At 36.9% G+C, this 115,343-nt stretch carries 97 protein-coding genes, 17 tRNA genes, 3 rRNA genes, 1 other RNA gene, 3 riboswitches and 1 other annotated feature (2 of these 122 only partly in view); of the genes, 81 read left to right on the top strand and 37 right to left on the bottom strand.

The window, feature by feature from the left end; translation table 11 throughout:
* The 22 genes from AAJG31_RS12255 to AAJG31_RS12150 all read left to right on the top strand — a co-directional run.
* A 16S ribosomal RNA gene (locus AAJG31_RS12255) occupies positions 1 to 273 on the top strand (it extends 1,279 nt beyond the left edge of the window).
* Between the two features lie 181 nt (positions 274 to 454).
* Positions 455 to 3,382, top strand: a 23S ribosomal RNA gene (locus AAJG31_RS12250).
* 67 nt (positions 3,383 to 3,449) lie between these two features.
* Positions 3,450 to 3,565, top strand: a 5S ribosomal RNA gene (gene rrf / locus AAJG31_RS12245).
* Together the 16S, 23S and 5S rRNA genes with 17 tRNA genes alongside form the textbook arrangement of a ribosomal RNA operon.
* Before the next feature lie 11 nt (positions 3,566 to 3,576).
* A tRNA-Val gene (locus AAJG31_RS12240) sits at positions 3,577 to 3,652 on the top strand.
* A gap of 4 nt (positions 3,653 to 3,656) precedes the next feature.
* A tRNA-Asp gene (locus AAJG31_RS12235) sits at positions 3,657 to 3,732 on the top strand.
* A gap of 8 nt (positions 3,733 to 3,740) precedes the next feature.
* Positions 3,741 to 3,816 (top strand) — tRNA-Thr (locus tag AAJG31_RS12230).
* 7 nt (positions 3,817 to 3,823) lie between these two features.
* Positions 3,824 to 3,907: transfer RNA gene (locus AAJG31_RS12225), tRNA-Tyr, on the top strand.
* A gap of 4 nt (positions 3,908 to 3,911) precedes the next feature.
* Positions 3,912 to 3,985 (top strand) — tRNA-Trp (locus AAJG31_RS12220).
* Positions 3,986 to 4,033: 48 nt separating this feature from the next.
* Positions 4,034 to 4,109 (top strand) — tRNA-His (locus AAJG31_RS12215).
* 9 nt (positions 4,110 to 4,118) lie between these two features.
* Positions 4,119 to 4,193: transfer RNA gene (locus tag AAJG31_RS12210), tRNA-Gln, on the top strand.
* 13 nt (positions 4,194 to 4,206) lie between these two features.
* Positions 4,207 to 4,279 (top strand) — tRNA-Lys (locus AAJG31_RS12205).
* An 18-nt stretch (positions 4,280 to 4,297) separates the two neighbouring features.
* A tRNA-Arg gene (locus tag AAJG31_RS12200) sits at positions 4,298 to 4,374 on the top strand.
* Positions 4,375 to 4,389: 15 nt separating this feature from the next.
* Positions 4,390 to 4,466, top strand: a tRNA-Pro gene (locus tag AAJG31_RS12195).
* Between the two features lie 15 nt (positions 4,467 to 4,481).
* A tRNA-Ala gene (locus AAJG31_RS12190) sits at positions 4,482 to 4,557 on the top strand.
* Between the two features lie 13 nt (positions 4,558 to 4,570).
* Positions 4,571 to 4,663, top strand: a tRNA-Ser gene (locus AAJG31_RS12185).
* Positions 4,664 to 4,669: 6 nt separating this feature from the next.
* Positions 4,670 to 4,745, top strand: a tRNA-Phe gene (locus AAJG31_RS12180).
* Between the two features lie 5 nt (positions 4,746 to 4,750).
* A tRNA-Gly gene (locus AAJG31_RS12175) sits at positions 4,751 to 4,824 on the top strand.
* A gap of 4 nt (positions 4,825 to 4,828) precedes the next feature.
* Positions 4,829 to 4,902, top strand: a tRNA-Ile gene (locus AAJG31_RS12170).
* Positions 4,903 to 4,908: 6 nt separating this feature from the next.
* A tRNA-Asn gene (locus AAJG31_RS12165) sits at positions 4,909 to 4,985 on the top strand.
* Position 4,986: 1 nt separating this feature from the next.
* Positions 4,987 to 5,058: transfer RNA gene (locus tag AAJG31_RS12160), tRNA-Glu, on the top strand.
* Between the two features lie 574 nt (positions 5,059 to 5,632).
* Positions 5,633 to 6,679 carry a nitric oxide synthase oxygenase gene (locus AAJG31_RS12155; RefSeq protein WP_279493683.1) on the top strand — a complete coding sequence of 349 codons (1,047 nt, stop codon included), beginning with the start codon at positions 5,633 to 5,635 and terminating at the stop codon, positions 6,677 to 6,679.
* A 49-nt stretch (positions 6,680 to 6,728) separates the two neighbouring features.
* Positions 6,729 to 7,262 carry a hypothetical protein gene (locus AAJG31_RS12150; protein WP_279493685.1) on the top strand — a complete coding sequence of 178 codons (534 nt, stop codon included), beginning with the start codon at positions 6,729 to 6,731 and terminating at the stop codon, positions 7,260 to 7,262.
* A gap of 61 nt (positions 7,263 to 7,323) precedes the next feature.
* Here the strand turns inward: AAJG31_RS12150 and AAJG31_RS12145 are convergent, their stop codons facing one another.
* Positions 7,324 to 8,532 carry an MFS transporter gene (locus AAJG31_RS12145; protein WP_048391934.1) on the bottom strand — a complete coding sequence of 403 codons (1,209 nt, stop codon included), beginning with the start codon at positions 8,530 to 8,532 and terminating at the stop codon, positions 7,324 to 7,326.
* A gap of 178 nt (positions 8,533 to 8,710) precedes the next feature.
* Positions 8,711 to 8,887: riboswitch (Lysine riboswitch) on the top strand.
* Between the two features lie 82 nt (positions 8,888 to 8,969).
* On the opposite strand from AAJG31_RS12145, the gene AAJG31_RS12140 reads away from it, so the two are divergent.
* The 5 genes from AAJG31_RS12140 (at position 8,970) to AAJG31_RS12120 (ending at position 13,953) form a co-directional block, all read left to right on the top strand.
* Positions 8,970 to 10,433: an amino acid permease gene (locus AAJG31_RS12140; protein ID WP_279493687.1), complete on the top strand. Its 1,464-nt coding sequence runs from the start codon at positions 8,970 to 8,972 to the stop codon at positions 10,431 to 10,433.
* Between the two features lie 149 nt (positions 10,434 to 10,582).
* A complete protein-coding gene (locus AAJG31_RS12135) occupies positions 10,583 to 11,275 on the top strand; it encodes a response regulator transcription factor (protein ID WP_279493689.1) in 693 nt (230 codons plus the stop codon).
* 6 nt (positions 11,276 to 11,281) lie between these two features.
* On the top strand, positions 11,282 to 12,217 hold the full coding sequence (locus AAJG31_RS12130) for a sensor histidine kinase (protein WP_257962267.1): 936 nt from the start codon (positions 11,282 to 11,284) through the stop codon (positions 12,215 to 12,217).
* 130 nt (positions 12,218 to 12,347) lie between these two features.
* Positions 12,348 to 13,271: an ABC transporter ATP-binding protein gene (locus AAJG31_RS12125; RefSeq protein WP_103117310.1), complete on the top strand. Its 924-nt coding sequence runs from the start codon at positions 12,348 to 12,350 to the stop codon at positions 13,269 to 13,271.
* Positions 13,264 to 13,953 (top strand): ABC transporter permease, encoded by a 690-nt coding sequence (locus AAJG31_RS12120; protein WP_048391929.1) that lies wholly within the window; start codon positions 13,264 to 13,266, stop codon positions 13,951 to 13,953. Before AAJG31_RS12125 ends, AAJG31_RS12120 begins: the two co-directional genes overlap by 8 nt.
* A 47-nt stretch (positions 13,954 to 14,000) precedes the next feature.
* Here the strand turns inward: AAJG31_RS12120 and AAJG31_RS12115 are convergent, their stop codons facing one another.
* A complete protein-coding gene (locus AAJG31_RS12115) occupies positions 14,001 to 15,266 on the bottom strand; it encodes an Nramp family divalent metal transporter (protein WP_279493692.1) in 1,266 nt (421 codons plus the stop codon).
* A 222-nt stretch (positions 15,267 to 15,488) separates the two neighbouring features.
* On the opposite strand from AAJG31_RS12115, the gene AAJG31_RS12110 reads away from it, so the two are divergent.
* The 13 genes from AAJG31_RS12110 to AAJG31_RS12050 all read left to right on the top strand — a co-directional run bounded on the left by AAJG31_RS12110 (position 15,489) and on the right by AAJG31_RS12050 (position 35,506).
* The gene (locus AAJG31_RS12110; RefSeq protein ID WP_279493694.1) at positions 15,489 to 18,032 is read left to right on the top strand and encodes a LuxR C-terminal-related transcriptional regulator; all 2,544 of its coding nucleotides are present in this window, start codon (positions 15,489 to 15,491) and stop codon (positions 18,030 to 18,032) included.
* A gap of 28 nt (positions 18,033 to 18,060) precedes the next feature.
* Positions 18,061 to 20,574, top strand: a complete 2,514-nt coding sequence (locus tag AAJG31_RS12105; protein WP_279493695.1) for a LuxR C-terminal-related transcriptional regulator — start codon at positions 18,061 to 18,063, stop codon at positions 20,572 to 20,574.
* A gap of 138 nt (positions 20,575 to 20,712) precedes the next feature.
* A complete protein-coding gene (locus AAJG31_RS12100) occupies positions 20,713 to 23,151 on the top strand; it encodes an InlB B-repeat-containing protein (RefSeq protein ID WP_279493696.1) in 2,439 nt (812 codons plus the stop codon).
* Positions 23,152 to 23,301: 150 nt separating this feature from the next.
* Positions 23,302 to 26,322 carry a leucine-rich repeat protein gene (locus AAJG31_RS12095; RefSeq protein WP_279493697.1) on the top strand — a complete coding sequence of 1,007 codons (3,021 nt, stop codon included), beginning with the start codon at positions 23,302 to 23,304 and terminating at the stop codon, positions 26,320 to 26,322.
* Positions 26,323 to 26,420: 98 nt separating this feature from the next.
* Complete coding sequence (locus AAJG31_RS12090) at positions 26,421 to 26,705, top strand: hypothetical protein (protein WP_048391923.1); 285 nt, start codon at positions 26,421 to 26,423, stop codon at positions 26,703 to 26,705.
* 118 nt (positions 26,706 to 26,823) lie between these two features.
* Positions 26,824 to 27,519 carry a response regulator transcription factor gene (locus tag AAJG31_RS12085; RefSeq protein ID WP_048391922.1) on the top strand — a complete coding sequence of 232 codons (696 nt, stop codon included), beginning with the start codon at positions 26,824 to 26,826 and terminating at the stop codon, positions 27,517 to 27,519.
* Positions 27,509 to 28,804, top strand: coding sequence for a HAMP domain-containing sensor histidine kinase (locus AAJG31_RS12080; RefSeq protein WP_103117317.1), 1,296 nt, complete (start codon positions 27,509 to 27,511; stop codon positions 28,802 to 28,804). The genes AAJG31_RS12085 and AAJG31_RS12080 overlap by 11 nt, the downstream gene beginning before the upstream one ends.
* Positions 28,801 to 29,472 carry a PepSY domain-containing protein gene (locus AAJG31_RS12075; protein WP_279493698.1) on the top strand — a complete coding sequence of 224 codons (672 nt, stop codon included), beginning with the start codon at positions 28,801 to 28,803 and terminating at the stop codon, positions 29,470 to 29,472. The genes AAJG31_RS12080 and AAJG31_RS12075 overlap by 4 nt, the downstream gene beginning before the upstream one ends.
* A gap of 90 nt (positions 29,473 to 29,562) precedes the next feature.
* A complete protein-coding gene (locus AAJG31_RS12070) occupies positions 29,563 to 30,087 on the top strand; it encodes a PepSY domain-containing protein (RefSeq protein ID WP_103117319.1) in 525 nt (174 codons plus the stop codon).
* 215 nt (positions 30,088 to 30,302) lie between these two features.
* Positions 30,303 to 30,452: riboswitch (cyclic di-AMP (ydaO/yuaA leader) on the top strand.
* Between the two features lie 118 nt (positions 30,453 to 30,570).
* The gene (locus AAJG31_RS12065; protein WP_279493701.1) at positions 30,571 to 32,394 is read left to right on the top strand and encodes an APC family permease; all 1,824 of its coding nucleotides are present in this window, start codon (positions 30,571 to 30,573) and stop codon (positions 32,392 to 32,394) included.
* A gap of 164 nt (positions 32,395 to 32,558) precedes the next feature.
* Positions 32,559 to 32,660: riboswitch (purine riboswitch) on the top strand.
* Between the two features lie 135 nt (positions 32,661 to 32,795).
* A complete protein-coding gene (locus AAJG31_RS12060; RefSeq protein ID WP_279493703.1) occupies positions 32,796 to 33,380 on the top strand; it encodes a xanthine phosphoribosyltransferase in 585 nt (194 codons plus the stop codon).
* The gene (locus tag AAJG31_RS12055) at positions 33,380 to 34,678 is read left to right on the top strand and encodes a nucleobase:cation symporter-2 family protein (RefSeq protein WP_036075370.1); all 1,299 of its coding nucleotides are present in this window, start codon (positions 33,380 to 33,382) and stop codon (positions 34,676 to 34,678) included. Before AAJG31_RS12060 ends, AAJG31_RS12055 begins: the two co-directional genes overlap by 1 nt.
* A gap of 306 nt (positions 34,679 to 34,984) precedes the next feature.
* Positions 34,985 to 35,506, top strand: a complete 522-nt coding sequence (locus AAJG31_RS12050; protein WP_048391915.1) for a DUF2179 domain-containing protein — start codon at positions 34,985 to 34,987, stop codon at positions 35,504 to 35,506.
* Positions 35,507 to 35,549: 43 nt separating this feature from the next.
* Here the strand turns inward: AAJG31_RS12050 and AAJG31_RS12045 are convergent, their stop codons facing one another.
* Positions 35,550 to 36,836, bottom strand: a complete 1,287-nt coding sequence (locus AAJG31_RS12045) for a DUF2252 family protein (protein WP_279493704.1) — start codon at positions 36,834 to 36,836, stop codon at positions 35,550 to 35,552.
* Between the two features lie 181 nt (positions 36,837 to 37,017).
* On the opposite strand from AAJG31_RS12045, the gene AAJG31_RS12040 reads away from it, so the two are divergent.
* Positions 37,018 to 37,587 carry a YitT family protein gene (locus AAJG31_RS12040; RefSeq protein ID WP_048391911.1) on the top strand — a complete coding sequence of 190 codons (570 nt, stop codon included), beginning with the start codon at positions 37,018 to 37,020 and terminating at the stop codon, positions 37,585 to 37,587.
* 33 nt (positions 37,588 to 37,620) lie between these two features.
* Here the strand turns inward: AAJG31_RS12040 and AAJG31_RS12035 are convergent, their stop codons facing one another.
* The 4 genes from AAJG31_RS12035 to AAJG31_RS12020 form a co-directional block, all read right to left on the bottom strand.
* The gene (locus tag AAJG31_RS12035; RefSeq protein ID WP_066038376.1) at positions 37,621 to 38,517 is read right to left on the bottom strand and encodes a DMT family transporter; all 897 of its coding nucleotides are present in this window, start codon (positions 38,515 to 38,517) and stop codon (positions 37,621 to 37,623) included.
* 103 nt (positions 38,518 to 38,620) lie between these two features.
* Complete coding sequence (locus AAJG31_RS12030) at positions 38,621 to 39,781, bottom strand: PucR family transcriptional regulator (RefSeq protein WP_279493708.1); 1,161 nt, start codon at positions 39,779 to 39,781, stop codon at positions 38,621 to 38,623.
* Positions 39,782 to 39,942: 161 nt separating this feature from the next.
* On the bottom strand, positions 39,943 to 41,361 hold the full coding sequence (locus tag AAJG31_RS12025; RefSeq protein WP_279493709.1) for an amidase: 1,419 nt from the start codon (positions 41,359 to 41,361) through the stop codon (positions 39,943 to 39,945).
* Entirely contained in the window at positions 41,351 to 41,536 is a 186-nt protein-coding gene (locus AAJG31_RS12020; protein WP_009373346.1) for a hypothetical protein, read from the bottom strand. The genes AAJG31_RS12025 and AAJG31_RS12020 overlap by 11 nt, the downstream gene beginning before the upstream one ends.
* A gap of 295 nt (positions 41,537 to 41,831) precedes the next feature.
* Between AAJG31_RS12020 and AAJG31_RS12015 the strand changes: the two genes are divergently transcribed.
* The 4 genes from AAJG31_RS12015 (at position 41,832) to AAJG31_RS12000 (ending at position 45,861) form a co-directional block, all read left to right on the top strand.
* On the top strand, positions 41,832 to 42,713 hold the full coding sequence (locus AAJG31_RS12015) for an EAL domain-containing protein (RefSeq protein ID WP_279493710.1): 882 nt from the start codon (positions 41,832 to 41,834) through the stop codon (positions 42,711 to 42,713).
* On the top strand, positions 42,691 to 43,641 hold the full coding sequence (locus AAJG31_RS12010; RefSeq protein ID WP_279493711.1) for a GGDEF domain-containing protein: 951 nt from the start codon (positions 42,691 to 42,693) through the stop codon (positions 43,639 to 43,641). Before AAJG31_RS12015 ends, AAJG31_RS12010 begins: the two co-directional genes overlap by 23 nt.
* Before the next feature lie 86 nt (positions 43,642 to 43,727).
* Positions 43,728 to 44,171: a hypothetical protein gene (locus AAJG31_RS12005; RefSeq protein WP_279493713.1), complete on the top strand. Its 444-nt coding sequence runs from the start codon at positions 43,728 to 43,730 to the stop codon at positions 44,169 to 44,171.
* 295 nt (positions 44,172 to 44,466) lie between these two features.
* On the top strand, positions 44,467 to 45,861 hold the full coding sequence (locus tag AAJG31_RS12000) for an L-cystine transporter (protein ID WP_004227708.1): 1,395 nt from the start codon (positions 44,467 to 44,469) through the stop codon (positions 45,859 to 45,861).
* A 47-nt stretch (positions 45,862 to 45,908) separates the two neighbouring features.
* Here AAJG31_RS12000 and AAJG31_RS11995 read toward each other — a convergent pair whose 3' ends face one another.
* From AAJG31_RS11995 to AAJG31_RS11985, 3 genes are all read right to left on the bottom strand, one after another.
* Positions 45,909 to 46,223, bottom strand: a complete 315-nt coding sequence (locus AAJG31_RS11995) for a hypothetical protein (protein WP_103117323.1) — start codon at positions 46,221 to 46,223, stop codon at positions 45,909 to 45,911.
* Between the two features lie 100 nt (positions 46,224 to 46,323).
* Positions 46,324 to 46,878, bottom strand: coding sequence for a DUF1273 domain-containing protein (locus tag AAJG31_RS11990; RefSeq protein WP_066038383.1), 555 nt, complete (start codon positions 46,876 to 46,878; stop codon positions 46,324 to 46,326).
* Positions 46,879 to 47,085: 207 nt separating this feature from the next.
* Positions 47,086 to 48,231: a DUF418 domain-containing protein gene (locus AAJG31_RS11985; protein WP_279493716.1), complete on the bottom strand. Its 1,146-nt coding sequence runs from the start codon at positions 48,229 to 48,231 to the stop codon at positions 47,086 to 47,088.
* A gap of 103 nt (positions 48,232 to 48,334) precedes the next feature.
* Between AAJG31_RS11985 and AAJG31_RS11980 the strand changes: the two genes are divergently transcribed.
* Both AAJG31_RS11980 and AAJG31_RS11975 read left to right on the top strand, forming a co-directional pair.
* Complete coding sequence (locus AAJG31_RS11980) at positions 48,335 to 49,036, top strand: response regulator transcription factor (protein ID WP_048391893.1); 702 nt, start codon at positions 48,335 to 48,337, stop codon at positions 49,034 to 49,036.
* Positions 49,033 to 50,676, top strand: coding sequence for a HAMP domain-containing sensor histidine kinase (locus AAJG31_RS11975; RefSeq protein ID WP_279493717.1), 1,644 nt, complete (start codon positions 49,033 to 49,035; stop codon positions 50,674 to 50,676). Before AAJG31_RS11980 ends, AAJG31_RS11975 begins: the two co-directional genes overlap by 4 nt.
* Before the next feature lie 106 nt (positions 50,677 to 50,782).
* Here AAJG31_RS11975 and AAJG31_RS11970 read toward each other — a convergent pair whose 3' ends face one another.
* Positions 50,783 to 51,694 carry a TetR/AcrR family transcriptional regulator gene (locus tag AAJG31_RS11970; protein WP_066038385.1) on the bottom strand — a complete coding sequence of 304 codons (912 nt, stop codon included), beginning with the start codon at positions 51,692 to 51,694 and terminating at the stop codon, positions 50,783 to 50,785.
* 157 nt (positions 51,695 to 51,851) lie between these two features.
* Here AAJG31_RS11970 and AAJG31_RS11965 point away from each other — a divergent pair, with 157 nt between their 5' ends.
* The 12 genes from AAJG31_RS11965 (at position 51,852) to AAJG31_RS11910 (ending at position 67,435) form a co-directional block, all read left to right on the top strand.
* Complete coding sequence (locus AAJG31_RS11965) at positions 51,852 to 53,366, top strand: DHA2 family efflux MFS transporter permease subunit (RefSeq protein ID WP_066038386.1); 1,515 nt, start codon at positions 51,852 to 51,854, stop codon at positions 53,364 to 53,366.
* Between the two features lie 159 nt (positions 53,367 to 53,525).
* Positions 53,526 to 54,545, top strand: a complete 1,020-nt coding sequence (locus AAJG31_RS11960) for a serine hydrolase domain-containing protein (RefSeq protein ID WP_048391885.1) — start codon at positions 53,526 to 53,528, stop codon at positions 54,543 to 54,545.
* Positions 54,546 to 54,562: 17 nt separating this feature from the next.
* A complete protein-coding gene (locus AAJG31_RS11955; RefSeq protein WP_257962285.1) occupies positions 54,563 to 55,855 on the top strand; it encodes an extracellular solute-binding protein in 1,293 nt (430 codons plus the stop codon).
* Between the two features lie 76 nt (positions 55,856 to 55,931).
* Positions 55,932 to 56,879 (top strand): sugar ABC transporter permease, encoded by a 948-nt coding sequence (locus tag AAJG31_RS11950; protein WP_259951202.1) that lies wholly within the window; start codon positions 55,932 to 55,934, stop codon positions 56,877 to 56,879.
* A gap of 12 nt (positions 56,880 to 56,891) precedes the next feature.
* Positions 56,892 to 57,719 carry a carbohydrate ABC transporter permease gene (locus AAJG31_RS11945; RefSeq protein ID WP_066038438.1) on the top strand — a complete coding sequence of 276 codons (828 nt, stop codon included), beginning with the start codon at positions 56,892 to 56,894 and terminating at the stop codon, positions 57,717 to 57,719.
* Positions 57,706 to 58,704 carry a BadF/BadG/BcrA/BcrD ATPase family protein gene (locus AAJG31_RS11940; RefSeq protein ID WP_259951203.1) on the top strand — a complete coding sequence of 333 codons (999 nt, stop codon included), beginning with the start codon at positions 57,706 to 57,708 and terminating at the stop codon, positions 58,702 to 58,704. Before AAJG31_RS11945 ends, AAJG31_RS11940 begins: the two co-directional genes overlap by 14 nt.
* Positions 58,705 to 58,724: 20 nt before the next feature.
* Positions 58,725 to 59,630, top strand: a complete 906-nt coding sequence (murQ, locus tag AAJG31_RS11935; protein WP_048391877.1) for an N-acetylmuramic acid 6-phosphate etherase — start codon at positions 58,725 to 58,727, stop codon at positions 59,628 to 59,630.
* Positions 59,631 to 59,681: 51 nt separating this feature from the next.
* Positions 59,682 to 60,569, top strand: coding sequence for a MurR/RpiR family transcriptional regulator (locus tag AAJG31_RS11930; RefSeq protein ID WP_175400798.1), 888 nt, complete (start codon positions 59,682 to 59,684; stop codon positions 60,567 to 60,569).
* A 310-nt stretch (positions 60,570 to 60,879) separates the two neighbouring features.
* Complete coding sequence (locus tag AAJG31_RS11925) at positions 60,880 to 61,386, top strand: tail fiber protein (RefSeq protein WP_048391873.1); 507 nt, start codon at positions 60,880 to 60,882, stop codon at positions 61,384 to 61,386.
* Between the two features lie 12 nt (positions 61,387 to 61,398).
* Complete coding sequence (locus AAJG31_RS11920) at positions 61,399 to 61,899, top strand: tail fiber protein (protein ID WP_066038389.1); 501 nt, start codon at positions 61,399 to 61,401, stop codon at positions 61,897 to 61,899.
* 19 nt (positions 61,900 to 61,918) lie between these two features.
* The gene (locus AAJG31_RS11915; RefSeq protein ID WP_066038390.1) at positions 61,919 to 62,443 is read left to right on the top strand and encodes a tail fiber protein; all 525 of its coding nucleotides are present in this window, start codon (positions 61,919 to 61,921) and stop codon (positions 62,441 to 62,443) included.
* Positions 62,444 to 62,488: 45 nt separating this feature from the next.
* Positions 62,489 to 67,435 carry an S-layer homology domain-containing protein gene (locus tag AAJG31_RS11910; RefSeq protein WP_279493724.1) on the top strand — a complete coding sequence of 1,649 codons (4,947 nt, stop codon included), beginning with the start codon at positions 62,489 to 62,491 and terminating at the stop codon, positions 67,433 to 67,435.
* A 183-nt stretch (positions 67,436 to 67,618) separates the two neighbouring features.
* On the opposite strand, the gene ugpC is transcribed toward AAJG31_RS11910, so the two are convergent.
* The 3 genes from ugpC to AAJG31_RS11895 form a co-directional block, all read right to left on the bottom strand.
* Positions 67,619 to 68,701 (bottom strand): sn-glycerol-3-phosphate ABC transporter ATP-binding protein UgpC, encoded by a 1,083-nt coding sequence (ugpC, locus tag AAJG31_RS11905; protein ID WP_066038392.1) that lies wholly within the window; start codon positions 68,699 to 68,701, stop codon positions 67,619 to 67,621.
* A 106-nt stretch (positions 68,702 to 68,807) separates the two neighbouring features.
* Positions 68,808 to 69,671 carry a helix-turn-helix domain-containing protein gene (locus AAJG31_RS11900; protein WP_279493727.1) on the bottom strand — a complete coding sequence of 288 codons (864 nt, stop codon included), beginning with the start codon at positions 69,669 to 69,671 and terminating at the stop codon, positions 68,808 to 68,810.
* A 141-nt stretch (positions 69,672 to 69,812) separates the two neighbouring features.
* Positions 69,813 to 71,999 carry an MMPL family transporter gene (locus AAJG31_RS11895; RefSeq protein ID WP_066038394.1) on the bottom strand — a complete coding sequence of 729 codons (2,187 nt, stop codon included), beginning with the start codon at positions 71,997 to 71,999 and terminating at the stop codon, positions 69,813 to 69,815.
* A 123-nt stretch (positions 72,000 to 72,122) separates the two neighbouring features.
* On the opposite strand from AAJG31_RS11895, the gene AAJG31_RS11890 reads away from it, so the two are divergent.
* The 6 genes from AAJG31_RS11890 (at position 72,123) to AAJG31_RS11865 (ending at position 76,511) form a co-directional block, all read left to right on the top strand.
* Positions 72,123 to 72,743: a TetR/AcrR family transcriptional regulator gene (locus AAJG31_RS11890; RefSeq protein ID WP_016993441.1), complete on the top strand. Its 621-nt coding sequence runs from the start codon at positions 72,123 to 72,125 to the stop codon at positions 72,741 to 72,743.
* 183 nt (positions 72,744 to 72,926) lie between these two features.
* Entirely contained in the window at positions 72,927 to 73,223 is a 297-nt protein-coding gene (locus tag AAJG31_RS11885) for a cupin domain-containing protein (protein ID WP_066038395.1), read from the top strand.
* Positions 73,224 to 73,545: 322 nt separating this feature from the next.
* Positions 73,546 to 73,677: a hypothetical protein gene (locus tag AAJG31_RS11880; RefSeq protein ID WP_255349861.1), complete on the top strand. Its 132-nt coding sequence runs from the start codon at positions 73,546 to 73,548 to the stop codon at positions 73,675 to 73,677.
* A gap of 83 nt (positions 73,678 to 73,760) precedes the next feature.
* Positions 73,761 to 74,189 carry a DUF1641 domain-containing protein gene (locus AAJG31_RS11875; protein WP_004227758.1) on the top strand — a complete coding sequence of 143 codons (429 nt, stop codon included), beginning with the start codon at positions 73,761 to 73,763 and terminating at the stop codon, positions 74,187 to 74,189.
* A 45-nt stretch (positions 74,190 to 74,234) separates the two neighbouring features.
* Positions 74,235 to 75,419: an NAD(P)/FAD-dependent oxidoreductase gene (locus AAJG31_RS11870; protein WP_004227760.1), complete on the top strand. Its 1,185-nt coding sequence runs from the start codon at positions 74,235 to 74,237 to the stop codon at positions 75,417 to 75,419.
* A gap of 132 nt (positions 75,420 to 75,551) precedes the next feature.
* Positions 75,552 to 76,511, top strand: a complete 960-nt coding sequence (locus AAJG31_RS11865) for a methyl-accepting chemotaxis protein (RefSeq protein ID WP_233732353.1) — start codon at positions 75,552 to 75,554, stop codon at positions 76,509 to 76,511.
* A 95-nt stretch (positions 76,512 to 76,606) separates the two neighbouring features.
* Here the strand turns inward: AAJG31_RS11865 and AAJG31_RS11860 are convergent, their stop codons facing one another.
* Positions 76,607 to 78,103 carry an alanine/glycine:cation symporter family protein gene (locus AAJG31_RS11860; RefSeq protein ID WP_066038397.1) on the bottom strand — a complete coding sequence of 499 codons (1,497 nt, stop codon included), beginning with the start codon at positions 78,101 to 78,103 and terminating at the stop codon, positions 76,607 to 76,609.
* A 100-nt stretch (positions 78,104 to 78,203) separates the two neighbouring features.
* On the bottom strand, positions 78,204 to 79,808 hold the full coding sequence (locus tag AAJG31_RS11855; RefSeq protein WP_279493733.1) for a M20/M25/M40 family metallo-hydrolase: 1,605 nt from the start codon (positions 79,806 to 79,808) through the stop codon (positions 78,204 to 78,206).
* A gap of 436 nt (positions 79,809 to 80,244) precedes the next feature.
* Here AAJG31_RS11855 and AAJG31_RS11850 point away from each other — a divergent pair, with 436 nt between their 5' ends.
* Positions 80,245 to 80,973: an IclR family transcriptional regulator gene (locus AAJG31_RS11850; protein ID WP_066038399.1), complete on the top strand. Its 729-nt coding sequence runs from the start codon at positions 80,245 to 80,247 to the stop codon at positions 80,971 to 80,973.
* 81 nt (positions 80,974 to 81,054) lie between these two features.
* On the opposite strand, the gene AAJG31_RS11845 is transcribed toward AAJG31_RS11850, so the two are convergent.
* Both AAJG31_RS11845 and AAJG31_RS11840 read right to left on the bottom strand, forming a co-directional pair.
* Positions 81,055 to 82,299, bottom strand: a complete 1,245-nt coding sequence (locus tag AAJG31_RS11845) for an MFS transporter (protein ID WP_048393177.1) — start codon at positions 82,297 to 82,299, stop codon at positions 81,055 to 81,057.
* Between the two features lie 66 nt (positions 82,300 to 82,365).
* Positions 82,366 to 82,630: a binding site (T-box leader), on the bottom strand.
* Positions 82,631 to 82,682: 52 nt separating this feature from the next.
* Positions 82,683 to 83,306: an alpha/beta hydrolase gene (locus tag AAJG31_RS11840; RefSeq protein ID WP_048393179.1), complete on the bottom strand. Its 624-nt coding sequence runs from the start codon at positions 83,304 to 83,306 to the stop codon at positions 82,683 to 82,685.
* A gap of 64 nt (positions 83,307 to 83,370) precedes the next feature.
* Between AAJG31_RS11840 and AAJG31_RS11835 the strand changes: the two genes are divergently transcribed.
* Positions 83,371 to 84,339 carry a zinc-binding dehydrogenase gene (locus AAJG31_RS11835; RefSeq protein ID WP_103117341.1) on the top strand — a complete coding sequence of 323 codons (969 nt, stop codon included), beginning with the start codon at positions 83,371 to 83,373 and terminating at the stop codon, positions 84,337 to 84,339.
* Between the two features lie 47 nt (positions 84,340 to 84,386).
* Here the strand turns inward: AAJG31_RS11835 and AAJG31_RS11830 are convergent, their stop codons facing one another.
* Complete coding sequence (locus AAJG31_RS11830) at positions 84,387 to 85,193, bottom strand: EcsC family protein (RefSeq protein WP_279493734.1); 807 nt, start codon at positions 85,191 to 85,193, stop codon at positions 84,387 to 84,389.
* Between the two features lie 105 nt (positions 85,194 to 85,298).
* The gene (locus AAJG31_RS11825) at positions 85,299 to 86,660 is read right to left on the bottom strand and encodes a PLP-dependent aminotransferase family protein (protein WP_279496413.1); all 1,362 of its coding nucleotides are present in this window, start codon (positions 86,658 to 86,660) and stop codon (positions 85,299 to 85,301) included.
* A gap of 98 nt (positions 86,661 to 86,758) precedes the next feature.
* On the opposite strand from AAJG31_RS11825, the gene AAJG31_RS11820 reads away from it, so the two are divergent.
* Both AAJG31_RS11820 and AAJG31_RS11815 read left to right on the top strand, forming a co-directional pair.
* Positions 86,759 to 87,346: a GNAT family protein gene (locus AAJG31_RS11820; protein WP_009373719.1), complete on the top strand. Its 588-nt coding sequence runs from the start codon at positions 86,759 to 86,761 to the stop codon at positions 87,344 to 87,346.
* Between the two features lie 115 nt (positions 87,347 to 87,461).
* A complete protein-coding gene (locus AAJG31_RS11815) occupies positions 87,462 to 88,634 on the top strand; it encodes an ATP-grasp domain-containing protein (RefSeq protein ID WP_016991600.1) in 1,173 nt (390 codons plus the stop codon).
* On the opposite strand, the gene AAJG31_RS11810 is transcribed toward AAJG31_RS11815, so the two are convergent.
* The 4 genes from AAJG31_RS11810 to AAJG31_RS11795 form a co-directional block, all read right to left on the bottom strand.
* On the bottom strand, positions 88,631 to 89,338 hold the full coding sequence (locus AAJG31_RS11810) for an ABC transporter permease (RefSeq protein WP_036078002.1): 708 nt from the start codon (positions 89,336 to 89,338) through the stop codon (positions 88,631 to 88,633). The genes AAJG31_RS11815 and AAJG31_RS11810 overlap by 4 nt on opposite strands.
* Positions 89,335 to 90,183: an ABC transporter ATP-binding protein gene (locus AAJG31_RS11805; protein WP_259949204.1), complete on the bottom strand. Its 849-nt coding sequence runs from the start codon at positions 90,181 to 90,183 to the stop codon at positions 89,335 to 89,337. The genes AAJG31_RS11810 and AAJG31_RS11805 overlap by 4 nt, the downstream gene beginning before the upstream one ends.
* A 145-nt stretch (positions 90,184 to 90,328) precedes the next feature.
* Positions 90,329 to 91,285, bottom strand: coding sequence for a LytTR family transcriptional regulator DNA-binding domain-containing protein (locus tag AAJG31_RS11800; RefSeq protein WP_259949206.1), 957 nt, complete (start codon positions 91,283 to 91,285; stop codon positions 90,329 to 90,331).
* An 11-nt stretch (positions 91,286 to 91,296) separates the two neighbouring features.
* Positions 91,297 to 91,875, bottom strand: coding sequence for a dienelactone hydrolase family protein (locus tag AAJG31_RS11795; protein ID WP_115673880.1), 579 nt, complete (start codon positions 91,873 to 91,875; stop codon positions 91,297 to 91,299).
* 355 nt (positions 91,876 to 92,230) lie between these two features.
* Here AAJG31_RS11795 and AAJG31_RS11790 point away from each other — a divergent pair, with 355 nt between their 5' ends.
* From AAJG31_RS11790 to AAJG31_RS11780, 3 genes are all read left to right on the top strand, one after another.
* Entirely contained in the window at positions 92,231 to 93,280 is a 1,050-nt protein-coding gene (locus AAJG31_RS11790; protein ID WP_066038409.1) for an NAD(P)/FAD-dependent oxidoreductase, read from the top strand.
* A gap of 421 nt (positions 93,281 to 93,701) precedes the next feature.
* Positions 93,702 to 95,216, top strand: coding sequence for an SNF2-related protein (locus AAJG31_RS11785; protein WP_048393198.1), 1,515 nt, complete (start codon positions 93,702 to 93,704; stop codon positions 95,214 to 95,216).
* 17 nt (positions 95,217 to 95,233) lie between these two features.
* Positions 95,234 to 96,013, top strand: coding sequence for a YqhG family protein (locus tag AAJG31_RS11780; RefSeq protein ID WP_048393200.1), 780 nt, complete (start codon positions 95,234 to 95,236; stop codon positions 96,011 to 96,013).
* A 40-nt stretch (positions 96,014 to 96,053) separates the two neighbouring features.
* On the opposite strand, the gene AAJG31_RS11775 is transcribed toward AAJG31_RS11780, so the two are convergent.
* Both AAJG31_RS11775 and AAJG31_RS11770 read right to left on the bottom strand, forming a co-directional pair.
* Entirely contained in the window at positions 96,054 to 96,374 is a 321-nt protein-coding gene (locus AAJG31_RS11775; protein WP_048393202.1) for a metalloregulator ArsR/SmtB family transcription factor, read from the bottom strand.
* Entirely contained in the window at positions 96,374 to 96,796 is a 423-nt protein-coding gene (locus tag AAJG31_RS11770) for an SRPBCC domain-containing protein (protein WP_048393204.1), read from the bottom strand. The genes AAJG31_RS11775 and AAJG31_RS11770 overlap by 1 nt, the downstream gene beginning before the upstream one ends.
* Positions 96,797 to 96,988: 192 nt before the next feature.
* Between AAJG31_RS11770 and AAJG31_RS11765 the strand changes: the two genes are divergently transcribed.
* Positions 96,989 to 97,627, top strand: a complete 639-nt coding sequence (locus AAJG31_RS11765; RefSeq protein WP_066038411.1) for a LysE family translocator — start codon at positions 96,989 to 96,991, stop codon at positions 97,625 to 97,627.
* A 276-nt stretch (positions 97,628 to 97,903) separates the two neighbouring features.
* On the opposite strand, the gene AAJG31_RS11760 is transcribed toward AAJG31_RS11765, so the two are convergent.
* The gene (locus tag AAJG31_RS11760) at positions 97,904 to 98,587 is read right to left on the bottom strand and encodes a hypothetical protein (protein WP_054549044.1); all 684 of its coding nucleotides are present in this window, start codon (positions 98,585 to 98,587) and stop codon (positions 97,904 to 97,906) included.
* 241 nt (positions 98,588 to 98,828) lie between these two features.
* Between AAJG31_RS11760 and AAJG31_RS11755 the strand changes: the two genes are divergently transcribed.
* From AAJG31_RS11755 to ytxJ, 5 genes are all read left to right on the top strand, one after another.
* Positions 98,829 to 99,737, top strand: coding sequence for a LysR family transcriptional regulator (locus AAJG31_RS11755; protein ID WP_279493739.1), 909 nt, complete (start codon positions 98,829 to 98,831; stop codon positions 99,735 to 99,737).
* An 83-nt stretch (positions 99,738 to 99,820) separates the two neighbouring features.
* Positions 99,821 to 100,528 (top strand): CoA transferase subunit A, encoded by a 708-nt coding sequence (locus tag AAJG31_RS11750; protein ID WP_054549046.1) that lies wholly within the window; start codon positions 99,821 to 99,823, stop codon positions 100,526 to 100,528.
* Positions 100,525 to 101,166 carry a 3-oxoacid CoA-transferase subunit B gene (locus AAJG31_RS11745; RefSeq protein WP_279493741.1) on the top strand — a complete coding sequence of 214 codons (642 nt, stop codon included), beginning with the start codon at positions 100,525 to 100,527 and terminating at the stop codon, positions 101,164 to 101,166. The genes AAJG31_RS11750 and AAJG31_RS11745 overlap by 4 nt, the downstream gene beginning before the upstream one ends.
* 71 nt (positions 101,167 to 101,237) lie before the next feature.
* Positions 101,238 to 101,651, top strand: a complete 414-nt coding sequence (locus tag AAJG31_RS11740) for a VOC family protein (protein ID WP_054549048.1) — start codon at positions 101,238 to 101,240, stop codon at positions 101,649 to 101,651.
* A gap of 96 nt (positions 101,652 to 101,747) precedes the next feature.
* Positions 101,748 to 102,092, top strand: coding sequence for a bacillithiol system redox-active protein YtxJ (ytxJ, locus tag AAJG31_RS11735; RefSeq protein WP_279493742.1), 345 nt, complete (start codon positions 101,748 to 101,750; stop codon positions 102,090 to 102,092).
* 22 nt (positions 102,093 to 102,114) lie between these two features.
* Here ytxJ and AAJG31_RS11730 read toward each other — a convergent pair whose 3' ends face one another.
* Complete coding sequence (locus AAJG31_RS11730) at positions 102,115 to 102,579, bottom strand: hypothetical protein (protein ID WP_259949224.1); 465 nt, start codon at positions 102,577 to 102,579, stop codon at positions 102,115 to 102,117.
* A 178-nt stretch (positions 102,580 to 102,757) separates the two neighbouring features.
* Positions 102,758 to 102,950, bottom strand: a non-coding RNA gene (gene ssrS / locus AAJG31_RS11725) — 6S RNA.
* A 247-nt stretch (positions 102,951 to 103,197) separates the two neighbouring features.
* On the opposite strand from ssrS, the gene AAJG31_RS11720 reads away from it, so the two are divergent.
* Positions 103,198 to 103,536, top strand: coding sequence for a zinc ribbon domain-containing protein YjdM (locus AAJG31_RS11720; RefSeq protein ID WP_048393229.1), 339 nt, complete (start codon positions 103,198 to 103,200; stop codon positions 103,534 to 103,536).
* A 52-nt stretch (positions 103,537 to 103,588) separates the two neighbouring features.
* On the opposite strand, the gene AAJG31_RS11715 is transcribed toward AAJG31_RS11720, so the two are convergent.
* Entirely contained in the window at positions 103,589 to 104,101 is a 513-nt protein-coding gene (locus tag AAJG31_RS11715; protein ID WP_259949233.1) for a zf-HC2 domain-containing protein, read from the bottom strand.
* A 103-nt stretch (positions 104,102 to 104,204) separates the two neighbouring features.
* Positions 104,205 to 104,843: a YfbR-like 5'-deoxynucleotidase gene (locus AAJG31_RS11710; RefSeq protein WP_081010946.1), complete on the bottom strand. Its 639-nt coding sequence runs from the start codon at positions 104,841 to 104,843 to the stop codon at positions 104,205 to 104,207.
* A gap of 172 nt (positions 104,844 to 105,015) precedes the next feature.
* Between AAJG31_RS11710 and AAJG31_RS11705 the strand changes: the two genes are divergently transcribed.
* On the top strand, positions 105,016 to 105,456 hold the full coding sequence (locus tag AAJG31_RS11705; RefSeq protein ID WP_112117181.1) for a hypothetical protein: 441 nt from the start codon (positions 105,016 to 105,018) through the stop codon (positions 105,454 to 105,456).
* A gap of 417 nt (positions 105,457 to 105,873) precedes the next feature.
* On the opposite strand, the gene AAJG31_RS11700 is transcribed toward AAJG31_RS11705, so the two are convergent.
* The 5 genes from AAJG31_RS11700 to AAJG31_RS11680 all read right to left on the bottom strand — a co-directional run bounded on the left by AAJG31_RS11700 (position 105,874) and on the right by AAJG31_RS11680 (position 113,221).
* Positions 105,874 to 107,715, bottom strand: a complete 1,842-nt coding sequence (locus AAJG31_RS11700) for an FtsX-like permease family protein (protein ID WP_279493745.1) — start codon at positions 107,713 to 107,715, stop codon at positions 105,874 to 105,876.
* The gene (locus AAJG31_RS11695) at positions 107,705 to 108,466 is read right to left on the bottom strand and encodes an ABC transporter ATP-binding protein (protein WP_054549053.1); all 762 of its coding nucleotides are present in this window, start codon (positions 108,464 to 108,466) and stop codon (positions 107,705 to 107,707) included. Before AAJG31_RS11695 ends, AAJG31_RS11700 begins: the two co-directional genes overlap by 11 nt.
* Positions 108,467 to 108,569: 103 nt before the next feature.
* Positions 108,570 to 109,556: a HAMP domain-containing sensor histidine kinase gene (locus AAJG31_RS11690; RefSeq protein WP_054549054.1), complete on the bottom strand. Its 987-nt coding sequence runs from the start codon at positions 109,554 to 109,556 to the stop codon at positions 108,570 to 108,572.
* Positions 109,553 to 110,242 carry a response regulator transcription factor gene (locus AAJG31_RS11685; protein WP_259949243.1) on the bottom strand — a complete coding sequence of 230 codons (690 nt, stop codon included), beginning with the start codon at positions 110,240 to 110,242 and terminating at the stop codon, positions 109,553 to 109,555. The genes AAJG31_RS11690 and AAJG31_RS11685 overlap by 4 nt, the downstream gene beginning before the upstream one ends.
* 120 nt (positions 110,243 to 110,362) lie before the next feature.
* Positions 110,363 to 113,221: an ATP-binding protein gene (locus AAJG31_RS11680; RefSeq protein ID WP_305210621.1), complete on the bottom strand. Its 2,859-nt coding sequence runs from the start codon at positions 113,219 to 113,221 to the stop codon at positions 110,363 to 110,365.
* Between the two features lie 456 nt (positions 113,222 to 113,677).
* Between AAJG31_RS11680 and AAJG31_RS11675 the strand changes: the two genes are divergently transcribed.
* Positions 113,678 to 114,694, top strand: a complete 1,017-nt coding sequence (locus tag AAJG31_RS11675; protein ID WP_279493747.1) for a GGDEF domain-containing protein — start codon at positions 113,678 to 113,680, stop codon at positions 114,692 to 114,694.
* Positions 114,695 to 114,745: 51 nt separating this feature from the next.
* Here AAJG31_RS11675 and AAJG31_RS11670 read toward each other — a convergent pair whose 3' ends face one another.
* On the bottom strand, positions 114,746 to 115,343 hold the 3' portion of the coding sequence (locus AAJG31_RS11670; RefSeq protein ID WP_279493749.1) for a response regulator. It continues 563 nt past the right edge of the window; the window shows 598 of its 1,161 coding nt (coding positions 564-1,161); its start codon lies off the right edge, out of view — the gene reads right to left on this strand; its stop codon occupies positions 114,746 to 114,748.

Here is a 115,343-nt window from a genome sequence, read left to right as displayed (position 1 = left end):
GAGGGAGCTAATCCGATAAAGTCGTTCTCAGTTCGGATTGTAGGCTGCAACTCGCCTACATGAAGCCGGAATCGCTAGTAATCGCGGATCAGCATGCCGCGGTGAATACGTTCCCGGGCCTTGTACACACCGCCCGTCACACCACGAGAGTTTGTAACACCCGAAGTCGGTGAGGTAACCTTTTGGAGCCAGCCGCCGAAGGTGGGATAGATGATTGGGGTGAAGTCGTAACAAGGTAGCCGTATCGGAAGGTGCGGCTGGATCACCTCCTTTCTAAGGATTATTTCGGAATACAAACCTTGGGTTTGTAAGATTACGTTTTGCGTTCAGTTTTGAAGGTTCATTCTATCTGAATGAAACACTTCAAAACTTGTTCTTTGAAAACTGGATAAAACGACATTGAAATTGTAACAAACACATTTATTTTTTAAGTTTTTTATAGGCTTAATAACTTGGTTAAGTTATTAAGGGCGCACGGCGAATGCCTTGGCACTAGGAGCCGAAGAAGGACGGCACTAACACCGATATGCTTCGGGGAGCTGTAAGTGAGCTTTGATCCGGAGATTTCCGAATGGGGGAACCCACTACGTTTAATCGCGTAGTATCTTGACGTGAATACATAGCGTCTTGAAGGCAGACCCAGGGAACTGAAACATCTAAGTACCTGGAGGAAGAGAAAGAAAAATCGATTCCCTGAGTAGCGGCGAGCGAAACGGGAAGAGCCCAAACCAAGAGGCTTGCCTCTTGGGGTTGTAGGACACTCTATACGGAGTTACAAAAGAGCGAGTTAGATGAAGCGACTTGGAAAGGTCCGCCAGAGCAGGTAAAAGCCCTGTAGTCGAAAGTTTGTTCTCTCCTGAGTGGATCCTGAGTACGGCGGAACACGTGAAATTCCGTCGGAATCCGGGAGGACCATCTCCCAAGGCTAAATACTACCTAGTGACCGATAGTGAACCAGTACCGTGAGGGAAAGGTGAAAAGCACCCCGGAAGGGGAGTGAAAGAGATCCTGAAACCGTGTGCCTACAAGTAGTTAGAGCCCGTTAATGGGTGATAGCGTGCCTTTTGTAGAATGAACCGGCGAGTTACGATTACGTGCAAGGTTAAGCTTTAGAAGGCGGAGCCGCAGCGAAAGCGAGTCTGAATAGGGCGAAATAGTACGTGGTCGTAGACCCGAAACCAGGTGATCTACCCATGTCCAGGGTGAAGGTGAGGTAACACTTACTGGAGGCCCGAACCCACGCACGTTGAAAAGTGCGGGGATGAGGTGTGGGTAGCGGAGAAATTCCAATCGAACTTGGAGATAGCTGGTTCTCTCCGAAATAGCTTTAGGGCTAGCCTCGTGATGAGAATACTGGAGGTAGAGCACTGTTTGGACTAGGGGGCCATCCCGGTTTACCGAATTCAGACAAACTCCGAATGCCAGATATTTATACACGGGAGTCAGACTGCGAGTGATAAGATCCGTAGTCAAAAGGGAAACAGCCCAGACCACCAGCTAAGGTCCCAAAGTAATCGTTAAGTGGAAAAGGATGTGGCGTTGCACAGACAACCAGGATGTTGGCTTAGAAGCAGCCATCATTTAAAGAGTGCGTAATAGCTCACTGGTCGAGTGACGCTGCGCCGAAAATGTATCGGGGCTAAACGATTCACCGAAGCTGTGGATTGACATCTACGATGTCAGTGGTAGGAGAGCGTTCTAAGTGCGTTGAAGTCAGATCGGAAGGACTGGTGGAGCGCTTAGAAGTGAGAATGCCGGTATGAGTAGCGAAAGACGGGTGAGAATCCCGTCCACCGTATGACTAAGGTTTCCTGAGGAAGGCTCGTCCGCTCAGGGTTAGTCGGGACCTAAGCCGAGGCCGATAGGCGTAGGCGATGGACAACAGGTTGATATTCCTGTACCACCTCCTCACCGTTTGAGAAATGGGGGGACGCAGTAGGATAGGGTAAGCGCGCCGTTGGTTGTGCGCGTCCAAGCAGTAAGGCGTGTGTGTAGGCAAATCCGCACACTGTAACGTTGAGCTGTGATGGCGAGTCCGTATGGACGAAGTTCCTGATTTCACACTGCCAAGAAAAGCCTCTATCGAGGTGAGAGGTGCCCGTACCGCAAACCGACACAGGTAGTCGAGGAGAGAATCCTAAGGTGTGCGAGAGAACTCTCGTTAAGGAACTCGGCAAAATGACCCCGTAACTTCGGGAGAAGGGGTGCTCTTGAGCGTGCAAGCGCATGAGAGCCGCAGTGAATAGGCCCAGGCGACTGTTTAGCAAAAACACAGGTCTCTGCAAAACCGTAAGGTGACGTATAGGGGCTGACGCCTGCCCGGTGCTGGAAGGTTAAGAGGAGTGGTTAGCGCAAGCGAAGCTGCGAATTGAAGCCCCAGTAAACGGCGGCCGTAACTATAACGGTCCTAAGGTAGCGAAATTCCTTGTCGGGTAAGTTCCGACCCGCACGAAAGGCGTAACGATCTGGGCACTGTCTCAACGAGAGACTCGGTGAAATTATAGTACCTGTGAAGATGCAGGTTACCCGCGACAGGACGGAAAGACCCCGTGGAGCTTTACTGTAGCCTGATATTGAATTTTGGTACAACTTGTACAGGATAGGTAGGAGCCAGAGATCTCGGAGCGCCAGCTTCGAAGGAGGCGTCGGTGGGATACTACCCTGGTTGTATTGAAATTCTAACCCATGCCCCTTAGCGGGGCAGGAGACAGTGTCAGGCGGACAGTTTGACTGGGGCGGTCGCCTCCTAAAAGGTAACGGAGGCGCCCAAAGGTTCCCTCAGAATGGTTGGAAATCATTCGTAGAGTGTAAAGGCACAAGGGAGCTTGACTGCGAGACCTACAAGTCGAGCAGGGTCGAAAGACGGGCTTAGTGATCCGGTGGTTCCGCATGGAAGGGCCATCGCTCAACGGATAAAAGCTACCCCGGGGATAACAGGCTTATCTCCCCCAAGAGTCCACATCGACGGGGAGGTTTGGCACCTCGATGTCGGCTCATCGCATCCTGGGGCTGTAGTCGGTCCCAAGGGTTGGGCTGTTCGCCCATTAAAGCGGTACGCGAGCTGGGTTCAGAACGTCGTGAGACAGTTCGGTCCCTATCCGTCGTGGGCGTAGGAAATTTGAGAGGAGCTGTCCTTAGTACGAGAGGACCGGGATGGACACACCGCTGGTGTACCAGTTGTCTTGCCAAAGGCATCGCTGGGTAGCTATGTGTGGACGGGATAAGTGCTGAAAGCATCTAAGCATGAAGCCCCCCTCAAGATGAGATTTCCCATTACGCAAGTAAGTAAGATCCCTCAAAGACGATGAGGTAGATAGGTTCGAGGTGGAAGTGTGGTGACACATGGAGCTGACGAATACTAATCGATCGAGGACTTAACCAAAAAAGTTTGAAACTTTCAATGTATCGTTTATCTAGTTTTGAAAGAATAAGTCTTTCAGCTGAATAAGTGAAGTGATGATGGCAAAGAGGTCACACCCGTTCCCATATCGAACACGGAAGTTAAGCTCTTTAGCGCCGATGGTAGTTGGGGGCTTCCCCCTGTGAGAGTAGGACGTCGCTTCGCTTATTTTTTGTGGAGGATTAGCTCAGCTGGGAGAGCACCTGCCTTACAAGCAGGGGGTCGGCGGTTCGAGCCCGTCATCCTCCACCATTTTGGTCCCGTGGTGTAGCGGTTAACATGCCTGCCTGTCACGCAGGAGATCGCCGGTTCGATCCCGGTCGGGACCGCCATTATTATTGCCGGTGTAGCTCAGTTGGTAGAGCAACTGACTTGTAATCAGTAGGTCGTGGGTTCGACTCCTATCGCCGGCACCATTCCCTTGGAGGGGTAGCGAAGTGGCTAAACGCGGCGGACTGTAAATCCGCTCCTTAGGGTTCGGCGGTTCGAATCCGTCCCCCTCCACCATTTTAGGGGCATAGTTCAACGGTAGAATAGAGGTCTCCAAAACCTTTGGTGTGGGTTCGATTCCTACTGCCCCTGCCAGGTATTGAGGTACTCGTTCATAATACAGCTAATATAATCTATATAGTGGCGATTGTGGCGAAGTGGTTAACGCATCGGATTGTGGTTCCGACATTCGTGGGTTCGATTCCCATCAGTCGCCCCATTTTAAAATTGGGGTATAGCCAAGCGGTAAGGCAACGGATTTTGATTCCGTCATGCCTAGGTTCGAATCCTAGTACCCCAGCCATTTTTAATTTCACGAGCCATTAGCTCAGTTGGTAGAGCATCTGACTTTTAATCAGAGGGTCGAAGGTTCGAGTCCTTCATGGCTCATCATTTTTTAATTAACATGCGCCCGTAGCTCAATTGGATAGAGCGTCTGACTACGGATCAGAAGGTTATGGGTTCGACTCCTGTCGGGCGCGCCAATAAAATCATGTTTACGGAATGTAGCTCAGCTTGGTAGAGCACTTGGTTTGGGACCAAGGGGTCGTAGGTTCGAATCCTGTCATTCCGACCATCTTTCATGATAAATGGGGCCTTAGCTCAGCTGGGAGAGCGCCTGCCTTGCACGCAGGAGGTCAGCGGTTCGATCCCGCTAGGCTCCACCATTGTAATATTTTTGGAGGTATACCCAAGTCTGGCTGAAGGGATCGGTCTTGAAAACCGACAGGCGGGTAACACCGCGCGGGGGTTCGAATCCCTCTACCTCCTCCATTTTTCGGGTCAGTAGCTCAGTTGGTAGAGCATTAGATTGAAGCTCTAAGTGTCGGCGGTTCGATTCCGTCCTGACCCACCATTATTGCGGGTGTAGTTTAATGGTAAAACCTCAGCCTTCCAAGCTGATGTCGTGAGTTCGATTCTCATCACCCGCTCCAAAATGGGCCTATAGCTCAGCTGGTTAGAGCGCACGCCTGATAAGCGTGAGGTCGATGGTTCGAGTCCATTTAGGCCCATATTATTCCGAAGTAGCTCAGTTGGTAGTAGCACCTGACTGTTAATCAGGTTGTCGCAGGTTCGAGTCCTGCCTTCGGAGCCACGGCCCGTTGGTCAAGTGGTTAAGACACCGCCCTTTCACGGCGGTAACACGGGTTCGAATCCCGTACGGGTCATCAAGCATGTAGCACAGATGTGTGTTACATGCTTTTTTCTATTCTCCTGTTCTTTAAACGATAAAAGATAATGCAATAGCAAAAAAAGACCTATTGGCAAGGTGAGGGACTGAATTTAATTCCCCTAGCATCTTTCTATGGGCATCCTATAAGCCGTTTCACCTACCACGTACACTTCCATGGTCAATACTTTTGTGAAGGCTGCTTGACGACTTCTCTAGTATAGCGATACAGGCGAAATCCTGGCCAGAGAATTTGTGAAACTGGTTCTGCTCTATGCGAAAGCGAAGCAATAGCAGCAAGTAAGTAGCCCAGAACGAATAGCTTTTTCACCATTTACAAATATTCTATTGATTTCTTTGTTCTACAACCCCCTGAAAAAGGCTACATGACTACTGTAGCCTTTTTATAATAATTAAAATCTTTCTCCCTTACATTCTCTTACGAAAGAGAGTCTATAGAGTAAATATGAACAAACTATTTCATATATAAAATATGTATGTTTTTTCAATTACTATTTTCATGGTGCTTGTTGTTTTGTTCCTCTAATATGAGGATAAGTGGAGGAATCGATATGAATATACAGGAGATACAGCAATTTTTAAGTCTATATCAGACAGAACAAAATGAATCAGAACTTTGGTTAAAGAATAGATTACAGGCAGTTAAGGATGCAGGTGAATATCACCCAACAACAGAGGAGCTAGTTTTTGGCGCACGTGTGGCATGGCGAAATAGCAATAAGTGTATTGGACGTCTATTTTGGCAGTCACTGCATGTGGTAGATGCACGTGATGTTTTAGATGAAAAGGCTATTTTTCAAAAATTACTAGAACATATTGATTATGCGACAAATCATGGGAAAATTCGTCCAACTATAACAGTGTTTGCTTCAGATAGAGTACGGATTTGGAATCATCAACTAATTCGTTATGCAGGCTATGAAACAGATGCAGGCATTATTGGAGATTCACAGTCCATTAAATTTACAAAAGTGTGTGAGTCGTTAGGATGGAGAGGTAAAGGAACTGATTTTGATGTATTACCACTCGTTATACAGGTGGATAATCGTGCTCCTCAAATGTTTGTAATTCCTGAAGAAAATATAGTAGAGGTCTCAATCCGTCATCCAGAGTCAATCGATGTGGAGAAATTAGGAATGAAGTGGTATGCCGTACCTATTATTTCGAGTATGCGTTTTCAAATGGCTGGAATTGATTTTCAAGCAGCTCCATTTAACGGCTGGTATATGGGAACAGAGATTGGTGCACGAAATTTAGCAGATCATGATCGTTATAATATGTTACCTGCAATTGCAGAGATTTTTAATCTTGATACAACCAAACATGCGTCTCTTTGGCGTGATCGTGCTTTAGTAGAACTTAATATTGCTGTTCTTCACTCATTTAAAGAAGATGGTGTGAGCATTGTTGATCATCATACAGCAGCTCAGCAGTTTAAATTGTTTGAGGAGGCAGAAAAATCAACAGGAAGAGAAGTTACAGGCAACTGGACATGGTTAATCCCACCACTTTCCCCTGCCACAACTCATATATTCCATAAACCCTATGTAAATATTTATCATACACCAAATTATTTTTATCAAAAACCATGCTATTAGTGTAAAAGAATTGTTTACTTTCGATACTTTTGATGAGAGAGGGCTTACTATGTTAGATCAGCAAATTCCCAATATCCCATGGAGACAATTGACGACACCTTATGGTAGAGGTACAGCCATTCCTAAGCTGATAGAACAGGAGCAATACACACAGCTAGCTGAATTAATTGAACATCAAGGAACACTGTGGCAGGTGACACCATGGGTTTTGCTTGTCTTGCTAAAAAAGCTTACTCGTAAAAAATTAGAGGTTGTCTCCTTACCAGAGGTACAGTTATATTTAGCTGTGGCACATGCTATTACCAAGGATTATCTCGACCCAGTCAATACTGTTAAAAATATGCAGGAGCTATTAGACGTCAACTATTTGTGGATAGAAAATGAGGATAATGATGAGCAGGAGTGGGAGAAAGAAACGCCAAAGGGCTATGAGGAGCAAGCTTTTGTAGGCTATTACTATTATAGTTATATGCTTTTACAAGAGGCTGTTCCTATTTTTTCTACTATAACAGCTCGTAATAATGAAGCATCAGAATGCCTTGCTGAATTGCTAACATTACTCCGCAATCCGACAATTATGTAATGTTTAAACACTATAGAAATAGAGCAGATGGAGGAATCTAATCCACCTGCTTTATTTAATTTTAATGCACATATTCATCCTTAGAGGCTCTCATTGAGCAAAAGAAGAGTAACATTGCTACAACGACAAAGAGCCATCCCGCAATATTCCAGCCGCCAAATAAATCATGCAAGTAGCCAAAAAGAATAGGACCAATTGCGGCAAATAAATAACCCAAAGATTGCGCAAAGCCTGATAAATCTGCTGCTTCAAATGCAGTACGAGTACGGAGAGTGAAGAACATCATTGCTAGGGCGAATGAAGAACCACCTGCTAACCCTAGAAGAACCATCCACAGTACCCCAAGACTTGTCCATTCCATGACAACTCCAACAAATCCTACTAAATAGAAGGATGTAAACATCAATACAAGTGGGCGTTGAGAAGTCATTTTACCGGCAATAATAGGCACTGCTAAGGCCATTGGTACTTGTGAGAATTGCATGATTGAAAACATCCAGCCAGCTTTATCAGGGGCTAAACCTTGAGCAATATAGATCTCAGGTATCCAAGCTGCTGTTGTGTAGAATAATAAAGATTGTAAACCCATTGCCCCTGTGACAGCCCAAGTAACAGGTGATTTCCATAAAGGTGTACTGGTCTTCTTAGATGTAGTAACTGGTTCCGGTTTATTTGATTTTAGTTGAGGTATCCAAATTAAGATTGTAATTAGAACGAGTATGAGTGCAATGGAAAGTGCACCTTGCCAGCCTAACGATGAATTAGCTATCGGATAGCTAATACCAGCACCAAGGCCTGCAGTAAAATTCATGGACATGGTGAAAAAGGCCATTAATAAACCCACATGATAGGGAAATTTTAATTTCAATAATCCTGGAATTAGTACATTTCCAAAAGAAATGGCTACGCCAATTAACACAGTACCCAATAGAAGTAATTCTGTAGTACCAAGTGAACGAAGGACAATTCCTAAGGCCAAGAGAAAAGTTGATAAAAATAATGTTAGCTCAAGCCCTAGTTTGCGTGCTACAACTGGTGCAAATGGAGATATAACAGCAAAAGCCAGCAATGGTATCGTTGTTAGAAAGCCTGCCAATACATTAGATATTCCAAGATCTTCACGGATAAAGGATATAATTGGGCCAACAACAGTTAGTGGCATTCGTAATGTAGAGGCTATAAAGATAACTCCAAAGACTAAAAGTAAGGTTGTTCCTTTCCAGCTAATTTTTTTACTTGGAAAACTAGTGGAATGATCATTTGTAGTCAAAATAAAATCCCCCCTAATAATAACCATTCTAATTGAACTACTATAACACTTTATCACACTATTAAAAATAGTAGAAGATTCATAAAATACAGAACATTTATGGTTGTATTGAAATGTCTATGGTCTTATGTTAGTATAATAAACATCATAAATTTAATAATTATATGCCTCATGTTTGTATTGAGGTAGAGGTCGCGATATTTATAAGTATGCTAATTGAAATGACAAGCATTGATGAAATTAGTTGAAAGGAAATATTGCCGAAGTGTGAGGGGACTTGAAAACCTCATGCTGGGGCTGTCTCCGAAAGGAACAGAACTGTCACGTTTGCACAACGTGTTGAGCTATCATGTAGGAAAAACTGAGGATTAATGTAGCCATCACAGTGTATATGTGATGGCATTTTTTTGCCTCATAAATAGGAAGGAAGCTATATCGTGAGTGAAATAAAAGTAAATCAGCTCGGACATAAAGCACCGAAGCTGAAAAAAGAATTAAAAAGCCGTCATATTACAATGATTTCTTTAGGCGGTACAATTGGTACGGGACTATTTTTAGCCAGTGGAGGAGCAATTGCTCAGGCAGGTCCTGGAGGAGCATTGCTTGCCTATGCTTTAATTGGTATTATGGTGTATTTTTTAATGACAAGCTTAGGGGAAATGGCTGCCTATATGCCATCCTCAGGTTCATTTAGTACGTATGCAACCAAATTTGTAGATCCTGCCTTGGGCTTTGCATTAGGCTGGAACTACTGGTATAACTGGGCAATCACCATTGCTGCCGAAATTGCTGCTGTGTCATTAATTATGAAATATTGGTTCCCAGATAGCTCATCAGCACTTTGGACAGTATTATTTATTGCTGTTGTATTGACGTTTAATTTACTATCCGTAAAAAGTTATGGTGAAAGTGAATATTGGTTTGCCATGATTAAAGTAGCAACGGTTATTGTTTTTATTATCATTAGCTTACTAATGATTTTTGGTATTTTAGGTGGGCAGGCTCCTGTAGGTTTCACTAATTTCTTTGTTAGTGATGGGCCATTCCATGGTGGCTTCCTTGCTACATTTGGTATTTTCCTAGCTGCAGGATTTTCATTCCAAGGGACAGAATTATTAGGAATTACAGCTGGTGAAACAGATGATCCTGGTAAAAATATTCCGAAGGCTGTTAAATCTGTATTTTGGCGTATTCTTTTGTTTTATATTTTAGCGATTGGTGCAATTGGGATGTTAATTCCATTTACAGACGAACGTTTATTATCAGAAGATATCGCAGTATCACCGTTTACACTAGTGTTTGACCGCCTAGGTATTGCCTTTGCTGCTTCATTAATGAATGCCATTATTTTAACGGCTATGCTGTCAGCAGGAAATTCAGGACTATATGCATCTTCTCGTATGTTATGGCAATTAGCAGTGGATGGACATGCACCTAAATTTTTTGCAAAGCTAAGTCGTAGAGGTATTCCGATTTATGCACTTATGGCAACATTAGCTGTAGGCTGTTTAGCATTTTTGGCATCCTTCTTTGGCGATGGAGTGGTTTATATCTGGCTATTAAATGCTTCTGGAATGTCTGGCTTTATTGCATGGCTAGGTATTGCGTTTAGTCATTATCGTTTCCGCCGAGCGTTTGATGCACAAGGCTTAGATCCAAAGTTATTACCTTATAAAGCCAAATTATATCCTTTTGGACCATTATTTGCTTTTACAGTTTGTATGATCGTAGTCATTGGACAAAATTACACAGCCTTTACAGGCGATAAGTTTGATTGGTACGGTATCCTTGTTTCGTATATTGGGATTCCATTATTTTTAGCATTATGGTTTGGCTATAAATTAAAGCACAAAACAAAAATGCTTCCACTTGAAGATTGTGATTTAAAAGTTGAAGATTAAATAATAGAGCTGTTCTATAAACCAAAGAGTGATGGTTTATGGAGCAGCTCTTTTTTCAACACTCATAAACAAATCTCTAATGATACATCATAAATATGGTAATGTAATATACATATGGAAATTGGGTTTGATAGGAGAGGTGCATCATAGTGCAAAAGCATATTTTACTTGTAGAAGACGATGAAGCCATTCGTGAAATGGTTGATAATTACTTAACGATGGAAGGTTTCCAGGTCACAACAGCGACTAATGGCGAAGAGGCATTACAAAATTGTTTGCAAAATATCTTTGATTTGGTCATCTTAGATATTATGATACCTAAATTAAATGGATTGGAAGTATTAAAGATTATTAGAGAGCAGGCAGCACTTCCTATCATTATTATGTCTGCAAAAGACAGTGATGTTGATAAAGCATTGGGCTTAGGATTAGGGGCAGATGATTATATTGCTAAACCCTTTTCTATGCTGGAATTTTCAGCACGTGTAAAGGCTGTTATCAGAAGAGCTACGAAATACTCTAGTCAAGCTGAACAAAAGCAAGAGGTACTCGAAATTGATAATTTAAAAATAGATATCGTTAATTTCTCAATAACAAAGAGCGGACAAGACATAAAGCTGACATCAAAGGAATTTTCCATTTTAAAATTGTTTGTGACAAATCGTCACAGAGTTTTTACCAAAGAGCAAATTTATCAGACGATATGGAAGGATGCCTATTATGGAGATGAAAATATTATAAATGTACATATCAGAAGACTCCGTGAAAAAATAGAAGATGATCCGTCACATCCTCACTATATTAAAACCCTATGGGGAATCGGCTATAAATTTGAAGGGTAAAAATATATGATATTTCTATTATTATTAATCATTGTATTGCTAATCGGCATTCTTATTTTTCAATGGAAAATCAAGAAGGAACAAGAACGTGCTATCCAATATATTCATCGAAAACTACACGTAATTGTGAATGAACAGACGTATGAAAAGATTCTAGTAACAACTACAAATTCAGAAATTCAACAGTTACTTATTACACTGAATACTTTGCTAGATCAACATCAAAAAATTCAGGCTACACATCGTAAAATGGAAAATTCCATGAAAAAGATGTTGGCCAATATTTCACATGATCTTAAAACGCCTTTAACCGTTGTACTTGGCTATATTGAAATGCTTCAACTTCAAAACGGGATTAGTGACGAGGAACAGCAACGTTTACTTACGGGTGTACATGCTAAAACATTAGAAGTATTAAAAATTATTCATACATTTTTTGACTTGGCAAAATTAGAGGCTGGGGACACAGATTATCCAATCACTAAAATCAATGTCAGTGAAATATGCCGAAAAAATGTTTTGTCTTTTTACGATTTGGTTACTTCATTGGGATTAGATATTAAAATTGATATCCCTGAAAGCTCCATATATGCACTTGGTAATGAAGAAGCATTAAATAGAGTGCTAAACAATCTACTGTCTAATGCTATTGCATATGGAGCAGATGGCAATGTAATTGGAATTACTATAAGAAACGATGAAGCCAATATTGATATTGATGTGTGGGATTGTGGCAAGGGCATTGATGAATACCATATCGATCGCGTTTTTGAAAGGATGTATACACTTGAGGATTCTCGAAATAAATCTTTCCAAGGTAGCGGTCTGGGACTAACGATTACAAAGCGGCTTGTAGAAATAATGAATGGCTCGATCCGTTTATCGAGTATTCCCTATGAAAAAACTATTTTTACGATTTCGTTAAAGCGAATGATGTATTGAATCCATTATGCTTGTAGAGCTTTAATGCTTTGCAGGCTTTTTTACTTAAGAAATTTGTAAGAATGCAGTAATAAAATAGAGAGTTTCATTTTTTATAATGAAACTAGTCACAATTGAGGGAGAGAATTACATGACATACATTGTAAAAACAAATCAGCTTACGAAAGTGTACGATGGAAAGGAAGTTGTTTCTGCTGTCAATATGAACGTTAAGAAAGGTGAGATTTATGGATTTTTAGGTCCTAATGGTGCGGGTAAAACGACTGTTATGAAGATGCTAACTAATCTTACGAAACCTACAAGTGGGGATGTAGAAATTTTGGGGGCGAAATTGACGGACAAATCCTATGAAATACTAAAAAGAATGGGGACAATTATTGAATATCCTATTTTTTATGAAAAATTAACGGCTAGAGAGACCCTGGAATTACATTGTGAATACATGGGTTATTATGATAAGAAAGAAATTGCACATGTTCTTAATTTAGTAAAGTTATCGAATACAGAGAATAAGCAGGTTAAAGATTTTTCTCTGGGGATGAAGCAAAGATTAGGCATCGCAAGGGCCATTATTACAAAGCCAGAGTTACTTATATTAGACGAACCAATTAATGGATTGGACCCAGTAGGGATAAAGGAGTTAAGAGAGCTTTTCAAGATGCTTTGTAAGGAGTACGGCATAACTATTATTATCTCTAGTCATATTCTAGCTGAAATAGAACAATTGGTCGATACAATAGGTGTTATTAAGAATGGAAGGCTTATCACTGAGGTAGCAATGGATACTATTAATCGTGATCAGGTCAATTATACGGAAGTGATCGTAAGTGATGGGAAAAAGGCAGCGTTTATTATTGAAAGCGAATTAAACATTACGAATTTTAAGCTGATGGATGATAACTCTATACGTATATACGACTCAACAGTATCCCAACAAAGCCTATCGAGAGCATTAATTGAACATGACGTTGAGATTGAAGAGATTAGTAAAAAAACTAGTTCATTAGAGGATTATTTCTTAAAGCTAATCAATGGAGGTGTTGTCCATGCTTAATTTAATGCGTTTAGAAATGAAAAAATTTCATTTAGGTTCATATGTTAAAGGAGCCATTATCGCTAATTTTGTTATTCTTGGTTTTTTGTTTATGATTTTATTTATTTCTAAAGTGGAAGGAGACCCAGGGCTTGAAAATTATGAGGTTGCATTCAGTGTTATTGATTCATTTGTAAGAGCAGTTTTTATGATTTTTGCTTCTACGTTAATAGCTAAGTTAATCATCGGAGAATATAAATTTAAAACCATTACATTAGCCTTTATGTATCCTATAAGTAGAAAGAAATTAATGGTCGCAAAGCTTGCTATTGTCATGCTATTTACTTTCAGTATGATCATTATCTCCAATGCTCTTATTACAACCATTTTTTGTATCATAAGCGATCGATATGAATTAATTCCTGATGTACTATCTAGTTCTTTAATTATCCAGCAAATACCTTCTGTATTGATGAATGCGATTGCTGCCTCAGGTATAGCTTTAATCCCATTGTATTTCGGGATGAGAAAATACTCTATACCGACAACTATCATTTCATCTATTATAATTGTGTCTGTAACTTCGTCAAATTCAGGTAACTTTACTTTAAACGATATTATTATTATTCCAATTACTTTAGCAATCGTAGGTCTTGGTATTGCTTATTTAGCCATTAGAAATATCGAAAAGGTGGATGTTTAATCAAAAAGATACCAGGTGCTCATTGCTATAGAGTACCTGGCTTTTTGTTATCCAAAAATTGTTTCCCACAGTAAGTAAATATTTAACGTAACAACAACGACTACGACAAACCAACCTAAAACAGTTGTAATACGGTGATTAACTAGGCTTCCCATAATGTCTCGTTTACTTGTAAACATAACAAGAGGGACAAGTGCAAAGGCAATACCAAATGATAAAACAACTTGACTAAGAACGAGAGCATAGGTAGCATTCACACCAGAGGCAATGATTGCAAGTGGTGGCACCATGGTAATCGCTCTACGTAAATAAAGAGGTATTTTTCTTTGAATGAAGCCTTGCATCACTACGTCACCAGCTAAAGTCCCTACAGAGGAGCTAGCAAGCCCTGCAATAAGTAAACCAAGACCAAAGGAAATGGCAGCCATTGGGCCCAGAATATCTTTTAAGCCATTATAGGCAACATCTAAATCTTCAACTACAACGCCTTGGGTATGGAATACGGCTGCGGCAATTATGAGCATGCTCATATTGATGGCACCAGCAATAATCATAGCGATGATAATATCGATAAATTCAAAACGGAAAATACGTTTTTTTTCTGCCTCATTTCGACCAATAATACGACTTTGAGTTAAAGAAGAATGTAAGTAAATAGCATGAGGCATAACGGTTGCACCTAAAATACCTGTTGCTAATAATAGTGAATCTACACCTTCAAAGTGTGGTGTGAACATGCCAATCGCCACATCGTCCCATGCTGGCTGCGCTAAAAATGTTTGGAAGGCAAATGCCAATACAACAATTAAAACCATGCCAGAAATACCTGCTTCAAAGGCTCTAAATCCTCTTCTTTGCAACTCTAAAATAGCGAATGAACCTACTGCTGTAATCAATGCGGCGGGAAGCATTGGGATATTAAAAAGTAAATAAAGCCCTAATGCTGCTCCAATAAATTCCGCGAGGTCTGTGGCAATGATGACCAATTCTGCCTGTATCCATAAAAAGATAGATGTTTTTTTAGAAAAATGCTCGCGTGCGACTTCAGGTAAATTTTTTCCTGTCGCAATCCCAAGCTTGGCAGACAGGGACTGAATTAACACGGCCATTAAATTAGAAAAGGCTATAACCCAAAGTAGCAGGTAGCCGTATTGAGAGCCTGCTGTAATATTTGTAGCAAAATTGCCAGGATCAATATAGGCGACTGCTGCAATGAAAGCAGGTCCTAAAAATGGCAAGAATCTTCGCCAACCTTTAATATCTCCATCTAAAACCGCCTCTGCAGACGATTTTGTGACTCGTTTGTAAACCATATTGTTCCCTCGTTTCAAAAAGTATCATCAGTGAAATAAAGTTTCCTATAGGAAAATAAGATATTAGTATTCTAACGCTAGGAATAAAAAAAGTGAAGTAGTTTGCTTTATCCTTCTAAAATAAGTATGCTCTTTTGGATGAAGTGAATGAGTAGAAAAATTAAATTGCAGGAAAAATTCGAAATTTATAGAACTAATGAAATGTAGAAGGGAGACAAGGTGATGGATATGGTATGGGTAAAATCAAAAGTAACAATTCCACGTACAGTGCCAAATGTATTAGAGAGGAAGAAATTATTTTCTATTTTATCTAACAATCGAATGAAGAAACTAACCATTATACGGTCAGCCGCAGGATACGGAAAGACGACTCTTTTAAGTCTGTGGTTGAAGCATATTGATGAATCGGTAGCATGGTTTACTATCGATCAGAATGACAATGATCCTGTGAGATTTTTAAAGTACTTAATACATACATTATCTTTTAGCATATTGAATGTAGAACAAAAGTTAAACAATATACTAGATGAAACACCACCTTTTGAAACAATTATAGATACACTGTTAAACGATTTGGATACATATAAAGAAAATATTCATATTGTTTTTGATAATTTTCAAGAAATCCACAACCCTCAAATTCATCAAATTATCAATCGACTTATTGAATATTTACCAGCCAATGCACGGATCTATATAACTACACGAACTAATTTAGAACTTCCACTAGCAAAATGGCGTGTAAAAGGTTGGATACTAGAAGTCGGGACGGGTCAATTATGTTTTGATTTAGAAGAGCTACAATCTTTCTTTAATTCTGTTACTAATGATGAACAGAAGGATGCGCTGAAGCCTTTATTAAAGACTACAGGGGGCTGGATAGCAGGTATCCAACTGATAAAGCTATCAACAGGTGGAATGGTAGGTAATCTTAGTAGTGAAGAAATTTTAGCCAAAGCTAGTTCATATATACATGAGTACTTCATGCAAGAAATTCTTTTAATATTACCTCAAGAATTGCAAGATTTTCTACTAAGAACTTCCATTTTAAACTACTTAGATCCGAGTGTTTGTGGATCCATCACGAACGGATTATATAGTTTAACTACATTCTCAGAGCTGGAGAAAAATTGTTTGTTTATCGAACAAGTACAAGCTCATCCACCCGTTTATCGTTACCAAACTTTATTTAGGCATGCCCTACAGGTAGAATTTCAAAGGCAATATTCCTATGAAATGATTACCTCTATTTATTACGAAGCAGCCACTAATTTATGCCAAAGAGAAGACTATGTAGCGGCAATTGAGCTTGCTTTAAATGGCGAATTATACAAGCTTGCACATGAATGGATTCAAAAATATTTAGTCGAAATATTTGCCGAGGGACATACTCTATTATTCGGGCAGTGGATACAGAAATTAAGGAATGCTCAGTTTCCAGTAGATATTAATATGCTTGTCTTATATATTACTACTCTGTTTTCAACCCATGAAATTGATCAGGCGAATAAAATCATAGAGGAACTACTACTTAAACAAAATAAATGGAAATGGATGGAGGGTTTTCAGTTCATTGCTGTATCAAAAATCTTTGAAATTATACATGCTTATATAGGTTATATGAAAGATGGAGACATTGAAAAGGCAAAAGTAGGTTTACAAACACACGTAAATGTAAGAAAGAATAAGTCATCTTTATATCATATTTCTTTAAAATATAATCAATTTGAGCCTAGAATTTTATGTACTTTTGTAGGTGCAAAAGGAAAATTCTTACCAGTAGAAAAAATGGATGAACTGATTCACGTGTTGAATGAAAGTGAAATAAGGGAGCGAAATATTACAGGCGTTACCTATGGATTATTAGCTGAAATTTTGTATGAAATAAATGATTTAGATAGAGCAAGTAAAGAGTTAGAAATCGGTTTACAATATGGTTTACATTTTCAAGATCCAGGATTATTTATACCAATGTACTTATTAAAGGCTCGTATTTATATGACTAAAAAACAATTCGAAGAAGCACATCTGTTATTGCTTGAAGCTATGAAGGAAACCGATAAACCTTATTGGATAGGTATGCTCTATATTATGAAAGCACAATCTTATTTATTGGAAGGAAATATTTCATATGCACAACAGGAATTTTTTAGAGTGACGGATTTTATCAATTATAGAATTGCATCAAAAAATCCATTTTATTTATTAGTTCAAGGTAAAATTCTATATGCTAAAAATCAACTGGAGGAAGCATTGCAAATTGCTATTCGTTTAAAAGAAGGAGCAACTCAGGAAAAGCAAATCGTTACGCTTATTGAAGCGGGCTTGCTAGAAGCCATTTGTCATTTTTCACTTGGTAAAGAGGATTTCGCTTTAACAGTATTACATGATGCTCTTGAACATGGAGTGTCCTATGGGTATTACCGTACATTTATAGAGGAGGATTCTATCTGGCCATTACTTAATAAATACTGGCGTCTACGTCAGCATAATAAGGGAGATACATTTAAGTCAGTGCCGTTAGCCTATGTAAATAAACTATTATTAAATGACAGCACAGAAGATGAGTTTTTCACTAACTTTACTGCAAGAGAAAAAGATGTTCTGCAATTACTCGCAGAAGGTGCTTCTAATAAGGAGATTGCACAACAATTGCAGCTGACAGAGGGAACAATTCGTATATATTTAACAGGAATTTACAGTAAAATAGGTGTGAAATCTCGCACGAAGGCCATTTTATGGGCAAAAGAATGGCTAGGCTTTTAAAGTTGTTAAAGAGAAAGGAGGTCTACATGTGCCAAATATTTTATTAGCCTCAAAAACAACAGTCCCTCAAACGGGCAAGCAAATTATTGAGCGAGAACGATTAAATGCCATTCTACTCCAGTCAACAGCAAAACTTATAGTAGTACAAGCGCCAGCAGGGTATGGTAAAACCACTTTTCTAAGTAGTTGGTTTCAGCAACTTGAGACGGCAGTAGCATGGTATACGGTGGACCAAACAGACAATGATCTAAATCGCTATTGGAAGTATTTAATTCATACTATTGGTCACTCATTACAGCCAGAAGCTGCCTCTCGGATTAATTCTATACTCCATGCACAACCACAGTTACCATTAGAGTTTTTAGTGGACTCTCTCTTATATGAATTATCGCTATCTACTAAAAAGATTCATATTATGATTGATGATTATCATCATATTCATAATATTGCTATCCATCAAGCGATGACTCGACTAATTGATTTCTTACCTGAAAATTGCTTTATTTATTTGACTAGTAGATCAACTATTTCATTACCTATTGCAAAGTGGAGATTAAACCATTGCTTGCTTGAAATTGGTTTGGAGCAACTTCTTTTTACGTATGAAGAGACAAAAGAATTTTATAAAAATTTAAATAAAAAGCTGGATGTAAAGGTATTTCAAAAGGTTTTTGAGATAACAGAGGGCTGGCCAACAGGGTTGCAATTAACTAATTTAGCGGATTTTCATAATGTAGAAAAAGAGTTAAAAGAAAGTAATTTATATGTGTTCCAATATTTAATGAGTGAGGTTTTTTCCAAACTAGCACCATCCCTCCAAATTTTTCTTCTTTATACTTCACTTTTGGAACAATTAACCGCTGATACATGTAATGTCCTAACAAACCGTACTGATGCTCAACTAGTCTTATTAGAGTTTGATCAACAAGGATTATTTATTAGTAGAGTAGAAGCAAAAGAGCAGGTTTTTCGATATCACAACTTATTTAGAGAAGCATTGCGCCAAGAATTGAGCAATCGTTTTACTCAGCAGGATATTTTGTATTTATATGAAAAGGCAGCTGTAGCATTATATAATAATGGAAATTTTTTATCTGCTATAGAGCTTGCTTTAAGCGGCAACGTATTTATGTATGCTGAACAATGGATTCAGGAGCATCTTGTAACATTTCTTTCCTGTGGACATTCAACATCTTATGTAAAATGGATTGATACATTTTTGTCTAATGGCTATGAGGTACACCCAGAGTTGATGGTAATGTATGCCTATACACTCGCAGCATTACACAATTTAGAAGATGCTTATCGGACGATCCTAGACCTAGAACAAAAGCATAGGTCTAATCAATGGATGAATAAAAGTGAGTATGCATCTGCTGTCGATGATTTTCTAGGTGTGAAAGCCTATGTCTTTGTCATGAAAAACGGAGATCTTTCTCAAGCTGGGGAATATATTCGACAAAGACTGGAGAGAAATCCAGTTGATTCCAAATGGGACGCAATATTTATACAATATAATCAAACAGAGCCTATGTTGTTTAGAACAAATATCGGATCTCGAGGAAAGTTACTTTCAGATGAACAGGCTATGTCTTATTTTGCTAAGTTTAGAACAGGGAAATTTAAAAACTTAAGTATGACGGGCTATAGCTATGGCGTGCGTGCAGAAAAATTATATGAGTGGAACCAATTTGCTGAGCTATCAATAGAATTAGAGGAAGCTATACGTTCTGGACATCAATTTCAAGATGCAGGATTGTTAGTACCGATGTATATTCTTAAAAGTAAAATAGCCGTGTTAGAAGAGCAATATATAGTTGCTCAAGGCGTTTTAGATCATGCAATTGAAGCTGTCAATGAACGCCATTGGATTGATAGTATAAGAGTAATGAAGGCACTTTTATTTTTACGTGAAGATAATGTTGTCCAAGCAGAACAGGAGTTAGCTAAGGTCAAAGTAGATAAGGATTTTACATTTTATTTGCTAGTAAAAGCACGTTATTTACTCATGGAAGGACATCTACTAGCAGCGCAGCAATTGATTATACAGGTGCAATCACAGGCGCAACAACAAGAACAGCTATCTACTCGTATAGAAGCGACAATTTTATTAGCCATATGTTTGGTTGAGCAAGGACAAGCAGATGAGGCGTTAGAAAAATTACACCAATCCTTGAAATTAGCCGAACCATATCAATATATCAGAACCTTTATAGATGAGCCTCAAACATATGCTTTATTAAAAAAATATGCCGCTATTCGAAAGCAATCTTCCAAAAAGGAGTGTAGGGAGGTTTCCATGAGCTACGTTGAGCACTTGCTCCAATGTGCTCAAAAGTATAAGCAAATTTCACCATTGGCTTCCCTTACAACTCGTGAACAGGAAATATTTACATTATTATCAAAAGGTGCTTCTAATAAAGAAATAGCCGAGCAGCTATTTTTATCGGAAGGTACAGTAAGAGTCTATCTCTCGGGGATTTATAGTAAGTTAGGTGTTAAAAATCGAGCACAGGCAATATTATTAAACACGCTGGTATAAGGTTATCCGTTATCTTTTTTAGGTAGCGGTCTTTTTTTTTACATAAAACAATTAACATTCCTCAATAGTGGAAGTATCTTGAATTTTCTAAGATAAAGGGAGGAGAATACTTGATTTTAAGAGGAAGGAGCGAGAGGAATGAAAAGAATCTCGAACATGATGATTGTTCTAATATTGCTCTTTTTCCAATATGGGCAAGTTCCAGCCTCTTATGCGAATGAGCATAATGCTATTGAAGAAGGAGCGGATAGTCATGCTAAAAAGAGCCTTAACAAAAATCTAGTTGGTAATGCAAGATTCCATACAGCGCCAAATGACACGGGCATAACACTTGTAGCCTATGGAGGGGCAGGAGGGCATGTTGATATTCCAGCTGTTATTAACGGACAGCCCGTTACGATAATAGGGGAATCTTCATTTTTTAATAAGAATGTGACAAGTGTAACTATCCCTGAAAGTGTGACTAAAATAGGGGATAGAGCATTTTTGATGAATCAGATCACGACTGTGACCCTCCCTAATAGATTAGAGAGTATAGGTAATCTAGCGTTTTTTGACAATCGGTTATCGACTGTCTATATTCCTGATAGCGTAAAAACAATAGGAGCAGAATCATTTGCGAATAATCAGCTAACAGCAGTGACAATTCCAGATGGTATAACAAGAATTGAGAACAGTGTATTTTCGAGGAATAAATTAGAAAGTGTAACCATTCCCAGTAGCGTGACAAGTATAGGGAACTACGCGTTTTATCAAAATCACTTAACAACCATTATTCTACCTGATGACTTAAAGAAGATAGGGTTCTATACTTTTTATGGTAATAACCTGAAAGAAGTGACTATTCCTGAAGCAGTTACATATATAGAAGATTGGGCATTTGCCTCTAATCAGTTGCATTGGGTTTACTTTAATAGACCATTAGTGCTGCAGCCTAATACATTTAACTACCAAGGTGACAGGTTTGATGGTTGGTATAGTGATTTGGCATGGGCAAAGCCGTGGGATGGCAATGTCACACAGCCAACAAAAATTTATGCAAAGGGAAATGCGTTAACATATACACTTACATTTGAGCCAAATAGCGATACAGCTATTGATGAACAGCAAATACTGGCTGGAGAAAAAGCACTTGCCCCGGCAACTCCGATAAAAGATGGCTCTCAATTTATAGGCTGGTATAAGGATGAAGAATTGACTGTGCCCTGGAGCTTTGATACAGATGTGATAACCGGAAATATAACTTTATATGGAAAATGGGCAAAAAAACCATACACTGTTATATTTCATACAGATACAGACACAATAACAGTCGAGGTATTGAATGGAGAGCTATTAGCCAAGCCATCAGATCCAACGAAAGTTGGCTATACATTTGCAGGTTGGTATAAAGACGAAAAGCTGATGATACCGTGGAACTTCGAGATCGATAAAGTGACAGAGAGTATGACGTTATATGGAAAATGGCTAACAAATGAATACATCATTACCTTTTATACAAATGGAGGGACGGTAATTTCTCCTGTGACAGCTAAGTATAATGAGGTAATAGATGAACCACTGTTCCCGACAAAAACAGGTTATAAATTTGTAGGCTGGTATAAGAATGAAGAGCTGACCAAACCATGGAGCTTTGATACTGATAAAGTGGTAGAAGATACAGCGCTTTACGCAAAATGGGAAAGGGAAGCTGTACATTATATTCTCGACTTTGCATCAAATGGTGGAAGTGCTATATCGCCTCAAAGGATTACTGCTAATACAACCGCAATGCAACCAATCACCCCAATAAAGGTAGGCTATACATTTGCAGGTTGGTATAAAGATGCTCATTTCACAAAAGTCTGGAATTTCCATACAGATATAGTGACCGCTAATACTACTTTATATGCAAAATGGCAATGGCTAGCAAACGATTCGTCAGGTGGTGGAGGAAATTCGTCCCCAACACTAACAGAGCCAGAAACGACAGAGCCAACCTTATCTCAAAAACCAGAACCTAAACCTGAAGATCAAGCTAAGCCACAACCAACCGAGCCAACACCCCAAACAGAGGCAAACATTACTTTCTCCGATATTCCTCAGGGCCATTGGGCATGGACGATGATTCAGGAGATGGCAAGGCAGGGCATTATTACAGGCTATCAAGATGGCTCCTTCAAGCCAAATGCACCAATTCAGCGCCAACATGTTGCCCTGATGTTAACCAGAGCATTAGAGCTAGAACCGAAAAAAGAGGCGTTTATATTTGAGGATATTCCTGAAAGTCATCTCTATTTTGAGGAAATTAAGCAAGTGCAACAAGCAGGACTGTTTGATGGCATAGATGGAAACTTCCAACCAAAAACTAATATGACACGTTCACAAATGGCCAAAGTATTGGTAGAGGCTTTAAACTTAACAGCCCATAAGAAGAAAACATTTAATGATGTATCTGCAGCTCATTGGGCATACAATTATATTGCTATTCTTGCGTCAAACGGTATCACAATAGGTGATCAAGGTAATTTTAGACCTAATGATGCTGTTACACGGGCAGAATTCGCAATCTTTTTATATAGAGCCCTCTCTCAATAAGAAAAAATCCCATCACTGGTGTGATAAGACTACCAATGATGGGATTTTTGTATTTACCTAAAAATAATTAACATTCCTCAATAGTGGGAGTAAATAATTACCTTTAAGATGAAGAAGAATTATTTCATTTTTAAAGAAAGGAGAGACTATATGAAAGCAAAAAGTGTTAGATATGGAATATGGTTTACACTATTTATCTTCATGATGTTAGTGAAAATCCCTTTTACTTTTGCTAATGAAGCTGATTATGATGTGGAAGATAGCCCTGATGGATCGATAACTATAAAGGCATACACAGGTACTGGCGGAGACATGGTAATTCCTCATCAAATACAAAAGAAAATCGTAACAGGGATAGACGCTTGGGTGTTTACTAATAAAAATCTGACAAGCCTCACGATACCAGAAACAATAACAACAATTGGTGCTTATGCTTTTTATCAAAATCAGTTAACAAGTGTGACACTGCCAAGTAATCTAACGAACATTGGTGATGGTGTATTTTCCTTAAACCAACTAACAAATGTGATACTTCCAAATAATCTAAGTAGTATCGGAAATTATGCATTTTCTGGAAATTTGCTTGAAAGCGTAGATATACCTAAAAGTGTTATTAGTATAGGAGATCATGCATTTTCAACGAATGATATTGTCAATGTGAAAATTCCAGAGGGTGTAAAAATAATAGGGTCAAATGCATTTGCAAGGAATGATATTGAAAGTTTAGAGATACCAGAAAGTGTGAAAAGCATTGGAGATGAAGCCTTTTCAAATAATTACCTCAAGGAAATCATTATATATTCTAAAGATGTTGAAATAGGTGATGATGCTTTTATAGGGCATAGTCCTAACCTTGTTATTTATGCTCCAGAGAATTCTTCTGCAAAAGAGTATGCAGATAGGTTGAATATAAACTTTCAAGGTATAAATTCTCCAGATCCTGTCAATGAAGCGGATTATGAGTGGACAAAAAATAGGGATGGGTCAGTAACGATTAGAGATTACATAGGTACTGATATGGCAATAACCATTCCAAGTCAGCTAGATGGCAGGGTAGTAACAGCAATAGGTAGTGGAGCATTTGGTGAAAAAGGTCTTACGCAGGTAATTATACCAGACAGTGTAACAAGCATTGGAGATGTAGCATTTGCAGAAAATCAATTAACGTATGTGAAACTACCAAATAACCTTAAAAAGATAGGTGAAGGTGTATTCTTTACAAATAAACTTACTGCTATAGAAATACCAGATCAAGTTACTCAAATTGGCTCATATGCATTTTTAGATAATGCACTTGCTACAGTTAAGCTGCCAAATCAACTTAAGACAATTGGGGATTTCGCATTTATGGAGAACCAATTAACAAACATTGAGTTACCAGCAACTTTGGAGACTATAGGAGAATGGGCGTTTTCAGATAATCACATAACCTCTTTAGTAATACCTACTAGTGTCGTAAGTATAGGAGCGTATGCATTTGCTACCAATGAACTTTCAAATGTAACGATTCCCTCAAGTATAATAAGTATAGCGGAAAGTGTATTTCTCGATAATCAGCTTACAAGTATAGAGATTCCTAGTAGTGTAACGAATATTGGTAGATGGGCCTTTGGGAAGAATAGACTTAGTAGCATTGAAATTCCTAAAAATGTAATGACTGTAGAGGATAATGCCTTTAATGACAATAATCTTAAACAAGTGAAAATATTATCGGATGCAACGATTCTTTTAGAAGATATTTTTAATGCAAATCCAAGTAATTTAATTATTTATGGTCATGATGCATCGACTGCTCAAGCCTATGCCAATCAAAATAATCACCAGTTCGAGTTACTTACTTATCGAATTATCTATCATGGAAATGGCTCTGAACAAGGAAATCCACCAGTAGATATGAATATGTATCCAAGAAATACTCCAGCAACGATCTTAGATAATATAGGATCTTTAGAAAAAACTGGCTATACATTTGATGGTTGGAACAGCACTAACGTAGGAGATGGTATAGATTATACAGTCAATAGCATTGTTGATATTGAAGAATCCAATCTTGCCTTGTATGCGAAATGGAAAGCAAATTCATATGTTGTCACATTTAATACAAATGGGGGGACAGCAATCAATCCTATTACAGTAAATTATAAGGCACTAGTAAGTAAACCAGTAATTCCTATAAAACCAGGGTATACATTTTTAGGCTGGTATAAGGATGCTCAATTCACCACACCATGGAATTTTACAACGGATATGATAACACAAAATACAACCTTATATGCAAAATGGGAAAACGTCGTCGCACAGTATACGGTGGATTTCGAAACAAATGGAGGAAGTACAGTAGCATCACAGAAGGTAACAAAAGATACCTTAGCAACAAATCCAGTAAATCCAACAAAGGCAGGCTATACATTTACAGGCTGGTATAAGGATATTGAACTGACGATACCATGGGATTTTTCTAAAGATGTAGTGAAGTCCAATATCACCTTATATGCCCATTGGGTAACAGACGGTTCATCGGGTGGTGGAGGAAGTATATCTCCGAATCCATCCCCAATACCAGGGCCAAACATACCTGAAAAACAAGAACAAAAACCTGAAGAACAAAAACCTAAACCTGAAGAACCAATTGATCCACAACCAACAGAGCCAGATATCATCTTCTCAGATATTTCTCAAGGACATTGGGCCTGGGCGATGATTCAGGAGATGGCAAAGCAGGGCATTATTACAGGCTATCAAGATGGCACCTTCAAGCCAAATGCACCAATTCAGCGCCAGCATGCTGCCCTGATATTAACAAGAGCATTAGCGCTAGAACCGAAAAAAGATGCGCGAGAATTTAACGATATACCTAAAAGCCATCTCTATTTTGGGGTAATCGATCAGGTGCAACAAGCAGGTTTGTTTGAAGGCATAGATGGGAACTTCCAGCCAACTACGAATTTGACACGCGCTCAAATGGCAAAAGTATTAGTTCTTGCCTTTAATTTAACTTCATCGAATAAAGATACTTTCGAGGATGTGCCAAAAACACACTGGGCACACAACTTTATCGCTATACTTGCAGGAAATGGGATCACAATTGGAGATAATGGCAACTTTAGACCAAATGATCCTGTAACACGTGCGGAGTTTGTAACATTTTTGTATAGAGCTTTGCATCAATAATTAAAAACCTCACCAATGGCTATCCATAAAGCTTTTGGTGAGATTTTTTTGTTCAAATTATTAACATTACTCAATAGTGCGTAAGGATGTAAATTATTATGCTAATAGAAAAGGAAGTGTTTCTATTGAAAATCGTTCGTCTTGCCTTCTTCATATTATTCTTAAGTTTAGCTTTTGTATCGATTAAACTTTCAATTAAAACGGATGAAAGGAATTATGATTGGCGTAATAACTCTGATGGTACAGTGACAATTATTCATTATAATGGTCCACATATTGAGTTTCCCTTTCCAAGCCGTTTAAATGGCAAAAAAGTTGCTAAAGTAAGCTCAGGAATTTTTGAGAAAAGGGATATTTACAGCTTTTTACCGAAAGTTTATTAGTTAAAGACGTACCCTGTGTCAAAAAAAGAAATGTATTGTCTTTCTCATCATTTTCTAATTAGACTTTCACCACTTGTATCGTATACGATGAAAAGAAAAGGCGAAGGACGGATTCGACATGACACATCGAATTTTAATTATAGAAGATGAAGAGAATATTGCGAGAGTGCTACAACTGGAGCTTCAATTTGAAGGATATGAGGCAGCAATGGCTCATACAGGAGCAGAAGGCTTACTACAATACCGTGAGCAGCAATGGGATTTAATTTTACTTGATATCATGCTACCTGAGATGAGCGGTATTGATGTGCTAAAGCGTATTCGTGCAACAGAATCCCAAACACCTGTTATCATGCTAACTGCTAAAAGTGAAGTAGAGGATAAGGTAAAGGGCTTGGATTTAGGAGCCAATGATTACGTGACAAAGCCTTTTGAAATTGAGGAGCTACTGGCACGAATTCGCAATGCACTACGGTTTTCGCAGAAGGTAAATCCAAAGCAAGTTGCACTTACATTTGGCCATTTATCGATAAACGAGCAAACAAGGGAAGTTGTGTATTTTGATAAGGAAATTCAGCTGACACCCCGTGAGTATGATTTGTTGTTCTATTTACTAAAGCATCCTAAACAAGTACTGACAAGGGAGCAAATATTAGAGGCTGTGTGGGGCTATGATTATTATGGGGATACAAATGTTGTGGATGTTTATATACGTTATGTACGGCAAAAGCTTGAGGCTGCTAATCCAGCACCTCTTATCCAAACAATTCGAGGTGTTGGATATGTGCTAAAGGAACATAGTTATGAGACTTAAAACAAAAATTCATCTACTAACAACATTGCTTATGCTAGTTATTATAGTGGCAACAAATAGTGGAATTTATTTGTTGTATGAGAAATTTGCCTATGATACGGAATATAATCAGCTCCAGTCACGGGCAAATGATTTAAGCTCTACACTGAGTCAGTTAAATGCACAAACCAACCTACAGCAAGTATTAAGAGCTTATATGCCAACGGATGGTGCTGTTTATATTTATGATGGTGAACGCTTGAAAACAAAGGTTCAAGCTACCCTTGAAATGCAAGAAGTCCCTGCCATTACCTACACTATGCCTGCTATTTGGATCGACGGAACGGTAGTGGACATAACATTACAGCAATCTATGGAAGAAGTAGAACGGACATTAGATTTGTTAAAGGTCATCTTAGTGGTTGTATCTGTTGTTGCAACGATTCCAATTTTCCTAGCGAGCTTGGTACTTGGGCGACTTATTTTATTACCGCTAGAACGTTTAAATGAAACCATGCGCAAAAGTGCATCTACTGGGAAATATGAAAAAATAGATACTACAGAAAAAGGTGGGGACGAGTTAATAAACATTAACCGCACTTTTAATATAATGATGGAGAAGCTTGAACAACATTATCAAAAGCAACAAGAATTTGTATCAAATGCCTCTCACGAGTTAAAAACTCCTATAACTGTCATTGAAAGTTATGCAAAACTACTCCTAAGAAGGGGTTTTGATAATCGTGAGGTTGCTCAGGAATCCTTACAGGCCATTGCCAATGAATCATCTCGTATGCATGAAATGGTGTTGCAATTGCTAGAACTAGCTAAAAACAAAGAGCAATTGGACGTTCATTTCGAACAACTAGAGCTTGCCCCTTTCTTAAATAAAGTAGCTTCACAAATGGAACAGGCTTATCATCGAACATTTAGAATTGATGCGCAGATACCAAAATTTATTTATAGTGATGAAAAAATATTGAAGCAACTACTTTTTATTTTGCTAGATAATGCTAGGAAATATAGTGAGGATGAAGTACGTATTCAAGCCACTGAAACAACCAACCATGTACGTATTACCATCCAAGATTTTGGTATTGGTATTCCGGTCGAGCATATTCCTCATTTGTTTGAGCGTTTCTATCGTGTAACAGAGGATCGTAATCGTAAAACAGGTGGTTCAGGGCTAGGGCTAGCAATAGCACACGAACTGGCACAACAATTAGGTATAACGATAGATGTGAAAAGTAAGCTAGGGGAAGGCTCAAGCTTTACTTTATGTATACCAAAGGAGGGACAGCAATGAAAAAGTGGATGTTAGTAATTGTTGTTATTATCCTTCTTTGTAGTGGAGTAATTTGGTTTGTTCAACATCGTTATTTTTACGTTCAACCTCTTAGTGAAGCGCAGGCTATTCGGCATATTGAGACTATCTACAATGGTCATGTTACACAGGTTGAAAAACAAGGAAGCACCTTTGAAATGCTTTTTACGCGTGACGATGTCAAGTATGGAGCTATACTCGATGTTACGACACAACAGGTGACTGATCTAATCCTGAAAGAAGGACATAGTAAATTACTATTAACAGAAAAGCAGATCAGACAAATGGTTAAAAAGGAATATGGAGATGTAGAAAGCGTTATGCTTACAGACGCCATTTACACTGTACGTGTTGAAAATGAGGAAATTCAAAAGGATTTAACGTTTGATGGTTATACTGGCGAACTACTGGCTGAGAAAAAGGTTGAGCCACAAGAACAACCTATCGAAGAGCCTATTATTACTGAGCAACAGGCCATTCAAATAGCTCTTAAGCAATTAAAGGGTGAATTGGATTCAGTTGATTTTGAAGAAACCTCAGAAGGTGGTTATTATTTAGTTGAGATTGAAACGCAGGAGGACGAAGCTACATTTCAAATTCATGCTGTTTCAGGAAAAGTACTATCTGTAACATGGGATGACGATCATTAAATCATTCTCATGAAATTCTAATGTTCCTCTTATAGTTCTATCATCTTCACTTGGTAAGCTAAGTTTAGATAAAACAAAGGAGAGATGAACATGAAAAAAATGATCATGATTCCAGCACTAGTAATTACACTGGGAGTGGGTGCAGCGATTGGCTCGACGACTTTATTATCAGGAAATGCCCAAGAAAAAAAGGTCTTATCCATGCAGGAAATTGAGAAGAAAGCTCTAGCGGTAGTGGATGGTACAGTTGCCAATATCGAATTTGACCAAAATCAGTTTAGCTCTATTTATGAAGTAGAGGTGTATACAGATACAGAAGAATATGATTTAAAATTTGATGCTTATAGTGGAAAATTACTCAAGCAGAAAAAGGAACGTCTAGATGACGATGATTGGGATGATCATATTCCTGCTACGACTACTACAACAAAAATAATTACAAAAGAGCAGGCTATCAAGACAGCCCAAACAAAAGCAAAGGGTAAAGTGACAAAAATTAAGCTTGATGATGGTGTATATGAAATTGAACTGAAAGATGGTCAATATGAATACGAAGTAGATGTGGATGCAGTCTCTGGGAACATTATCGACTTTGAACAAGGCTTTGATGACTAATATAATTGAGCTGTCTTAAAGGTAGAATATACCTTTAAGGCAGTTTTTATTGTTTGTATTGTGGGTATTGACTAGGTATTCAGGAAATTTTCTTTAAGAAGCGGTTATTTATATGTTCAAAAAAAGCCTATGCTTTTACTCAAAAAAAGAGAAAAATTTTCTTCTTTACTTTTTCAATTAGCAGGCGTAATATGACATCATTATAAAAGTTTCAAATTTCTAAATCGCTGAAGCAACTAAACGCGGGGGAACCAATTTTGATGGATGGCATAGCCATTCTTGGGGTGAATCTCTTCCTTGTGGAGGAGTAGGGCTACTCAGGCCCGAATCCGACAGCTAACCTCGTAAGCGTTAAGAGCAGAAAAGTGGAGCTTGGCAGACGGATGAGCGTCTACAAGTCTTATTTAGTGATGACTTGTAGGCGTTTTTTGATGTAATTTAGAAAGGCGAAACACATTCTATGAAACTAGAAGGTGTTTATCAATGAAATCCTCATTCAAACGTTATGTAATCGGCAAACCATTAAGATCCGATGCGTTAGGGGAACAAAAGCTCAGTAAAACAAAGGCACTGGCCATATTATCGTCAGATGCATTGTCATCAGTAGCCTATGGACCAGAACAAATTTTAATTGTCCTAATGACGGTAGGTACAATGGCGTTTTGGTATTCTTTACCTATTGCCGCTGGAGTGGTTATTCTACTCGTGGCACTGATTTTATCCTATCGTCAAGTTATCTTCGCCTATCCACATGGGGGAGGCGCCTATGTCGTATCACGAGAAAATTTAGGCGTGAATGCAGGTCTTGTTGCAGGGGGTTCTTTGCTTGTTGATTATATTTTAACGGTAGCAGTAAGTGTGTCGGCCGGGACAGATGCCATTACATCTGCATTTCCAAGTCTTCATGCTTATAATGTACCCATTGCTATTATATTTGTGATTTTCTTAACGATTTTAAACTTGCGAGGTGTAACAGAGTCAGCTTCTATCTTGGCGTACCCAGTTTATCTATTTGTAGGCGTTATGCTGTTGCTAATCGGGATTGGGCTCTATAATGTGGCAACTGGACAGGTGCCTGCAGAGCTACATCCAAAGATTGGCACACCAGTGGCAGGGATTAGCCTATTTATTTTATTAAAGGCATTTGCTTCAGGAAGCTCAGCGTTAACAGGAGTAGAGGCTATTTCTAACGCCATACCTAATTTTAGAAATCCTGCTCCAAATAATGCTGCTAAAACGCTTTTAGCAATGGGTGCCATTTTAGCCGTTTTATTCATCGGGATTGTTAGTCTAGCTTATTTTTATGGCGTTGCACCAACAGCAGAAGCAACAGTCGTTTCCCAACTAGCAGAAGCTAGTGTTGGTCGGAATTTTCTTTATTATATTGTACAGGGCACAACGGCAATGATTTTAGTACTTGCCGCAAACACAGGATATTCAGCATTTCCCTTGCTTGCTGTAAATTTATCGAAGGATGGTTTTATCCCACGAATCTTCCAAATTCGTGGGGACCGTCTTGGCTATTCAAATGGTATTTTAATGCTAGGTATTGCAGCCATTTTTTTAATTATACTTTTTGACGGGGCCACAGAGCATTTAATTCCGCTCTATGCAGTAGGCGTATTTATTCCCTTTACATTAGCGCAAACGGGAATGATGAGAAAATGGTGGCGCGAAAAACCTAAAGGCTGGGTAGCAAGATTTACAATCAATACAATTGGAGCTGCTATCTCTTTCATCGTGGCAATGATGTTTTTTGTGACAAAAATGCCTCAAGTATGGCCAGTGTTTATCTTTTTACCAATTATTATTTTTGTATTCCATCGCATTAAGCAACATTATCAAGCTGTTGGAGAACAGTTAAGATTAAATCATGAGGAACTGGCTACTATTGAGGGGAATGTTTTCATTGTGCCAGTAGCTGGTATAACAAAGGTGGTTGAAAACTCCCTACATTATGCCAAATCACTTAAGGTTAATAAAGTGATAGCCTTTTACGTAGCTTTCGATCAAGCAGATGCAAAAGCTTTTGAAGAGAAGTGGAACGCCTGGCAACCTGATGTACGATTAGTTACCTACTATTCACCATATCGCAGCATTACACAGCCATTAATTAAATTTATTGATAAAGTAGAACATCAATGTACGAAGACAGGTCATAAAGTTACAGTTGTTATCCCTCAATTCTTACCGAAAAAAGGGTGGCATCATATGCTACACAACCAATCGAGTCTTCTCATTCGTACATCACTGTTATTTCACAGAAATGTCGTCATTATGACAGTACCGTTCCATTTATCAAAATAATGCTAGCAAGCTAGAAAATAGTCTGTTATAATCAGTACGTTGATTGAAAACACGAACGTTTACAATTAAAAAGTTCCAGAATACCATTAAATTCCGAAAAATCAAACTTTTTTTGGTGAGAGATAGTAGCCCTTACCGAATAAAGTGATAAATTGGTTATTCTGATAGTTTCATACAAATCCACTCATATAATAGCGAGAATAGGGCTCGCAAGTTTCTACCGATTTACCGTAAATGAATCGACTATGGGTAGCAATGCTTTTAGAGAACTTCAATTTTAATGATGTTTTCTATTCATTTCGACGTTTTTGCGCTGAATGCTTTGCTCCACTCGTAGCAGAATGGAATCAAAGTATTCAGCGTTTTTTTATAATTTTTTACGAAAGAAGGATATGAAAGAAATGAAGTTATTACAAGACAAAATTATGCAAGAGGGTAAAGTATTATCTTCAGCCGTATTAAAAGTTGATTCATTTTTAAACCATCAAATTGATCCGATGCTAATGAAGGAAATTGGTCATGAATTTGCAAATCGTTTTTCTGATCAAGTGATTACAAAGATTTTAACAATAGAATCTTCAGGTATTGCCCCATCCGTGATGTTAGGCTTAGAAATTGGCGCGCCTGTCGTATTTGCTCGTAAACGTAAATCATTAACTCTTTCAGATAACCTTTATTCTTCAAAGGTACATTCATTCACAAAAAATGAAACAAATGAGATCTCTGTCTCACGTAATTTCTTAAGCGAAGATGACAATATTTTAATCGTAGATGATTTCTTAGCTAATGGTGAGGCTGTCAAAGGCTTACTTGATATTGCTGCACAAGCGGGTGCGAATGTTGTAGGAGTTGGAATTGTTATTGAAAAGGGCTTCCAAGATGGCGGAAAACTATTGCGTGAGCAAGGTGTTCGCGTTGAGTCATTAGCAATTGTAGATTCTCTTGAAGATGGCAAAGTAACATTTGCTACGGAGGCTCGCGCGTAATGAATACCTTTAAATCGACTGCGCTAGCTATTCAACATTTACTTGCAATGTATGCTGGAGCCATCTTAGTGCCACTGATTATCGGTGGGGCAATTGGCTTCGATTCAACACAAATGACATATTTAGTAGCAATTGATATTATGATGTGCGGGATCGCTACACTTTTACAGGTTTATTCAGGTAAATTCATTGGTATTGGCTTACCTGTAGTACTTGGCTGTACATTCACAGCGGTAAGTCCAATTATTGCGATTGGTACAAACCCAGAGCAGGGTATTACGGACATTTATGGTTCTATTATTGCTTCTGGTGTAATTGTAATGATAATTGCGGGCTTCTTCGGCAAGCTTGTGAAATTCTTCCCACCAGTCGTAACAGGGTCAGTTGTTTCAATTATCGGTATTTCCTTATTACCAGTAGCATTAAACAATATGGCAGGTGGACAAGGTGCTGAAGATTTTGCCTCTGCTTCTAATGTAGCTTTAGCCTTTATTACATTGGTTATCATTTTAGTCGTTTATCGCTTTTCTACGGGCTTTGTTCGTGCTATTTCAATTTTAATAGGATTAGTAGTAGGTACTGTTTTAGGTGCTTTCATGGACAAGGTGGATTTCACCCCAGTTGCAGATGCTAATGTATTTCACATGGTACAACCTTTCTACTTTGGCATGCCAACATTTGATGTAACGGCGATTATTACCATGACACTTGTAGCAATGGTATCTTTAGTAGAATCATCTGGTGTCTATTTTGCGCTAAGTGATATTTGTAATAAAAAATTAGATTCAAAAGATTTGGCTCGTGGCTACCGTTCAGAAGGTCTAGCTTCAGTAATCGGTGGTATTTTCAATGCCTTCCCATACACAACATTCTCACAAAACGTGGGACTAACTCGTATGTCAGGCGTTAAGGACCGTAAAGTCATTTACATCACAGGTGGTCTACTTGTAGCATTAGGCTTCCTACCAAAAATCGCAGCATTAACAACAATTATTCCAACGTCTGTACTAGGTGCGGCAATGCTTGCGATGTTCGGTATGGTGATTACACAAGGTATGGGAATGCTTGTACCTGTTATGAATGAATCAGCGGAAAACGCAATGATTGCAGCGATTGCAGTAAGTTTAGGTGTCGGTGTATCCGTTGTTCCTGGCATTTTTGATGCACTGCCAACAAGCGTTTCAATCTTAACGTCAAATGGTATTGTTTGTGGTTCAGTCACAGCGATTATCCTAAATATTTTATTCAACATGATTGGGCCTAAGCATAAAAAAGACCCGATGCACGGGGAAGTATAAAAAGATAATTAAATAACATTCATCTAAATATTTTACATATTTTGATGAAAAGAAAGTGATACCTACTTTTATCTATTGATTTAGATTTGAGGAGGTGTCACTTTTTTGTTGTTATGGATTGTATGTTTTAAACTATAGATTATGATTTTAGTTAAAATTTGTTCCGTTAAAATAACTTTAGACTGTCATAAGGAATGTTTAACATTAGACTAAAAGGGAATTTAAAATAGAGTTGTTGAAATCGCATGTAACTCTCTCTTTCAACATATACTTATATAAAACTACTCTCAGAAAGGTCTAGCACAAATGCAAAGTATTGTTTTAATTTTAATCCTACAATTAGTATATGTACCTTTTTTAACATTACGAACAATATTTTTGGTAAAGAATATCACATTCCTTGCAGCGATATTTGGTATGCTGGAGATGTTGGTGTATGTATTTGGCCTTTCACTCGTTTTCAGTGGGAAGCAAAGTATGTTATCTATGGTTGTCTATGCAGTTGGGTTTGGATTAGGTATATTTTTAGGAGCAAAAATAGAACGAAAGCTAGCGATAGGCTATGTTTATACAACCATTAATACTCAAAATAAGAATGAAGAGCTTGTGAAATTTCTTCGCCACGAAGGGTTTGCAGTCACGATTTATATAGGAGAAGGGCGAGATAGTAACCGCTATAAATATGAGATCTTAACGAAGAGGAATCGTGAAGGAGAGCTCTTTCAAATAGTAGAGCAATTTGAGCCGAATGCGTTTATTATCTCGTATGAGCCTAAATCATTTAAGGGCGGCTTTTTACTTGCTCGTATGAAGGCCAAGCAAAAATAATATTCAATATGAGAGGACCTTCGCTAAAAGCGAAGGTCCCTTTTTACATTTTTGTTTCAACCCAGTTTTTGAATAAGTCATAATCTGTATAGACGGTTTCTTTGTAACTCATTGCTTGTAAAATTGTATGTTCTATAAATACATTCCGTTCTTTACCGATTGCTTTTAAAATCTCCTCCTCGCTGTGATAGGTAAAAACATGAGAATAATCGATGTCAGCTCGTGCATGTATTTTAGCGGCAATTTTCCCCATAAGTGATGTTGTTGTAAAGTAATCCTCTACATCCTGATAGTTTTTAGGCTTAATCTTCTTTTTATAAGGAGAACGTTCTCGAATATAAAATTCCTGACCATTCATTGTAATAAAGGCTAAATGTGGATCCTCTAAGTGGTGCATGGCTTTTTGAGTTCCAACTACTCGTGCTCCTTGGTGCTCATAATGAGCCCAAAATAGATCCTGATAGGGAAGAAAGTAGGCAGGAATGGCTGTGCGTACTTCTTTCATTTCTAACACTAAATTTTCAACCCCTGATGCACCCTTTTCATCTTCCACTAAAATATAGTAACGTTTTAAACCGATTGAAGCTGTACCAGAGCCATACTTATAAGCTATGTCCCTAATTTTATATGTAGAAAGTGCATTTGAAATGGCACTGTATTCCTCAGCAGTGACTGGTTGCATTTCTTCATTCCATAAGAAAGCGCGCTCGCCGTCTTCATTGAGATACGTGATATCCTGTAAAAAATGGGATCGTTGGCGTTTCTCAAGCTTTTTCAATAACCTCTTTGCGGGTCCCTTGGTATTGTTCTTTGTGAAAATGAGTGTTAGAGGATCATCCTGTTTACGCTCAAATCGTTTTAGTTGATTGATATAACTATTAAGAAAATGTTGAATAGCCGTTTCTTGTGTTGTCTTATGTAAGCCTTGTTCTTCTAAATAAAGTGCAATACTAATACTCATACGAATAATATCGTATAAATATGAACCGACATAGCCCTCATCGAAATCATTGACATCAAAAACAATGGAGCCAGCTTCATTTTGAAAAGCACCGAAGTTATCCATATGCATGTCACCTTGAATCCAAGTCGGTTTTCTATCAGGAGTATGGAAGATTGAAGCGGATTTTGTCATATCAAAATAAAAGAGATAGGCACTTCCACGGAAAAAGCGAAAAGGACTTTCAAGCATTTTACGGTATTTCTCCAAGCGCTGTACCTCTGTTAAGCGCATTCGTTGACCATCAAACTCTTCAAAGATTGTTTCCAATTGTTCTTGTCTTAAAAAAGTTCTAGTATGTTTAACTTGTTCCAATAATGCATGCTCCATATCATAATCCCCTTTGTTAATTTAAAATTTATCTGTATATACGGAAATAAATTGAATAAGTTTCGAAGAAATTTAGCAAATGCACTCGATAAAAATGGCTAATCATCTAGGGTTATTTCATAACATGTTCAATAACCTATTTTCATACTATAAGACATGCATAGACACGGAGGGGGGTTGTATGTATTTCTTTACAAAAAGTCTAGTCATTATAATAGGAAGTATTTCATTGTCGTTAGGAATAAACTTATTTTTAACGCCCTATGAAATTTTAGATGGGGGAGTAGTAGGGTTAGCGCTAATATTACATTATTTATATAAGCTCCAAATTGGTTTAATGATTATTATTATTAGTATTCCAATTTTTATTATTGCGTGGTTTAAATATAAAACCTATTTTTACAATAGTATACATGGCTTACTAACGTCTTCCTTCATTATCGATTTTTTAAAGCCTGTCCGCAATCTTGTGCAAATTGATGCGCTCTATAGTGCCATTCTTGGAGGAATACTTGTAGGCTTTGGTATTGGTCTAATGCTGCGATTTCAGACAAGCACAGGGGGGACTGACTTGATAGCACAATTTATCTGTGATAAAACGGGTATCAATGTTGGGATATTAATATTTTTTATTGATTCCATCGTGATTGTTATAGGTGGCTTTCTCCTATCAACCTCGACCTTGCTATTATCTATAATTACAGTGCTAGTTGTGGGGATTACGACAAGCATTATTACTAGTCGAGTTTAATAAACATAAAAAAAGTTCCAGTATAAACTGAAACTATTTGGGGGTCTGATTATCGAGTGCTTTCATTAGCTTCTTTTTTGGATGTGCGGGTTTCACTTCGGCAATTAGTATAGCTAGTAAAATAAGGACGGCACCAACGACCATACGGCTTGTTAGCATTTCATGCAAGAAGATAACGGATAAAACCATGCCGAAAAAAGATTCCGTTGATAGTATAATCGCAGCCTTTGTGGCAGTTGTATATTGATTGGCCACATTCTGGAAAAGATAAGCTATTGTCGTAGAAAAAATCCCTAAATAAACAAGCGAGTAAATTGCCTCTTTTTCAAGCGACGTAGGAATTTCACCTTGACTAATGACAACGAGAACACCTATAAAGGATGCTGTGAGAAACTGAATAATAGTTAGAGCAATGGCATCTTCTTTTTGAACAAAAAGGTTTGTACAAAAGATATCAAAGGCAAAAGCAACAGCACAAGCTAATGATAGGGCATCACCTATATTCATTGTCAATGAGCCTTGTAATGATAAAAAGCCAATGCCCACAATTGCCATTATCGAACCAATGATTTCGTAGCCATCGATACGCCGTTTATAAACGGCATATGCTATTAAAGGAACAATAATGACATTAACTGCGGTTAAAAAGGCATTTTTAGAGGGTGTTGTATATTGCAGTCCGACTGTTTGAAGGGCAAACGCTATATACAAAATCGTACCTAATAAAGCTCCCTTCCAAATTACTGATCTCGAAGCCTTTTTTAAGCGGGCGCCAAATAAAACGGTTAATATGATTGAAGCTAATAAAAATCTACCAGCCATTACTTGATATGCTGTTAAATATTCTAGAGCAATGGCCGTTACAACAAATCCACTACCCCACACGATTGCAGTAACTAATAACATGCCATCAGCTATGTAAGTTTTCATGTGTTCTTCCTCCTAACTTCAATAGAATAGCATAAGAGAGAAGAAAAGAATTTGATTTTATTTCTAAATATTCAGGCGTTTTTTTGTACTTATTCCAAAGCGATTAGTCACTGGTCATTTTGCTATGTAATAAGTACAATTTAACGGCTGTAGCTAGGCGTTCATAAAAAACATAATCATTATCTATGGGTGCTACTAGCTGACGTATTTTAGCCATACGATAGCGAATTGTATTTGGATGACAGAATTGTGCTACAGCAACTTCCTTAATATTTCCTTTTTTAATGATATAAGTTATGGCGGTCTCCATTAAGTCTGGATCAGCCTTATCATCAAGTAGAGGGGCTAAAAAGGAGCTAACATAGTCCATAGCGAATGTTGCATCTTTACGGTATAACTCGATTAATAAACAATCAGACGCGAGATTCTTATAATGACAGCTAGGGAGCATATCGATTTCAGTGAAAATATTGGCAAAAAAAGCTTCGCGTAATGCCATTGGGAATCCAGTTTGGGTATCATTACAACTGCTATAGCCGAAAGTGATTGTATCAGTGGGTATGGCATATAATGCTAGCCATTCATGTAAAACCCTTTCAAATTGGAATTGCTGAGATGGATGTGTCATGATGATAAATAGACTTTTTTTATAAGAACAAATCATACCCGATTTTAATAGTGGCTCCAACGAGTAAAAGGGCTGCATCCAGTTCGGATGGATTGTGTCACCAGCTCGTAAATTTGCTATAAATACATATTTTTCAAAGGGCTTATTGAGCTGTTGTAAAATGGATTTGATTTGCTCCTGTGTTACATCTTCCTCCACTAACCTTCGTAAAATCGTTTCTATAAAATAGGAATAATCCTGTGTCTTAGCATAAGCCATCGTTTCTAAAATGATTTTTTCAAAAAACTCATCTCCACCAAAGCGCAATATAGGGAAATTATGCTGCTCTGCATACGACAAAACTTCTTCAGGTAATTCCTTAAAAATAACAGGCTTATAAGCTAAAGCACTAGCCCCAAGCTCAATTAGATTTTTAACAGCATTGAATAAATACTCAGGCTTTTGCTTAGCAAATAATAAACTACTTAACACAACACTGTTTGGTGTAAAGATAGTATCTCTGACATGGTGGATGTCAGGTGAAAATTCAAAGTCTAATATTTCTACATTTTGAACAGCTTTATTTAAGCCGTTGTGACCCGCTATAACAGTGAAGTCTTTGGTAATAGGTAGTTGTAAAAATTTCTCTACATTCATGAGTGGATCATTGCCTTTCCTGTAGTAAGCTTCTAGTTTCTATTATAAAATTACTTGTTCATAAAAAACCATTAGTATGAATGCTAGCAGGTTTCCCCCACAAAAAAATCTGCTCATTCAGTGGTATACCGTGAAGTGAGCAGATTTCTAGTGCTTATCGTTTAGATATTAGCAAAAATATTTGGTTTTCTATTTCTCTGTGGATTTGCTTGCTCAACAGCATAGCCTACATTTAAAATGCGTCCTTCTTTAAAGGCTGGGCCAATAATTTGTAGACCTATTGGTAAGTTTCCTTTAAAGCCACAAGGAACCGAGAGGGCAGGTAAGCCTGTTAAGTTACTAGGGCCTGTAAAGCGGATAATATTATCAATTAAATCTACCTTTTTACCGTTTAACTCTGCAAAATCATCCCCAATTGTACTAGCTACAACAGGTAGGGTAGGGGAAATGAGCACATCTACCTTATTAAAAATCTCTGTAAACTCCTGCTTTATTTGACGACGTACCTGCTGAGCCTGCAAGTAATCGACTGCAGAAGGCAATTCACCAAGCTCAAATAGCAGACGAATATCGTCACCAAAATCTTGTGGTCTCTTTTGTAAATCTGAATGGTGTATAGCTGCTGCCTCTGAAAGAGACGTCACAAGCTCTGCCCATTCTGCATATTGTAGGGAAGGAATACGCACCACTTCTACTTTAGCGCCTGAATCCACTAAGCTTTGAATACTTGCTCTAACAGCCTTCTCTACATCAGCATCAACATTATTAAAGAAATATTCTTCATTGATACCAATCACTAGATCTTTGATATTACCAGTAAGCTGCTTCTCATAGTTGTCTACTGGAACATTCACGCAAGTAGGGTCTCGATGATCAAAACCAGCAATGACTTCGAGCAAGCCCGCTGCATCCTTAACTGTCTTTGTCATCGGACCAATGTGGTCTAAGCTCCATGCTAGCGGGTAGCAGCCGTATTTACTTACACGACCGTGTGTAGGTTTTAAACCTACAATGCCGCAAGCAGAAGAGGGAATTCGAATAGAGCCCGCTGTATCTGTCCCTAGTGAAGCAACACTTGCTCCAGCTGCAACAGCCGCACCAGAGCCTCCACTTGAACCACCAGGAATTTTATCTAAGTCCCATGGGTTACGAACAGGGCCGTAATGAGGGTTGTTATTGGTAATTCCCCATGCATATTCATGCATACTTAATTTCCCAGTGAAAATAACACCAGCATCACGTAGCTTTTCAACCACTGTCGCATCATAATCAGAAACGAAGTCCTTATGAATTTTTGAGGACATCGTTGTTATTTTATCTTTAAAATACAAGTTGTCCTTTAAGGCCATAGGTATCCCATGATACATACCCTTATAATGACCTTGGAGAATCTCCTGTTCAACTTCTTTTGCCCTTGCTAAGGCTTCTTCCCGATAAAAAGCCATATAGGAATTAATTTTAGGCTGACTTTCCTCAGCAAAATCTAAAATAGCTTTCGTTAATTCCACGGGAGATAGCGACTTTGATGCAAGTAAAGGTGCCAACTCTTCAACAGATTTTAAATGTAAATCAGTTGTCAATGTGATCACCTCCAGGAATACTACGTACGGCGATGTCTGCATCATCGATCGCAATACCTTCTAAATTGCTGCGAAGTGACTGCATACCTTCCCAGCGTGTTTTTAATAGTTCAAGGTGTTCAGGTTTCGGTGTAATTCCTTTGTTCTCCAATAATTGTTGAATAGACAAGCTCATTAACAGGATCCTCCCTTGAATAATTTTTATCTAAATAGGTTTCCCTATTAAGACCAATACAGTAAAAACACAAAAAAATATAATAGGTAATATAAACCTATTATTACAATCATACACTAATAACATTTTATATCAAATAAATTATTTGTAATAGTTTTAATATTACGAAATATTAACTAGAAAAGAGTTTTGTTAAAACCTATTGCTGGAACTTGCTCTTTTTACATTCGATTCACAGTCTGTTTACAATCAAAGCGTACAATGAACCATAATAACCAATTGAAGAGGTGCAGGAATGGAGTCTGTAGTGGGACAAAGTATAAAAACAAGTAATATATTTTCTTTTTTTAAATATTTATATGGTCAGCATCAAAGTAGTTCGTTATATATGAAACGTTTAAAGGCATTGAAACAAATTATTCAACATAACGATTTACATACATACTTTCAACCTATTGTAGATTTACAGTCACAGCAAACAATAGGATTTGAAGCCTTAAATCGACCATTACCCTCAACATTATTTACCAGTGTGGACCAGTTTTACGAGTTTGTAGGACAAACAGATTGCGTTTTTTTATTTGAATGTTTTTGTAGAAATCTTTCCTTGAAACGTTTCAAGGAACGTTTACACAAAGACTTGGTGAATAAAAACTTTTTAGTGTTCCTTAATATACATCCGAATGTTTTATTAGATAAAAAATATCACAGTGGCGAAACACTACAATTATTGAAGGAGCTTGGAATCAAACCTCAGCAAGTGGTTTTTGAACTAACTGAGCGAAGTGCAGTAATAGATTTTGTGGAGTTTGAACGTGTATTATCGCATTATCGATCACAGGGCTATCGCATTGCCGTAGATGATGTAGGATCAGGTTATAATAGTTTAAAAACGCTCATCTATTTAAAGCCGGAATTTATTAAGCTAGACCGTTCATTAATTCAATTCATAGACCAAAATAGTGAACAACAGCAGCTCGTCACATTGTTAATGAAATATGCTGAACAAGCCAATACTAAAATCATCGCTGAAGGGATTGAAAGACAAGAAGAGCTTGATTATCTCCATCGTATTGGCATTCATTATGCACAGGGATATGCGATAGGAAAGCCTGCAAAGGAAATATATATGGGGAAAATAAGGGTGGGTGACCATGAAGATAGGGGAAGTCATTGAGAAAGTTCCATGTATTGATGAATTTGTGAAAAACAAAGAAGTAGATGTACTTTTTACAAGTAATCCATCGTTGCGTAGCGTTGTTGTTGTGCGTGATGAAAAACCAATTGGACATATTACACGCACACATTTCTATCAAAAAATCGGTACTCGATATGGCTATCATTTATTAATGGAACGTCAAAATCAGCTGATGATAAAGACAAATCCTTTAATCGTTGATCGTAATGCACCAATCACAGAGGTCAGTACATTAGCTATGGCTAGACCTCCAGAGGATTTATATGATGATGTCATCGTCACGAAAAACAATCTTTATTATGGCATGGTTAGTATTCGAGAGTTATTGTTAAAGCTCGTTGATACACAAGTAGCCATTGCAAGTTTCCTGAATCCATTAAGTAGTCTTCCAGGCAATAAATTAATCGATGAAAAATTAGAAGAAGCATTACAGCTCTCGCAATATAGTTTAATCTATTTTGATTTAGATCACTTTAAATCCTACAATGACACATATGGCTTTAATAAAGGCGATAAAATTTTACGGTATTTAACAGAAATACTAAAAAGACATATCTGCGGCGTAGAGGATTTTTTAGGACATATTGGAGGAGATGATTTTGTAGCCATTCTACCTTATTACGAGGTAGAAAAGATGTGTCAAAAAATTATTGATGACTTTGATGCCAACATACTTAGTTTTTACGAGTTAGAGGATCTAGCATATGTTCAGGTGGCTAATAGATCTGGCGAACTGGAACCTTTAACATGCACATCTTTATCTATTGCCGTTATTACGAATGAATATCAGTATTTTGACTCTGTGGAACAATTATCCAATGCGGTAACACATGTAAAAAAGCAGTGTAAAAAAGTAGCTGGTAGTTGTTACCTCATTAATAAACAACAAAATTATTTTGTTCATTAGCAAACTATGTTAGATTTGTGGAACTGATATGTAAAATATATGAAAATTTAAATAAAATTGATATATTTTGGTTACAGGAGGTTTAGATGGATTCAAGAAGACTGCACATTTGGCAACCCGTCACTTGCTTAGAAAGAGCCCAAATCGTTAATGCCACATTGAATTATACAGATCGAGGGCTCTGCTTAACATTAATAGATCGAAACAATACAGAAGTTGATATTATCTATGATAAGATGTCTCCTATTCACGATTATGTTTGGTCTTTTCGCTATACTGGAGAAATCCCACGATCTGATTTAGTAGACATGGTCACTGAAGCCACGACCCAAGAACAATCTAAAAATTCTTCAGCAGAATGGTTTTATAAAATGAGCAATTCAGATTATATAGAATGGTTTGATCAACTCCCGTGGATTGGAAGCAAAGAAATTCCTACCGTAGAACATCATATCTACTGCTATAATGACGGTGTGTTTGACATCATTAGTGACTACGAACCAAGATTTGTAATTAGAAATAATGCTTAAAAGGCTGCCCCTGCACTGTTAAAAACTAACAGTATAGGGGCAGTTACTCATTTGTCACCAAATGTAGTGGCATTGATTAAACTAGCTATACATTTACAAACATTTTTTATGAGCTTTTCCATGATTAATCCTTTGCCAGAGGATGATTGTTACGCCATTTTTCGGGGTATAATCCTTAGCAAGAAAGCATTTTGTTATAGGAATTTATTAATCTTAATAAAACATACTTGAATTATAGGGATTATGGGTATATAATTCGATTACATTATTATAAAACATCTTAGGAGGCATTCCATTGTCGAATTTACAAATCATTCTTAACGTAGCAGTGTTACTTGTGTTCGTTGGAATTTTATATGTTATGAATAAAAAGCACGTTAAGTTTTCTAATCGTGTTTTTGCCGGTTTAGGCTTAGGGATTGTACTTGGTCTTGGACTTCATTTTATTTATGGTCTCGATTCTGAAGTATTAGCCAAAACAACATCTTGGTACAATATTATCGGTACTGGGTATGTGAAACTGCTCCAAATGGTAGCAATGCCATTAGTATTTATCTCCATTTTAATTGCATTTACTAAAATGAAGATTGGTAAAAATTTCGGAAAAATGGCAGCACTTATTTTAGCCATTTTAATCGGTACAACAGCCGTTTCGGCAGCTGTAGGTATTCTTTCTGCAACAGTCTTTGATTTAGATGCAACACAAATTTTACAAGGTGACGCAGAAACTGCACGTGGTCAATACCTTGAAGAAAAAACAACGGGCTTAGCAGCTCCTGATTTACCAACACAAATTATTGAGTTATTCCCAGCAAATCCGTTCCTTGATTTAACGGGTGCTCGTTCTACTTCAACGATTGCGGTTGTAATTTTCTCAGCATTCCTTGGTTTTGCTTATTTACGTGTGGCACGTAAGGATGAGGGAACAGCAGCTACAATTAAAAAAGGCTTGGATGCCATCTATGCCCTTGTAATGGGTGTTGTAACAATTGTATTACGCTTAACGCCATATGGAATTCTAGCGATTATGGCTCGTACGGTAGCAACATCTGATTTTGGAGCTATCTATAATTTAGGTAAGTTTGTTATTGCTTCTTATGTAGCTCTATTTATTGTTTTAATCGTACACTTATTAATCATTACATTAAGTGGTTTAAATCCATTTACGTATTTGAAAAAATCGGCAGAAACATTATTATTCGCCTTTACATCACGTTCTAGTGCTGGTACTTTACCGATGAATATTAAAACGCAAACAGGTCGTCTTGGAGTATCTGAGGGGATTGCAAACTTCTCAGGCTCATTCGGATTATCAATCGGTCAAAATGGTTGTGCAGGTGTATATCCTGCGATGTTAGCCATTATGATTGCACCAACAGTCGGCATTAATCCACTTGACCCTGTGTTCATTATTACAGTTATTGCAGTAGTAGCAGTTAGCTCATTTGGCGTAGCTGGTGTTGGTGGTGGTGCAACATTTGCAGCTATCCTTGTATTATCAGCACTTGATTTACCAATTGCTCTAGCAGGTGTATTAATCTCTGTTGAGCCTTTAATTGATATGGGTCGTACAGCGTTAAATGTAAGTGGTTCAATGACTGCTGGTGTTACAACAGCGCGTATTACTAAAGAATTAGATACAGAAATGTATAATAATAAAGAATTAGGTGCTCAAGTAGCAGACCTATAAGATCAAAAAAGCCCCGTTAAAGTTTTAACTTTAACGGGGCTTCAGCTTTATACGATTTTTACATAAAAATCTTTACCGTTGATTAATTCGGATATCTCAATATTATAATTTTGTTTATAGTACTCATAAATATTGTAGGCTAAACCGGAGTGTCCATTCAAATAGGTTCCCTTTTTAAACTCTTTACGTGGATTATGGAAATCAAAATATAAGCGTGAATCATGACTCATTGTATTTAAAATAGCAAGAAATTCTTGTTCTTCAATATGAATTCCCCGTGTATACCGACATTCTCTACGATACGTATCATGTGACACATTTACGGGAGAAGCTTCAAGAATCATTTCAATATGTTTATTCAAATGATGACAGCTCCTTTCAAATTATAGGTAATAACCATAAGAACAATCAGCTTTTATTACTTCTAGTATATAATTGTCAGAAAATTATATCAATATTTTTCTACCAGTTTTGCTGTTGAATTTCTTCAGCTATTAATTGTAAGTCATAGGCAGTTACTGTTAAAAGATTATAATCATGGGACTCCATATATTTTTCTGCAAGCCGTTTGATATATTTGGGTGAACCCTCATTTTCTTCATCATAAATTAATAAAAGTCCATCTGTATTTTGGATAATAAATTTGTCCTTCTCAATAAATTGCCAAGGAGCTTCATACGGTTTTTTGGTCACGCTTGTGACAAAATCAGCTTGGGCAATTAATGCTTGATACTTTTCTTTTTTATGATCTTGCCAATTTTTCTCTTGCTCTAAAAAAGGTGTGATCACGGCGTATTTTAAAAGTGGGAATTCTTTTTTTAACATTAAAACAACTTCAGCACTCCAAGTTTCTACGCCCTGCTGACCGCTGATAATAACCCATTCGAGTCCTTCATCAAGCAGTGTACGTAGATGAGCTTCCAGTGCTTTCTTTATGATGACAATACCAGGATGTTTGTCATTAAAGATACCAAGCTCATGTGGTTTATAGCCAGTAATCATAATACGATGTAACAACAAAATACCCCCTAGGCTGTATAGTTGTAATACTAGTATACAGCAAGGAGGCAAATGAAATCGATATTGTCTATGAAAAGGCAAATAGTGTTAAAATTACTGCTACAGCTGCACAAATGCCTAAAAACCACCATGAGTCTGTAAAGTCTTCTTTTGTGTCACTATTCATAAAAAATATTCCTTTCTAATTTGCTTGTTTGAGGGGTTTTATTTTACTTGACCAGTCCAAGACCAATTTGTCCATATTCGTAAAATTGTTTCAAATGGACCACGTTTAAATTTCTTTAAATAGGCAAGGCTGAAAACACATTGCAGGCTATAAACAACGATTCCGAAAAGGATTCCGCCAAAGACCCCTAATTTGCCATATAGGCCAAGGCCATAGCCATAAAAAACAGTTGTACAAATGATGGTTTGTAGTAAATAATTGGTTAGTGATAGTTTGCCAACGCTCTCAAATGCAGGAGCCAGTAGTTGAACTGGACGGGTGTTATAAATGTATGCTGCGAGGCAAACATAGCCAATCGCTAATAACTGGGAGCCGCCCATTAATAAAATAGAAGAAAATGCACTTTTACTTTCTATAAAACTTACACTTTTACATACGAGTCCTATAGGTACAAGGAGAGCACCAAACTTATACCATTTCATTTCCTTATTCATCTCTACGAAGGCTTGCTTCTTAGCAAGTGCCATCCCAAACAGGAATAGTGGTGCGTAGAACATAGGTGCAAAAATTAATATAATGAAAATAAATGAAGAATCATCCATTCCTGGTACTTCGGCATTAGCTCTAAAATCAAAAATTTCTAAGTAGCTACCGTTAGCGTAAACATCATCCGCTTGCTCGATGTATGTGTCTATCTCTTTTTGTTCTTTTTTAGACGTTTCCATAGAGCCGTATGTTAACGCCGTAGTTAGTACAAATAGGATACCAGCCCAAATAAATAAAGTTTTTGGTTTACGATTAATAAATGGGATTAAAAATAACATCATACAGCCATAAGAAAATAGAATATCGCCTTCCCACAATAAAATAGAATGTAATAAGCCAAGGGCAATTAATCCTGTTGCACGCCGTAAAATAGACCAACGGCTTTTATTCTTTTTTCTGCGGATGGATTCAATTAATTTAATAAGTGAGAAGCCGAATAAAATAGTGAAGATGGGCATAAACGAGCCTTCAATCACAACTTTTACAAAATATAAAGCCCCGTTATCTAAGGTAGAAAGATTTTTTAATTCATCTTTGCCATACATCCCGAATTGGAAGATTAGCAAATTTGCCATTAAGATGCCAAATAAACTAAATCCACGCATTGTATCAATGAAAGTAACACGATTAGTTGTCATTGCGTTTTATCTCCTTAATTGGTTATCTTATACATATAATAAATAGGGAAGCTTATGGTGAAATAATGACTACCTTAAAGTAATCTTAAAAGTAGGTGAGGAAATGCAGGAAGCATCAATTTTAGTGTTAGAGGATGAACGTGCCATTGCTGAAATGATTGAAATCATTTTAAGAAAAGAAGGAATTAACAATATTACCTTATGTAATACAATTGAAGAAGCAAAAGATGAAATGAATACTAAAACATTTGATTTTTATCTATTAGATATCATGCTACCAGATGGAAGTGGGCTGGATATTGCGAATAGTATTCGAGAAAAAAGTGATGCCCCTATTTTTTATTTAACCGCAAAAAGTAGTGATGCAGATAAGCTTCGTGGTTTTATGAATGGTGCAGATGATTATATTACAAAACCATTTAACCCCTTAGAACTTGTAGCACGAGTAAAGGTGCAGCTAGTCCGTTATATGAAGAAAAAAGGTGTACCAGAAAATCACATATTTACTTGCAGCCGTTTTACATTTGACATTGATGCAGCAGAAATTGAGGTAGACGGTGTAAAGGAAATAATCAGTGGTCGCTTGTTTCATTTATTAAAATATTTATGTGACAATGCAGGGCAAGTGTTATCAAAAGAGCAAATATACGAACGTGTATGGGGTGATTGTTTATTTGATGATAATACAGTGATGGTACATATAAGAAAGCTGCGAGAAAAAATAGAAAAAAATCCTGGAAAGCCAACATGCATTATTACTGTCAGAGGCATTGGCTATAAGCTTGTTGGGGACATTTCTTCATGAAGCCTGCTGGAAAATTAACACTCCGCTTTGTTTCGTATTTCATCATATTCTATCTATTGATCATTTCAGGTTTTATTATGAGTTTGGTGTTTTTTGCTATTTTTATCAATGACCGTGTTGGTGACAACATTCATGTGATGAGCTCCTTTGAAATCGAAGATGATGCAGTTGTAGAGCAAGGGAAGACAGTTAAAATTGCTGATTATTTAGTGAAGAGAGCTGAAGAAAATGTTGGACAGCTTTATTTATTTGATCCAACCATGACGATTGTTGATTATACAGGAGATACATGTGGTCTATGTGGAAAGTCAGATAGTGAAATATTGGCATTGCAGCAACCAGGCATGCATACATGGGAATTGCCGAATTACTACTTATTATTTCTTCCAACTACTCCTGTGCAACCACTTTTTGAGGATGCGCTTGAAAACTGGACAGCGACAGGGGACATTTCAGCTGTAACACGGCAACGTCTAAAAGAAAATAAAGCTAGTGTTGAAATTTATGACGAGCAATGGAATCGAATTGAGGTCATAGGCGAACGTTATGAGAAGCTAAATAAGCCACAATTACTAGAGGAAAAATACGATATTTTCGAGCATGCGGAGCTGAAGCAAAGTACAGCCTTAGCCAACGATAAGACATTTGTTGTAAGAATGCCTAATCCATCGTATAAGCCATTTGAAGAGCCTTTTAATAAGGCAATGGTACTGTTTGTTTCTATCTTCTTTGGGGGACATATTATTTTGCTGTTGGGCGTTATTTTCTTATCTATTAGTATTTCACGTCAATTCGTGCGACCACTTGTCTATGTGATATCGCGCATTGAGCGACTTACCCAATTCGATTACAGTGAGATTAGTGACAAAAAAATCCATCATAAAAAGACAGGTAAGTTGAAAAGAAAATTTAAACTGTTTCAACCAGTAGAAGAGTCACTCAATCACTTATCAGAGCGACTTGATTCAAATGAAAGGCAAATCAAGCATGCAGAGCAATTACGGGAGGAGTGGATAACAGGTTTATCGCATGATTTAAAGACCCCGTTAAGCTCAATTTACGGTTATTCAACGATGCTGGCATCGGAGGATTATGAGTGGACAAAGGATGAGATGCGTATTTTTGCACAGACCATGCAGGAAAAGGCAACCTATATGGATGCACTTATTCAGGATTTGACGTATACGTATCAATTAAAAAATAAAGCCATACAGCTAGAGAAAGTGGTACTGCCGCTAGCAACATGGCTACCACAATTTGCAGACGAACAGGTGTGTGTGAAGGTGTATGGTGATGTGTTGTTACAAGCGGATGAGCTTTTACTCAAGCGAATAATGGATAATTTAATCACCAATGCGAAAAAATATACTCCTGAAGGCACGAAGGTAATTGTGGAAGCACAACATACTGGTAAAGAAGTAATGCTTACCATTGCTGATCAAGGACCCGGTATTCCACAGGAGGAGCTCGATAATCTATTCGAACGCTATTATCGAGGTACGAATACAACAGACGATATAACAGGAACAGGGCTAGGGCTAGCCATAACGAAGCAGCTCATTGATTTACACAATGGCACAATTAGTGTCCGTTCAGGTCAGGATGGGACAATCTTTGTGCTAAAATTTCAATGTCATTAAGTTGAATCTCTGAGCTTTCTTAAGACTGTACAAAGGTCTGTCATAGAACTTAATTTCATTCAACAGAGTAAAGAGGTATCAAAGTGTTCATTTGATACCTCTTTTTTTATTTATTTTTCGTACATCGTTCAGCGGGCTGTTCAATTTTTACGTAACGCCATAAGTTATTGGCGATGTCACGGGCCTCTGCGATATGTTCTGTGCCGACGAAAGCCTTACGGAAAGGTGTAAGAAGTGATTCGATGATAAAAAGCTTTGGTTTTTCTTTCTGCAATTCTTCTAATAAGAATTGTGCATACTCCAAACCTTCCATTGTTTCGTTATTCGATAATCCCTTTGTAAATCCTTGTAGTTGTTCAATAACCATTCCTTTTGTAACGGTTTTATAGTTCACGACATTTTGAATGGTATTGATCATTTCAACACTTACGATAATCTCTTTTGACTCAAGCATAGTGGGTATAATTACGCTAATATTGCGCAATGCTACACGTACAATAGCTTCTCGATTGATATATTTATAATCGGCAATAAAGACAGCACGTAGAGTGAGGTTAATCATTCCAAGTGTTTGAACAGCACATTCATAGCTAATAGGGCTAATCTCTTCTCCAAAGACTTGTACTAGACGATTGGCGAGCCATTCTAGTTCTTGTAAATGGTAATTAATAATAATTTTTTTTAGTTCTTTATCTCTTGATTGGAAGATGGATTCGAATATCTGTACTAAATTATGTTCACGATTGACATACATGAGAACAGCGACTTGCTGCGTCAATACCTCTAAATCTGTAGGGTCTTTGCCATAAATGAGCTCATGGCGACGATTACTAGCTTCTTCGCGACCTTCATCTAAGATGGCGATTAAGCATTCGTTTTTCGAAGTAAAATGATTATAAAATGTACCTTTAGAGATTTTAGCCGCATTGATGATGTCATTAATTGATGTATCTAGAAAGCCTTTTTCAATAAAAAGTTCACGTGCTGCTGTTATAATTTGTCTTTTTCTTTTGTTCATAACCTCACCTTTTTTATAATATTATACTCTTATTCTACACTTGGAATGCTTTTATATCAACGTTTATAAAAAATATAAACTTATTTGTTGAAAAAAGTAGACTACGAGTATAAAATAAGTTTTATCGTAAAACACAAGAAAGAATTGAGGGATATAAATGAATAGTGAGCAAACAATGAAAAAGCCCCCTTATGGCATGATAGCTATTCTATTTGTGGGTGCTTTTGTTGCTTTTCTAAATAACACATTGTTGAATGTGGCATTACCAACAATCATGAAAGATTTTGGGATCACCTATTCAAAAGTACAATGGTTAGCAACAGGGTATATGCTTGTGAGCGGTATTTTAGTGCCTGCTTCAGCATTCTTTGTGACACGCTTTAAAAATAGACATTTATTTATTACAGCGATGTCTATCTTTACAATTGGTACAATTATGGCAGGTTTCGCTCCTAATTTTGGCGTGCTGCTAGCAGGTCGGATGGTGCAAGCAGCCGGAGCTTCTAGTATGTCACCACTTTTAATGAACGTTATGCTAACAAGCTTCCCGAAAGAAAAGCGTGGGGCAGCAATGGGGATCTTTGGTTTAGTTATGATTATGGCGCCAGCAATTGGTCCTACATTATCAGGGTATATTGTGGAACATCATGATTGGCGTATGCTTTTCCAAATGATTATTCCATTTGCTTTAATTAGTTTATTATTTGGTGTTTGGAAACTAAGAAACGTGATGGAGACACGTGAAGTTCACTTAGATTTCCCTTCAGTACTTTTATCAACAGTTGCATTTGGTGGTATTTTATACGGCTTTAGTACAGCGGGCGACAAAGGTTGGTCAAGTCCATGGGTATATGGCACAATTACGATTGGCTTCATTGCTTTAATTATTTTCGTTGTTAAACAGCTGAAAATGGATGAGCCATTACTGGAACTACGTATCTATAAATATCCAATGTTTGCTTTAGGTTCTGTTATCTCAGTTATTGTCTCTATGGCAATGTTCTCAGGGATGATTTTAACACCAGCATATGTACAGTCTATCCGTGGTATCGAACCATTTGAAGCAGGCTTAATGATGCTTCCAGGAGCACTTGTCATGGGGATTATGTCACCAATCACTGGTAAGCTTTTCGATAAATTTGGTCCACGTGTGTTAGCCATTATTGGATTAACGATTACAACAATCGCAACTTTCGGTTTAACAAAGTTAGAAATTGATTCAAGCTACACATATATCGTATCGATGTATACAATTCGTATGTTCGGTATGTCGATGGTCATGATGCCTATTATGACAAACGGTTTAAATCAACTACCACAAATGATGAATCCACATGGTACAGCGATAAACAATACATTACAGCAGGTATCAGGAGCAATCGGTAGTGCGATCCTTGTAACATTTATGAATAATCGTACAAAAGTTAAAGCGGAAGAATTAATTGCAGAAGCCAAAGCGAATGCTGCACAATCAGGAGCAGCGCCTACAGCAGAGCAAATGCAACAAATGCAAGATCAGATTATGCAAACTGCCTTATTAGATGGTATTACGCATTCCTTCTTAATTGCAGCTGGGATAACAGTGATTGCAGTGGTACTTGCATTCTTCTTGAAACGCGTAAAAGTTGAAAGCGCAGCAGCGTCAATGGATTTAAAAAAACCAACTAAATAATCAAAGTAGCCCTAGCCAGTAAATATTTACTGGCTAGGGCTTTTTTTATTGAGTACACATGAAAAAAAATTTTAGGATTGGTGTTATTTTTCATCATTTTATTTTATATGATAATACTAATTTACAGAAAATTTAGATATTTAATAGTGGGGTGCTTCCTTGGTAGATGCATATATAACTGGCTTAGTGAAAGAACAGAAAATTCCAGGTGCTGTATTAATTGTTCAGCAGCAAGAAAGAAGGCTATTTTCATGCAATTATGGAGCCTATACTGCTGAGGATGGCAGCGAGCAAGCTATTTTAAGTAATACGTTGTTTGATTTAGCCTCCTTAACAAAAGTTGTCGCAACACTCCCAGCTATTTTACTCCTGATGAGTCGAAATCAAGTTTATATAACAGATCCAGTCCAAACCTATTTGCCTGATTTTAATTATCCTCTTATTACAATCCAGCATTTATTGCAGCATTGCTCAGGATTGCCAGCAGATTTAACACCTGTAGTTAAAAGACATCATAAGCGTGACATCCTGCAGGAGGTACTGGCAAGTGATGTAGTATGGCAGCCAAATGAACAAGTGCAATATAGTGATTTAGGTATGATTATTATAGGAAAGGTGATTGAGGAAGTTACTGGCATTTCATTAAAAAGTTTTGTAGAGCAAGAGGTTTTTAAGCCATGGGGCATGCATCATACATGTTTTCAACTGCCTGTGCATACAAGAAGGCTTGCAGCATCTACAGAAATGGTGGCAGGTCAATTTGTACAGGGAATAGTCCATGATGAGAAAGCTTTATTACTAGATGGTATTGCTGGTAGTGCAGGTTTATTTTCATGTGTAGAGGATTTAGCAAAGTATGCGGAAATTTGGTTGGGGATCAAGCAACAAAGTGTAATTCCATATGAATGGTTAGAGCTTGCCTATACGAAAACTTTTAAAACGAGGGGACTTGGGTTTGAAGTATGGGGAGGAGATGAAGCATCATTTTGTTTTGGTAGGAGGTGGAGCAAGGGCTCATTTGGTCATACAGGATTTACAGGCACGAGTATTTGGATGGACCCTGTAAAAAAGGCATTTGTCATTTTACTAACGAATGCTGTGCATTATGGGAGAAATACAAACATGGGAAGGATTAGAGAGAAGCTTCATACGATGATTTATGAAAAATTACTGATATGAAGGGTGGATCTGCTGGTATGAGACAAAAGAGTAAATGGTTATTGTTGCTTCTTTTATTACTCGTTGTGGGTTTAGTAGGCTGTAACACGAACGAGAAAATAACGACCTCAACAACACCTGATAATGAAGAGAAATCGAAAACTGAAGAGGTTTCGCTAACAATAGGGAGTTGGCGCACAGAAGATGTTGCCAAGTATGAAAAAGTGATTGCTTTATTCAATGAACAACATCCTGAAATACATGTTTCATTTAACCCAACTAAAAATACTGAATATAATACAGTCCTCAATACGGCATTACAGGCTGGAGAGGGTCCAGATATTTTTCACTTACGTCCTTATGCAGCTGGATTGAAGCTTGCGGAGGCAGGTTATGTTGAGAAAATAAACGGTTTAAATGGATTGAATGTATTTCCTGAAGAAGCATTACAGGCTTCTCGTGATGACCAAGGGAATCAGTACGGTGTACCAATTAACTTAAGCTCTACACAATTTTTCTATAATAAGAAGATTTTTAAAGATAATAATCTTGAAATTCCTACTACATGGGATGAATTCATAGCATTAAATGACCAATTATTAGAAAAGGGTATTACACCAATTGCAATGGGTACAAAAGAAGGTTGGCTATTATCGTTGCTACACGGTATTGTCGGTCCTGCTGTTTATGAGGGCAATGACTTTTACCAAGCAGTGCTCGCAGGAGAAAAGGATTTTACAGATCCGAAGTTTATTGAATCCATTCAAGTAATGAATGACTTGAAAAAGTATTTTCCTGTCAATTCAGAAGGCTTAGGAATGGATGATATCCGTACTTTGTTTGCACTAGAAGACGCGGCAATGTTTCCGTTAGGTAGCTGGGAAATTCCTGTTGTATTAGAAATGAATCCAGATTTAGATTTAGGTTATTTTCCTATTCCATCTAAAGAGAGTAATACAACAGTGACGACTTGGGTAGATGGCTCATTTGCGATCAATGCTAATTCGAAAAATAAAGAAGCAGCTAAAGTATTTTTAGAATTTTTAACAACTAAGGAGTTTGGCGATTTGTTTGTAAAAGAGTTTTCTATGATCAGCGCTATTCCAGGTATTACCTCTGACGATGCATTGTTAAACGCTATTAGTCATTCGACTGCAAATGAAGCAACGCCATATATGTGGGTAACTAATTTTACTGGTGGGGACCCAACAACAAAGAGCTTGCTTGAAAGTGAGCTACAAGGCATGTATTTAGGTCAAGTAACGCCTGAAGAGGTTGCCACAAAAGTACAGGAAAACGCTAAAACTTGGTTTACGCCATTTCAAAAATAATGAAAGCATCAAGTCAGTAGACCCCTGAAGTGCTATAAGGAGTTTAGGGGTCTTGTTGTTTAAAAGGAGGCTGCTCATGATAAGAGAATATACAGCTCCATCAGTAAGAAGGAGGAAATCGAGAGTAAGGTGGACTATCCATCTTTTCCCTATTCCTGCACTAATAATCTATGGGTTGTTTGTGCTTTATCCGATAATAGCGGCATTATCCTATAGTTTTTTTGAATGGAAAGGGATGGCTCGTGGTGATTTTATCGGTTTCCAAAATTTTGTGACGCTTTTTACGATAGAACCCTATGGCTCCATGTTTTGGAATGCCTTTAAACATAATGTCCTCTATTTTGTTGTGCAAATGATTGTTATGAATGGATTAGCCTTCTTTCTTGCCTTTATTATTTATCAAAAAATTAAAGGTGCAGAGTTTTTTAAGGCTGCTTTCTTTCTACCGCGATTATTATCAGTGATTGTTGTAGGTTTCTTATGGAAGCTCATTCTAAATCCAAATTTTGGTACTTTAAATGTCATTTTGGAGAAATTAGGTCTTGAAACTTTACAAAAGGCTTGGCTTGGTGATCCCAACACGGCGTTAATCGCCATTATTTTAGTCAATTGTTGGTTTGGATTAGGTTTTGGTGTCTTAATTTTTCTTGCTGGCTTTCAAGGGATCCCAAGTGAGTTAGTCGAAGCTGCAAAGTTAGATGGCGCTAAGGGTTTTACTTTATTGCGTACGATTTACTTGCCTTTAATGGTGCCATCAATTATGATCATGGGCATTTTAACATTTATCCAGTCATTTGAAGCATTTGAATTAGTATATGCAATGCAGGGCTCCATGGGAGAGCCGTACTATTCTACAGATACGTTAGCTGTGTTTTTCTATCGTTTAGCATTTGGTAGCTCTACCGCTTCTGGGGCAACAGCTATTGGGTTGGGTTCGGCGTTAGCTACAGTACTATTCTTATTTATATTAGTTTGTACCACGCTATTTTTACGCTTTGCCAATAAAAAGAATGTTCAAATGTAAGGGGTGATTATAGTGAAGCAAGGCGCTATTTGGGTTCGACCATTTTATTATCTTGTGGTGTTTACGGTGGCGACCATTAGTTTATATCCAATTTTGTTAATGATTTTATCTTCATTTAAAAAGAGCGTGGATATCTATAAAAATCCATTGGGTTTACCGACTAGCTTTAGCTTAGATACTTATCGTACATTATTAGCAAAAATTCCATTTACCACATACTTTCTAAACAGTCTAATTGTCAGTATTGTATCTGTGATACTAATAGTGGTTGTTTGTTCACTGGCTGCATTTTATATTGCTCGCTTTAAATTTTCTTGGAATCATGCATTGTTCTTTATTTTTTTATTAGGCATGATGATTCCTATAAAATTGGGGATTGTCCCGCTCTTTATATTAATGCGTGATTTAGGACTGATAAATTCCTTATGGTCTTTAATTTTGATGAACATGGCGACAGGTATTCCATTATCCATGCTGATCTTAACTGGCTTTTTTAAAACAATGCCTTATGAATTAGAGGAAGCAGCCCGTATAGATGGGGCGGGGAACTTAAGAGTTCTTTGGCATGTAATGTTACCGTTAATGAGACCTGCCCTTGGAACAGTGGTTATTATAAATTTTATTGCTTCATGGAATGATTTCTTCTTCCCGCTTATTTTTATTACAGAAAAAATGAAACGGACGATACCTGTTGGAATGATGTCACTTTTTGGTGAGCATTCGGCAGATTGGGGCTCTCTTTTTGCAGGTTTAACATTAGCTTCATTACCAATGATCCTATTATTTTTTATTGCCTCAAAGCAATTTATGGAGGGGCTGACGGCTGGTGCCATTAAATAGGGAATACATTATTGGGGTCGATGGTGGTGGGACGAGAACTCGTGCAGTGATTGGGACAAGAAAAGGGGAAGTGCTGGCTTTTGTTGAAGGAGCTGGAACGAATATAAAATCAACGCCACCTGACGAGGTAAGGCTACATATTATCAAGCTCCTTGCCACGTTACTACAAAAGATAGATGCAACAAATAATGATATTGCTGCGGTGTTCTTATGTGTGGCAGGGGGCGATCGCCAGTTAGATAAAGAACGCTGGGAGCAATGGATTAGCTTCCTTTTCCCTACTAGCTCCTGTAAGATAACCATCACCAATGATGCGGTAGCGGCACTTACTAGCGGCACATATACACAGCAAGGGCTCGTTGTGATAGCAGGAACGGGTTCCATCGTATATGCAGTTGGAAAAAATCATCAAGTTAGTCGTGTTGGAGGATGGGGTTATTTATTAGGAGATGAGGGCAGTGGCTACTATATTGGGCAAGAGGCATTGCGATTGATTACGCGACATTATGATGCTATTGGCGTGAATGAGGATCTGTTTACAGCGACTATTATGGAGCAGCTAGCATTAAAGAATCCTACTGAAATTATTACGCATGTTTATGAGCATCCACAGCCACGTGTACTTATAGCCTCCGTAGCTCGTGTGGTGTTGCGTTTAGCAGAGCAAAATAATGATAGGGCACAAAAAATTATTGAACACGCTGCTCATCATTTAACTCATTTCATCCAAATAATGTTGAAAAAAGAGCCTCAGCTAAAAGGTGACTCTATTGTCCTATGTGGAGGTTTATTCGAAAATTTTTATTTTGTTCAATGCTTTCGAGAAAAATTACAGCTTGCTAAAATACCTAATCGACTAATACAACCAGAGGTGCCACCTGTTATAGGAGCTTTCGTTAATGGACTTCTCAGTGAAGGAATTCCAATCACAGAGGCTTTACAACGAAAGGTAAAAGGAACTTGGATGAGTATCCATGAAAAATAGTGTGGAGGGATTTGATTTCAATGGAACGAATGACAAAACTGACGACTGAAGGCTATCATCCAGATACGACAAATCTAGATTTAATGTCCACTATTGAAATTGTAAAGCTGATGAATGAAGAGGATAAAAAAGTACCATTAGCCATAGCAAAGGTTTTACCTGAAATCGAGCAGGCTGTCACAGCTGTTGTGGATGCACTAAAGAATGGCGGTAGATTATTTTATGTTGGTGCAGGGACAAGTGGGCGAATTGGTTTGCTAGATGCCGTAGAATGTCCACCTACATTTAGTACATCACCAAAGCTTGTGCAGGCAATATTGGCTGGAGGAGCAGATGCAGTAATGATTGCCATAGAAGGTGCAGAAGATGATCTTTCATTAGGAGAGGTTGAACTACAGAAACAACAGCTAACAAACCGAGATGTAGTGATAGGGATTGCAGCAAGCGGTCGAACGCCTTTTGTCAAAGGAGCATTAAATTATGCTCAACAACTAGGGGCAAAAACAATCAGCTTAGTGAGCAACGCTCATTCTATTATTAGTAAGCATGCAGATATTGCAATAGAGGTGATTACAGGACCAGAAATTTTAACAGGTTCTACAAGACTAAAGGCTGCAACAGCTCATAAACAAATATTAAATATGATTACAACGACAACCATGATTAAGCTTGGAAAGGTCTATAAAAATTTAATGGTGGACGTTCATGCTAGTAATTTTAAATTGCGAGAGAGAGCCAAACAAATCGTCTGTGAGGTAACGGGAGTTTCTTATAATCAGGCTGAAAGTGTTCTGGAGCAAAACAATTATCAAGTAAAGCTCGCGATTGTGGTGCTACTGACGAATACAACGATTGAAGAGGCGACGGAATTACTTGCTCAATCAGAAGGGCATGTGCGGAGAGCGGTGTCTCTAAAGAAATATTGATGAAGGAGGTACATGGATAACTTCCTTTTATCTAGAGATGGAGCTGGAAAAATGGAAAAAATAAATGCGGGTTTAATTATGCTTGCTGAAATGTGCGAAAAGCTTCCACTCTCCGAAAAAAAGGTGGCAAGCTATATATTAGCACATCCTACACAGGCTATAAAAATGACAGCAGTTGAACTAGGAGAGGCTAGTCAAACAAGTAGTGCCGCAGTTATTCGGCTGTGTAAATCGTTAAATATTAGTGGTGTTCAAGAGCTGAAATTGCGCATTGCTGGTGATTTACAACATGCTAAAGTTGAAGATCGAGATATTGAGGCGAATGAAGCGCTGCCATCGATTGTAGAGAAGGTAACGACGCAAAGTAGTGAAATTTTGACACAAACAGCTAATTTAATAAATATTGCTGAATTAGAGCGTGCAATAACGGCCTTATCACAAGCTGATAAAATTATATTTTTTGGAGTGGGTGCATCAGGTATAGCAGCAATGGATGCAGATCAAAAATTTTTACGAATCAATAAAAATAGTAGGGCATTTGTGGATTTGCATTTAGGAGCTACAGCCGTTGTCAATACACAGAAGGGGGATGTGGTAGTAGGTATCTCCTTCTCCGGAGAAACGCATGAAGTGGCTAAAATCCTTGAAATAGCTAGCCAAACACCAGCCACTACAATCAGTTTAACGCGCTATGGTAGTTCACTAGTGTCTAGCCTAGCAGACATTTGTTTATATATCTCTCCCAATGTTGAAGCAACTTTTAGAAGTGGTGCCACTTCCTCACGTCTAGCGCAGTTACTTGTCATTGATATTTTATTTATGGGGATAGTGACGAGTGCCTATGAGCAGACAGTGGATTATTTAGATGAAACACGTTCTGTTATTCAGGGGTTGCATAAAAAAGTGGCTAAAAGAAAAAATAAAATAAAAACATATTAGTGTTAGTATGTTCAGACTGTAGACAAAAGCTATCGAGAAGTTTTCTCTCGATAGCTTTTGACATTTTTATTCTCGGAAATAAAAACGAATTCTGGTTTTAGGTATTTAGTTTAATATTTTTATAGATGTAATATCATTACCCACTTTTTTCTTTTAACTCTTTCTTATAAGCAACAATATTGTATTGATATTTTGGATTAAATGGTTGGTGAGTTAGTCCATTTTGGAAAAAACATATTTTTTAACCTAATTTTAACCTTGTTATTGTAATGTGCTAGGTAAAGCAATATTTTGTAAGGAGGTTTTAAGAATGGAACAATATGTCGGAGAAATTCGGTTATTTGCTGGTGATTATGCCCCAGACGGCTGGGCTCTTTGTAATGGTCAACTATTATCTATTTCCGAAAATGAAATACTTTTTTCTTTGATTGGCACAACCTACGGAGGAGATGGTCAATCAACCTTTGCATTACCAAATTTTCAAGGCAGGGTTGTAGTACATCAAGGACAGAATCCAACTACTGGTACTACCTTTGTCAATGGTCAAATGGGAGGGGCGGAAACCGTCACTTTAATCTCTTCACAGCTTCCTGCACATACACATCAGGTAAAAGCTTCTTCTCTTGATGGCACAACCCCTAGTCCAGAAAATGCTGTTTGGGCAAAAAATATACAATATTCGACACAACCACCAAATGGCACAATGAATGCCGCCATTGTTTCAAGTGTGGGAGGAAACGCTTCTCATAACAATGTAATGCCGTTTTTAACAATTAGTTACATTATTGCTCTTTACGGTATGTATCCAACAGAATAGGAGGTATGAAGGATGAGTGAACAATATGTAGGTGAAATACGATTATTTAGCTTTGGGACAGTTCCAAGCGGATGGGCGCGATGTGATGGACAAATATTACAAATTAATACAAACCAAGCGCTGTATTCAATTTTAGGAGCAACTTATGGTGGTAATGGCTCTACGACATTTGCATTACCTGACTTAAGGGGAAGAGTCCCAGTTCATGTAAGCAGTAGTATCACACGTGGACAAAAAGCAGGAGAAGAGGTACATGTATTAACAATTAATGAGATGCCAACTCATACACATATTGTTAATGGTAGTTCAGAAAGTGCTACGTTGAAAGTGGCTACTGGAAATGTATGGGGTACATCTGCTAATAATATTTATTCTGTCAATCAACCAAATACTATTATGAACATGCAAGCATTGTCAACATCAGGAAATTCGCAGTCACATCAAAATATGCAGCCATACAGTGTCGCTAATTACTGCATAGCTTTAGTAGGAATTTATCCATCAAGAAATTAGAAAAAAGGAGGTGGGCAAAGTGTCAGAAGCATATATTGGAGAAATTAGAATATTTGGCGGTAATTTTGCACCAAAAGACTGGGCTTTGTGTGATGGTCAGATAATAAACATTGCCTCGAATAGTGCATTATATGCTATTTTGGGTAACAGATATGGAGGAGATGGTAAAACAACCTTTGCATTACCAAATTTAAATGGTAGAGCAGCTATTCATCAAGGAACAGGTGTAGGTTTAACGCCTAGAATTATAGGGAGTAGTGGTGGTGCCCCCTCTGTAACGCTGTTGGAAAATGAGATGCCTAGTCATAATCATCTAGCAAATTGTAACAATCTTCAAACCACTAATAATGATCCAACGGGTGCAATATGGACAGATCAGCAAGGGAAAGGAACTGTCCCAGTTTATACGTCACAAGTAAATAAACAAATGAATCTAATGACGGTTAATGCTGTTGGAGGAAGTCAACCACATAACAATATGCAGCCATATTTAGGACTGAACTTTATTATTTGTTTATATGGGGAATGGCCTCCTAAGAGTTAACGATTCATTAAATGAAGGGTGTGAAACCAAGAAGGAGAATATAGAATGGGAAAAAAGATATTAACCATAACCCTGTGTTTGGTGTTGGTCGCTTATAGTCAATTGATGGGATTAGGGTTCGTTTCACCTTTAAAGGTGGAGGCGGCTGCTTGCGATTCGCCAGATTTTCCAAGTTGTATACAGGATTTAACTCAAGCTTCGTGGAAAGATGACACAAATAATGGCTTTGTAGTAAGCGGTATTCCTGGTGATAATGGTATTAATTTATTCACATATAGCAATGGATCACAATTTCCAGCTGGTTATTATTTTGATGCAGATGAATATTCACCACCAAAATCAATTAGAATTTCTGCTGGGGAAAGCTTTGCAGGTGGGATCTTCGATTTAAAATCATTAAAAATTAATACGATTAATAAACATCCTGAAAACGATGCATTATCCATAACAATTCAAGGGTATGATGGGGCAGGAAACCCAAAAGGAAATCCTGTAATTTTTAAGACAATTGCAAATCATGAGCCTATTTATGATATTCCTATTAATATAGAAGGAATCAACTCATTTGTCATTACTGCGAGTGTAAATTTTATACCTACTGTACAGGCGGGACTATGGGATTTAACGTTTACCCAATTTACGATTGATATCCCAAATAATAGTCCACCAACAATTACAAATGGTGCTATAACTTCTTCAAATATTACTACCTCAGGCGTACAGTTGGACTGGGCTAAAGCATCTGATGATATAACAGCTCAAGAGGATTTAGAATATCAAGTCTATCAATCTAGTAGTAACAATATTGATACGGTTAGTACCATAGAATTGAATGGGACACCGTTAGGCGGTTATACCAAAGATAGTAACTCCTTTAATGTTACAGGTCTTGCTGCCAATACTACCTATTATTTTAATATCATTGTCAAAGATACCAATGGCAATAAGAGTGCATATTTAATGCAGGAGGTAACAACCCTTGCCTTAAATAAACCACCGACATCCAGTAATGGAAGCATAGATGTAAACGAGGGTCAAGTGTATACATTTACTAGTACTTCTTTTGCTTTTTCAGATGAAGATGCTGGAGATACTTTGCAACAGATTCAAATCTCTACTATCCCAAATAGCGGACAGCTCTTTCTTGATAACAACAATAATCAGCAATTTGATGGTGGGGAAGCTATTACAAATGGTATGACAATTAGTAAGGCTAATTTAGATGCAGGTAATTTAAGATATATTACGGAAAATGGCACATCTTCATCTTTTACATTTAAGGTAAGTGATGGTATCGATTTTAGTACTGACTATACAATGGAGCTAGTCGTCAATGCACGTCCAGCAGTGATAATTATACCAAATGATTCTAGTCCAACAAATAGCAATTCAATTCTTATAACTTTGGTATTCAGTGAGTCAGTGACAGGCTTTATGATTGGGGATATCGAAGTTACAAATGGAAATGTGGCAATTCTGTCAGGGAGTGGTACCACATATACAGCTCTTATATCACCTATTGCTGATGGAGCTGTGAAAATCAAAATTCCTGAAAAGGTAGTTGCAAATAGTGGAGGTGCATTGAATAAAGCATCAAATGAATTACAAATATTCTATGATAGTACACCACCTACTGATATTGAGCTCAATAATACTACTGTACAAGAAAAGAAACCCATTGGTACAACAGTTGGAACATTGGCGGCAGTGGATACAGGAAGCTCACAAACATTCACGTATTCATTACAGTCTGGAGATACAAGCTTCTTTACGATTGATGGGAATGTATTAAAGACAAAGGCAATGTTTGAATTCGATACGAAAAATAGTTATAAGATTACGATAAGAGTAACTGATGAGGCTGGTAATACGTTGGATAAGGAGTTTACAATCCAGATTACTAAAAATCATGCACCATCAGGTTCCATCATTGTTAACGGTGGACAAATCTCGACAAGTTCTATAAATGTTACCTTAAATTTGACGGCAACAGATTTAGAAGGAGAAGCGATAGAAATGCGCTTTTCGAATGATGGTATTACTTGGTCCAGTTGGGAGTCAAAAATATCTACGAAAAGTTGGACTTTATCCCATGGAGAAGGTAGTAAAACAGTTTATATGCAACTAAGGGATACTGCTGGCAATATATCAAATACATTCTCAGATACAATTGTTCTAGATACAACTCCACCAGTCATAACAGGGGTTACAAATAACGGTGTTTATAACACTGATGTAACGATTAGTTTTAATGAAGGAACTGCTACCCTGAATGGAGCAACCTTTTCAAGTGGAACCACAGTAAGTACATCTGGAAATTATACTTTGGTAGCAACAGATAGTGCAGGGAATACCACAACCATTACATTTGTGATTGATAAAGCTCTGCCAAAAGCTGTAGAGGTAGAGATCAAATCGAATAATCTGGATCCTACAAAGGCTAAGGTAGGAGATACGATCACCTTAACAATGAAAACAGATAAAAATATACAAGCACCTATAATTACCATTTCGGGGAAAGCTGCTATTGTAACAGGAGCATCCACAAACTGGCAGGCAACATATGTTATAGATAATGGTGATTTAGAGGGAACAGCACCTTTTACAATTAACTTTAAAGATCTGTTAGGTAATTCGGCAATAGAGGTAACGGACGTAACTGATGGAAGCTATGTCATTGTCGATAGCGTAAAGCCAACAGTAAAAAAGGTGACAATGGCTTCAAATAATGCTAACCCAACAGTTGCTAAGGTAGACGATGTAATCACAATAGACTTTGAGACAAGTGAGGACATTCAATCACCGAATGTATCAATCCTAGGACAAACAGCAAATGTCAATGATAAAGGTGATGGGGATGCTAAAACATGGCAAGCAAGCTATACGTTAAAGTCCATAGACTCAGATGGACCTATCAGTTTTACAATTGATTTTCAAGATATAGCAGGGAATGAGGGCTTACAGGTAACAGAGATTTCATCAGGGACAATTGTGATATTTGATAAAATTTCTCCTGAAATAACAACCTATTTCCCAGCGCATCAGGCAATTAATGTACAGCCTGTAGATAATCTTGTATTAACATTTGATGAAAAGATCTTACCTGTAACTAGTAAAAATATTGTCATAAGAAATGCTACAGATAACCAAATTGTCGAAACAATTGCTGTTACACAAGCAAATGTTTCTATCACTAATGAAACTGTGACAGTAAATCCTACATTGGATTTAGCCCATAACACCACTTACAGCATTCAAATTGACGCAGGTGCATTTACTGATGTAGCAGGTAATGCGTATAAAGGTATTACTAATAATACTTCCTGGAATTTTACGACTAGTGCACTGCAAACATATACGGTTACGTATGACAGTAACGGGTCTGATGGGGGGATAGTACCAACAGATTCAAAGCAGTATAAAAACCAGGACACTATTACAGTACTAGGCAATACGGGTAATTTAATGAAAGCAGGCTATACATTTGTAGGATGGAATACGAAGGCTGATGGAAAAGGTGTTACTTATAAAATTGGGCAAACGATTCAAATGGGGAAAGGGAATTTGATATTGTATGCTTTGTGGTCTAAAAACAATGTACCAGGAGATGGAGGATCATCAACGCCTAGTCCTACACCAACACCTGATCCTGTTGCACCAAGTAATCAGCTAAAGATAAATGTTGTAGATCAAAGTATGCCAGATGATGTGCTCCTCCAAACCGTGTTAACACGTGTATTGAGTAACGGTAGCTTTCAAGATACAGTAAACTTTACAGTTGCAAATGCAAACGAGTTTCTTCGGATATTAGGGAATAAGGAAGATAAAAGATCTCGACTTGTGATCCCTAATATGGAACCTCCAGCAAGTGAAACAAAGGTGATACTTGATAGAGATGCTGCTAAGCGATTAATAGAGGGTAAATCACATTTTAGTATAGCTATGGGAATGGTCAAAATAGATGTTCCTTTTACTTCAATGAATGATTTCAATGAAGACATTTACTTCCGAATTGTACCGATTAAGGATGCATTGCGGCAAAAAGCTATTGAGGATCAGGCTAAACAAGCTGAAATAGTTTTACAACAGGGTAATGGCGCTAATGTAAAACTCGTTGGTCAGCCAATATCTATCGACACAAATCTACAAAACCGTCAAGTAACATTGCTACTACCATTACCAGCGAATCTCACATCAGCTCAACGAGAAGATATGATGGTCTATGTAGAGCATAGTAATGGAACAGTTGAAATAATACGTGGGCGTTTTGCAGAATTTACGAGAGGGCAAACAGGTATAGTCTTTGATGTAGAGCACTTTTCTACATTTTCTCTACTTTATGTAGAACAAGCGCAGGAAGAAGTGCCACCAGAGAAAGAACCAATAGAGGTAGACAGCACATTTGCTTCCTATATTCACGGCTATACAGATGGCACTTTCCGTCCGAATGTAAATGTCACTCGTGCCCAAATGGCAGCAATGTTGGCAAGAAACCTAAGTGACAATCATGTACCAGAAGCGTCTAACCTATTTTATGCAGATACAGCTACTTCATGGGCAAAAAACGATATTGAATATATTCGTACAGAAGGAATTATGCAAGGACGTCATGATCGTTCATTCGGGCCGAATGAAATGATTACTAGAGCCCAAATGGCGGTTATTGCTGTGAGATGGATTGATAAACAATGTGTAGAAGGGGCTACAGATACCTCGTATTGCGAAATAAATACAAGTGGAGAAACATATCGTGATGTGGCGGTCACACATTGGGCAGCAAAAGAAATCAATCGCATAAGTGCGATAGGTATAATGGTTGGCTCAGGCAATGGTGAATTTAGACCTGAAGAAAAACTAACACGTGCACAGGCAGTAAAGGTACTGAATCGAATCTTTAATCGTCCAATACCAACTGAGGACACAGAACAAATCTTCAAGGATATACCTAAAGAGCATTGGGCTTACTTTGAGATTCAAGCCGCGGCAAAATAAGATTAATAGAATAAGCACGCTAGGTGGATAATGCCTAGCGTGCTTTTAATTCGTTTGAAGAAATCAATTAATTTCTTATTTAAATTACCAGATGTAGAAGTTTGAATATAAATTCGATTGCCATCAATGGTATATACAGCTGGCTTTCTCTTCCCGAACTCATGGATTCGAAGCATGCATGCTTTAAAGACGTTCTTCTGTTTGAGGATCAAAGAAATGGATCTTTTCTTCTTTCATAAATAGGAAAACCTTGTCGGATGGATGAAAATTGTTATCAGCCTGTACTCGAGCAATAAAATTCTGATTTACTAAAGAACAATAGAGATAAGTTTCTGCTCCTAGTAATTCTGCAACATCAATCGTTGCAGTGAAAGTGTAAGGGGAAATAACATCTGTCATTTGTAAATCCTCAGGTCGTATACCCATAATAATCTCTTTCCCTAAATAATTTTTTTCCTTTAACAATGGTAAATGCATGGATGGGATAGGGAAGCTTTGCTCGCCTAAAAGGATCTCGGTATCTGTTAGACGACAGTGGAAGAGGTTCATGGATGGTGAACCAATAAAGCCTGCCACAAACATGTTAAGTGGTGTATTATATACTTCTTTAGGTGTCCCAATTTGTTGTATAAGGCCATCCTTCATCACTACCAGACGGGTAGCCATCGTCATAGCCTCTGTTTGGTCATGTGTGACATAGATCGTTGTCGTTTGAATTCGTTGATGGAGCTTCTGGATTTCTGCTCGCATTTGTACACGTAATTTGGCATCCAAATTAGAAAGAGGTTCATCCATTAAAAATACCTTAGCATCTCTGACAATTGCTCTTCCCAGTGCTACACGCTGACGTTGTCCACCAGATAGAGCTTTTGGTTTTCTTTTTAAATAATCCTCTAATCCTAAAATCTTAGCAGCTTCTTTAACACGACGATCTATTTCCTTTTTATCAACCTTTCGTAGCTTTAAGCTAAATGCCATATTATCATAGACTGTCATATGTGGATATAAAGCATAGCTTTGAAATACCATTGCAATGCTACGATCTTTTGATTCCACATCATTCATGAAAACATCGTCAATGTATAGTTCTCCCTTTGATATATCCTCTAAGCCAGCAATCATACGTAAAGTTGTGGTCTTACCACAGCCAGAAGGGCCTACAAACACAATGAATTCTTTATCATGGATATGCAAATTAAAATCAGTTACGGCCTGGATATTTTTATCGTAAATCTTATAGATATGCTCTAACCGTAATTCCGCCATACATACTGCACCCCTTTACTAGTCATATTTTCATTGTAAATGACTTTAGAATAGAGTGATATGGAAAGCTTGCACAGTGTTGAAGGCATAATTTGTGCAGTTGGTCTTAAAGTGATTCTAAGAAAATAATTGCGAGATAAACTTCTAGCCGATGGGAAAATTGCCGAATATCCTTTTGCGTCATTTGTTGAAATTTTTCTAAGCGATTTTGTAAGGTATTGCGGTGCATATACATTTTTTTAGAGGCTAATGTAATGTTTCCATCGCATTCAATCAATTTCTTAATTGTATGGAGTAATTCTGGCTGAGAAGTGGCTCTTTTTAGGATAGAGGAGATAAAACTTTCTTTCGCTTGATAGGCTAGATGCTGCGTTATATAAGGCACTAAAAGCTCTTGCTGTGTGAGTACATGCTTTGGTGTATAAGTCCAAATGGATGGTAGAAGGTGAACATACCAGTTAAATCGTTCCTTGGTTGTGGTGATGTTGTGTATAATATCAGAAACAAAAATTTTAAAATGAGTCTCTAAGTCTGCCATTATGGGATTAGCATAATGAGTCAAATCTAAAAACTCCTCATTGTAGTCGATACATTCGATTATGACAAATAATTGTGGCTGAAGCGATAGCAGTATAATATCCTTCCCAAGTAAAGCTTCGAAGACTGAACGCAATAATGTAGGTGTTGAAAAGTCTTTATCAAAGTGAAGAAATAACAAACGATGCATAGGAAGATTAGTTGGAGCAATATCTGTTTTATCTGTAAAATAATCAAGCCAAATCATATCATAGTTATCGTATAAAACAGTGGGGCCTGAGAATATTCGCAATAGCTCATATTCATTTTGTGTCATTGTGTGTATGGGAATTTCGTAAAGCTGATTGTCAAAATTAAATACATAATTTCCATCAGTTTTACCTGAGAAGGGGCTTAATAATGGGAAACGTTTCTGTAATTTTTGAAGATCCATGCATGCCACTCCTTATTTAAATAGAATGTAATAAGGTCAATTTACTATAATTATATGATGAAATGCTTATAGTATTAATATAAAAAACACGGACATGAGCAAGTATGACAATCATACCTAGCTAATGTCCGTGTTATCTATTTAGGCATCTTTTTTAAATAACTTACCTGGCCAGAAAGCATATTTACCTAGTACTGTTGTGATGGCTGGTACAAGTAATGGCCTTACAATAAATGTATCGAGCAATACACCAATGGCTGTCACAACACCAAATTGAACAAGCACTTGAATCGGTAATGTTGCCAGTACCGCAAATGTACCTGCTAGGATGAGTCCAGCAGATGTAATAACGCTTCCTGTTCGGACAACACCTTCTTCTACAGCTGATAAATGGTCAGTGGTTTTACGCTTTTTCCAAATCTCTGAGATCATAAAGATATTATAATCCTCTCCGAGAGCTACTAAGAACACAAAAGCATACAATGGAATAGCTCCAGAAATTGCTTCGGCCCCCATGATATGATGTAAGATTAACCATCCAGCGCCTAATGCCCCAAAATAAGAAATTATAACAGTTGCTAATAGATAAACAGTTGCTGTAATAGAACGTAAATAGACAAATAATAATAATGCGATTAAGGCAATCATGGTTGGCATGATTACTGTTTCATCTCGCTTAGTTATTTGTTGTGTATCATATTGACTAGCTGTTTCTCCACCAAGCCAAACATGTTTTTCAGCGTTGTTGAGACCTTGTGCCTCTAGTATTTTAATAACCTCTTTTTGTAGTTCAGGAATATGAGCTAATGACTCCTGTGCATAAGGGTTGGCATTGAAATTGAGTTCATACAAGTGTATATTCTTATTTTTTTCGCCAATTTGTACATCTGCCACACTATCAATATAAGAGATAGCTTCTAGTTGTTGCTGGATATTAATATCAGTACCCTCTGTGTCTATTACTAATTGAACAGGTGCTAGTTCTCCAGGCGAAAAATTCTCTTCTATTAATGTAAATCCTTCTCTAGACGGCATATCTTTTGGGAAGGATGAAAGCAAATCAAATGTATATTGAATTCGCGGAACAAATGCCGCCAACCCTCCAAGTAAGATTACAGTTACAGCGATAACGACCCAAGGTTTATGGGTAACAAAATGACCAATTTTATGACTAACCTTATGTGAAGGCTTATGCTGTTTCTTGCCCTTTTTATTGGCCATTTCCTCCGTTCGAGGAGTGAAGGGGAAGAACGCTACTCGCCCAATAAGGACAAGAATTGCTGGTAGGACAACAAGTGCTGCGACCCCCATGACAAGCACACCAAAACTAAATGGTACAGCAAAGCGTTGAAATGCGCCATAATGGGCAAGACTAAGGGTCGCTAAACCTATAACCACTGTTAGGGCACTCATTAAAATAGCACCACCCGTTTCTTTAACAGCTAGCTTCATTGCGACCGTCTTATCCTCAACATCAAAGAGTATTTCTCTATATTTTGAAATTAAAAATAAACAATAGTCAGTACCTGCACCAAATAGTAAAACAGTCATAATGGAGACTGCCTGTGAATCTTTATCTATCCATCCCTGTTCAGCAAAAAAACCAAGTGTCGGGCTAATCACACCATAGGCAAGCCCTACAACAATTAAAGGAATAATAGCTAGCAATGGAGAACGATAAATAATAATAAGTAATACTAAAACGAGTAATACAGTTGCGATCAATAGCTTCACATCTGCTTGTGAAAATAAACTGACAGCATCAGTGGCAATTCCCACTGGTCCAGAATAGCGCACATGGAGTGCATCGCTTGATAATTTATCATCTAATTGGACTTGATAGCCTTCCATTATTTTTGACAGCTTATCTAAACTATCCTGTAGCATATCTGTTGCGACACCTTTTTCAAAAAACACAGGTGTAACAATTGTTGAACCATTTTCAGAAGCGGAAGCCATTAAAGCCTGAGGTGGCATTTGATCAAATGGTGGAACCATTGTTTGATGGGCTAAGGGCTTTGCTTGCAACTCGTTGTATACACCTTGTATAGCCGAAAAATCATCAGGTGTTAAGCCATTTTCACGATGCCACACCAACAATAGAGGTGTTCCAGCATCATTAGGAAATTGCTCTGCAATAATGGACGCAGCTTGCTCAGACATTTCGGTATTAGGTAAGTTTTTGCCTGACTCACTTTCTATACTATTGATTTGTGGCCAAGCAAATGAGAATACAACTACTAATAGCACCCAAAAAGCTAGTGCTAATAATCTTCCCTTTTTACTTGCAACCATTGAGCCCCATTGCTCAAGTGGATGTTTTTTCATCAAAAGACCCCCATTCATGTAAGTGATTTAATTATATATACTAGAAGGTTAATTAATCAATCCATAAATATTAATATGTTATAATATGTGTAAAAAGAATGCTTAATTAAGGAGGCGAACTTGTTGAAACAATCACCGCGTGTTCTCGGGAGACCTCGCCATGATGAAAATGCGAAACCTACAAAAGATATTGTCCTTGAAACGGCCACAAGACTTTTTATTAAAGAGGGCTACAAAAATATTTCAATGGATGATGTAGCAAAGGCTTGTAACGTAACAAAGGCGACTGTCTATTACTACTACCCAACTAAAGGGGATTTATATACATCTGCTTTAATCGCTATGATGGATCGTATCAAGCTATCTATTCTACAAATTTTAGAGCAGCCTAAACCATTTAAAGAACGACTCGAACAGCTCGTTGAGGTTCATTTATCAGCCACTATCGATATTGATATGAAAAATTTTATGAAAGAGGCTACCATTAATTTATCGGAATCGCAGCTGAGACAAGTTCAAGCATCCGAAAATGGTATGTATCAAACAATAGAGCAGGCTATGCAAAAAGAGATGGAAAAGGGCACAATTCGAAAAGGAAATGCAAAGTTTTTCGCTCATAACTTTATGGCATTGATGACTGTAGGGTATTTTAAAGATGGGGATGGTAAAACTTTGCTAGGCTCAGTAGATGTGACGGCAAAGGAAGTAACAAATTTCTTCTGGCTTTCTGTTGAAAAACGTTAACACAAAATAGGTTTGTAAGAGGAGCTATCTCATTCATTTGGGATACTTCTTTTTTAGTGATGTAAGTCACAGACAATTAGAGTGATTCTTCATTATAGTGGGGGTGTGGCCTAAAAAGTAGTGGAACATCGTAAATCAAAAGAACCTATAATAGCATAAAAACAGTTTAATGGAGGAATGACAATGACAATTATACCAATCCAAGCAATGCTAGAAGAAAAGTCAAAACATATTGGTAAATTAGGGAGTATCGCTGGTGCAGATATTTTGAACATTCAATTGCGTGCAGGTGAAAAAATTCCTGAGCATCGTGCGGACAATGAAGTGCTAATTATTGTTCAATTTGGTGAAGTTCGCTTTATTGTTGAAGGTGTGGAAGAAATTTTAACACAAGATACAATTTTAACTTTAAAACCATCTGAAAAGCACAGCTTAGAAGCAGTTACAGACGTTCGTGTTATTGTCATTAAACTAAATTAAAATAAAGAAAAGCTCCTATATTCTAAAATCTGCTTTGTTAGCCAAGAGTGACACATTTCTATTGACACTAACAAAAAAGATTTAGCGTCCTTATTGAATATTACTAGAGAAATCTAAAGCCGTCGTTTATCTGCTCTCCAAAGAGAAGGGGATATAGAGATGACAGGAAAAGGAATTATCAATAAAAATTATGATGCGTTGGAAAATTTATTATAGCAAGACAGTTAATAGTTGATGAAATCAATGAATTTTGAAAAGATTGTCGAAATTGTGATATAGCTCATTGAAATAATGTACAAACAGTCTTATAATGAAGGTTGTAATGTCACCAAGACAAGATAAGGATGGTATTATGATGCGCTTTTTGCGATTTAAAGTAAACATTGTAATAACAAGTCATACGAATCGCTATCCAGCCCTTGTGACTGGTGATTGTGTAAGATATACGCTGTAACGACTGTTAAGTTTTACCTTAATGGTCTTTTTTACATGTAAGCAATAAAAAATAGTACTAGTGATGGCAAAGGAGAGTTCAAAATGTCAGAAACGAATAACCAAACACAGGCTGAACAAGTAACTGTGAGTAAAGAGCAATTAGATGTACTAGATCAATTATTAAAGCCTGAAGTTCAAGAATCACTAACAACTTTAGTTGAGCAATTACCAAAGTTAACTGAAATGATGACATTATTAACGAAATCATATGAGTTTGCTCAAGCTGTTGCAACAGACGAAGTGCTTAAAAACGATACTGTTGGAGCAGTAACAGAAATCGCTGGTCCTGTAGTGGGCTCTGCGAAAAACCTTGCAGCAACTGCAATTGAAGCGAAAGACCGTGCATCTGAAAGCCATGAGGTAATTGGTTTATTCGGTCTTGTGAAAATGTTAAAAGACCCTCAAGTTCAAAATGTTTTCCGTTTTGTTAATGCTTTCTTACAAGTAAGCTCAGAACGCAAAGCCAAATAAGACTCAAGGTAAATTCAATTCGTAAGGACGGAGGATTAATTAATCATGTCAAAAGAAATCGTCATCTTAGGTGCAGGTTACGCTGGCGTTTTAACTGCATTAACAGCACGTAAGTATCTATCAGCTGATGAAGCTAAAATTACTGTAGTAAACCAATTCCCAACACACCAAATTATCACTGAGCTTCACCGTTTAGCTGGTGGTACAATTGCAGAAGGTGCTGTTGCATTACCACTTAAAAAAATCTTTAAAGGTTTAGATATCGACCTACACATTGCGAAAGTATCAAAATTTAATGTAGATACTAAAAAAGTTGATTTAGATAATGGTTATACATTAACTTATGACACACTTGTAGTATCTTTAGGTAGCCAAACTGGATTCTTTGGTATCCCAGGATTAGAAGAAAACTCTATGGTTCTTAAATCAGTAAATGATGCCAATAAAATCAACAAACATATTGAAGACCGCATTAAAGCATATGCACAATCTAAAGATGAAGCAGATGCAACAATCGTTATTGGTGGTGGCGGTTTAACAGGTGTTGAGCTTGTTGGTGAAATCGTGGACAACTTCCCGAAAATCGCTGCAAAACATGGTGTTAATTTTGCTGATCTTAAAATTAAACTTGTTGAAGCTGGTCCAAAAATCTTGCCAGTTCTTCCAGATACACTTATCCAACGCGCTACTGAAAGCTTAACTAAACGTGGCGTAGAATTTATTACAGGTACACCAGTAACAGGTGTTGACGGCAACGTTATTTCTTTAAAAGACCGTGAACCAATTGTTGCAAATACACTTGTTTGGACAGGTGGGGTAGCTCCACTTCCAATCGTAGGCGAATCAGGTCTAGCTGCTGATCGTGGAAAAGCAACTATTAATGAATTCTTACAATCTACGTCTCACGAAGATGTCTTTGTTATTGGTGATGCATCTGTTGCACTACCAGCTGATGGAGGTCGTCCACTATACGCTCCAACAGCACAAGTTGCATGGCAAATGGGTGAATGTGCTGGTTATAATGTATTTGCACAATACAAAAACCAAGACATGAAAGCATTCTCAGCTGTAAACTCTGGCACACTTGCAAGCTTAGGTCGTAAAGATGCTGTTGCTACAATTGGTGCGAGCAACACAGAGCTTAAAGGCCTTCCTGCAACATTAATGAAAGAAGCTTCTAATATTCGTTACTTAACACATATTAAAGCTTTATTTGGTTTAGCCTATTAAAAAACAAAACACTCACTACTATCACGCTATGTCGTTGTTAGTAGTGAGTGTTTGTTTTTTTCTAAAGATGTATATTAATTACTTTAAATCCAGTAAAATAAATACATATTCAATATTCTATTTTCTGAGGTGATGGCTGTGTTAACAATGTTCCAATCAAAAAAAGTAGATATAGAGCAATTTAAGGCTAAAATTGATGAACTGAATGCAAAGCTGGATAAGAAAGATCATGAATTTCAAATTTTTTTAAATGAGTTACATAAGGAAATCATTGAAACTATTGAACAACATAACAAGGTAAATGACCAGCATACTATTTTAGGAGAAATGGTCGCAGATATTGTAGGAGAGTTTAATAAAGTTGAGGATAGCACAATTCACTCCAATAAAATTTCTGAAAATGCCCTAGATAAAGGAAATTTATTAATCTCTTCCTCGGATCAAATGATGACATTATCGGTTGAAAGCAAGCATGCTGTTCAGGAAGTAGAGCATTTGATTGATGCGTTGGGAGAGCAGTCTCAAAAAACGTCTTTAAGCATGAGTAATTTAAGTGAGCGCTCAAAGCAAATAGCTGAAATTGTAAATGTTATTGGAGAAATATCAAATCAAACCAATTTACTAGCTTTGAATGCATCTATTGAGGCAGCAAGAGCAGGGGAGCATGGTAAAGGCTTTTCGGTTGTTGCCGAGGAAGTTCGCAAATTAGCTGAAAATACGAAAACAAGCACAGAAGATATTGCTAATTTAACAAAGAAAATCGAAGAACAAATTGGACTTGCTTACGAGGATAATAAAAATAACATGCAGCTAGTAACGGAAGGCATTGATAAAAGTGCTAAAACATCAGTAAAAATTGATCAATTACTGCACATTATGACAAATGTTCAAACGGGAATAAATGAGCTATTAGCTTCAATTAAAGATCAGAGGCTATCAAACGAAGATGTTATCCATAAATTTAATAGGACGACAGCCTTATTCGATGAAACAAATCGCGTTCTAACAAGCCATATTGATGAATCAGAAATTGTAACAAAAAAATTATTAGAGGCAGTTGATCAAGTAAAGCATTTCCCAACTGAAAGATAGAGATTTTAACTTCATTCTATGGAAATTTAAAAAGCAAGAACCCTGCATAGCAGCAACTTTTCAACTTCTTAGTGACTACTACAGGGTTCATTTAATTATTTCAAGTCGCCAACTTTTTCTTTTAATGCGGCTAATTGATCTGGATAGTTTTTTTCAGTTATTTCATTCCACAATTGTGCATCTTTAATTCCACATCTTTCGGGAATAAAGACTGGGTCAAGCCCCAACTTCTTTTGCTCTTCATAATCTCTTAATGTAGCTATACCTGGCTTTGTTAATAAAATAATAGCAATTAGGTTTAACCATGCAAGTGTACCTACACCGATATCAGCAAGATTCCAAGCAGTTGATGAGGAACGAATCGTTCCAAAAAAGATAGAGATAACTAGTAGTACTTTTACGACAATAGCAATAGTAGCAAAGTTTTTATTGTTTCTAAATAAGTAAGCAACATTACTTTCTGTGTATACCCCAAAAGCAAGCATAGTAGTTATTGCAAAGAAAAATACAGCGATAGCAATAAAAGGACTTCCTAAACCAGGAATGAATGAGTTAATTGCTTCTTGTGCAAATGCAGTACCTGCTTCAACTCCTGGTAGATTCTCAACTAAAAATCCCCCATTAGGATGGGCAATATTGTAACTGCCTGTGGAGATGATCATAATGGCTGTAGCTGTACAAACAAGTAGTGTATCTACATAGACCGAGAATGCTTGGACAAGCCCTTGTTTAGCAGGATGAGATACTTCTGCGGTACCAGCTGCCTGTGCCCCAGTACCTTGACCTGCTTCATTTGAATAAGCCCCTCTTTTTACTCCCCACATAATTGCATTTCCAAAAACAGCACCAAATGCAGCATTTAAATTAAAGGCAGAGCTGAAAATTAAAGCAAATATTGCAGGTACTTCTTTTATATTGATTAATAAAATAATGAATGCAAGAAGTATGTAAGCAGTTGCCATAAACGGTACAGCATATTCAGCAACTTTTCCAACCCTTTTAATACCACCAAAAATAGCAAATCCAAATATTGCAGAAACAATAATACCTGTAATTATTGGTGAAATCCCGAAGGCATTTTTTGTTGAATCAGCAATATTAAAGGCTTGAACACCTGAACCAGTGAAACCAGTTGCTATAATTGTAGCGATAGCAAATAATATAGCAAATGGCTTATTTTTTAACCCTTTCTCAATATAGTATGCTGGCCCTCCACGATACTCTCCTGCGATTTCTTGTTTCCAAACCTGGGCTAACGAGGACTCAATATAGGCAGCACCAGCTCCTAAAAAGGCTATGACCCACATCCAAAAGATAGCCCCTGGTCCTCCAAAATAAATTGCAGTAGCTACACCAGCTATATTCCCAATTCCGACACGTCCACCCAATGCCATTGCAAAGCTTTGAAAAGATGAAACGCCATTTGCCGAAGTTTTTCTATTAAATAATTGTTTAATCATATCTTTGAAGAGACGCAGCTGTGGAAACCTCATAATAAGCGAAAAGTAAACGCCAGCTCCTAAGCAAAGATAAACTAATGCGTTACTCCAGATAATCCCTGCTATTTTACCTGTTAAAGCGGCAAAATCCATATAACAACCTCTTTCTATTTTGTACTGTGTCATCTTAGATTATTAGGTAACAATTTAAATGAGAGGATATGAAAGCTATTTTGAATGAAGTTTCTTTTATTTAAAATAAACTTTTAATCAATGTATCAATCATAATAGGCATCTCTTTAAACGCACTATCCACATGCAATCGCTCTGTTTTTTGATGGGCATCCTTACCAAATGGACCGACATTTAAGACAGGACCTTGTAATGCCGCCATCTCTTTGAATGGAATATGATACGTATCGCCCCATACAGGTGTGTTCCGTTCAAATGCTAGCCACTCATTGGATGCATCTGAATAATTGACATAGCTTAAATCACAAATTCCGTTAAAGTAGTGGATCTGCTCCACCTCAATATCAAATGTTTGAGCTGTTTGCTTCATTAATTCAATCGACTGTTTCACTAATGGATGGTTGGATGAATTAATGGCTGGATAGTAAGGTGGTGCATATAACAGAACTGTGGCAGGTGCTAATTCCTGACAGCGAATCATGAGCTGATCCACAATACGAATGGATTTTTCACGATCATCCCATGCAGGATGCTGCTGAACCTGGTGCTTAATCGCTTGTACTTCCTCAGCTCCTAACTTATGGATCGCATGCTCCAATAATGCCTCGTAGCGTAAGACCTTTACCTTGCCCACACCCTGAACATTTTCGCGTGTACAAATGTCCTGATAGTGCGCATTGCAAGCAGCCATTGCCTGTAACGCAACTTCCTCAAAAATAGCCATCACCTCAGCCGCTGTACGTTTTAACAAAAAGACATTGTAAAGTGCCGCCGCACGGTATGGTGTTTGTGTAGAATACTCCATTTTTAAATCTTTTAATTGTAGAGAGACGGGTAATGGTGTGCTTTCGCCTAAATCTGTTTCACTGAAAAGGGGATTCCACTCCATATGCTGTGTCATATAGGAAGCGATAAAGGGAGCCGTCATCCCTTTTAATGGCTCACCAACATGTGTCTCTTTTCCGTAGAACAAAGCAGCAGGCATGATTTTACCAATTGTACCTGAATAAATATATTCATTCGTATCCGAAGGCCCTTGTGAAAACGATGGCTCACTATTTAAAAATAATTTATAGGTTAAGCCATGCTGTCCCCGCAGTCTCACCAGTTCCACAACAGCCGCTCTCATACCAGCAGAGTTGACTTCCTCATCAGGAACCGTAGTTAAAATTAAATTAATCGGCCATTGCTCAAAGCTTGCCTTTTCAATCAACTGCATGTGTAAGGCAAGACCCATTTTCATATCCATTGTGCCGCGTCCAAATAAATAATTCCCAGACGCCAAATCAATGCGAGCTGCCTCTGGTAAATCTTTTAGGTATTTAGGTTCCATTAGCTTTTTCGTTAGTTCTTCTGGAGAAAAGGCTAACGGCTCTAGTTCACCATATTCCTCTGTATGCACGGTATCGAAGTGACTGATTAACACAACGGTTTCAGTTGCGGTTGGATGCTTATAGAAGGCTGTCACTGCATTTCTGCCAAGTCCTGCATCATGTAATTCAATCAAGTCTGGGTGCTTCTCAAAATATGGAAGCGTTAACAATTTATCTTTTAGTCGAAAGGCAAATTTATTTTCACCCTCCGTTAATGTTCGGCTTTCCCAGCTCACAAGTTCACATAATAGGGCACGTAGTTTTTCGGGTGTATCCCACATAAAAGTATTCATGATTTTTTCTCCTTTTATAGAAAAGTTTTTTATTTTCAAGATGATATTAATAGATAATTAGTAGAGAAATACATATTTTTACCGTTATATATTTTTCACTATATGAAATTAAATCTACATAGCGGAATATAAATTCATCGTAAATGCAAAACAACAAATTGTCAATTTTAATTTTTGTGAATACTCGTAATTTTCTGCGCTAATTGAGTGGAACTATGTATATATTTCATGTAGCATCTATTTATATGCATAAAAATTAGTTAAAATAAAATGAAACTACATTTAAAAGCAGGGCTACATGTAAAAAATTGAAGGTACATAAAAATTTGATAATTTGCATGAATTTTAATTTCATAATGATCCTAGTTAAAGCTAAATGGATCTATAAAAACCTTAAGATAGTGATCATATGGGGAAATGAAAGGGAGTAATTGTAATGATTCAATCAATCGAAAGAGCAATGTTAGTTATAAATATACTGGCGAAGCATCCGAAGCGTTTTTTTACTGTGCAAGAAATTTTTAATGAAACAGACTTGCCTACTAGCACAATATACAGATTATTATATACATTAGAAAGTTTTGATTTAGTAGAGAGAAATGAGAATAAAAAAGAATTTCGATTGGGGTATACATGGCTGCAACTTGGCATGAAAATGTATCATGAGACGGATATTAGAGAAAAAGCGCATCCTCTATTAGAAAACCTTGCATATAATGTTCGAGAAACAATCTATTTAAGTATTGCTAAACAGTTTGCATCCATTATTATTGATCGAATTGATAGTCCTAAAAATGTCCGTATTATTGATATGATTGGTGAAAAAATTCCATATCCTATAGGAGCTCCAAATAAAGTATTACTTGCGTTTTCTAAAAGCGATGTACAGCAACAATTTTTCCAACAACTTGAGGAGCCTGAGAAAGAAAAATTGATAGAGAGCCTCAATGATGTAAGAGAAAAAGGCTTTGCCATAAGCGTTGGAGAAAAAACAAAGGGGACAGTATCCATAGCAGCACCTATATTTGATTCAAATAAACAAACAATTGCAGCCATTAGTGCAGAGTGCTTTGAATATGATACAGATGCTGAAAAATTAGAAAGTATAACACAGGAAGTCCTTAAAACTGCACAGCAGCTATCCTTTGAATTAGGGTATATATAAAATTGCTTATTTCGATAAAAAACCATCTAGTGTCAGTAATTAGTAGACATTAGATGGTTAATTTTTATATGAAAAGTGAGATTACTGTTGCTTGCTACTTATCAACCTTTTATAATAGTGGCTTTTCGAAGGTTTTATATTTAGCCATAGTAGAATGACAGCTACAAATGCCATCATAAAGGATGCACTAATGACAACTGAGCGTATAGTAATCCATTCAGCGAAAATCCCAAAAATAGTAGTAAAAATAATAATAAAAAGTGCTTCAAAAAATCCATAAATACTTCCTATACGACCCATGCTCTCAGAGGGAATATTATTTTGATAAAATGTATAAAATCCTGTATTCGCAAAGGCAGTTGCAAAGGATAATACAAAGCAACCTATAGCAGCTATAAGAAAGGAAAAGGATGAGGTAAATATTAAATAGCCCAGTGCTGTTACGAGAGACCCCATACCTATTAACCAAGAAGTTGGTATTTTTTCAACAATAACAGAGTTGGTTAGCGAGCCAAATAAAACACCTACCCCTGCGATACTGACTAAAATCCCATATTCTCCTTCGGATAAAGCTAATATCTGTGTTGCAAAGGCAGCCTCCAAAGAATCAGTAGCTGTCATCAAGATGATGATAGCACTAAACAACAAATAGACTACCATAACATAGGAATTTTTTAAGCTAAAGCGTATGACCATTTGCCAATCCAGAAGCAATACTCGAAAAAGGGATGCTTTTTCTGTACGATTAATAAATTTTTCAAGGGCTTCAATGTTCGGCATTTTGAACGTTATACAGGCTGATAGAAATAAAGCAATCGCGTTTAAATATATGGCCATATAGGGTGTTCCGACTGTGAACAAGAAACCTGCGATTGCTGGTCCAGTTAGAAATGCACCAGAGTCGAGTAAGCTGCGTAATGCATTAAAACGTTTCCTTTGTTCGACAGGAATTAACTTAGTGATATAAGTCATAGATGTCGGCTGATACATAGAGCTAGCTACTGTAATGAGAAAAACAAGGACATACATCCACAAGAGGCTAGAAAAGCAGGGGAGTATGACAATGAGTATAGATTGAACCAAATTTAGAAAAATCATTAGCTTTTTCTTATTAAAACGATCGATTAGGCTTCCTGACCAAAAATTAGTGAACAAGGAAGAGATCGCTCTTACAATATATAATCCAGAGACAGCCAGAGCAGATTCTGTGAGGTTTAACACAATTAAATTTAAGGCGATAAAATAAATCCATTCGCCAACACTTGAAACACCAATACTACATAATAGGATGGCAGGATAACGCCAGCTTTCTAAAGCTTTTCTCATATAAATTCCTCCTTAAGCAAAGTGACGATTTGCAAAATAAAAAACCCCACCTCCAAGACGATTAGTCTTAGGGACGAGGTTGTAGAATTTATATACTCACGTGGTGCCACCCTAGTTCACTATTATGTCACCATAATAGCCTTTTCAGTACGGCATAGAGCCTATGCTTATACTGTAACTCTATAACGGGAGTTCCCGTCGCACCATCATTCAAACAAAATCCAATGCGCTACTCCGAGGCTTGTTTCAATAATTCGTTCTTACTCGTTTTCAGCAATCCGAGCTCTCTGGGAAGAACAGCCTTATTTACTCTTCTCTTCAATGTATTTTTGCTAGTGTAGCATATGTACACGATTTTGGTAAATAGTACTATAAAAATATTACTAATTATTTTGTAGGAAGATTTTTAATTGTGTTATCAGCGATTGGCAGTGCTGTATGGATAAAACAGCATTCAAAGGAATTTCAAGTGAATGATTAAGGTCCTCAAAAACAGCAAGCTGAAGGGTAGCAAGTTGCGCTAGCTTCTCCTGTGAATAATGAGGGTCCGCTGTACCAATTGCCAAAAATGCATGTTTGTCTAATAGATTTGTCATTGTATGTTGAAGAGAAAGTAATGGGGTGAAAAGTACATAACGAGCAGGAATAGAAGGAGTCTGCTGCATATAATAATCGACAATAGGCATAGTACCTAAAGATTTTCCTAGATAAACGACTTCTCTATAAGGCTTTGATTGCAAGCTATTTTCTACAATAGGGTTGGCAACACGATAGACCATTTTTGATATGGCTTGGGAGTCCTGTTCGAATTGCTGTTGCTCAAATGTATAATTGATTTGGACGACATCATAGCCAAGTTCTAACAGTAATGCCGTAGAATAATAAAGTATAGGTTTATCATAGGTATAGCCCGTGCCAGAGAGCATAAAACATACCTTATCGCTTGTTCCATCAAAAAAATTGTAGGATATACCATTGTACATGGCGTGCTTAGGTTTGATTTTCATGAATATTCCTCCATCATTTCTATATATAGTATATAATTTTACCATAGCAAGGAGGGAGAAATTTATGAAGGCTATTATTATCAATGAATTTGGTACATCGGATGTTTTAACTTTTATTGATTGTCCAAAACCGACTATTTCTGAGGGTGAAGTCTTAATAAGGACAACCCATACAAGCGTAAATTTTGCAGATATTAAAAATCGCACAGGTAATAAAGCTAAAGCAAATTTTCCGATGGTTCTTGGTTTAGATGTTGCAGGGGTAATTGAAGAAGTTTTTAATGATAGCAGTGGTTTTCAAAAGGGTGACCAAGTTATCGCATTCCCGAAAAACGGTGCTTATGCAGAATTTGTAGTAGCAAAGGAACAACTAGTTTTTAAAATTCCTAGTGGGGTACCAATCGAGAAGGTAGCAGCTGTACCGACAGTTTTATTTTTATCATATATGTTAACACATCAAATAGCGGCCATTGGTCAGCAGGATGCCGTCTTAATTCATGCTGCTTCTGGTGGGGTAGGGACAATGCTTGTCCAAATGGCCAAAAGGCTCGGAGCTAAACAGATTATAGGTACGGTGAGTAATTTAGAAAAAGCCCCAATTGTTTATCAGCTTGGTGCGGATCATGTACTTACATATGATCAATTTAGTACAAATGTCAATGAACTTACAAAGGGTCAGGGTGTTGATATTGTGTACGATTCTATTGCAGGAGCTATCACCGAGGAGAGTTTAACTTGTTTAGCGCCTTATGGCACTCTTGTCCAATTCGGGAATAGTGGAGGAAGAGCAGGAAATATAAAAACAGCAGATTTACACAATAGCTGCCGCAATATAAAAGGATTTAGCTTAGGTACGACAAGAGCTTTGAAGCCAGAACTGTTACAACAGGTGGCGCAGGATATTTTCTCTTTAGTAAACGAAGACAGTTTTCAGGTGCCAATTGCTAAAATATTTGCCTTAGAGGAAATGAAAAAGGCTCATGAATTTATGGAAAGTCGTCAGCACCAAGGAAAAATACTTATTAAAATATAAAGCACAAAAAAGATGACACCCATATTTGGAGTGTCATCTTTTGTCGATCAACAATCTAGTTCAGTAAGTTTTTCATAAATACGTCTTTTACGATAAAGCATAATACCAGTTTCGGCTACATCCTGAATCATGCCTTTATTAGCATAGGCTCCAAAAACCATCCCTGCGATAGGGATCATTTGAAACAGCTTTTTCCAGCCTAGCTGATCACGGTATGTGTAAAATACCTCCTGCCATCCTTGAAGCTGAGAAATCATGTTATCTGAAGCCTTTTTTGAGCTATTTATAGTAGAAAGCTCCTGTAAGATTGCTTCTTTACCAACAATATCAGCAGAGGTAAATTGTAGACATTTTACAATAAAAATACGTTCCATTTTATCGTTCGGATCATAGCCATGAATAATTGCTATTTCTTGCAAAGTTTTTAGTGCAGTCCCTAAAATCATTGGAATATCAATAGCTAAAGTAAAGATGCCTCCAAAGCCAGTAGAGACTCCTTGTACAGTAGCAAATTTCACACGTTCATTTTGTAATTTGTCACTGAGGGAGATCATGTCCTCTAAAGGAATCTGACCAATATCAGATATAGTTATAATATGCTGAGTGGAAGAATGGTCACGAATTTTTTGTATCATGGCTTGTTCATTGATTAAATACTTTCCACCGGACTGAATATAATTGCCTAGTTCATCTACCAATAAAGCAATTTTATTTTGGAGAAAGGCAGGTGTCATTTTATCTAATAATTTAAATGGTATTCTACCTAATTTCTCCCAAAACCATAAATCTTTTTGATCTTTTTCCCACACTTGAATCTCTTGTAAATGCTGCTCTAATAACTCTCGATTCTCCATTATTGTCTTATCCCCTTATGTGTCCATTTAACTTTAAATACGAAAAAAACTATATAAAGTTTCGCTTTATTTAAATGAGATTTCGACAAACTAATGAATCACATGCTATTGCCAAACGGACGCAAGGAGTGCAATTCCTTCATTTATTTGCTGAAGTGTCAGTCCACCATACCCTATAATGATCATGTTTTCATTTGTTCCATTCTGATAGGAGGTAGAGCATGGATAGACTTGAACCCCTACCTCTTGAGCAAGCTGGAGCGCTCTACTCTCGGTGAGATGTTGTGGTAGCTTGATGACTATATGAAGTCCGGATTTTTCACCGATTACTTGAAATTCATTTGAAAAATGTGAAGAGATGGCGGTCAATAATGCTTGTTGTTTTTTACGATAGATTGTTCGCATTTTTGCCAAATGCTTATCGAATAGACCTTGTGCAAGAAAGTCTGCTAAGACAAGTTGGTCTACTTTGGAGACAACCGATTTTTGCTCAGAATGAAAAGTCATAAACGGCACTACTAAAGACTTTGGAAGGATCATATAACTAATGCGTAAGGATGGAAGCAATGTTTTCGAAAATGTTCCGAAATAAATGACACGCTGAAGCTGATCCATTTTTGCTAAAGACGGGATTGGTAGCCCCTTATAACGAAATTCGGAATCATAATCATCTTCAATAATAAGCCCCTCGTTCGAGTTAGCCCATTGTAACAATGCCACTCTTCTTTCTTTGGTCATAATCATGCCTAATGGAAATTGATGAGCAGGTGTTGTGTATAACATGTGAATTGGTGTTGCAGGGAGTGTAACCCCTGAATAGTCCACAGGAATCGCCTCTGTGGACAATCCACATTGCTGTAAAACGGCACGCACTCTTTTAAATCCTGGCTCCTCTAACCCAACGCGTATCGCAGACCCAAGAAAATGACAAAGAGCCTGAAGCTGGCTTTGTGTACCACTGTATATAAATACCTGTGAAGCATCACAGCTAACCCCACGAGAACGCTCTACATAGCGGGCAATCTCTGTGCGTAAAGTTGTCTCTCCCTCCCAAGGGCTTGTTGATAAGTTGTTACTATTAAAATGCTTTTTTATAAGCTTGTGCCAAGCAGCATAGGGAAAAGCCTCGTTATCCACATGTCCATTTGTAAAATCAAATTGTATATTGTTAGGGATATTGTTACTTGGAACAGATACATGCCGGGGTACTTGCTGTAGCCAATCAAATTCAAAGGGCGCAATAAAATAACCAGAACGCTCTTTACTATAAATATAGCCTTCTGCAAGTAACTGCTCATAGGCTTCCTTTATGGTGTGTACACTCACATTCAATGTTAGGGCGAGAGCTCGTTTAGAAGGCAGTTGTTCATGAGCAAGTAATTTTTTAGTAATAATCTTATGCTTTATTTCTTCATAGATTTGAATGTATTTCGCTAGATTGCCTGTAAATATAATGGAGAGCTCCAGATAATTTCCTCCTCCTCTGGTATGGTTGATTTTTTAGTAATTGGTTATATATATCATATCAATTTTACCGTTAAATAAGTAAAAAGGAGTGAAGTGTAATGGAATTTATAACATTAGAAAATGAAGTGGTTAAACTAAAGCCTTTAGAATTGAGCGATTTACCAGGAATTTTAGAGACAGGAAGTTATCCAGAAATTTGGTCACATATGTCCACAACCATAGAAAAAAAGGAAGATGTGAATAAATTTGTGGAAAACGCATTAAAGGCAAAAAACGAAAAAACAGAATTTCCATTTGTGATTGTGGATAAACAATCAGGGGACATTATCGGGTCTACACGTTTTATGGATATTGATGACAAGCATCAGCGATTAGAAATTGGCTATACATGGCTAACACCCGCATACTGGCGTACAGCTATTAATACTAATTGTAAGTATTTGCTATTACGATACTCTTTTGAGCATCTTCATTTACAACGTGTACAAATAAAAACGGATCATGAAAATATTCGTTCTCAAAAGGCAATTGAGCGAATTGGTGCTACAAAAGAGGGAATATTGCGTAACCATATGATTCGCAAAGATGGGACAACTAGGCATACCGTTATGTATAGCATTACAATAGAAGAATGGCCACAGGTGAAAAAGCATTTAGAAAGCCTATTAGTGCAATTGGGATGTTAATAGGTATAAAAAGGGATTTATATAACCCGTAAAACCCTTTTTTCTTATAAAAAGTGTCAAAAAATAAAGGGGAGGGTAGAGTAGAGTACCGAAAAATTGAAAGAGGGTAATCTACTTGAAACCTAAATACACGTTAAGACAAATTTATGGTGATAATGCTGTGTATACACCAAGAACACCGTATAGCGATAATCCGTGGATGATGGATGATCCTCATAAGCTAGATGCTTTAACCTCAAGAGAAGTTGCTATTGCTGATATCCCCGTGCTAGTACATCGAGCAACACAAACAGAAAAGGCGCAAGAGCTTCATCAATTAGCAGGATTACCATGGGTAGAACAGCCTTATAGTTATGAGACTCAAGAGGAATATCTGGCACAGATCCAAACATGGTGTAAGGAAGGGAAGACCATTGTATGTCAATATATACACGACCTGGAGCATATGGATCGTCAATGTTATTGGATGGATGCGGAGAAATTTAATGAGTTGAATACAAAAGCTTATATTGATCATTTAATCGATAGTAAATATGTGCCAAGTCGTCTAAATGTGGAGACGTATAGACTTTCAGATGCCATTAAAAATTGGCAGCCCCCTGTAGTATTAAAGCCTGGTGATGATTCGCCAACCTCGGGAGGATATGGCGTTACCATTTGTCATAATAAAGATGAATTGACGGAAGGTTTACGACAATTTCGCATGACAGGAACTGAAAGTATAATTATTGAGGAGCTTTTACAGACAAAGGACAACTATAGCTGTCAATTTGTTTACTCAGAGGAGCTAGGGATTCAATACTTAGGAGCTTCCCAGCAAATTACGGATGATAACGGCATTTACGAAGGGAATATCATTGTAGATAAAGTACCCGAAAAAGTAATTGAAGTAGGAAAGCATATTATGGAACGTGGCGTTGAGGAAGGCTTTGTAGGTGTGGCAGGCTTTGATTTAATTGTCACGGAAGCTGGTGATGTTCAAGCAATAGACTTAAATTTCCGCCAAAATGGTTCAACCTCAATGCTGATGTTTCATGATGCTTTAGGAAAGCCCATCAATAAATTTAGCTCCTATTCATCACAAAGCCCACAACAGAATGATCATTTCTATCAAACAATTAAGAAATATATAGAAAAGGGTATGTTATTTCCTTTATCTTTCTATGATGGTGATTATTTTGAGGAGTCCGTCCCTTCAAGATTTGTCGGTGTATGGTATGCAGATACGTTAGAGGAAATTGAAAAACGGGAGAAGGAATTATTACCTGAAGAAAAGAATGGTCTTTAATCGACCATTCTTTTTTTATAGATAATTGCTGCGAAAATCCAAGAAAGAAGAGACCATACAATTATCGTAATCATAGGAATAAGAACATCTGCCATAGAATACTTACCTTCTAACGCCTCTGCTAAAAGTAATAACTGTGAGCTTGGTAGCCATTCAGCTAATTTTAAGATTGGGTATGCCGAAGATAGAGCTAAGGCCAGAGGCCCAAATGAGAAGATAACCATTACAGGCAACACAATAATAGATGCTTCCATAATAGATTTAGCAAATAAACCGCATATTGTACCTAGAGCAATATAAAACACAGCAGAAAGCAATAATGCAATTGCTAAGATAAAAAGGTTTGCAGGTTCGTAGCCAACTAGAAAAATAGCCATTGTTACAGATACAATTGTAACAATTAGAACAAACAGGCTTTTACCAATTAAAATATCTCCAAGTGAGGCAGGGGAGAGCATAAGACTGCGAAGAGTGTTTTTTTCCTTTTCTTCTGCAATTAAACTACATTGTACGTAAGTAGTCACTATGGAAAATGTCATGTTAATTGGTAGAAAATACATGCTAATAGTATTTGCACCTAATCGATTATATAAAAACGCCATTATAAGTGGTAGTAATACCATAGTTGATACGGCATAGTTCCGTGAGAATTCCTTATAATCCTTCATCAATATAGCTTGAATACGTGTCATTGAAATATTCATACTAAATCACTCCCTGTTATTTGCATAAAAATGTCACCTAGTGTTGGCTCGTTTGTATAGATACGTGTAACTTGATCGGATTGCATCCATTGAAATAACTTCTCTGCATCTTGAGAACCATTTTCTATAATTTCCTGTTCACCATTTTTAAGCTCTACTGTAATAGTGTCAGAGCCAAATTCTTTTTTTAGATCTTTTGGAGCGCCGATTGCTCGGATTTTCCCTTTATGCAGGAAAGCAACACGATCACAAAGTATTTCTGCTTCGCTCATATCATGTGTTGTTAAAAAAATTGTTGTACCCATAGCATTTAATTTTCGTAAGCCATTATATATATGTTGGGTATTTACTGGGTCCAAAGCAGAAGTAGGCTCATCTAAAAATAATAATTCGGGCTTGTGCATAATTGCACGAGCAAGTGTAACACGTTGAATCATTCCTTTGGAAAGCTGACTGATCTTTTTCTTACGTTCTGCATATAAATTGACAAAGTCCAAAGCTTCTTTTACAGCAGATGGAGATAGCTGATATAAATTACTATAAAGTATTAAATTTTCTTCAATTGATAGTCTCGTATACAAGCCACTATTATCTGTTAAAATACCAAAACGTTTACGATTTTGACTTTGCTTCATTTCAGATGCATGCTGCCCAAATAATAGAACATTACCAGCCGATTTATCTGTTTGTGCGGTTAATATTTTAATTGTAGTAGTTTTACCAGAACCACTTGGGCCAAGAAAGCCGAATATTTCCCCTTTTTTAATGGTAAAGGAAACATCCTGTAATGCTGTTTCATTATGAAAAATTTTTTTCAAATGTTGCACATCAATCACTGCGTTCATGTGTAACCTCCTGTTTGTTGTTGATGTCTACACTATAAACAACAAGGGTAAGGCTCACAGTAAAAATCATGTGAATGGCAGAAAAAGGACCTTTAATGGAATTTTATTAAAGGTGACAGGAGTCGATTATTTCCTGGGAAATCTACTAAATTCCGAGTATTTCCTTTAAAGTGGCCAATTTATTTTTCGACAGTGGAACAACTGTCTTTTCTGTACTGTTGAGTGCTAAGCTATAGCTATTGCGTGTCCAAGTAATAATCTCTCGAACCTTTTGTAGGTTCACAATATAAGAACGATGGCTTCTAAAAAAGCCGAATGGTGTCAATTTTTGCTCTAACTCATTTAGCGATAGAGTACATGGATAACCTTCACCTGCTACATAAATAGATACTTCTCCTTCAACACTTTCAATATAATCAATTTCGGGTGGATTAAATAAAATAATCTTTTCATTTTTCTTTGTTGGGATTTTATCTAGTCGAATTGGTGCATCTTCAAGAGGCTTTGGAGCTTGCTCAAGGCTACCCTCTTTTACGTCTAAAGTATGTAAGTCTGCCCCATCTAATCGATGTATAGTTGTACTTGCAACCATTAAGTCTTCTAGATTATTTGATAATAAAATGATAATTTTATGCTCTTTTGCGAGATTTTTTAATAACTGTTGGATAGTTTGCTTTGAAAATTCATCTATATTTTGAAAGGGTTCTTCTAAAATTTGAATAGATGCCGGATGTAGGTACATATTCAATAGTTTTAATCGCTGTTTTTCACTATTAGAAAGCTTACTAATTCTATTGTTTTTTTGTTCAGTAAGTTTAAAAAGCTTCAATATGTTCTCTGATTCATTAGTTGGACGGTTAAAAAGCTTTAAAATGAACTGGATATACTCGCGCGCTGTGAGTCGCTCATATAACGAGCTTTCACGAAAAGAAGTATACGTATCATCTCGTTTCATAAACCATTGCATTAATGTATGTATTTTGGAAACATCTGTATAGATGCCTATAATCGTGCCAGGTTGTAGAGAAAGATGGAAGCTTGGATAAATAACATTGCCTGCTTCAATATATGGATCAACCTGAATATCAATATTTTGTTCCACGTTTATTCCTCCTATAGCTTGCTAGCTTGTAAAAAGTATTGAATGTCGTTGAGTGCTTGCGAGTGGCTCAACTGACAGTAGTTTGAGTTAGAGGCATCCATAAAGCCATGTAAGCCTTGAAATTGTTTGATTTGAACATTCGGTATGCTTACAAGAGTATCCTTCAATGATTGAATATCAAAGCTATCTTCATGGCTAGGTAAAACAACCAAAGTTGGACAAGATGGAATGTTATCAAGGTATTGGCGGATCCGTGAGCCATATACACAAATAACACGGTGTAGGGGGAGTGTAGTTAATCTCCAGGCTAAAGTTGCACCTACACTATATCCAATTAATATTACCTCGTTGTAGTTTTCACAAGCCTCCAATATTTTTGGGGAAAGCAACTCAAGAGGAGCATCAAAGCCAACTGTCTGTAAGAAAAAGTCATAGGCTTGTTTTTCCTGGTCATATGGAAAGGAAAGCCCTTCTGGATAAAGTGAAATAAGGGAAACGGCAGTGTCCTCATCGCTGTATATTTGTATTTGTTCTTCAATAAAATGATTAACTCCATAGATTTCATGTAATATAAAGATTTTTCTTTTCATTGTGCCCTCGATCTTTTTTCCAATAGTGTATCAAAAAGTAAGTAAAACGTATAATCTGCTTTTAGAATGAATAGTGCAAAAGCATAATGATGAAAATTTTTAGGGACAAATACATAAATTTATTTTTTTACTAATTACATAAATGAAAATATTAATAAAAGGTGACCACATCTGTTATTAATATCATGATTTGTTATAATTTTATTTGATAATGATTATCATTATCGTATAATGGAGTTAAGGAGGATTTTCCAAAGCAATATTTACATTTAGACATTTACGATTGAGCTGTTATGCAGTACGAGCTAGTCCAATTGTTGAGATAGTAATGACCAAATGAAAGGTGTGTTAGGAATTGTTAGAACAAGAATTGTATGATGTAACCATTATTGGTGGTGGGCCAGCGGGTTTATATTCAAGCTTTTATTGTGGTTTACGTGAAATGAAAACCAAGCTAATTGAATCACAACCACAGCTAGGCGGTAAAATTCATGTTTATCCAGAGAAAATGATTTGGGATGTGGGAGGTGTAACGCCTATATCAGGGGGGCAACTAATTAAACAATTAGTTGAGCAAGCCTTAACCTTTAATCCTTCTATTTATACAAATGAAAAAGTGCTGTCCATTGCTAAAAATGAAGATGGTATATTTGTCATCGCAGCAGAGTCAGGGAATATTCATTATTCCAAAACAGTTATCGTTGCTATTGGTGGTGGCATCCTAAATCCTCAAAAAATTGAAATTGAGGGGGCTGAACGCTTTGAAGTATCTAATTTAAATTACACAATTAAATCCTATGAAAAATTTAAAGATAAGGCAGTTATTATTTCTGGTGGTGGTAACACAGCGGTAGACTGGGCATTAGAATTAACGGAGGTAGCATCCAAGGTCTATTTAACTTATCGAAAAGATACATTGTCTGCACATGAGGCTCAAATTACAGAGCTTGCAAATAGTTCGATCGAATGCCATTTCAATTCTGAAATTACTAAGCTGATTGCAGACGATCAAGCAGGAATGATTAAAGCTATTGCTTTAACAAATCATGAAACTGGGACTGTAACAGAAATTCCTGTTGATGAAGTTGTTATTAGTCATGGGTATGTGCGTGATAAAGAATTGTTAGATAATAGTCCATTAGCCATTGAGCGCAAAAATGATTATTTTATCGCTGGTACGATTAATAGTGAATCATCGATCCCAGGCCTTTATGCTGCGGGTGATATTTTGAGCCATGATGGTAAAATTCATTTAATTGCAGCAGCCTTTCATGATGCACTTCATGCAGTGAATAGTGCGAAGAAGTATATTCAACCTGATGCTTCTGAGGGAGGTATCGTTTCCTCACATAATGATATTTTCAAACAACGTAATCGTAAGCTATTACAGGAAAGTTTAAAATAATCGATTTTAGGAGCACTAATATATTATTGGTGTTCCTTTCTTTTTGTCTTGATGTATATTTTAGAAGAAATACTTCTGATGGACTATCAATATAAAAAAGAAAACATAACGCTGATTATGGAGTATATATAAGAAAATTATACAGAGAATATGATTGTCATGGATATCGCGAAACATTTTAATAAAGAGTCTATCTATTAGAGAAAAAAATGTTCGTCAGCTCAAAAAATCTAAAATGTACCTGAGAAACTCTCATTTATCATTAAAGAATTTGCTGAAAAAATCTCCAAAACAATTCCGTAAATATATGAATTAACAAATACCTAATGAAAAAATAACTTTCATTAGGTGTTTTTCATCTAGAAATAACATAGCTTTTCCTTTTTTGGACACCCTAAACTAGAAAAAATGACATGGGGTGATGATCATGAAAATAGAAAGGTCGTCCGAGTGGGAAGAGGGCTTTATCGATCGATTAAATCATCTTGAAAAATGGGATAGCTGGACATTGTACAAGATGAACTATGATATTGTGAAAATGAAACTAATTCCTGATTTTACAGGATTGCAGGCTACAAAGTATTTACCTAATTTACAACCTTTGAAACACCAGTTAGAAGCAGCCGAAACAGTTATTGAACGTATGAATGGGAAAGCTATTTTAGCTGATGAGGTGGGGCTAGGTAAAACAATTGAAGCGGGCTTAATCTTAAAGGAATACCTTATTCGAGGTCTTGTGAAAAGAGCATTAATTTTAGCACCTGCTTCTTTAATTAATCAGTGGATTGAAGAGTTAAATATAAAATTTCATATTCCTGCCGTCGCATATAAAAAAAATTGCCCGATAGAGCGCTATGATGTCCTCATTATGAGTATGGATACGGCAAAAAAGAGTCCACATAGAGAGCGCATTTATGAGCAGGATTATGACATGATAATTATTGATGAGGCACATAAATTAAAAAATAATAAAACACAAATTTACGAGTTTGTACAAGGCTTAAAGAAAAAATTCTGCTTATTATTAACTGCCACACCTATTCAAAATGATATCTTTGAATTGTATTATTTAATCTCCTTATTAAAGCCTGGGCATCTTGGTAATTATGATGCCTTCCAATCGGCTTTCTCTGCTAGCAAGCATGATTTAGAACATGATGATTATTTAAAAGAGTTGGTTAATCAGGTAATGGTAAGAAATCGTAGGGAAGATACGGGGATTGATTGGACAAATCGTCGTGTTCAAATTGTACCGATTACATTTACGGACGAAGAAAGAGAAGTTTATGAAATGCTTGGCAACCTTCAAAACACAGGGTCATTTTCATTAATTACGTTGCAAAAAGAAATGTGTAGTAGCAAGGAAGCTACGGCATTAACATTAACGAATATGCTAGATGATCATGTACAACCACAAGAAATTGAAGCAATTATTACTAAATTAATGACCTTGGAAGTGAATTCAAAGGCGGAAAAGACATTGGAAATTGTTAAACAAGCAAATGACAAGGTTATTATTTTTACAGAATATCGTGCTACGCAAATTTATTTACAATGGTATTTACATTCTAATGGCATATCAAGTGTGCTATTTAATGGTAAGTTTAATAAAAGTAAACGAGATTATATGAAGCACCTATTTAAAGAAAGAGCACAGGTGCTCATCGCTACCGAGGCAGGTGGAGAGGGGATAAATCTTCAATTTTGTCATCATGTAATCAACTATGATCTACCTTGGAATCCAATGAAGCTAGAGCAACGTATTGGTCGTGTCCATCGTTTGGGACAGGAGCATGATGTCCATATTTATAATCTTGCCATTGAACATACAATTGAAGAGAAAATCTTGGAATTGCTTCATACAAAAATTGATGTGTTCGAGAAGGTGGTTGGCGATTTAGATGCCATTTTAACAAACTTTAAAGAATCTGTATAAGGTAGGGAGGTGCAGCTATGTATCCACAGCAAGTTCACCACTATTTAAAGGAATTTTTTATGGAGAATGACTGTGCAATTTTAGGAGAAGAGAATCATTATCTAACCGTTCAATTAACGATAGACATAGATAAAAGAATTATGAATAGGCCATTTTATTGGCAATATGTTGAAGCAACGAATAGCGAACCAAACCCAGCCCAAGTAACCTTTATTACAAATCAAACAGCAATGGCTGGTAATTTATTTGGGGAAGCTATTCATTACGGCTCTCCACGTTTAAATCAGATATTTTTAGCTACAAGGGAACTAGGAGCTTATGTTCAGTTGTTTGAAAAAGTGGATCGTGATATGGGGCAGGTTATTTTAACGCCCTGGTTAGGTGTTAACTTTAAAGTTTCGTATTGCTGTGATCGTACAAAAGAAATGCTTTACTCATTTGGCATTAATTTATTGACGGGCGTCATCAAGGAGGGTTTTCATGAAAGGATTTGTTCTTCGGACTTTAACATAGAACCTGAAGAAAATGTATTTCATGTGCAATATATTATTAAGCCTGCCAGAGCACTGGAAAGATTGAAAGCTACAATTGAGTCAATTATTGAGCAGGATGACCATTCCTGGGCAACGGAAGCACAAAAACGATGGCAACGTGATCAACGTGTGTTGGATTATTTTTATGAGGATATAGAGGATAAACCAGAGTGTTATGAAATTGAAAGAAAAGCATTAGAGGAGCAATATGAAGCAAAAATTAAAATAGAAGTCATTAATGGAGGATTATTTTATCTCTTTTAAATGAGGAGCTGTCTGACAAAAAGACAGCTCTTTTTCTGCTTTAATGATCTTCAACCATGCTTTGAAGCTGAGCCAATTTATTATCCCAAAATAAATGAAAGTATTGGAGCCAATCTTCAATCTCCTTTAAACGCTCCCTATGCAACGTATAGATTTTTTCACGACCTTTTTTTTGAGCAGAGATTAGCTCCGCCTGTTCCAATATTTTTAAATGCTTTACAACAGCCGTTCGACTAATCGTAAAATGCTCGGAAATATTGGAAATAGGTCTGTCACTTGCTGCAAGGAGCTGTAAAACACTTCTTCTTGTGGGATCAGCAATTGCTTGAAAAACATCATACTTTATGGCTGCTTCAGTCATTAGAATTCAGCAGCCTCTTTTAATTTATGATTAATAATCATTGTCCATCCGTTATCCATATTAGTACGTACGGCTTCAGTAGCAGTGTTTGCTTTAGGAATAATATGTGAAGCTTCCTTCCAGCCACCATGTGTTAAAGTAAATTCAGTATGCTCGCCTACTTCTTTTAACTCAAAAGTTACGAACCAGCCATCTTGATCCCAAGCAAATCGTAGAAAGTGCGGTGCATCTACACGTTCTACTTTACAGGGTGATGGGCCGAACGGTGATTGAATAGTGAATTCGTATCCTTCGATAGGTTGAAAATCATTTGGCATAAACCAAGCAGCTATTTTGTCAGCTGTTGCGACAGTCTCCCAAACTTTTTCGATAGGGGCATTTAATGTAATTGTTTTGACAATATCCTGTAATTTTTCAGTCATGTTCTATTACTCCTTTTTCAACGTTATTAAGTCCACTAGCAGAGGAATCTGTATAAAATATAACCATAGGGTGTTATGAATATATAACACCCTATGGTTATATGTCAACGTAAAAATTTTGTATCTTTCTGTTGGACTTGGCGTATGTTACAATTACTTTTATAATTTTCTGACAGAAAGGGTGGGCGTAATATGGTCAATATATCTGTATTCTTAGTTATGTGCATTTTACTTATTATTTTACCTGGCCCTGATACAGCGATTGCAACAAAAAACACACTGACTGTAAGTAGAAAGGGCGGTTTACAAACAATCATAGGTTCTTGTTGCGGTTTATTAATTCATACTTGTGCGGCTGTTATTGGACTTTCGGCGATTATTGTAAAATCCGCCTATATATTTGCTGTTTTAAAATATGTTGGTGCGGTTTATTTATGTTATTTAGGAATCAAGACCTTGTGGACACTTCGAACAATTCGAACACAATCTCCAGTTGTAGACGATGTAGGAAGTATAGAACACAAATATTCCCACCAATCTTGCTTTAAACAAGGGTTTCTCACAAATGTGACAAATCCAAAGGTCGCAGTATTTTTCCTAACATTTCTCCCTCAATTTGTAGATGGAAATAGTGGAACATTTTTTCCTTTTTTAATAATGGGTCTAATTTACACAGCATTAACAATGCTATGGTTTATCTTCTACGTGTACCTTTTAGATCGAATTAGTGCATTTATGAAAAAGCCATCAACTAAGGCAGTAATTGAAGGATTAACAGGTGCAATATTAATTGCATTTGGCATTAAATTAGCATTAGAAAAAGCTCACTAAAAAATACACCACCTTATTAGAGTTATTTTTTACTATAAAGGTGGTGTATTTTTTGTTGGCACTTAATAAGATAAGGTCATTTCTCTTTGAAAAATTTTTATTTAGGTTGGCTTATATTTGTCAGTAGAAGGTTTTTAAGTCTTTCTTGTAAAAATTTTTTCTTTTCTGCCCGCTTTTTATAGAGAGAAAAAGATTTTATAACAAATAAAGCTACTAGTATGATGACAATCAATGAAATAAATGAAAATAACATCGTAAAATCCTCTATCCAATTAGTTACATAGAAAGTTCGTTAGTAACAAAAATTTTATTCGTAATAACAAACGTTAATAATATATTTAAAGCAATTAATTTTGGTATGCCTTGTTGCTGAATAATAATGTGAGAAAACTTTAAATTAGCTATACGGTTAGCTAATGTATACTCCTCGGCTCCTGTTACTTGTCTACCATCGGGTGTACACCCTAAAACAAAATGCCCAGCATAAGAATTCTTGAGCACATAGGGATGCATGGATTGATAATGAACTTCCATGATCGTATCTGCTTCAATCATATAATGATGAGTTACTAGGAATTTTTTTAATGCGCCTTTTAGGTCAATGGCAATGGCAGTATCAGCTAGAATTGTCCGGAAATAAACAGGCACGATGTTGGCATGTTTAATATAAGGTTTCACTTCAATGCAAATTTCACCAGAATGTTGTACAAATAGCTGAACAATTGCTTGATGAATTCCATCTGTTAAAGTGACCATGGTATTTCCGAAATGAGCACTTTTAAAGAAAATACTGTCATCAGCAATATAGCCAACAGCAATATGACGATTCTCAATATGTAGCGATTTAGCTTTCACTCCTAAAACTTCCTCACAGTTCTTTAATTCATAAACATGTTGCTGAAATGTAAGACCTAAATAATGCCTATTAACTATTCGATTTTCAAGCAATTGCTTCAACATCTGTTACATCTCCAATCTTTGATAAATTATGACAATATTTATAATTGATTGTAGGTCATATAACTCTCAAAAAACTCTCCAAAAGTCGAAAAGATACGTATAATGGCAGGGGTGAAAATATCTAAATTTTATAGTTCAACACATTGCAAAGGATTAAAAAGAAAGGATGGAGAATTTATTGCTAAAGGGTAGTACTTGTAGATGCTTTTATAACAAATACGAATAAATGGAGAAGATAGTGATGGAATTAAGAGATTTAAAAGCCTTTATGGCTGTTGTTGAGCATAGGAGTTTTACAAAGGCTGCACATGATTCCTTTGTATCTCAGCCTTCATTAAGCAAAAGTATCAAAAAATTAGAAGAATCATTACAAGTTGAATTGTTGAACAGATCAACGCGTAATGTAGAACTTACTGATGCAGGTAGTATTGTTTATCATCAAGGACAAAAAATAATGCAGGCTGTCCAAGAACTACATATTTTGCTAGACGATTTATTAAATATTAAGACAGGTGCTATCAAATTAGGGATTCCACCTTTAATTGGAACTTTATTTTTCCCTGAAATCGCTAGGGGATTTCATCAGCTATATCCTGAAGTGCATTTAGCGCTTATCGAACGTGGTGCAAAAATGGTAGAAATGCTAGTTGAAAATGGTGATGTTGATATGGGCATCGTTGTATTACCAGTAGACGAAAGGAAGTTTGCTGTTCAATCCTTTATAGAAGACCAGTTTTATGTCTTTATGAATGAATCTCACCCCTATGCACACCAGGAATCCATAGCTTTACAAGATTTAGAAAATGAAACGTTCATTATCTTTGCAGAGGAGTTCACGCTTCACGACTATATAATTAAATCCTGTGAAAGTGTTGGCTTTACACCTACAATCGGCTATAAAAGTTCACAGTGGGACTTGATTGTAGAGTTAGTATCCTCCAATTTAGGGGTTACATTGTTACCCCACTCCATTGCAGCTAAGCAAACAAATACCAATGTGAAAATAATTCCATTAAATGATTTTGAAATGCCGTGGCGTTTAGGGATTATTACGAAGAAAAATGCCTATCAATCTTATGCATTAAAACAGTTACTTGAAATGATAGGTAGGAATGGTGAAAATAGATTTATTCGATATAGGAATAAGTAGTATTCTAATTAATTCCTTTACTTGTAAAATAGCAATGATGTAGAATTTTCCTTAATAAACGAGCAATTTAGGGAGGTTTCGAGATGGGGAATGGCAAGGTATGGAGTTCGTTTGAAGAGGCGATTGTGGATATTAAGGATGGAGATACATTAGCTGTAGGTGGCTTCGGGCTATGTGGTATACCCGAAAAATCAATCGCAGCATTAGTGCAGCAGGGAACTAAGGATTTAACCGTTGTCAGTAACAACTGTGGTGTAGATGACTGGGGATTGGGTCTACTATTAGCAAACAAGCAAATAAAAAAAATGGTTGCTTCTTATGTAGGAGAAAATAAGATTTTTGAACAACAATTTTTAAGTGGTGAGCTAGAAGTAGAGTTGACACCGCAAGGAACTCTTGCAGAACGTTTGCGTGCAGGTGGAGCGGGAATTCCTGGTTTTTATACAGCGACAGGGGTTGGCACACCAATTGCTGAAGGAAAAGAAGTGAAGGTTTTTGATGGCAAAGAATATATTTTGGAAGAAGGTATCGTTGCTGACTTTGCGCTGGTCAAAGCATGGAAAGCCGATAAGCTAGGAAATTTAGTTTACAGAAAAACATCACGCAATTTTAATCCATTAGCTGCTATGTCAGGGAAAATTACAATAGCTGAAGTGGAGGAAATTGTAGAAGTAGGCGAGCTAGATCCTGATCATATTCATACACCAGGGGTTTTTGTACAACGTGTATTATTAGGTGAAAATTACGAGAAGCGTATTGAGCGTTTAACGGTGAAGAAGGGGGAAGCATGATGGATACAAGACAAAAAATTGTTAACCGAGCAGTAAAAGAAATAGCCAACGGTATGAATGTCAATTTAGGCATAGGTATTCCAACACTTGTGGCGAATGCGATCCCAACCGATTATGACGTACTCTTACAATCCGAAAACGGACTTCTCGGTATTGGTCCTTATCCAGTAGAAGATGCAGTAGATCCTGATTTAATCAATGCAGGTAAAGAAACAGTTACGGCAGTTCCAGGGGCATCCTTCTTTGACAGTGCAGAATCATTTGCAATGATTCGAGGTGGACATATTGACCTTGCCATCTTAGGAGGTATGGAGGTATCTGAAACAGGAGACCTTGCTAACTGGATGATTCCGGGGAAAATGGTGAAGGGCATGGGTGGCGCAATGGACCTTGTCGTTGGTGCAAAGAGAGTGATTGTCGTCATGGAGCATGTGAATAAAAATGGTGAATCTAAAATAAAAAAACAATGTGAACTGCCACTAACGGGTAAAGGTGTCGTACATCGATTAATTACAGATTTGGCTGTATTTGATTTTACGAAAGAGGGCATGCAACTGATAGAATTAGCAGATGGTGTTTCTTTAGAGGAAGTAAAAGAGAAAACAGCTGCTTCTTTTAGCGTTGCTCTTATCCAATAACTTCAGACTTAGGACTGTTTCCAGCGTTATGGTCTCATTTTACAATAGTCTAAAAAGGGGATTTCATAACAATGGAACAGCAATGGACAAATGAATTAGCAGTCGCACAGGTGCGTGTGGCAAGACCAACCGATCAGCTAAAGGAAGTAGAACGATTTTACTGTGAAGGTGTCGGATTAAAGAAAATTGGTTCGTTTACAGAACATCGTGGCTATAATGGTTTAATGATTGGTCTTCCAGATGCAGGTTATCACTTAGAATTTACTGAGCATAGTGACGGTAGCCCTTGTCCAGCACCAAGTAAGGACAATCTTCTCGTACTTTATATCCCAAACAGAGATACCATTCGTCATATTGCCGAACGTCTTGCGCTCATGGGATATCCCGAAGTTGAGCCTGAAAATCCATATTGGGCTGAGAAAGGGGTAACCATTGAAGACCCTGATGGCTGGCGTCTAGTATTCATGAATACGGAAGGCATTTAAATAGAAAATTTTAAGCACGAGCACGTATGTAGTCTCGTGTTTTTTTGCAACCTAAAATACCCCTTGTAGTATATACTCTTTTTAGGGGGTTACTAAATGCAACGAATAAAGACATTAAACAAATGGTGCGAGGTTTTAGAGCAATCGAAGTTCAAACCTTGTATTGTGTTAAAAATTAGCATGACATGTATAAGTAGTATTTCAGCATTAAAGGAATATAAAGAATTACAAACGGAATTGCCTAAATATCTTGTCATTGTACAAATGGATCGGGTAATTTCAAATGCTATTGCCTGTGATCTTCAAGTGAAGCACGAATCTCCTCAACTAATAATCCTGCAGGGTGGGAAAGGAATTTGGCAAGCAACTCACTACAAAATAAAGCACTCTCTTTTAGAAAAAGCTATAGAACAATATGTAAAAAAAGATACTCCACAATAGGCTGTGGGGTATCTTTATGTGATTAATCTTCTAAAGCCTCATCTTCATGATAATTTGTAGCGCTAGACTCGATATCGACCTGTAGATAATTGGCCCAGTCTATTTTGTGAAAATCCTCTTCACTAAAATAAATATTCAAAACCTCGGTCATTGTTTTGTCCCCATCAGGTTCAGTGAGAGGAGCATACCAAGTAATAGCAGGTGTCTTCACATTTTTTAATTTGGACAAATCAGCGAAAATTTTAGTAGAATCCTTTAGCATCTGGCTTTTCGATCCTTCTGTTACATCTGTATCTTGAATGGAAATTGTGACAACACCGTCTTTCGATTCATCAACAGAGAATTCGTTTTTCACAATCGCGCCTACAATATCTTCAACATTCGTATTTTGATCGACTGCCACTTCCTTTGGTTCAGCGCTCTTTCCACAAGCTACTAACAGTAGTGAAATAAAAACCAATAGATAAATTATTTTCTTCAATGTCATAACCTCCCTTGTTACTCCATCTATGCGCAAAATGGGAGGGAATTATACAAAATACAAGAAGGTTGTCCTTACTTTTTATGAATGGTTAGGAAGTGATTGAATAAGGAGAAGAGGAGAATAGGTTGAATATAAAAAAGCACCTTAACCTAAATAGCTAAGGTGCTGTATCAATCATGTATAAAAAGCCGCGTATGCCGTAATTATTATAGAAAGTTTTAAACCACCACTCCTCAAAGTGGGTGTTCGCAGAAGTTTTCCTGCTTATCCTCATGCACCGTAGTGTGAGGCCCGTCATTCCAACTCCAATAATAAAACTCCCTTTTACAGCTTAAAGGTTAAAACTTAATATTATACGAACAATGCAGCCTTTATGGATATAATAAAGCATGATTGATAAACATGCAAGTAAGATGATAATGGCAAATTAGTCAATGGGCAAGTGTTCCAAATAGCGTTATAAACATCTTGTACTACCTTCAAAAAGGTGCTGATGTTTCATATTTTTTTCACAAATGCGAACGGAAAATACGAACAACCTTTGCTAAATAAGGTCGACTATGTAAAGATAGGAGCATAAAGAGGATTTTCCTAGTAAAAATATAAAAGGAGGAAGCAAAAATGGCAGCTTATCCAAATTGTCCAAAATGTCATTCAGAATATACATATGAGGATGGAGCAAATTATGTATGTCCAGAATGTGCGCATGAATGGAGTATGGACGCAACTGAACAGGAATCAGATGCACTTATTGTAAAAGATGCAAATGGTAATCTGTTAGCTGACGGCGATTCAGTTACTGTTATTAAGGATTTAAAGGTGAAGGGCAGTTCTTCCACTTTAAAAATTGGGACAAAGGTAAAAAGTATTCGTCTAGTGGAAGGCGATCATAATATCGACTGTAAAATTGATGGCTTTGGTGCCATGAAATTAAAATCAGAATTTGTGAAAAAGGCCTAACAAACAAAATGCACCTCAACTTTGGTAAAAAAGTTCAAAGGTGCTTTTTTGTTTATTGAAAAACCCTACGTAATAGAATGGCAAAAGCTGCGCCAATTAAAGCGAAAATGGTATGTAAAAGTGCGATGTAGCCAGCTCCAATCACAAGCGCCCCTATTTCAGTTAAAGAAAAGATTGTAATATAGAGCTCATTATTAAGATTATTAATGATAGCCCAAACGAATACAGGCAAAGAGCTTATGATAAAAACAATCCAGATGTTTTTATAGAAAAGGTAAGAAAGACAGCCGAAAAGAGCATATGAGATGACAAAGCCCTTTTGATTGCCAAGTAAGGACGAGTTAATGGCAAACATAAAGGATAATACAATAAATATGATATGAAAAAAGGATACTGTTCTTTTCATGGGTAAGTATGCGTTCTGAGTTGATGAATTGGCTACAAACTGCTGACATTGCTGACAAGTTGTTAGATGCTTTTCGACAAATTCTATTGTTGATGCTTGAAGCAGTTGTTTTTTATAAAGAGGTATTAAATCCTCTATAATTGAGCATTCCTGTGACAATACTTTCCCTCCATTCAATCTCTCCTCATTATACGACTTTTTGCGGAAAATAAAAAAAGCCTTCCGTGAATTTTTCAATCGGAAAACTTGTACATGCACCCTATTAGTTTGATGTTAATACTTCATTTGTTAATGCTTGAATATCGATATGTGTTTTTTCCTTTACTGCATCCTTTAAAATTTCTGTGCGGAAATAGTGGACGGTCGCTTCAAGTGGAATTGCCAACAGTTTTGAAAGGGCTGATTGATACATATAGACAAATTCTTTGTCAGTATTACCACGCTTTAATTCTGCGAAAGCCTCATAAAACTGGTCGAGTTTATCCGCAAATTCAAGTAGCCGACCCTCTAAAGTCTGATCCTTTCCTTCTTTCATCCGTTCAAAGAAAATAGCCTGAAATTCTTGAGGGATTTCATTGATAATGAATTTTTCCATCATCTTTTCTTCCACATGTGCGAGCATTTGCTTTAACTCTGGGCTAGCATGTTTTACTGGTGTCTTAATGTCACCAATAAACACTTCCGCAAAGTCATGATTGATTGTCTTTTCATATAAAGATTTCCAATCAACTGTTGCACCGTGCATTTCTTCTAACGTTGCGAAAAACATCGCATATTGTGACACTTTCCAAGAATGGGCTGCCACGTTGTGCTCTTCAAATTTGAAGCGACCTGGGCAACGAATAATACGCTCTAAATCATTAAGGCTTGTAAAAAATTGGTGAATACCTATAAAAATCACTCCTTTTTGTTCTATAAGTGCATGTTACTATAAACAATACCCTCTTTATACGTTTTTCAAACAATTTAACAATGATTCAGGCTGTGTTTACAAAGGATTCACAATTGCTGATAAAGTAAATTCAGCTTGAATGCTATAATGAAGGGGACTGATGAAAAGGGGAGTACACAGTATGTTTTCCATTTATACACTTCTTCTTTATATACATATTTTAAGTGCTATTCTTTCGATTGGGCCTTTGTTCGTTGTGCTAACCATTGTAAAAAAAATGCGCATAGCTTCCATGGATGACATGCCACCATATATAGAAGCCTTTAAGGGGTCCATTACGCTGGTCAAACATTCAGGGCATGTACTAGTAGCCTCTGGTATTTTGTTAATGTGGCATGCGGGCTATCATTGGAATACCTCGTGGATTGTATTAACCTTCCTCGTGATGTTTGCATCGATCGTATTTCTAGCAAGGGCGTTTAAACCGACGTTGCGTACTTTTAACACACCAGCATTTAATCATCTACAATTTGTTTCACTGTTGCATCGTAAAACCTGGATGTATATAGTATTATTGCTTATTATGCTATGGCTGATGGTAGCAAAGCCCGTTCTTTGGTAAAAAAGATAATGTCATCTGCAGAAACAGACCTTTTCACAAGGCTGAGGTTGATTTGCGTTCCGCCAGTGTCCTTTCCAGGGGGCGTCCGATGAGCCGCTTCACTCACTTACGTTCGCTCCAAGGTCTCATCTGCGACGCTAAATCCCCTAGGAGTGACGCTGGCTTCTATCCAATCAACCATTCTACAGAAGTGTTTTTCCCTTAGCGGCAGTAGCGATCAAATAGCCCATTATTTGAATTAGGGCTTTTATTTTCAATGGGGAGAAGTGATGAGTGACGACACTCCACACTAAAATGAGTAGTTAACACCTTCACTTTTTTTGAAAAACTTTGTTAAAAGCCTTTCATAAAGATTCTATTAATTGGTTTGTTTTTCAACACTATGAAAAAATCGCCCCCCTTAAGGAGTGCGATTTTTTAGCTTACTAAGCGTTTAAAATAACTTTTTCGAATTAATACATAGCTAATGAGGAAAAGCACAAAGAAACAACAAGAGCTAGCTATGGAAACTTGTAAAAATGCTGTAGAAACCATTGTTTGTATAGCCAAAAGTGTAATTAGCAAGAGTGTAATAGCTATGGTGAATGGTACAAAAATAAGAATCGCCAATTCTTTAGTGATAATGGTAGCTAATTCATTTCTAGAAAGTCCTAACTTACGTATACCAATATACTTTTCCTTCTCTTGTTGTAATGTTGTTTGTAAATAGAAGTACAATATACTCATGGCTGCACTTAAGAAAATTAGACTTAACATGGAGCCGATAAAGAACATGACACTTTTAACAAACATCTCTGTGTTATATAAATCAATTTTGGATGTTACATAACGTTCTCCAGGTAAAGAGGGTAAGTCACTGGTAATAATTTTTGCCAAATCTGTGTGGGCTGTCCAATCTTCCAGTTCATAGATATACGTTTTATAAACAGGGTAGTCAATGGTTTTGTAAATGTCATCAGGTACAATGAAATAACTTTGTTGGAAGCCAGTAGATAGCAGATTTTGCTCATGGGTGCTGGCTAGTTTTAAAGATTTTATATACAGATCGCTGGCATTGTTTGTTGTAGGCGCTACATCTCGACTGCCAGCGACGGCAATAAATTCATCTTTACTTAGTTTGTTGTCCTGATGCTGGATCAGGTTATAATCCGATAACGCCATATAGCCAATGCGTTGATCTTCCTTTGATTTAAATTCAATAAAATACTTGTGGGCTTGAACCGTTGATAAAGTATCTTCAAGATAATCAAGATCAGCCTTTACCATGTTGTCATCAGCTTTTGGATCAGCAATATATTGAAAGCTATATGGATAATTTTCTTCACTAGTCTTTTTTACATTGTAATAAGAGCTAAATAAAATACTTGTACATAGAAAGACACCGCTTAATAGGATAGTAATTAGAAACAGCATATTTGCATGTGATTTCATTTTTGCATTTAAATTGGACGCCAAAAGCATATTTGTTTTTTGAAGATAGGCAGGAGACTTTTCATATATTTTTAAAAACAAACGAAATCCTTGTGTAATAACTAAATAAATCGTACTAAGAATGCTAATAAAAAATAACAGATAATAAAGGACACTTAAAGTGTCTACAATGGAATGCTCGATTTTTAGCAAGTAAGCTAAAGTGGCAGACATCAAAATACTTAGTATTAATAACACATAATGAGGCTTAATAGATTTCTCGATAACTGTATCGCTTTTTAAAAGTTGGATAGACGCTTCTTTATTAATGAACCTCGTAACAACTGTCGATATTACAACAAATAAAATCAGAAATAATCCTATGGTTATGCTGATTGCTTGAAGAGGGATGTACATACCAAATGTTTCTGCCTTTAAAATGACTTTTGCACCCATTAAGAAAAGAGGTGTAATAACAAGGCCGAGAACGATAGCCGCCAGAATAGCTAAAATGCCAATCAACAGATTTTCACGGAAGCCCAGCTTACGAATCTGCTTCATGGAAGCCCCAGTAATCATAAATATTCCTAAGGTCTTGGTCTTCTTACGTAAAAATGCTGTGATTGAATAGGTAATGTAAATAAAAGAGAATAAATAAACGAGCATACTAGCTAGCATTAAAGAAATTCCAAGTGTAGAGTTTGGATCTAGGCTTTTCAGATTTGGATGAAAGACGATAACAGAAAATAGAAAGAAAATAATAATAGAAAACATACTACTCAAGAAGTAAGAAACATACGTCCATTTGTCACGTAAAATATTTTGAATCACAATATGATTAAAGCTCATGCTGTCCACCACCTAGAAAAGCAAGCGTGTCCATAATTTCCTGATAAAAATGCTTACGGTTGTTGCCTCGATGTATTTCGTTATATAATTTCCCATCTTTAATAAAAATAATGCGATTGGCAAAGCTTGCTACATAAGGATCATGTGTCACCATGAGAATAGCCGTATCAAGCTCTTGATTAATTGAGGAAAATAAGTTCATGACATCATTGACAGCCTTTGAATCCAAGTTTCCAGTAGGCTCGTCTGCTAACAATAAACTTGGCCCATGTATAACGGCACGAGCGATAGCTACTCGTTGTTTTTGTCCACCTGAAATTTCATAAATACGTTTCGACAATAGTTCCTCGATACCAAGAAATTGAGCGACATCCTTTAAACGTTGAAGCATTTTTGAAGCAGGTATGCTATCTAATGTTAATGGCAATAAAATATTTTCTTTCACTGTTAATGTATGCACAAGATTAAAATCCTGAAATACAAAACCTAGTTCAGAGCGTCTAAATTTGGCGAGCTCCTCATCATTTAATGCGTAAGGATTATGATTGTTTATGAAGATATCGCCAGCGGTAGGACGATCAATAGTGGATACACTATTTAAAAATGTTGTTTTCCCACTACCTGAAGGTCCCATGACAGCTACAAATTCCTGTTGCTGTAGCTGAAAATCGATACCGTTTAACGCTTTATAGGTGATCTCACCGATGTATTCCTTGTGCAAATTGGTTACTTGTAGTATTGTGTTACCCAAATTAAAACAACTCCTTTATGCTCATTAGATAACTTTAGTATAGAAAAGGAGCGGCACATAACCTATTTCTCTTGATGACGTGAAGATGACAACTTTGTCATCTTCATTTTTTAAGACTATTTGAAAAATTAATGGAAAAAGTAGTGACATGCTCAGAAGATTGTAAAGTGAAGGGGTGCTCTAGTGTAGTTAAAATCTTTTTCACTAAATATAAGCCTATACCTGTTGCTTCACCACTCGTTCGCCCCTTCATACCTGTATAAAATAAATCAAAGACTCGTGCTATTTCACTAGTAGGGATCGTCTCACCAAGATTTTTTATGTGCAAAGCCGTGTTGTCATAATGGATATGAATGGTGCTTGCCATTTCACTATATTTAATGGCGTTATTTAATACTTGATAAAGTACAATTTTTAACCACTTTCGATCTGAATAAATGATTTGGTCTTCAGCGAACGTCAGCTTTGGAAAAACTTCTCTTATGATAAAGAAATCCTTCAAATCATTGATGACTTCTTGCACGAGTCCTTTTAAAATAATAGGTTCAATTTTTAAATCAGCTACTAAATGAGATGTGCGCTCATACGTTAATAACTGATTGAGGGTAAATGTCAATTTATTGCACTCTTTATTGATGGTATACCATTGCTGCAATTCGTCAGTGGTCTTGTTGGGTGTAGCTTGAACGATTAATTGAATAACAGATAAAGGTGTCTTCATTTGATGTGCAAAATGTGATAGAACTAGTTGCTTCTCATGTGCTTGTTCTTCCAATCTTTGCTGTTGGGTTAAAAATAAATACTGTATTTGCCTTAGTTTTTCACTATAGTATTGCTCAATAGCTGCACGTGGTTCAAATAAATGAAGATCATCCTGTGTGTTGATATTTTTTTGTAAATGATGATAAAACTTTCTTCTTCGATAATAACGACCAAGCAGCCACAGAATAAATAGAAAGCTGACAAGAAAAATAAAGTAGGCATAGTGTGAGGATAGGTCATCTAATACATGAATTATCCAAGGTAATAGGAGGAAGCTTATGCTATAGAGAATAATGATACTAAGATGATCTCGAAAGAATAGCTTCATTCACTTTCCTCCACTAATTGATATCCAAGACCACGGATCGTTTTAATCTCAAGTTTAGAGTGTACGGCTTCCAATTTTCTACGTAATCGACCAATATTCACAGACAAAGTATTTTCCTCAACAAAGGTTTCATCATCCCAAATAGCACTTAAAAGCTTTTGACGCGGCACTACATTAGGGTAAGCTTCGAATAATAACTTACTAAGCTGCATTTCTTTTAGCGTTAACAGGCTCTCTTTGGCTTTTGTTTGAAGACGAACTGTATCTGGATTTAATGTAGTATTGGCTATAGTTATGGTTGTTGTCTCGGTAAAAGCATATTCACCATAGGTACGCCGAAGTAGTCCATTTACTTTTGCCATGAGGACATCCAATGAAAAGGGCTTTGTGATAAAATCATCGGCACCATTTTCAATTCCATATACTTGATCAATATCATTTACTCTGGCAGAGACAATGATGATGGGACATGTTGAGAGTTGACGGATTTTCCGTGACCAAAAATAGCCATCGTAAGTCGGGAGATTGATATCCATAATGACCAGGTGTGGTTGTATAGTATTAAATTCTTCAATAATGTGTGGAAATTGTTGTACAGTAAAACATTCAAACTGATACTTAGCTAAGTGCTCGACAATCAGTGAAGCTATATTTGCATCGTCTTCTATTATGTATATTTTGTACATACCTATCGATCCTTCCTTTATTCTATATGTATACTGTACCCTCATTTCGAAAAATCTATATGTAATTGGAAACTTGAGAAAAGAGTCACTACAAAAATGGCGTTGTAATGACTCCGATTTTTAATCTTTAGGTATATGGAAAGTAACATTTGTACCTTGGTTTATAGTACTTTGAATTTGTAATTGTTGGCCATAAATTCTTTTAAGTCGTAGATTTGTATTTCTTATTCCTATACCAGAGCTTGTCCCTTTGTAATCTTCTTGCAATTCCTCTAATAGAGTGGGGCTAATTCCCACACCATCATCTATTACGCTAATGGATACATAAGTTGTGAAATCTTTAATACGAATACAAACAGTACCGCCTTCTTCTTTCTTTAATATACCGTGTCGAATGGCATTTTCAACTAACGTTTGTAAAGAAATTGGAGGAATTTCAATTTGTATCGTTTCATCAATATCCCATTCAATCTGAATTAATTCACCAAATCGCTGCTGTTTAATGTAAAGATACGAACGAACTAAATCGAGCTCATGCTGTAGTGGTACTACTCTTTGAAGATTTCTGACATCGAAGCTGGCATGTAAATATTCACCAAAGTGATGCATTAAATCGATCATTCTATCTGTATCAATAGTACTAAGTGAGGCAATGGTATTAAGTGTATTAAATAAGAAGTGTGGTTGGATTTGAGATTGCAGCCAAGCACTTTCTAAATGTAGACGTTGTTGAATACTATATTTTAAATCAATTAAAGCTCGACTTCTTACTTTTAGCTCTAATGCATTAATAGGTTTTGTTACATAATCATTAGCACCATAGGCAAAGCCTGTATAAACATCTTCAGGGTGCTTTCTTATCGTCAATAATAAGATAGGTAATTCCAGCAATGAGTATTGTTTTCGTATTTTTTGAATTACAGCATAGCCTGAAATATACGGAAGCATTGCATCAACAATTACTAAATCCCATGATTCTTGCTGAATCAGAGCTAGAGCTTTCTCACTGGTTGTAACAGTAGTAATTTCGTATTCAGAGATCGAAAATATACTTTTCATCGTTGCTAAATTCATAGGGTCATCATCAATCATTAAGATCCTGAAATGCTTATCTGACACCATGGATAACTCTTGTTCATTTGTGGATAGCTGAGTTTTAGCTTGTGCATTAAAGGTTGCGTATTCCTTTTGTCTACTTTCATCTGCAAGAGGTAATGTAAAATAAACATTCGAACCTTTGTTAGGAATAGATTGTATATTTAACGTACCTCCATGTAATTCAATCAGTTTTTTTGAAATAAGTAGGCCAATACCAATGCCTTCATCATATTCTTGGCCCTGTTCATAGGGCGAATACAAAAGACTTTGTACAAAATTGTCCATGCCTTGTCCAGTATCACGAATGTGGATAATAGCCATATGCTGTTCTTCACGAGCAATAATTTCTATAGAGCCTTCACCTGTATACTTTAGGGCATTATGCAAAATGTTAAATAGGATTTGAATAAGGCGATTTTCGTCGGCTAATACATTTGGGAAACTTGGAGGTACTAAAGATACCATATGTATTTGTTTACCATTTGCAATAAAGCGGAGGATATCGAAAACTCCATAAACAGCACCTTGAAGATTTACACTTTGTGTATGGAGATGTAAATCTCCTTCTTTTAAACGAGTAAAATCCAGTATGTTGTTTAACGTAAAGGACATACTTCTACCTATATCGATAAGGTGTTTAAGATTTTTTTCATCTTCAGTAACAAGTTTGTTATGTGGGTTGTCATAAATGGATTGACCTAGGGTAATCATCCTATTCATTGGACTCCAAAGTTTTTCTGCATTACTTGTAAGGAATTCATCTTTTAAAGCATCCTCGTGTTGTAGTTTAGTCACTAAGTTTTGAATTTGCTGAGAGTTCTCATGAAAACGTTTGAACCAATAGCTAGAAAAACCAAGCATGATAAATAAATAATCGAATGGATAAACGGGAATATCGAATACGTAAACAGATTTAATGAAACCCCATATAATACCATTTGTGGTGCCGATAGCTGTTAGTGCAATAAAAGCAGAGCTCCTTTTTTGGTTTTCTAAATACTCTCTAAGAGCCAGTACCACTACGTAAAGAAAGGATACTAGATAAAGTACGAAGAAAATATTCTTCGTAGGTATCAGCCATGTCATTGGTAAAACAATCGTGAGTATTGCATTTAAAACATAACAAGCAAAAATCCATTGAAATGTTTTAGTGTTGTGATATTTGACTAAGAGGACTCTCATAAACTGAACAAAGAAAAAGGAGGCTCCTAGAAAAATAATAGAAGAAAGCTTATAGGACCATACATAATTCAGATGCAACCAATCCAGTAGGGAGCGATCAAACGTAATTAATTCATCTGCTAAAGGCAAAAGAAAACCAAATGTGAAAAGTAAAACGATAGATTTTCGATAGATGAACAAATATACAAGTATGCTAAAAAGAGAGAATATGATTAGCATAACTACAATAGTTGAAAGAGATAGCCCTACAATTAATTGATGATGCGTCATCGCTGACGCAGTGCCAAATAAAATCCTTTTATTAATAATAGGACTTGTAGGTGTATCAAAATTAGATACATGAAGTATGAGATTAATTTCAGATTGTGTATTAGTAAAATAAACAGTATAAGGTGAAGCTTGACCTTCATGGTCTTCTGCATTATCTGCTACTTTGCCTGATTTTCCTACTAGCTTTCCATTTATATATAAGGTTGATGCAGTTGAGATAGCAGGTATACGAATGGCATATCGATCATTATCTAAATTGTTTGGTAGCAGAATTTTTAACTGATAAGTGCCATAGGGTTGAGTCGTTCGCTCATCTTTTGACGCAGGAATATTTTGGGTATTATACGTATTGCTATGACTCTCTTTGTTACCTCCCTTATTTTCAGAATTCACAAATTGTCCAGGATAATAAATCCATCCTCCATCCAAGGAAATAACTTCTTCTTCCGATGTAGTCAAATTGTTTATGTGGACCACACCATCTTTGGCACTAGGTTGATGTGTAGAGGGGAGGAAATAGTTTAACCATAATAACCTTAGAAAAGTAAGGACTATAAAAATGGCAATTATAATAAGTAGATGTTGGGTAGAAGCTTTTCTCAACACAGCAATTTTTCCCTCCTAATAATCTCTATCTACCATGCCACGAAATTGGAAAAAAGAAAATATAATGGATAATAAAAGAATGCTTTAAGCCTATATAAATAGAACAATTTGGAGTTAGTAGTACTATCGATTTTTTCCTTTTAAATTGAAGGAGGAAAAAATCATTAGTGTTTAAGTTTTCTTTAAGAGGTTTGACGTATGATGATTGAATAAGTATATCAAAATTTAAACATAGATAAGATTAACGAAAAAACATCTCAATGGGAGAAATGATCTATTGTGGGTAAATTCAAGTTAAAGTTATCGTTTCTTATTATTAGTATGACAACTATTGTTGTCCTCATGACATCTAGTATTAGTATTTGGATTAGCTATCGTAATTTCAATGAAATTTTGAAGGAACATAAAACAAATATACAAGAAACTTATGTAATGGAAGTCTCGACAATTACGGAAAGCTATTTACAAGATGCTAAGACAGATGACCATTCATTAAAGCTGTATACGCAACAAATGGTTGATACTTTACTTGATGAAAGAATAGTGTCCTTCAATTTGTTTTTTAAAAAAGTCCTAGGGCCAATCATAATAGTTATAGCGACTATAATGGGATTTGCTATTTGGTTTGCTATTAAAATTACACAGCCTCTCAAAGAGCTATCGAAAAGAATTGAAGTAGATGAAGGAGCACAAGGGATTGAGGAAATTGCTGATTGGTATAATGAGGTAAATTTATTGAAAAAGAATATTCAAAATATGATGATCTGTTCGGAAAGTAAAATCCATGACTTAACAGAGCAGTTGAACTTAGATTCATTAACAGGGATTCTTAATCGCAGAAGAATGGATCAAATTTTACACAAATTAATTATTGATAAGGTTCCTCATGCCATTATCTTAATAGATCTAGATGATTTTAAAAGTATAAATGATACATATGGTCATACTGTAGGAGATGAAGTTTTAAAAGCCTTTGCGATTACTATGCAGAGCAGTGTCGGGGAACAGGGGTTATGCTTTAGATTTGGCGGCGAAGAATTTATGGTCATCTTACCTTCGATGAATATAGAGGATGCAGTCCAATTAGCGGAAAGTCTCCGAATTAAACAAGCTTTACAAGAAACTGTGTGTGGAAGACCTGTGACAATGTCTGCTGGAATTACGGCTTTTACACCAAATGTCCAAAGTCCCAATCAACTGATAGAAATTGCAGATCATGCTTTGTATAAGGCTAAAAAATCTGGAAGAAACTGTTTGTGTGTTGTAAGTAATATGAGACAAATGATTGTTAAATAATTAAACTATATAAGCATGCTAGCACTGGACGCTAGCATGTTTTTCATGTCTTTAGGGGTAAACGCTTGTTTCATGCTCTTTTTCATGTGCATGTAAGACGTTTTGAAAAAGTTCTGTGGTTTCCTGAGATGGTGACACATTTAATTCTGTTAATAGAAGGCTATTAAAAGAATGGTATATTTTTATAGCTTCTGCGCGATTTCCAATTTCAGTATAATGTTGGATTAATTGTTGCACGATTTTGTCGGAATACGGATTAAACTCTAAAGCAAATAACAATGAACGCTCTCTGTTTTTAAGGTTCTGATTTTTAGAGTAATAAAGTATCAATTCATCAAGTAGTTGACTAAATTGTTTATTCATCAAATTTGTTTTACTAGTAGTCCATGCATAGTCCATTGTTGCCATAAATTCACCATGGTAATTTTGGATGAGTTCCTCAGCTTTTTCAATATTTAATCGTCCTGTTTCAGCTTTGGTATTTAAGATATCCTCCAAATCAAAGGCATCACATTGAAAATCGTTTAGTTTCAAAATATAGCAGCCATTTGCATATTCAATGACATCCGTGTAGCCATAAGATGAAAGTGTTGTACGTAAGTAGGAGACAGTAGTATGCAATTGTACTCTGGCTTTTTTTACATCCGTA

The sequence above is a fragment of the Lysinibacillus sp. BS3 genome (assembly GCF_039614735.1).
GTDB lineage: Bacteria > Bacillota > Bacilli > Bacillales_A > Planococcaceae > Lysinibacillus > Lysinibacillus capsici.
Note: the sequence above shows the minus strand (reverse complement) of the source record. Positions and strands in the feature narration are given on the sequence as shown.

Coding starts and splice junctions, on each gene's coding strand:
- AAJG31_RS12155 (WP_279493683.1), top strand. CDS start 5,633: ATGAATATACAGGAGATACAGCAATTTTTAAGTCTATATCAGACAGAA.
- AAJG31_RS12150 (WP_279493685.1), top strand. CDS start 6,729: ATGTTAGATCAGCAAATTCCCAATATCCCATGGAGACAATTGACGACA.
- AAJG31_RS12130 (WP_257962267.1), top strand. CDS start 11,282: ATGATATTTCTATTATTATTAATCATTGTATTGCTAATCGGCATTCTT.
- AAJG31_RS12125 (WP_103117310.1), top strand. CDS start 12,348: ATGACATACATTGTAAAAACAAATCAGCTTACGAAAGTGTACGATGGA.
- AAJG31_RS12120 (WP_048391929.1), top strand. CDS start 13,264: ATGCTTAATTTAATGCGTTTAGAAATGAAAAAATTTCATTTAGGTTCA.
- AAJG31_RS12115 (WP_279493692.1), bottom strand. CDS start 15,266: ATGGTTTACAAACGAGTCACAAAATCGTCTGCAGAGGCGGTTTTAGAT.
- AAJG31_RS12110 (WP_279493694.1), top strand. CDS start 15,489: ATGGATATGGTATGGGTAAAATCAAAAGTAACAATTCCACGTACAGTG.
- AAJG31_RS12100 (WP_279493696.1), top strand. CDS start 20,713: ATGAAAAGAATCTCGAACATGATGATTGTTCTAATATTGCTCTTTTTC.
- AAJG31_RS12095 (WP_279493697.1), top strand. CDS start 23,302: ATGAAAGCAAAAAGTGTTAGATATGGAATATGGTTTACACTATTTATC.
- AAJG31_RS12090 (WP_048391923.1), top strand. CDS start 26,421: ATGCTAATAGAAAAGGAAGTGTTTCTATTGAAAATCGTTCGTCTTGCC.
- AAJG31_RS12085 (WP_048391922.1), top strand. CDS start 26,824: ATGACACATCGAATTTTAATTATAGAAGATGAAGAGAATATTGCGAGA.
- AAJG31_RS12080 (WP_103117317.1), top strand. CDS start 27,509: ATGAGACTTAAAACAAAAATTCATCTACTAACAACATTGCTTATGCTA.
- AAJG31_RS12075 (WP_279493698.1), top strand. CDS start 28,801: ATGAAAAAGTGGATGTTAGTAATTGTTGTTATTATCCTTCTTTGTAGT.
- AAJG31_RS12070 (WP_103117319.1), top strand. CDS start 29,563: ATGAAAAAAATGATCATGATTCCAGCACTAGTAATTACACTGGGAGTG.
- AAJG31_RS12065 (WP_279493701.1), top strand. CDS start 30,571: ATGAAATCCTCATTCAAACGTTATGTAATCGGCAAACCATTAAGATCC.
- AAJG31_RS12060 (WP_279493703.1), top strand. CDS start 32,796: ATGAAGTTATTACAAGACAAAATTATGCAAGAGGGTAAAGTATTATCT.
- AAJG31_RS12055 (WP_036075370.1), top strand. CDS start 33,380: ATGAATACCTTTAAATCGACTGCGCTAGCTATTCAACATTTACTTGCA.
- AAJG31_RS12050 (WP_048391915.1), top strand. CDS start 34,985: ATGCAAAGTATTGTTTTAATTTTAATCCTACAATTAGTATATGTACCT.
- AAJG31_RS12045 (WP_279493704.1), bottom strand. CDS start 36,836: ATGGAGCATGCATTATTGGAACAAGTTAAACATACTAGAACTTTTTTA.
- AAJG31_RS12040 (WP_048391911.1), top strand. CDS start 37,018: ATGTATTTCTTTACAAAAAGTCTAGTCATTATAATAGGAAGTATTTCA.
- AAJG31_RS12035 (WP_066038376.1), bottom strand. CDS start 38,517: ATGAAAACTTACATAGCTGATGGCATGTTATTAGTTACTGCAATCGTG.
- AAJG31_RS12030 (WP_279493708.1), bottom strand. CDS start 39,781: ATGAATGTAGAGAAATTTTTACAACTACCTATTACCAAAGACTTCACT.
- AAJG31_RS12020 (WP_009373346.1), bottom strand. CDS start 41,536: ATGAGCTTGTCTATTCAACAATTATTGGAGAACAAAGGAATTACACCG.
- AAJG31_RS12015 (WP_279493710.1), top strand. CDS start 41,832: ATGGAGTCTGTAGTGGGACAAAGTATAAAAACAAGTAATATATTTTCT.
- AAJG31_RS12010 (WP_279493711.1), top strand. CDS start 42,691: ATGAAGATAGGGGAAGTCATTGAGAAAGTTCCATGTATTGATGAATTT.
- AAJG31_RS12005 (WP_279493713.1), top strand. CDS start 43,728: ATGGATTCAAGAAGACTGCACATTTGGCAACCCGTCACTTGCTTAGAA.
- AAJG31_RS11985 (WP_279493716.1), bottom strand. CDS start 48,231: ATGACAACTAATCGTGTTACTTTCATTGATACAATGCGTGGATTTAGT.
- AAJG31_RS11980 (WP_048391893.1), top strand. CDS start 48,335: ATGCAGGAAGCATCAATTTTAGTGTTAGAGGATGAACGTGCCATTGCT.
- AAJG31_RS11975 (WP_279493717.1), top strand. CDS start 49,033: ATGAAGCCTGCTGGAAAATTAACACTCCGCTTTGTTTCGTATTTCATC.
- AAJG31_RS11970 (WP_066038385.1), bottom strand. CDS start 51,694: ATGAACAAAAGAAAAAGACAAATTATAACAGCAGCACGTGAACTTTTT.
- AAJG31_RS11965 (WP_066038386.1), top strand. CDS start 51,852: ATGAATAGTGAGCAAACAATGAAAAAGCCCCCTTATGGCATGATAGCT.
- AAJG31_RS11955 (WP_257962285.1), top strand. CDS start 54,563: ATGAGACAAAAGAGTAAATGGTTATTGTTGCTTCTTTTATTACTCGTT.
- AAJG31_RS11950 (WP_259951202.1), top strand. CDS start 55,932: ATGATAAGAGAATATACAGCTCCATCAGTAAGAAGGAGGAAATCGAGA.
- murQ (WP_048391877.1), top strand. CDS start 58,725: ATGGAACGAATGACAAAACTGACGACTGAAGGCTATCATCCAGATACG.
- AAJG31_RS11930 (WP_175400798.1), top strand. CDS start 59,682: ATGGAAAAAATAAATGCGGGTTTAATTATGCTTGCTGAAATGTGCGAA.
- AAJG31_RS11925 (WP_048391873.1), top strand. CDS start 60,880: ATGGAACAATATGTCGGAGAAATTCGGTTATTTGCTGGTGATTATGCC.
- AAJG31_RS11920 (WP_066038389.1), top strand. CDS start 61,399: ATGAGTGAACAATATGTAGGTGAAATACGATTATTTAGCTTTGGGACA.
- AAJG31_RS11910 (WP_279493724.1), top strand. CDS start 62,489: ATGGGAAAAAAGATATTAACCATAACCCTGTGTTTGGTGTTGGTCGCT.
- ugpC (WP_066038392.1), bottom strand. CDS start 68,701: ATGGCGGAATTACGGTTAGAGCATATCTATAAGATTTACGATAAAAAT.
- AAJG31_RS11900 (WP_279493727.1), bottom strand. CDS start 69,671: ATGGATCTTCAAAAATTACAGAAACGTTTCCCATTATTAAGCCCCTTC.
- AAJG31_RS11895 (WP_066038394.1), bottom strand. CDS start 71,999: ATGAAAAAACATCCACTTGAGCAATGGGGCTCAATGGTTGCAAGTAAA.
- AAJG31_RS11885 (WP_066038395.1), top strand. CDS start 72,927: ATGACAATTATACCAATCCAAGCAATGCTAGAAGAAAAGTCAAAACAT.
- AAJG31_RS11880 (WP_255349861.1), top strand. CDS start 73,546: ATGTCACCAAGACAAGATAAGGATGGTATTATGATGCGCTTTTTGCGA.
- AAJG31_RS11875 (WP_004227758.1), top strand. CDS start 73,761: ATGTCAGAAACGAATAACCAAACACAGGCTGAACAAGTAACTGTGAGT.
- AAJG31_RS11870 (WP_004227760.1), top strand. CDS start 74,235: ATGTCAAAAGAAATCGTCATCTTAGGTGCAGGTTACGCTGGCGTTTTA.
- AAJG31_RS11865 (WP_233732353.1), top strand. CDS start 75,552: ATGGCTGTGTTAACAATGTTCCAATCAAAAAAAGTAGATATAGAGCAA.
- AAJG31_RS11860 (WP_066038397.1), bottom strand. CDS start 78,103: ATGGATTTTGCCGCTTTAACAGGTAAAATAGCAGGGATTATCTGGAGT.
- AAJG31_RS11855 (WP_279493733.1), bottom strand. CDS start 79,808: ATGAATACTTTTATGTGGGATACACCCGAAAAACTACGTGCCCTATTA.
- AAJG31_RS11850 (WP_066038399.1), top strand. CDS start 80,245: ATGATTCAATCAATCGAAAGAGCAATGTTAGTTATAAATATACTGGCG.
- AAJG31_RS11845 (WP_048393177.1), bottom strand. CDS start 82,299: ATGAGAAAAGCTTTAGAAAGCTGGCGTTATCCTGCCATCCTATTATGT.
- AAJG31_RS11840 (WP_048393179.1), bottom strand. CDS start 83,306: ATGAAAATCAAACCTAAGCACGCCATGTACAATGGTATATCCTACAAT.
- AAJG31_RS11835 (WP_103117341.1), top strand. CDS start 83,371: ATGAAGGCTATTATTATCAATGAATTTGGTACATCGGATGTTTTAACT.
- AAJG31_RS11830 (WP_279493734.1), bottom strand. CDS start 85,193: ATGGAGAATCGAGAGTTATTAGAGCAGCATTTACAAGAGATTCAAGTG.
- AAJG31_RS11820 (WP_009373719.1), top strand. CDS start 86,759: ATGGAATTTATAACATTAGAAAATGAAGTGGTTAAACTAAAGCCTTTA.
- AAJG31_RS11810 (WP_036078002.1), bottom strand. CDS start 89,338: ATGAATATTTCAATGACACGTATTCAAGCTATATTGATGAAGGATTAT.
- AAJG31_RS11805 (WP_259949204.1), bottom strand. CDS start 90,183: ATGAACGCAGTGATTGATGTGCAACATTTGAAAAAAATTTTTCATAAT.
- AAJG31_RS11795 (WP_115673880.1), bottom strand. CDS start 91,875: ATGAAAAGAAAAATCTTTATATTACATGAAATCTATGGAGTTAATCAT.
- AAJG31_RS11785 (WP_048393198.1), top strand. CDS start 93,702: ATGATCATGAAAATAGAAAGGTCGTCCGAGTGGGAAGAGGGCTTTATC.
- AAJG31_RS11780 (WP_048393200.1), top strand. CDS start 95,234: ATGTATCCACAGCAAGTTCACCACTATTTAAAGGAATTTTTTATGGAG.
- AAJG31_RS11775 (WP_048393202.1), bottom strand. CDS start 96,374: ATGACTGAAGCAGCCATAAAGTATGATGTTTTTCAAGCAATTGCTGAT.
- AAJG31_RS11770 (WP_048393204.1), bottom strand. CDS start 96,796: ATGACTGAAAAATTACAGGATATTGTCAAAACAATTACATTAAATGCC.
- AAJG31_RS11765 (WP_066038411.1), top strand. CDS start 96,989: ATGGTCAATATATCTGTATTCTTAGTTATGTGCATTTTACTTATTATT.
- AAJG31_RS11760 (WP_054549044.1), bottom strand. CDS start 98,587: ATGTTGAAGCAATTGCTTGAAAATCGAATAGTTAATAGGCATTATTTA.
- AAJG31_RS11755 (WP_279493739.1), top strand. CDS start 98,829: ATGGAATTAAGAGATTTAAAAGCCTTTATGGCTGTTGTTGAGCATAGG.
- AAJG31_RS11750 (WP_054549046.1), top strand. CDS start 99,821: ATGGGGAATGGCAAGGTATGGAGTTCGTTTGAAGAGGCGATTGTGGAT.
- AAJG31_RS11745 (WP_279493741.1), top strand. CDS start 100,525: ATGATGGATACAAGACAAAAAATTGTTAACCGAGCAGTAAAAGAAATA.
- AAJG31_RS11740 (WP_054549048.1), top strand. CDS start 101,238: ATGGAACAGCAATGGACAAATGAATTAGCAGTCGCACAGGTGCGTGTG.
- ytxJ (WP_279493742.1), top strand. CDS start 101,748: ATGCAACGAATAAAGACATTAAACAAATGGTGCGAGGTTTTAGAGCAA.
- AAJG31_RS11730 (WP_259949224.1), bottom strand. CDS start 102,579: ATGACATTGAAGAAAATAATTTATCTATTGGTTTTTATTTCACTACTG.
- AAJG31_RS11720 (WP_048393229.1), top strand. CDS start 103,198: ATGGCAGCTTATCCAAATTGTCCAAAATGTCATTCAGAATATACATAT.
- AAJG31_RS11705 (WP_112117181.1), top strand. CDS start 105,016: ATGTTTTCCATTTATACACTTCTTCTTTATATACATATTTTAAGTGCT.
- AAJG31_RS11700 (WP_279493745.1), bottom strand. CDS start 107,715: ATGAGCTTTAATCATATTGTGATTCAAAATATTTTACGTGACAAATGG.
- AAJG31_RS11690 (WP_054549054.1), bottom strand. CDS start 109,556: ATGAAGCTATTCTTTCGAGATCATCTTAGTATCATTATTCTCTATAGC.
- AAJG31_RS11685 (WP_259949243.1), bottom strand. CDS start 110,242: ATGTACAAAATATACATAATAGAAGACGATGCAAATATAGCTTCACTG.